Here is a 111,424-nt window from a genome sequence, read left to right on the forward strand (position 1 = left end):
CCAAGGTGCGGGCCGTGCTACAAGGTGCGGGCCGTGCTGTTCATGGCAGCACTGGTCGCATCTCGCCACAACCCGTTGCTGAAGGAATTCCGCGATCGTCTCGTGGCGTCCGGCAAGCCCAGGATCGTCGCCATCGTGGCCACCATGCGCAAGCTGCTGACCATCCTCAACGCCATCATCCGGGAGAATAAACCATGGCAAAACGCTTGACTGCCAAGACAGTCGCTCTGCCCTGCCGGGCATCTCCCCCACAGGTGGGGAGATCGACTCGCGGCACCCTCTTGCCCATATAGACCGCTGGGGCGAACGTTGCAGGGGGACGGTGAGCGTGCCCCCAGCCAATCTCCCCACCTGTGGGGGAGATGCCCGGCAGGGCAGAGGGGGGCTAGCCGCACCCGCTGTCACAAAATGGTGGATGGAAATAGTTTTCTGCAATCAAGCCCTTGATCGCCCCGCACCCCGCACCAAGCGCGGGGGGTAACGGCATCAGATGTCACCGAATTCGCTTCGCAGCAGGCTCAGGCACCAATTCACCATTCAAACGGCGGTCCAGATAATCCTCGCATTCGCCCATCAGCGTATCCACCTGTCCGTTGAAGAAGTGGTTGGCACCGGGGACGGTGCGGTGGGTGATGAGGATGCCTTTTTGGGTCTTCAGCTTTTCCACCAGACCGTTGACGTCCTTCTCAGGCGCGACCTTGTCGGCATCGCCATTGATGATGAGGCCGGAGGACGGGCATGGTGCCAAGAACGAGAAGTCGTAGGTGTTGGGCTGTGGTGCAATCGACATGAAGCCTTCGATTTCCGGGCGGCGCATCAGAAGCTGCATGCCGATCCAGGCGCCGAAGGAATAACCTGCGACCCAACAGCTCTTCGAATCCGGGTGCAGGCTCTGCACCCAGTCCAGCGCAGATGCCGCGTCCGAGAGTTCGCCAGCGCCATGATCGAATTCACCCTGGCTGCGGCCGATGGAGCGGAAGTTGAACCGCAAAGTGGTGAAGCCACGCTTCTGGAAGAGGTAGAAAAGCTGGTAGACGATCTGGTTGTTCATCGTGCCGCCGAACTGCGGGTGCGGATGCAGAATGATCGCAATCGGCGCGCTTTTTTCCTTGGATGGCTGGTAACGGCCTTCGAGGCGACCCGCAGGGCCGTTGAAAATGACTTCGGGCATTGGTACTCCGGTCGTGTTTTTCTGTTTCTGAGCCTTTTCCATGCGCAAGAAGACTTGACGCGGAAGGTCAGCTTTTCTAAAACCCAGTTTAGAACTATTCGAAACTTCGTGTGCTGTCTGCACTGTTGGACGTGTCATAAGGCAAGCACGACGGAAATTTCAAGGAAAATGCGCTTTGGCGCATCAATCATAGGTAAACAGAGCCGATATCCCATGGGCAGCATGATGCGCACATATCTCGACTGGAACGCGACGGCACCTTTGCTGCCCGCTGTTCGGGATGCGCTCGTCTTTGCGCTCGATTTGCCGGGAAACCCGTCTTCGGTTCATAAGGAGGGTCGTACCGTTCGCGCGGCAATCGAATCCGCGCGCTGCGATGTGGCCGCGCTGGTCGGTGCGCAGGCGTCGCATGTCATTTTTACCAGCGGTGCGACGGAAGCAGCTAATCTGGTTCTGTCTCCTGCGTTCAAGATGGGACGCTCGGCCCTTTCCATCGGTCATCTCTATGTCTCGGCCATCGAACATCCGGCCATTCGCGAGGGCGGTCGGTTCGACAAGGCCGACGTCAGCGAAATTGCAGTGACGGCTGACGGCGTTGTTGATCTTGCCGCGCTCGAGGCTGCGCTGGCATCGCATGATGCCGCCAAGGGTCTTCCGATGGTCGCGCTGATGCTGGTCAACAACGAGACCGGCATTGTTCAGCCGGTGGCGGAAGCGGCGCGTCTGGTTCACGGCTTTGGCGGTCTGCTGGTTGTCGATGCCGTTCAGGCGGTTGGTCGCATCTCTGTTGATATCGAGACCCTCGGGGCGGATTTCCTTGTTATCTCCTCCCACAAGATCGGCGGTCCCAAGGGTATGGGCGCGCTGATTTCCCGCGGGGAAGTGATGATGCCGAAGCCTTTGATCCATGGCGGTGGCCAGGAAAAGGGGCATCGCTCCGGCACGGAAAATACCTCTGCTATTATCGGGTTTGGAACGGCTGCCGTCGAGGCGCTGAAAAATCTAGATGCGGAAGCTGCGCGCCTGGATGGTCTGCGTGCCACGCTGGAAGATGCAATGCGCGCTGCGGCACCTGATGTTATCATCCATGGTGCCAAGGCTGCGCGGGTCTGCAACACGACCTTTTTCACTCTGCCGGGTCTGAAATCTGAGACAGGGCAGATTGCTTTCGATATCGAAGGCGTTGCGCTTTCGGCGGGGGCTGCCTGCTCTTCCGGCAAGGTGGGCGAGAGCCATGTGCTGAGCGCGATGGGGCACGATCCGAAGCTGGGTGCACTGCGCATTTCGCTGGGCGCGACAACGAATGAGGCCGATATCGACAAGGCCATCGCGGCTTTTACCAAGATTGCCGGGCGGCGAAAGTTGGCCGTACAGGCGGCGTAGAGCCAAAAACAATTGCGGAAAGTCAAATTTCCGCTTGCCGGAGAGTGTGAAAAGCGCCATCCGGTCCCTAAATAAGGCGTAACGAAAAAGTTGCGCTCGACACGAATGAAGGCGGGTCTTCCGTCTTGATACGTTGACAAGCCACCGGACCTTGGATCCGGCGAGATTGGAGAACAACTATGGCAGCGGTTCAGGAAACGATCGATCAGGTCCGCCAGATCGATGTGGACCAGTACAAATACGGTTTTGAAACCGAGATCGAAGTGGACAAGGCACCGAAGGGCCTGTCCGAAGAGGTGATCCGTTTCATTTCCGCCAAGAAGGAAGAGCCGGAATGGATGCTGGCGTGGCGTCTTGAGGCCTACCAGCGCTGGCTGACGATGGAAGAGCCCACATGGGCGCGCGTCAACTATCCCAAGATCGATTTCAACGATCTCTATTATTACGCGGCACCGAAGAGCACGCCCGGCCCGAAATCGCTTGAGGATGTCGATCCTGAGCTGTTGAAGGTTTACGAGAAGCTCGGCATTCCGCTGAAGGAACAGGAAATTCTGGCTGGCGTCGAGAACCGCCGCGTGGCCGTGGATGCCGTGTTCGACTCGGTTTCGGTCGTTACCACCTTCAAGAAAGAGCTGATGAAGGCCGGCGTGATTTTCATGTCGATCTCGGAAGCCATTCGCGAATATCCTGAGCTGGTGAAGAAATATATCGGCTCGGTCGTTCCGACGACGGACAATTATTACGCGACGCTGAACTCTGCGGTCTTCACCGACGGTTCCTTTGTGTTCGTGCCGAAGGGCGTTCGTTGCCCGATGGAACTGTCCACCTATTTCCGCATCAACGAGAAGAATACCGGCCAGTTCGAGCGCACGCTGATCATCGCGGAAGAGGGCGCTTATGTGTCCTATCTCGAAGGTTGTACGGCGCCGCAGCGCGACGAAAACCAGCTTCATGCTGCCGTGGTCGAGCTTGTGGCTCTTGACGATGCCGAAATCAAATATTCTACCGTCCAGAACTGGTATCCTGGTGATAAGGACGGCAAGGGCGGGATCTACAACTTCGTAACCAAGCGCGGCGATTGCCGTGGCCACCGCTCCAAGATTTCGTGGACGCAGGTGGAAACTGGCTCTGCGATTACATGGAAGTACCCATCCTGCATTCTGCGCGGTGACGACAGCCGTGGCGAGTTCTACTCGATTGCCGTATCCAACGGTCATCAGCAGATCGACAGCGGCACCAAGATGATCCACCTCGGCAAGAACACGTCGAGCCGCATCATCGCCAAGGGCATCGCTGCCGGCTTCTCGGAAAACGTCTATCGCGGCCAGGTTTCTGCCCACCGCAAGGCGACCAACACGCGCAACTTCACGCAGTGCGACAGCCTTCTGATCGGCGACAAGTGTGGTGCGCACACCGTGCCTTACATCGAAGCCAAGAACTCGTCCTGCCAGTTCGAGCATGAAGCAACGACGTCGAAGATTTCCGAGGACCAGCTGTTCTACTGCCTGCAACGCGGCATTCCAGAGGAGTCAGCCATCGCGCTGATCGTCAATGGCTTCGTGAAGGACGTGATCCAGCAGTTGCCGATGGAATTTGCGGTTGAAGCGCAGAAGCTGATCGGGATTTCGCTGGAAGGTTCTGTTGGCTGATGAGCGAACGTCAGCCGTCAGGCAGTGCACGCTTGTTGGTGTTGTGCATTTTCGTTCTGATGGTTGGAGTGTTCGTTGGAATAGGTGGGCTTATGGCGGGCTGGGTGTTCGCCAAGCCGATTTTAATAGCGAGTGCACTTGGTATGATGGCCGTTTTCTGGCTCGCCGATGCATTCAAATCATTTGACCGTTTCTCTTTTCGAAAGAGAAAACAAGATTGAGAGATCACAACATGCTTGAAATCATCGACCTGCACGCAAAGATCGCCGATACCGAAACCGAGATCATCAAGGGCTTGAACCTGAAGGTTGCGGCTGGGGAAGTGGCGGCTATCATGGGGCCGAATGGCTCTGGCAAGTCCACGCTGTCCTACATTCTCTCGGGCCGTGAAGACTACGAAGTCACCTCCGGTGACATTCTTTATAACGGCGAAAGCATTCTGGAACTGGACGCTGCCGAGCGTGCGGCCAAGGGCATTTTCCTGGCTTTCCAGTACCCCGTCGAAATTCCCGGCGTTGCCACCATGCAGTTCCTGAAGGTTGCGATGAACGAGCAGCGCAAGGCACGCGGCGAGGCTGAACTGACGACGCCTGATTTCATCAAGAAGGTCAAGGAAGCCGCTGGCGATCTGAAGATCGACATGGATATGCTGAAGCGTCCGCTCAATGTCGGTTTTTCCGGTGGTGAAAAGAAGCGCGCTGAAATTCTGCAGATGGCGCTGTTGGAGCCAAAGCTTTGCGTGCTTGACGAGACCGACTCTGGCCTCGACATTGATGCGCTGAAGATCGTTGCCGATGGCGTCAATGCGCTGAAGTCCCCGGACCGCGCCACCATCGTCATCACCCACTACCAGCGCCTGCTGGATTACATCGTGCCGGATAGCGTTCACGTTCTCTACAAGGGCAAGATCATCCGTTCCGGCGACAAGAGCCTCGCGCTCGATCTGGAATCCAACGGTTACGCCGACATCATCGGTGAAGCAGCCTGATTGGCTGGGAAAGGTGATGTGATGAACATGCAAACCACAAACCGGCAGACGCCAGCTGAATTGGCGCTGGTTGAAGCCTTTACCGCCAAGTTCAGCGAACTGCCGGGTGACGGCAATGTCGTTGCCGCGCGCGATGTGCTGTTCGACGATTTGAAGACCGCCGGTCTTCCGACACGTCGGATCGAGGCCTGGCACTATACCGACCTGAAGACGCTGCTACGCGGCTTGCCGGAAGATGCGCCTGCTCCTGTTATCGAAAAGCGTGCGGGCCTCGTGGCCGGTGCGCCTATCGCCTATGTCATGCATGGCAAGGCGGTCGATGCGCAGATCGAAGGCTTCCAAACCGAAAGCTACGCGGAAAGCCTTTCCGATGGCACGGCTGCCGCCGCTCTCGTTGCGGCCAGCAAGGATGATGCGATTGGCCGTATCAATGGCAGCTTCGTGCGTGATGGCGTTTCCGTCGTCGTTCCCGATGAAGCCGATCTCGAACAGCCGCTGGAACTTCAGGCCATTCACGGGGCAGGGCAGGTTCACACCCGCTTCCCGGTTCGCTTCGGCAAGGGCTCCAAGGCAACCGTCATCGAGCGTCACCTGTCGGTGACATCTGAAGCCGCTCTCGTTTCTTCGGTTAGCGAGATCAAGGTTCAGGACGGCGCGGAAGCGACCTACGTCATTCTCCAGCAACAGGGGGCAGCCGATACGCATCTTGGCCAGCTGCGGATCGTCATGGGTGCCGATGCCAAGCTGCGTCTGTTCGTGATCAACGCCGGTGGCAAGCTGGTGCGTCAGGAACTGCGCGTGGATGTTCAGGGTGAGAACTCCGATCTCTCCATCCGCGGCGTCAACCTGCTGGGCGGCGAAACCCATACGGACGTGACGATGGTTCTCGGCCACAATGTGCCGAATACCAGCTCCACGGAAGTGTTCCGCAACGTGGTGTTCGATCGCGCCAAGGGCATCTTCCAGGGCATGATCCGGGTTGCGCCCGATGCCCAGAAGACCGATGCCAAGATGGCCTGCAACACGCTGCTGATGTCTGACGATGGCGAGTTTTCGGCCAAGCCTGAGCTTGAAATCTTCGCGGATGACGTTCAGTGCGGCCATGGTGCGACCGTTGCCGATATCAGCGACAACCACCTCTATTACCTGATGGCGCGTGGCGTGCCACGGGCAAAGGCGCGGGCCATGCTGGTCAATGCTTTTGTCGATGAGATCATCGAAGAGCTGGAAGACGAACAACTGGTAGAAGCGCTGGAAGACATCATCGCCAGCTGGCTGGAACATCATGCCTGATCGCGAACGCGCCGCTGTGGCCGCCCCTTATGACGTCGAAGCCGTGCGGAAGGATTTTCCGATCCTTTCGCGCGAGGTCTATGGCAAGCCGCTGGTCTATCTGGACAACGGCGCGTCCGCGCAAAAGCCGCAGGTCGTCATCGATGCCATTTCGAATGCCTATTCAAATGAATATGCCAATGTCCATCGTGGCCTGCATTTTCTCTCCAATGCCGCAACCGATGCTTACGAAGCGTCGCGTGAAAAGGTGCGTCGGTTTCTGAATGCCGGTTCGGTGGATGAGATCGTCTTCACCAAATCCTCGACCGAGGCCATCAACACGGTGGCCTATGGTTATGGCATGCCGAATATCGGCGATGGCGATGAGATCGTCATCTCGATCATGGAGCACCATTCCAATATCGTTCCGTGGCATTTCATTCGCGAGCGGCAGGGTGCCAAGCTTGTCTGGGTGCCGGTGGATGATGATGGTGCTTTTCACATCGAGGACTTTGAAAAAAGCCTGACGGAAAAGACCAAGCTCGTCGCTATCACCCATATGTCCAACGCGCTCGGTACGGTCGTTCCGGTGAAGGAAATTTGCCGTATTGCCCATGAGCGCGGTATTCCGGTGCTGGTCGATGGCAGTCAGGGCGCGGTTCATATGCCGGTCGATGTGCGCGATATCGACTGCGACTGGTACGTGATGACAGGCCACAAGCTTTATGGTCCCTCCGGCATCGGCGTGCTCTATGGCAAGGCCGACCGCTTGAAAGAGATGCGTCCGTTCCAGGGTGGCGGCGAGATGATTCTCGACGTCTCCGAGGACGAAATCACCTATAACGAGCCACCGCACCGTTTCGAAGCAGGCACACCGCCCATCGTGCAGGCCATCGGTCTCGGTTATGCAGTGGATTATATGGATGGGATCGGCCGTGCGGCGATTGCGGCGCATGAGGCGGATCTGGCTGCCTATGCGGCAGAGCGTCTGCGCGACATCAATTCGTTGCGCATCATCGGCAATGCGCCGGGCAAGGGCGGAATTTTCTCGTTTGAGCTTGAGGGCATTCACGCGCATGATGTCTCGATGGTGATCGACAGACGCGGCGTTGCGGTGCGTGCTGGCACCCATTGCGCCATGCCGCTCTTGAAACGCTTCGGCGTCACCTCCACATGCCGTGCATCGTTCGGCCTCTACAATACGCGCGCGGAAGTGGACGCTCTGGCCGAAGCGCTCGATTACGCCCGCACATTTTTCGCCTGAAGGATCAGGACCATGACGACTGACATCACCGAGCAGACACCAGCCGTGACGGACGTTCCGGCAAAGGTTTCGACCATCGCGCCGGATGAACTGGCACGCATCAGCGACGATGTGATCGCCGCGCTGAAAACTGTCTACGACCCGGAAATTCCGGCTGACATCTTCGAACTCGGTCTGATCTACAAGATCGACGTCGAAGACGACCGCATGGTCAAGATCATGATGACCTTGACCGCGCCGGGTTGCCCTGTCGCGGGTGAAATGCCGGGCTGGGTGGAAAATGCCGTTGGCGCCGTCGAAGGCGTGTCGGGCGTCACCGTCGAGATGACCTTCGATCCGCCATGGACACCGGACCGCATGTCGGAAGAAGCGCAGGTTGCCGTCGGCTGGTATTGATACCAGTGCGCTGCGGGACTAGATTGATACCATGAAGCATCGGGCCTTGAACCCGATTGTCGAAGGAGAATGGGCCCATGGGCTTTGCAGTGATGACGATGACCGAGGCTGCGGCTTCCCGTGTCAAAGCAATCGTCGAGAATTCCGGCCCGGATGCCAAAGGCCTTCGCGTGGGCATCAAAAAAGGTGGCTGCGCTGGCATGGAATACACCATCGACATGGTGACCGAGCCAAATGCCAAGGATGATCTGATCGAGTTTCAGGATGCCAAGGTCTGGATCGAACCATCCGCCGTGCTTTACCTGCTCGGCACCCAGATGGATTTCGAAACCACCAAACTTCGCTCCGGTTTCACCTTCACCAATCCGAACCAGACATCGGCTTGTGGCTGTGGTGAGTCTGTCGAGTTGAAGCCTGCGGATTTGGCGGCGCTGGCGAAACAGCGCCAGGAAGCGGTCGGGGTTTAGGCCTCGTCTTCCGTCACCCCGGACTTGATCCGGGGTCCAGCAGACGCGCGTCTGCGCGTCGAAATGGCCCTTTCAGCCCAAGGACTTGGGCTGACTGGATACCGGCTCAAGGCCGGTATGACGGTGAGTAGGGATCAAACCGCTTCCCGCACTGCAATCTCAGCCATCGCCAACGCCGCTTCACGCGTTTTCGCCGCAGCGATAAATCGCCCGTTGTGACAGAAGGTTGCGCCTTCCACACCTGATGCCGTCTCCAGATCACCATTCGTCAAACCGGCCCATGCGGCTGGTAGATCGGCGCGCAGTTCAAAGCCTTCGTCGGCGCGGCGGATGCCGGTGACGCACCAGTCCTTGTCGCGGGGGTGCACCACGAAGAGCAGGTGGTCAGCGCCGGATTTGATGATGGCGGGGCGGAAGGGCATGCCGCGGGAGAGCTCCAGAACGCGGCTTTCACCTGCTGCCTCGATGGAATGAAGCACCTGCGTTTCGGCGCGCAATTTCGCAGCCTTTTTCTCGATGCTCGCTTCAACGAAGCTGCGGGCGATCGCAAGGGCTGCATTGAATGCTAGATCGTCGGCTTTTGGGTCGTCATTGTCGAAGGTGGGTTTCAGCGTTTCCAGCAGGGAGGGCAGGGTCAGGCCTGCAAGAAGCCCGGCGGTCGAGGGGCTGAGCGCGCCATTATCCGTCAGGTCTATGGGCAGGACAAAGCTCTTGTCGAAGGACTGATGGATGGCTTCGATGTGGTCTTCTGGAATTCCGTAAGCGGTAAGATAGGCGTGGCCATAATGCTTCCAGATCAGCCCGAAGGAGCTGTACGGCTGGCCGTCTTCGCGAAGCGGTGCCCCGCGCTGGTGATGGTCGAAAATGCTGATATCGGCATCATAGGCTCCGCCGACATCGTAGATGATCCGGCCTTGCGACGGCGTGATCCACTCCGGTGCACGGCTGCGGACGATTTTCGCCCGCGGGAAGAGCCGGGTGAGGACGACGCTGGACAGCAGTTCATCGGCATGGAAGCCACCGGAATGGGTGACGAGAAAATCCACTGACATGGGAGGACCGGCCTTATTGTTCGGAAAGAGCGTGTTTTATCGATCAGATACCGTGTGTCCGCCAGCGCCGCAACCCGCCAATCAGGCGATTGCGGTGATTTCCAGTTCCTGATCGCCGACTTGCACGAGGTCACCCACGGCCTTGCCCAAAAGCGCGCTGGCAACGGGCGACACATAGGAGATCGATCCCACCTTCGGATCGGCTTCGTCTTCTCCGACGATATGATAGGTCTGCACCCGCCCATCATCCCGGGTGAAGGTCACGGTGCTGCCGAAGGCAACGACATCGTTGCTTTCAGGTACTGGCATTGGTTGGGCCGTGTGCAGCCGCTCGGAGAAATAGCGCAGGTCGCGCATATGCGGTCCGGCAAGGCGTCTGCGTTCATTGATGTCTTCGATGGCGCTTGCCTCGTCGAACGCCTTGCGGGCTTCATCCACCTGCGCCGCCAGCGCCTTCAGCCCGGCTTCGGTCACGAGGTTGGGATGCTGCGAGGCGGGGCGATCCGGCAGCTGTGTTTCCGCTGCGGTTTCGGCACTCTCTTCTTTGACAAACGCGACGCTCACTTCAAAACTCCTCTTTCATACCTTCCTTATATGGAGAGGAGATGCAGCAATGGCAACCGGCTGCGTCATTCATGCCGTAACGCTTCGATGGGGCTGAGGTTGGCCGCGCGCCGCGCCGGGAAGTAGCCGAAGATAACGCCGATGGCCGCTGAAAATGCAAACGCAAGCGCGATGATGGACGGGCTGGTGACGAAGGGCACACCCAGAAAGCTGACGACGCTATAGGCAATCCCAAGGCCGAACAAAATGCCCGCCACGCCGCCAAAGGCAGACAGCATCACGGCCTCCACCAGAAACTGCGTCAGCACCTGCTTTTCCAGCGCGCCGATGGCAAGACGAATGCCGATTTCACGGGTACGTTCCGTGACAGACACCAGCATGATGTTCATTATGCCGATGCCGCCCACTAGCAGGCTCACGGCAGCGACGGCACCCAGAAGGCCTGTAAGCAGCGTCGTGGTGCCGGTCATGGCGGAGGCGATCTGCGCCATGTCGTTGACGGTGAAATCGTCATCGCGACCGAGAGCAATGCGGCGGCGTTCGCGCAGCAGGTTTTCGATATCGGACTGCACCTTTGCCGTTGATACGCCATCCTGCGCCGAGACCATGATGCTGGAAATAGTGGTGGTGCCGCCGATGCGCCGCTGGTGGATTTTCAGCGGCATGATGATCGTGTCATCCTGATCGTCACCCAGACCGGACTGACCCTTGCGGGCGAGCACGGCGATGACAGGGCAGGAGATGTTGCTGACGCGGATGGTCTGCCCAACGGGATTGGCCGCGCCGAACAGTTCCTGGCGCACCGTTTCGCCGATGATACAGCCGATCTGTCCGCCGCGATCTTCCGCTGGCAGGAATGAGCGACCCAACGCCAGCGTCCAGTCCTGTGTGACAAGGTAATCATTGGTGGTGCCGACGACGCTGGTGGAATGGTTCTTGCCACCATAAATCACGGTGGCGGCCGAGCTTCTGTTGACGGGCGCAACGGCTCTGATGCCGCCCAACTGGTCGCGCATGGCCTGCACGTCATGATCGTTGAAACGTTTGGCCTCGGTGCTTGCACGACCGGGGCCGAACTGGCCGGGGCGCACGAACAGCATGTTGGTGCCAAGGCGCGATAGCTCGGATTTGACCTGTGCCGTCGTGCCGTTACCGATGGTGACCATGGCGATAACGGCGGCTACGCCGATGACGACGCCCAGCACGGTCAGGAACGACCGCAGAATGTTGCGGCTGATGGCGCGAAGCGCCAGCCGCGCGGTTTCAAGAAACATCTGCGGCCTCCTGCCGTTCGGTGGCGCTATCGGATTCGAGATGTCCGTCCTTGAAGCGCAGCAGCCGGTTGGCGTAGGCCGCAATATCCTCCTCATGCGTAACCATGACGACGGTAATGCCCTTGTCGCGATTGAGCGAGGTGATCAGTTCCATGATCTCCGTGCTGGTTTTCGTATCGAGATTGCCGGTCGGTTCGTCCGCCAGAAGCAAAGCAGGGCGTGTGACGATGGCACGCGCAATGGCCACGCGCTGCTGCTGGCCGCCGGAAAGCTCCTGCGTGGTGTGATGCTCGCGCCCGGCCAATCCCACCTGCGCCAAGGCTTCCATGGCCTGCGGACGGCGCTCTGCCGCCTTCATGCCGCGATAGATCAGGGGCAGTTCGACATTTTCAACGGCGGATGTGCGCGGTAGGAGATTGAAGCCCTGAAACACGAAGCCCAGCATGTGCCTGCGCAGCAGCGTCAGTTGCTCGTTATCGAAACCGCTGGTGGGCACGCCCTGAAATAGATACTCGCCGCCGGTCGGCTTATCGAGGCAGCCTATGATGTTCATCGAGGTCGATTTACCGGAGCCAGACGGGCCCATGATGGCGACGAATTCACGCCGGTTAATTGACAGGCTGACGCTATCCAGCGCCCGTATCTTTGCTTCGCCCATGCCATATTGCTTGATGACATCTCGAAATTCGATGAGTGGCTCGGCTGTCATGGGCGCCTCAACCGCTGCGCTGTGTGGCATCGGTGATGACCTGATCGTCAGGCTTGATATCTCCCGATGTGATGGCCGTGAACTGGCCATCGGTGGAGCCGGTCTCGACCTGAACGGAAACCGGGTTGTTGTTGCGCAACACCCAGATGCTGCGCTTATTGGTCGCCGCTGCGTCATTGCCGCCGCGCTGCCGGCCCATGCGGGGCGGGCGAAACAGGCCCATCAACCCACCGCCACGCGATGCGGATTCGCGCGGTGGCGTATAGCGCAGCGCGGCATTGGGCACGAGAATCGCGTCCTTGACCTGCTCCACCACGATATTGGCCGTTGCCGTCATGCCGGGTCGCAACAACAGCTCGGCATTATCCACCGTCAGAATGCCCTTATAGGTCACGACGTTGGACACCGTCTCGGAGGCGAAGCGCACCGTTTCGATGGCCGCAGGAAAGCTGCGCTCGGGATAGGCATCCACATTGAAAGTCGCCGTCTGGCCGGTCTGCACCTTGCCCACATCGGCCTCATCGATGGCCACCTGAAGCTCCATGTGCCGAAGGTCACCGGCGATGGTGAAGAGAACAGGGGCATTCAGCGACGATGCCACGGTGGCACCGGGATCGACATCACGCGTCAGAACCACACCGTCAATGGGGGAGACAATCTTGGCCTTGCCCAGATTGACTTCTGCCAGACGAAGGTCGGCTTCTGATGACAGGACGGCTGCACTGTTGACCTCCAGCGTGGCGGCGGCGGCGTCATAATTGAACTGTGCCGCATCCAGATCCTGCTGGCTGGAGACGCGGTTTTGAACCAGCGATTTCAGCCGGTCCAGCGACGATTTGGCCGATCCGAGGTCAGCGCGGGCCTTCAGCACGCTGGATTTTGCGGAGGCGAGCTTGGCGCGCGCGCTTTGCACGTCGGCTTCCAGCTTGTTCGTGTCCAGTTCGGCCAGGATGTCACCGGCCTTCACCGCGCTGTTATAGGTGACGTTGACCTTGCGGATCGTGCCGGATAGCTCGCTGGAAATATCCACCTGATCAGTCGGCTGCACTGAGCCCGTCGACGTGACGATGACCGACAGCTCGCCTTTCTTGGCTTCCTGGGTGGTGTAGACATAGGCGACGCCTGCGGCATTCGACAGGTAATAATAGGTTGCCGCGCCGCCGATCAGCAGCAGCGCCACAAAGCCATAGGTGTAACGGCGAGATTTTTTGGTGCCGGAACGCGAGGATTTTAGAATGTCCCGCAAATCGGGTTGTGGTGCTGGCTGGTTGGTCTTCTGGCCGGCATCATCGGGCGTCGTCATGTCGTCTACCTGCAAGCTTGGCCGATTCCAAAGGCTCAGTCCGCATATCTGGCGGGCCTTGCGCTTACTATGAAGTCGGCGATGCGATTTTCGTTGCATCGGACGTCGCATAGCTTTGTGGCAGGGGGAAGTGAAATCTTGGTAATAATGACGGCAACCGGCGGTTTGTTAATGCCGGAACAAAAGCGGGCTTTCTTCGCGCCGCTGCGTGTAAAAGAAAAAGGCCGGACGATGGTATCGCCCGGCCTTTTTGGGGTCTTAGAACTCAGCCCATTCGGGCTCCTGCTTTACCGCAGCAGCACCGCCGCCAAAGGCATTGGCCAGCTTTCGGCCAAGGCTGCGGGCCGGTGAGGGTGCGGGTGCCGAAGACGCTACGGCTGCACGCGGCCTCGAAACGGCGACATCGGAACGACGGGAGGCGTCACCAAGACGGAACTGACCCAGCATTTCCGTCAGGCTCTTTGCCTCGCGGGCCAGCGCGTGGCTGGCGGCTGTCGATTCTTCCACCATCGCCGCGTTTTGCTGTGTGCCTTGATCCATGGTGTTGACGGCCGTGTTGATCTCCTGCAATCCCAGTGACTGTTCGCGGGACGCTTCTGCGATGGCATGAACGTGGCGATTGATCTCCTGCACCTCAGATGCGATCGTCTCGAGCGACTTGCCGGTTTCGCCCACGAGCGCCACACCGGTCCGAACCTGTTCGCCCGACGTATTGATCAGCGCCTTGATTTCCTTCGCCGCACTTGCAGATCTCGACGCCAGTTCGCGAACTTCCTGCGCCACAACGGCAAAACCCTTGCCGGCATCGCCTGCGCGCGCAGCTTCGACACCCGCATTCAGAGCCAGAAGATTGGTCTGGAAGGCGATGTCATCGATGACGCCGATGATATTGGCGATTTCCTTCGAGGAGTTCTCGATCTCGTGCATGGCCTGAATGGCGTTGCGCACGATCTTGCTGGAGTTTTCCGCACCGTCGCGGGTGCGAACGACCAGCTTGCTGGCCTCGTCGGCACGCTTTGCGGCATCCTTGACGGTGGTAGTGATTTCTTCCAGCGCCGCTGCCGTCTCCTCGACGGACGCAGCCTGCTGTTCGGTCCGCTTGGAAAGATTGTCGGCCGAACCGAGCAGTTCGTTGGCACCTGCGCTGATGGCATGGGCATTGCCGCCAACCGTGTTCATGGCTGCATTCAGTTTCTGAATGGAGCCGTTGAAATTGAGGCGCAGGCCATCCAGATGCTGGACGAACTCTTTTTCGATGCGGAAACTCAGATCACCATCTGCAAGGCGTCCAAGCGCGGTTTCCAGTTCCGTTACGGCTTGCTGAAGCTCCTGTGCTTCACGGGCCTTCAGCTGCTCACGCTCAATCCGCTCTGCTTCCGTTGCCGTGCGGGCGGCGTCCGCCTGCTGGCTGAGCTGCGTGCGCTCGATCGCATTGTCACGGAACACCGCGACGGCCTCAGCCATCTGGCCGATCTCGTCCTTGCGATGAATGCCGTCAATCTCGGCGGTGGTCTCGCCCTTTGCGAGATTCGTCATGCGGACGCGCAGACGCTCCATGGGGCCCGTGATGCCGACATTGGCAACATAAACGGCAAGCGAAAACGCCAGCGCGATGCCCAGAGTCAGGCCGATGATGGACCATTTCAGTGTGGAGTTTACGGACGCAGACATCTTGTCGCTACCCGATGTCAGTATTTCCATCATTACGGTGTTGTTGCCGCCTGTCTCCGACGAAAGCTGTTTCAGCAGCAGGTCGTTTTCTTTCATGATGGCAGGAATTTCGGTTTTGTTTCCGGCGGCTGCCATGGCAATCATCTTGTCGATGTTGCCCTTTACGGTCCCCTGTATCGACAGAATTTTCTGCATCGTTTCCTGACGGCTAGGAACAGTGACGCCGATGGATTTGAAGCGATCGGCAGCGACCTGCATATCCTTGTCGTATTTGTCCTTGACCTCTTTATAGATGGGCAGGGAAGGGTCCATGTCGAGAAGACGACCGGAAATGGCGACCGCAGTCCACACGCCTGCTGAGGCGCGTGCACCAAGAACGGCGGCCTGGCTCTCATTGATGATGAAACCGTGATAGACGTCGTTTGCCTGGTTGAAGCGGTGGGACATATAAGCGATGCCGGACAGCGAAATGACGCTCAGCAGTGCAAGCAAGGCGAAGATTTTGGTTCTGATTCCGAAGTTTTCAAGCACGAACGATCCCCCCACACCACGCACGGAGCCCTATCCGCAGCGAGGCGTTGACTATTAAATAATGGTTTTGAATAGAAATGCCCTGCAGGCGTCGACATATGCATCATGCTGACGGTATTCACCGCGTCGTCATTCTTGATTTACTGGCGCAATAGTTAAGAAGCCGATAAACCAAAAACCTCTGGTTGCTATTTTTGCTTGTGATTTGATAGGTTTGTCTGGTTTTCAGCCTTATATGCCGATGTCTTGGGTAGACCGCCTCCGTTAAATCGAGAGACTGTGAAAAAACCGAATTTTTTTTGATTTTGCTGTTGCAGGCCCAGGGGTAACCGTGTATCTCCCCACCATCGAAAAGGCGGAGTGTAGCGCAGTCTGGTAGCGCATCTGGTTTGGGACCAGAGGGTCGGGAGTTCGAATCTCTCCACTCCGACCATTTTTAAAATCCCATAGACATCAGTGGGTTTCGATAACTTTCTCAAAAACGTGTTGAGTTTGCCGGGCGCCTTGAAGCGCCCTTTGCTTTTTCGTGCAGTATCTCAGCCAACGAACTGGAAATAGGCCCACGCGGCGACAAAGAAGGCGATCACAGCCAGGATGATGGCCAGCTTGCGGAGATGCGGGCGTGGCTGCTTGGGTGGCTGTGGCTTGCGGAACTTGATGACGTTTTCATTCATGGCGATGACCTTTCGAATTTCGGCCGATAAAACAGGCTCGATAGACGACGCGCAAGGTCTCCATAGATGTTTTCATAAGACCGGCTTTTTATGGTTTCCGTATCCGTAAGGAATGAGCGTCTTGACTTCAATGATGAGTCGGTCCAAACGAGTTTCAGCACTTTGGTAGTCGCTTGACGATTGTCTCGTGCTTGAAAAGGCGGAACGCCGCTTGATCGCAAGACCGGAGCAGTTTGAGATGTCTGCAAAAATTTACCGCCCAGCAAAGACGGCCATGCAGTCCGGCAAGGCGAAGACCAATCAATGGATTTTGGAATTCGACGCGGAAGTTCCACGCAAGATCGATCCCATCATGGGCTACACGTCGTCGTCCGATATGAAGCAGCAGGTCAAGCTGACATTCGAAACGCAGGAGCAGGCTGAGGCTTATGCCCAGCGCAAAGGCATCGATTACCGCGTCCTTCAGCCCCAGGAAGCCACTCGCAAGGTCGTTTCCTACACCGACAATTTCAAGTTCAGCCGCACACAGCCCTGGACGCATTGATTTCTCACTACAGGCCCCTTAGCTCAACTGGATAGAGCAACTGCCTTCTAAGCAGTAGGTCGCAGGTTCGAGTCCTGCAGGGGTCGCCACACCTTTCAATCATATGTGTGGATCTCAGAGCGCGTGTCGGTCTCGGCCACTCCTTTTGAATCCCAATTGTCGGCTTCGAAATGTCCGATTCCTGCTCTTGCCTATGCTGACGGCATGATTCCTCTGTTTGATCGCTGATTTATGGAAACTTCGCTCTACCTGCCCGTGAAAGCCTTTCTGGAATCTGCCGGATATTCAGTGAAGGGGGAGATCGGTGGATGCGACCTCGTTGGTATTACCGATGACGATGCGCCTGTCGTTGTAGTTTGCGAATTGAAGATGACCTTCAACCTCGAGCTCATTCTTCAGGCTGTGGACAGGGCGACTATGGCTGATGAGGTCTGGATCGCCGCCAAAATCTCGGCAAAGGGTAAGGGCCGGGAGGCTGATAAGCGGTATCGTGATCTTTGCCGCCGGCTCGGGATCGGCATGCTTGGCATATCCGATCGCGGCGATGTCAGTGTTATCGTCACTTCTATATCTCCGAGGCCACGGACAAATCCAAAACGACGCTCTCGGCTGGTCCGCGAACATCGGAAAAGGCAGGGCGACCCTGTGCTGGGTGGGAGCACGCGTGTTCCTGTCATGACGGCTTACCGTCAGCAGGCATTGGGATGCGCGGCGTTTCTGGTCCAAGGACCTTCGCGAGTTCGCGACGTCAGAGCAAACATTCCCGACGCGGCTAAAATCTTGCAGTCCAACGTTTATGGTTGGTTCGAACGACTGGATAGGGGTGTCTACGGATTGAGTGATGCCGGACGCGATGCGCTGATCCGGTGGCCTCAGAACTAAATCCCGACTCCCATGTTAGGAATGCTTCGTCTTTTAACCATGCGGTTACGATCTATTTGCAAATCACGGGAGCGGTAAAGCTCCCGTAGTCGCCGAGTTTTCAGTGCACGTTCAGCACATGCGCATGGTTGCTAGCAGCCATGAATGATTCGCGGGCGATTTCGAGATCGCATCGACCAGCAATTGCATCCAGGCAGTTTTGACGCGCCTGCTGATATTCACTGCCGTGATCGTTCGGCCAGCGGTACATCAGCATGTCGAGCGCGATCAGCGGGCTGTAGATTTCCAGTGCCGCACACAGTGGCAAATGGATCTCCACAGGCTTGATCCATTGGGCATGATGGCATGGTTCTGTTCTATGAATGAGCATCGGGTTCCTCCTTCCCTTAGTCCTCGTGGCGAACCTCAAAATCACGCAATGGTTCCCGCTCACGAAAAAAGTGAACGGAGGAGGGGTATCTTTTTTCCAAGATGAATGGAAAATGAATGAACCGAAGATGAACGAAAACACCACTGGGGCGTTATTAGCATACGCTCATGATGAAGGAGTCCCGATCATGTTCAACCTATCTGGTATTCAGGAAAGCTTTTTTGGCGAACGTATGGCCGGTGTTTGCCAGGCTATCACGTCAGCACTCGCCTTCGAATCGGGCCTCGAGAAGTCCAATATTTCGGCGTCCGTCGATAACGATGTGATTTATCTGGAAGGTACGGCTGATTCGGTGGAAGCAATCGATATTGCCATCAACCTCGCATCATCAATCTCGAATTGCCGCATCCTGAGCCATATCGAGCCTTGCTATTGATCTGCTGATGGGCCGGGCGAGTGCGCCCGGCAAATATGCCTAGCGGGCGTTACCCATCGCTTTGCTTACCACGGCATCTCCTCGGGCAATGCCAAGAGATTTCGCTTCGCCGCCGTTTATCTCCAGCACATAACGCACAGCACCACGTGAGCTGATAATATCTTCCGAGTGCGGAACGGCGTTAGGATGGATATGCGTGATCTTCCCATCCTTCGATATAAAAAGCATGTCGAGCGGTATAAGCGTATTGCGCATCCACATCGTGACTTCACGATCTGTCCCAAAATCAAACAGCATCCCGTTCATAGGCGCCATGGTTTTGCGGAACATCAGGCCTTGTTCGCGCTGCCTGTTCGTCGTAGCCAGTTCCACGGTGAAATCGTGGCTCTTCCCGTCAGCAGTCTGGATTGTGACCTGCCCTGAAGGAAGCGCTTCCTGCGCGGCAAGCGAGATGGTGCCCAGAAAGCAAAAAGTGAGCGCTGCAACAGCACTCACTGCGAATTTCGACAGGATATGTCTGAACATCAGTGCGCCATTCCGATCGGGGCCGGATTATCGGGGTGAATCTCTGCGGCCATCAAGCCCTTGTCACCATCGCCAAAACGAACGAGCACGACCTGACCGGGCCGCAGCTCCGCAAGACCGAAGCGACGCAAGGTCTCCATGTGAACGAAAATGTCTTCCGTTCCTTCGCCACGTGTCAAAAAGCCGAAACCCTTGGTGCGGTTGAACCATTTCACGATGGCCCGCTCCAAGCCGCTGGATGGGGTGACCTGAACGTGGGTACGCACCGGGGGCAACTGCGACGGGTGAACAGCCGTGGACTGGTCCATGGAAAGAATTCGGAAGGTCTGGTAACCGCGATCCCGGCGCTGGATCAGCGCCACGATGCGCGTGCCTTCCAGAATGGTCTGGTATCCGTCGCGGCGCAGGCAGGAAACATGGAGGAGAACATCCTGCATGCCGTTGTCAGGCACGATGAAACCAAATCCCTTGGCAACGTCGAACCACTTCACGATCCCGGTAATCTCGATGAGGTCTACCGAATCGGCCGAAAGGTCTTCGAATTCGACTATATTTTTCGACGGCATTCTATCAGCCATTTCCGCCCAGCCCCTCTACGCACGCACCACTACCGGTCAACTGATTCCCTGAAGATAGATTAACATCTTGGTAACGGTTTCGCGCAAGCCCTAGTTTTTGATTTATCCACCTGCTTTTATGTCTTCGGGCTTGCTCAAGGCTGACTTACCTGCCGTAACGGCAGTGTTAAAAGTATGAAGGAGAACGACATGCGGTATCTACACACGATGGTTCGGGTCAAAGACCTCGAAAAATCCCTGAATTTTTATGGTACTATTTTCGGTCTCGAAGAAGTGCGCCGGATAGAGAACGACAAGGGTCGATTTACACTGGTATTTCTGGCGGCGCCCGACGACGTGCCTGCGGCGCGGGACAACAAGGCACCCTGCCTTGAGCTCACCTATAACTGGGATAGTGAGGATTATACCGGCGGTCGCAATTTCGGTCATCTTGCCTATGAGGTGGACGACATCTACGAAACATGTGCCAAGCTCAAGGCCGCTGGTGTCACGATCAACCGCCCGCCGCGGGATGGTCACATGGCGTTCGTGCGTTCGCCGGATGGTATTTCCATCGAGATATTGCAAAAAGGCGCAAGCCTTGCACCAGCCGAACCGTGGATATCCATGGAGAATACCGGCGCCTGGTAAGCTGATTCCGCTTGGATGATGCCTTTAAGTCCCACCACGCTGGCGACGCTGGACGAAAATGTCTATCCAGCTTCGGCAGCGTTGTGATAGAGGGTCGGTGGGGTTGAAACGCATTTGCGGAGGCTTTGCCTTGAAAATCGTCAACGATCATCGGGCATGCATGGCTCAACGCTGTCTTGCCGCGGCATTGCTTCTCGCGCTTTCGGGCTGTGTTTCTGCGGTGTCGGAAGACAAGACTGTATCGGCAACCGCTACCGCAGCAGACCCTGCTGTCGCAGCAGCATCACCGCAGCAACCCAACGTGACGCATCAGGGGCAAAGCGGCGGATATGTAGACCCAGCCATGGTTTCGGCATCCGCTGCCCGACAGGCCGCACCGCAGCCTGTTACCTCCGCGCAAGGGCAGGGGACGCAGCAAGTCTATGGTCAGCCTCCGCAGATTTCTGGACTTTCCACTCAGCCGACGGGCATTTCTGCAAGCTCGCTCAGCATTTATGCCAATTCAGCGCCTGGCATGGCGGCTGATATCTCAGCTGCGCCCGCGCAGGTATCCGGTGCCAGCAGTATTCCGGCCTATGCTCCCGCGCCAAAGGTGACGCCAGCCCTCAATAGCGTTTATTCTGCGCCGGTTGTCGCTCCGTCCCAACCTACTGCCCCTGCAGGCATCGAGCAGCATTCTGCCAATGCCGCCTCTACCCCGGCCGCGACACCCGCTCTGGCAGGTCGTACCGCGCCCGAAAAGAGTACCGTGCCGACTGATCCAAACGGGGTTCCGATCGCCGCGTTTTTTGCCAATGCTGCAAGGAAGCGCGGCTCCAGCGCAACGGCTGGGCTGACGCAAGTGGCCGCTCTGCCCGGTGCCGGACGCCAAATGTCGGGAATTGCTCTTGGCGGCCGTGCTTCTATGACGGATGAGTTCGACGACACGCATGTCGATGAGGATGACAAGCCTGCGGGCTTGATGAAGCTCGCCTCGCTGTCAGGCCTCAGCCGAGTCGCGCCCAATGGCTTGCTGGTGCAGACTGAACAGGTGAACGTCGGTTGCTTCAAGCCGGAAATGATCCGTCGTATCAAGGAGGTCGAAGCCCATTACGGCAGGCCTGCAATGGTGACCTCCGGTTATCGGCCACCCCGTGCGACCACGCAGGGGTCCAAACATTACACTTGCGACGCCGCCGATATTCAGGTCAGCGGCGTATCGAAATGGGAACTCTCCAACTACTTGCGCTCCTTGCCGGACCGTGGCGGCGTGGGCACCTATTGCCATACCGAATCCGTTCACATGGATCTGGGTGAGCCGCGTGACTGGAACTGGCGCTGCCGCCGAACGGCAAAGGCCTCCAACGCCCTCTAGTTTCGATACCGTACGGAAACGTAAAACGCTCCACCATGGATATGGCGGAGCGCTGTTTTATTGTTTGCCGTCAATGTCATTGCGGCTCTATGCCCGGAAAGCCGACGCTTATGGCGTCGAAGGAGCCGGAGTGGCTGGCGCAGGCGTTGCGGGGGCCGGTGTCGCCGGAGCCGGTGTTGACGGTGCTGGTGTCGCCGGGGATGGCGCAGGCGTTGCTGGCTGCGTGCTCGTCGCTGGCGGCGGAGAAGCAGGCGTCCCGGTGGTGCTCGTTGTGTTGGAGCCCGTCATAAAATAGGCAATCGCCAGAATGACGACGATAGCCGCAATCACGATAGTCACAGTACGATTGTTCATAAGCGCTTCCTCCAAATCATCCCCGGCCGATAATCGGCGGGATCGATGATCCACATAACAATGTGGTATCAGCGTGATTGGTTTCAACTGGAGGATTATTGCACAGTCGAAAAATTCGAATTCGCAACCATTAAGACAGAAGAATCACCGAGGGGTGTCAGCTTCACTGTGCTGGCGGAACGGGGAGGCAGTCACAAGGCAGGGCAGGTTTTTGCGGAGAGAAAGTGGTGAGAGGCGTGGGACTCGAACCCACGACCCGCGCATTAAAAGTGCGCTGCTCTACCAGCTGAGCTAGCCTCTCTCACCATTTTAGTATCAAGCGTTTCAATCGCCTTATCGGCAAAATTTCGCTCTTCCCGAGTGACGGCGAAGCGCCCTTCGGAAGTGCGCGGAACATAGGTAGACGTTCGTCTGCGGTCAACCCATAAAAACGCGATTATTTCGCCTTCCTGCGTTTTTTTGTCGCTGATACAAAAAGGTGATTGGTGGCAAGGGGTTGGCGGCGTTAAATGCGTTTCGAAATGTAGCGGAGTCCTGCCTTGTCCATAGCCGATATATCCCTTTTCACAGCGCTGCTGGCGGGTGCGCTGTCCTTTCTGTCGCCCTGCGTTCTGCCGCTTGTGCCGCCTTACCTGTGCTATATGGCCGGTATTTCCGTGGAGCAGTTTCGCGATGAACGCTACGAGGCAAAGCCGCAGGTGCGCAAAGCGGTCATATTGGCAGCGCTGTTTTTCACGCTGGGATTTGCGACGGTTTTCGTGGCGTTGGGGGCGGGGGCGTCGAGCATCGGCATGGTGCTGCGGCAGAACCTCGATATTTTGGCCAAGATCGGCGGCTTCATCATCATTCTGATGGGGCTGAATTTTCTCGGCGTGTTCCGAATCGGCCTGTTTTCGCGCGAGGCGCGGTTTCAGAGTGGTGGTAAACCTGCGACGCTGTCCGGCGCTTATGTGATGGGCCTTGCCTTTGCCTTCGGCTGGACGCCCTGCATCGGGCCGGTGCTGGGTGCCATTCTGGGGGTTGCCGCATCGCGCGAAACCGTGGGTGAGGGCGCAATGCTGCTTGCCGTCTATTCGGCGGGACTTGCCATTCCCTTCTGGATTGCTGCCGCCTTTTCGGGAAGCTTCATGCGCTTTCTGACGCGCTTCCGTCGCCATTTGGGCGTTGTGGAAAAGGCCATGGGCGTGCTTCTCATTCTCACCGGTATCGCCTTCATGTCTGGTTTCATCACCAATGTGGCGATCTGGTTTCAGGAAAGCTTTCCAATCCTGATGCAAATCGGCTAAATCCGCCCAGGCATCGCATAGGGCGAGGGGGAGCCATGGCCGACATCGCCGGATTGCTGTTTCCGTTTTTCGGGCTGATCTTCATCGGCTATCTGGCCGGGCGCGTCACCAGACAGCCTGCCGAAGCGATGGGATGGCTGAACACCTTCATCATCTATGCCGCTTTGCCCGCGCTGTTCTTCAAGCTGGTTGCCAAGACGCCCGTGGAGCAATTGGCGCGGATGGATTTCGTTGGCCTCAGCCTACTGGCGACCTATTCCATTTTTGCGCTGCTGTTCGTGATCGGCTATGTCATCCGCCGCAACAGTTTGGCCGATGTGACGATCCAGAGCTTTGCCGGTAGCTACGGCAATATCGGTTACATGGGTCCGGGGCTGGCGCTGCTAGCTTTCGGAGAGCGGGCGGCGGTTCCGGTGGCGCTGATCGTTTGTCTTGAGAATGCCATGCACTTCATCACCGCACCGGCGCTGATGGCGGTGGCGGGTGGAGACAAGCGTTTACCACTGAAACTCGCGGGAGACGTGACGAAGAAGGTGCTGACGCATCCGTTCATTCTCTCGGTGATCGCAGGCTTTCTGGCCGCCGTCATTGCGTGGCAACCGCCGCAGCCGGTGCAGCAACTGGTGGATTATCTGGCGCAATCGGCAGCACCCTGCGCGCTATTTGCCATGGGGGTAACGCTGGCTTTGCGGCCCTTGAAGCGCGTGCCGGTGGAGATCAGCTATATTGTTCCGGCAAAGCTTCTTCTGCATCCGCTGCTGGCCTACGCCATTTTGTCGTCGTTCGGTTCGTTCGACCCGATCTGGGTCTCGACGGCGGTGCTGCTGGCCGCCTTGCCGACGGCAACGAATGTGTTCGTCATCGGCCAGCAATATCAGGTCTGGCAGGAGCGGGCATCGGCGACGATCCTTATTTCGACCGTGCTTTCCGTCTTCACCGTGTCGCTGGTGCTTTACGTCATCCGTTCCATGAGCGTCTGAGGCTGCCAACCAGCAGCGATGGTAGCGCCTTCAACCCACGGCCCGGCTCGATGCCTTCGCGCATGACCAGACCGCGCAAAGGCGCGACGTTGGACAGCACATGCAGACCAGCAGCACGCGCCACCTGCATCGGCAGGAAGCCTGACAGAAGCGAGCGGTTGAGCAGATCGACGCTCAGGGTGCGGCTCACCACGTCGGCGCGGCGACGGCGGTCGAATTTTGCACCGGCATCCGATGGAATGGGACCGCCCGTCAGGGTGCCGAGCAATTCGGTCAGTACGATGATATCGCGCAGGCTGAGATTCAGGCCCTGTGCACCGATGGGCGGAAAGCCGTGGCCTGCTTCGCCAATCAGCGCTACGCGGCCCTTGCCGAAACGATGCGCCGTCATGCTGGAGAGCGGCCATGTCTGCACATCGTCTTCAACGGTGACGGAACCGAGCATGGATTGCATGCGCTCTTCCACGCGTTGGCTCAGTTCCTCCAGTGGCAGTGCGGCGAATTCCGAGGCCTGCTCGGGCGTCACTACCCAAACAAGGCTGGAGCGGTTGCCGTTCAGCGGGACCTGCGTGAAGGGGCCGGTCGGCGTGTGAAACTCGGTCGAGACATTGCCATGCGGGCGGGTATGGGCGAAGTTCAAAACCAGCGCCGTCTGAGGATAGGACCATGAGCGCACGCCGATATTGGCGACATCGCGCACCTTGGATTTGCGACCGTCAGCGCCAATCAGAAAGTTGGCGGAAATCTGCTCGCCATTATCGAGCGTGATGGTGGCGTCGTGCTCGCCGATGTCGATGGTCTCGGCCACGCCATCGATGAGGGTAATGTTATTCTCTTGCGAGACTGCTTCGCCAAGCGCCTTCAGCAGCGCTTCATTCGGCATGTTCCAGCCGAAGGCGGGGAGGCCGATTTCCGACGAGCGAAAGGCGACGGTAGGTGCGCGCAGCAGGCGGTCGGTGCCATCGATGATCTGCATAGTAGAGAGCTTTGCGGCGGAAGGCTCGATCTTCGACCAAAGGCCAAGGCGGTCGAGAAAGCGGATGGATTGATCCATCAGTGCCGTGGTGCGTTTGTCCACCTTGTCGGTTTTCGGGGCAATCAGCGCGACGCTGCGGCCCGAGCGCGCAAGGGCAATGGCGGCAATCTGGCCGGCAAGGCCTGCACCAACGATAGCGATCTCGACGTTTTTCATCGTTCCATTCCACTTCACGCGCAAATCTGACTGTGAACATAAGCGTTTAGCCCGACCAAATCCAGAAGGCAGATGTGTCGTGTGCGCCATGATGCTGATGTAAAATCAATATTAGTCCTAGGATAAGGCCTGAGGAATGGTTGCAAACAGCGGTGAATGGTCGCATACCGGAGGGACTGACCAGATAAAGAGTGAGGCGTCTGCGCTGCTTATGAAAATATTCAAATACAAGCGCGTGCCCTATGCCGAAATGCGGGCCTTTTCGGTCCACATTCTCACTGCCTCCGGGTCTTTTCTTGCCTTTCTGGGTGTTGTTGCCGCTGCCGAACACCGCTTTGTCGATATGTTCTGGTGGCTGGGACTGGCGCTTGCCGTCGATGGTATCGACGGTCCCATTGCCCGCAAGGTGCGGGTGAAGGAAGTGCTGCCGAACTGGTCTGGCGATACGCTCGACAACATCATTGACTACGTGACCTATGTCTTGCTGCCTGCCTTCGCGCTCTATCAAAGCGGCATGATTGGTGAGCCTTGGTCCTTCGTGGCTGCGGGCATGATCGTGGTGTCCAGTGCCATTTACTATGCCGATATGGGCATGAAGACGGACGAGTATTTCTTTTCGGGCTTTCCTGTCGTGTGGAACATGGTGGTGTTCACCCTCTTCGTTATCGATGCCAGCGCGACGACCGCGATGATTGTCGTGACGATTTCGGTGGTCCTGACCTTCCTGAATATCAATTTTCTGCATCCGGTGCGCGTCAAGCGCCTGCGGTGGTTGAATATGGCTGTATTCCTGGCCTGGTGCGTGTTGAGCGGATATGCGCTGCTATTGCATTTTGCCTCGCCGGACTGGGTGGTTGCGGGCGTCGTGATCACCGGCATCTACCTCTATTGCATCGGTGGCATCATGCAGCTTTTCCCGTCGCTTGGTGCGCGTTAACGTCAGTCGTTCAAAACCTTCGTTCGAACGTCTTTTAGAGTTGTGCGCAGCAATAAAACCGGTATTTAGTATCGATTAAGGGCACTGCCCAAATTTAGTGCATGGTTATCGATCCAGTCGTTCGACACTTCGAAGAAAGTGCGGCGGCGGGTTGGAAAAGGGGAACAGGTGACGGGATCGGTGACGTCTGGGGCCACGCCTCTATTGTCCGTTCGCCAGCTGACCAAGCTGTTTGGAACATTCGGCGCTTGCAATGCGATCGATCTCGATATTGCGCCCGGTGAAATTCATGCGCTGCTGGGTGAGAACGGTGCTGGAAAATCCACTCTGGTCAAGATGTTGTTTGGCGTGCTGGAACCATCGGCAGGAGATATCCTGTGGAAGGGTGAGCCGGTTCGCATCGCTTCTCCGGGCGAGGCGCGAAAGCTCGGCATCGGCATGGTCTTCCAGCATTTCTCGCTGTTCGAAGCGCTGACGGTTGCCGAAAACATCGTGCTATCGCTGGACCCGAACATTTCACTGAAAGAAATTGCCCGCGAGGCTGAAGCGCTTTCCAAGGCTTATGGGCTGCCGCTCGATCCCTACGCCCATGTGGCCGACCTTTCGGTGGGCGAGCGCCAGCGCATCGAAATCGTGCGCGCACTTTTGCAAAACCCGCAGCTCATCATTCTGGACGAGCCGACCTCCGTGCTGACGCCGCAGGAAGCGGATCGCCTGTTCGAAACGCTGGCCAAGCTCAAGGCCGAAGGGCGTTCGGTTCTCTACATCAGCCACCGTCTGGAAGAGGTGCAGCGCATCTGCGACCGCGCAACCGTGCTGCGCCACGGCGAGGTGACGGGCGCTTGCGATCCGCGCAAGGAAACGCCGTCTTCGCTGGCGCGCATGATGGTGGGTTCGGATGTCGCGGGCATCCAACGCGATGACCATTGCACCATTGGCGATGTCAGCGTGGAAATGATCGGTCTTTCCGTTGCGGCCCGCACGCCCTTTGCCGTTTCTCTTAAAGACGTCTCCATGAAGGTCCACGCTGGCGAAGTTCTCGCCATTGCCGGTGTTGCCGGTAACGGGCAGGGGGAATTGTTCGACGCTCTTTCCGGCGAATATCCGGTGGCAAAGGATGATTCGATCTTTCTGCGCGGCAAGCCGGTGGGGCGCATGGGCATCAATGGCCGCCGCCTGCTGGGTGCGGGTTTCGTGCCGGAAGAGCGCCACGGCCACGCCGCCGTGCCGACCATGACGCTATCGGACAATCTGCTGCTGGCCCGCTGCCGCTCCGACAGAAAAGCCTTCCTCAGTGGCGGTTTTCTGAAGGTCATCCGCAGCTCCACCATCAAAAATGCAGCCAAGCGCATTTCCGCCTCCATGGATGTGCGCAAAAGTGGGGATGATCCGCTGGCCGGATCGCTTTCAGGCGGAAACCTGCAAAAGTTCATCGTCGGTCGCGAGTTGGACCGCCAACCGTCCGTACTCGTCGTCAACCAGCCGACATGGGGCGTGGATGCCGGGGCCGCCAGCCGCATTCGTCAGGCGCTGGTCGATCTCGCCAAAGCCGGTTCGGCGGTTATCGTCATCAGTCAGGATCTGGATGAAATCTTTGAAGTTGCCTCCAGCATTGCTGTCATCTCCGATGGGCGTCTGTCGCAGTCCTATCCGGCTGGTGAAATGAATCGTGAAAAGATCGGACTTTTGATGGGCGGTGTTCACGCGGGACATGCGGAGGCCGTCGCCCATGCGCATTGAACTCGAAAAACGCACCGGCGTTTCTAACCTCTTCGCCATCCTGTCGCCTCTGCTGGCGCTTTTCCTTACGCTGGTTTTCGGCGCCATCATGTTTGCGATGCTGGGCAAGAACCCGTTCAGCGCGCTCCACAGCTTCTTCATCGATCCGCTCTTGGAAGTCTGGTCGCTGCATGAACTGGCGATCAAGGCGGCACCTTTGATCCTCATCGCAGTTGGTCTGTCCATCTGCTACCGTTCCAACAACTGGAATATCGGTGCCGAAGGGCAGTTCACCATCGGTGCGATCACCGGCTCCATTCTGCCGGTTCTCTATCCGCAGTGGCAATCGCCAATGATCCTGCCGCTGATGCTTATCATGGGGGCTGCGGGTGGTGCGCTGTATGCAGGCATTCCGGCGCTGCTCAAAACCCGTTTCAACACCAATGAAATCCTGACCAGCCTGATGCTGGTCTATGTCGCGCAACTGTTTCTGGACTGGCTGACGCGGGGCATCTGGCGTGATCCTGCGGGCTATAATTTCCCGCAGACGACAGCCTTCAACGAAAGCGCAGTGCTGCCGGAAATTCTGGAATCGGGTCGCGCCCATTGGGGCATCGTCTTTGCCATCATCGCGGCCATCGCGCTGTGGTTCATGATGCGCTTCATGCTGAGGGGATTTCAGGTCACGGTGCTTGGCCAGTCGCCACGGGCAGGGCGCTTTGCCGGTTTCTCTTCGCGCGGCATGGTGTGGTTTTCGTTGGTGCTATCGGGCGCGCTGGCAGGGCTTGCCGGTATTTCGGAAGTCTCGGGCTCCATCGGCCATTTGCAGCCGTCGATCTCGCCCGGCTACGGTTTCACCGCCATCATCGTTGCGTTTCTGGGCCGCCTGAACCCGCTCGGCATCATCGCGTCGGGCTTCGTGCTGGCGCTGACCTATCTCGGTGGCGAGGCGGCGCAGCTTTCCATCGGCGTGTCCGATAAGGTCACGCGCGTGTTTCAAGGGCTGATGCTGTTCTTCGTGCTCTCCTGCGATACGCTCATCATCTACAAAATCCGCATCCGTTTCGGGCGCGGCAACAGCAGCGAAGGGGCCGCATGATGGATATGTTTCAGGCGATCCTTCTCACCGTCATTACCGCCGCAACACCGCTGGTCATTGCCGCTCTCGGCGAGCTGGTGACGGAGCGCGCAGGCGTTCTGAATCTCGGTGTCGAGGGTATGATGATCATGGGCGCGGTCTGCGCCTTTGCCGCCGCGCATATCACCGGTTCGCCTTATATCGGCATCGTCGCGGGCATCGCGGCTGGAGCCGTCTTCTCGTTGCTCTTCGGTTTCCTGACGCTGACGCTCGTCACCAATCAAGTGGCGACGGGGCTGGCTCTGACCATTCTCGGCCTCGGAGTATCAGGCATGCTAGGGGAAAGCTTCGTGGGCCTGCCCGGCGTCAAGCTGCCGCCCATCGTCTTTCCGGTTCTGTCGGAGATTCCGGTCATCGGGCCTGCGTTGTTCCGGCAGGATCTGATTTTCTACATGTCGATTGCGCTTGTCATCGGCATTGGCTGGTTTCTGTTCAAAAGCCGCACGGGCCTGAAAATCCGCGCCATTGGTGATAATCACGGCTCTGCCCATGCGCTGGGTATCAACGTCATCCGCACACGCTACCTTGCCGTCATGTTCGGTGGTGCCTGCGCAGGGCTCGCCGGGGCGCAGCTTTCGCTGGTCTATACGCCGCAATGGGTGGAAAACATGTCTGCCGGGCGCGGCTGGATTGCGCTGGCGCTGGTGGTGTTTGCATCCTGGCGGCCATGGCGGGTTCTGGCGGGCGGATATCTCTTCGGGGCCGTCACCATCGGCCAGCTGCACGCGCAGGCTCTCGGCATCGGTGTGCCGTCCCAACTTCTTTCAGCAATGCCTTACATAGCGACTATTGTGGTCCTCATCATCATCTCCCATAATCGTCGCACAACGCTGATCAATACACCGGCATCGCTCGGCAAACCGTTCGTGCCGGACCGCTAAAAAACCAGGTTCACGCCTAACCAAGCAGGGGTAAAAATGAAGAAACTCATCATCGCACTGGCCGCCTCGGCCGCCGCAATCATCGGCGCGGTTCCCGCCGCCCAAGCCGCAGACGCCAAGAAGGTCTGCTTCGTCTATGTCGGCACCAAGACCGATGGCGGCTGGACGCAGGCGCACGACATCGGCCGTCAGGAATTGCAGAAGCATTTCGGCGACAAGATCGAAACGCCTTACCTCGAAAGCGTGCCTGAGGGCCCGGATGCCGAGCGCGCCATCGAGCGTATGGCCCGGTCCGGCTGTGAACTGATCTACACGACATCGTTCGGTTTCATGGATGCCACCGTCAAGGTTGCGCAGAAGTTCCCGAAGGTGAAGTTCGAACACGCAACCGGCTTCAAGAACGCGGAAAACCTCGCGACCTACAATTCGCGCTTCTATGAAGGCCGTTACATTCAGGGCCAGATCGCAGCCAAGATGTCGAAGAAGGGCGTTGCCGGCTACATCGCATCCTTCCCGATCCCTGAAGTCGTGATGGGCATCGACGCCTTCGTTCTGGGCGCACAGTCTGTGAACCCTGAATTCAAGGTCAAGGTCGTCTGGGCCAACACATGGTTCGACCCCGGCAAGGAAGCAGACGCCGCCAAGGCGCTGATCGACCAGGGCGTCGACATTCTGACCCAGCACACCGACACCACGGCCCCGATGCAGGTTGCAGCTGAGCGCGGCATCAAGGCTTTCGGTCAGGCATCCGACATGATCAAGGCCGGTCCAAACACGCAGATGACGGCCATCGTCGATACCTGGGGCGCCTACTACATCAAGCGCACACAGGCGCTTCTGGATGGCACATGGAAGTCCGAATCGATCTGGGACGGCCTGAAAGACGGCATTCTCACCATGGCGCCCTACACCAACATGCCAGATGACGTGAAGAAAATGGCTGAGGAAACCGAAGCCAAGATCAAGTCCGGCGAGTTGCACCCCTTCACCGGCCCGATCAAGAAGCAGGACGGGTCCGAGTGGCTGAAGGCTGGCGAAAAGGCTGAAGACAAGGTCCTTCTCGGCCTGAACTTCTACGTCGCAGGCGTAGACGACAAGCTGCCGCAGTAAGCATTCGCTTGCTCTCCATCGTCATCCTCGGGCTTGTCCCGAGGATCTAAACACGCTTCTGCGGATGCGACGTAGCAGATGCCCGGGACAAGCCCAAGCATGACGACAGTGAAGTTTCAATAACGAAGCCGCGCCCGGAAACAGGCGCGGCTTTTTCCGTGCCCCGCTCACGGCAGGTTTCCAACATTCACGCAATTTCCATGGTTTCTTGACGCTCGACCGTTTATATCGGTCGCCGAATGCCTGCACTCTGATTTGCGGGCCTATGATTGCTTGTCTCGGAGATACCAATGGAACGCAGTTGCCTTGCCGTCATTCTCGCCGCTGGTGAAAGCACACGCATGAAGTCATCCATGTCGAAAGTGCTGCATCCGGTGGCTGGCCGGGCGATGATTGCGCATGTGATGCAGGCTGTCGCAGGTGCTGGCGTCAGCTCTGCCGCCCTCGTTGTGGGCCGTGATGCGGACAAGGTGGCGGATGCGGCGCGCGGGGCGGGCGTCAGCGTCGAGCCCTATCTTCAGAAAGAGCGTCTTGGCACCGGCAACGCCGTGCTTGCGGCGCGTGTGGCCATTGAAAGCGGTTACGATGATGTTCTGATTGCTTATGGCGACGTGCCGCTGCTGACATCCGAAACGCTCAACAAGGCGCGTCAGGCGTTGACTGATAATGTCGATGTCGTGGTCATCGGTTTTCACACCGACAAGCCGACCGGCTATGGTCGTCTGCTGGTGGAGAACGGTGAACTCGTTGCGATCCGCGAGGAAAAGGATGCGACGGAGGAGGAGCGCAAGGTCACCTGGTGCAACAGCGGCCTGATGGCGATCAATGGTCGCCGCGCGCTCGATCTGCTGACCCGCATCGGCAACAACAATGCCAAGGGCGAATATTATCTGACCGATGTGGTGGAAATTGCCCGCTCGCTGGGCGGCAAGGCCATCGCCATCGATGCACCTGAGACAGAACTGACCGGCTGCAACAACCGCGCCGAACTCGCTTACATCGAAAAGCTGTGGCAGGAGCGCGCCCGCCATCAGTTCATGATCGATGGTGTCTCGATGATCGCACCGGAGACCGTGTTTCTGTCCTGGGACACCAAAATCGGGCAGGATGCGCTGATCGAGCCCAACGTGGTGATCGGGCCCGGTGTGACCATCGAATCAGGCGCCGTCATCCATGCCTTTTCCCATCTGGAAGGCGCGCATGTCAGCGGCGGCGCGGCGGTTGGTCCCTATGCGCGGCTTCGCCCCGGTGCCAATCTTGCCGCCAATTCCAAGGTTGGCAATTTCTGCGAGGTCAAGAAGGCCGAAATCGGCGAGGGTGCCAAGGTCAACCACCTGACCTATATCGGCGATGCCTTCGTCGGCGCTGGCAGCAATATCGGGGCAGGGACGATTACCTGCAATTACGATGGCATCAACAAGCACGAAACCCACATCGGCAAAAACGCCTTTGTCGGTTCCAACTCCTCGCTGGTGGCACCGGTGACAATCGGCGACGATGCCTATGTCGCCTCCGGCAGCGTGATCACGGATGATGTGCCCGCCGATGCACTGGCCTTCGGTCGTGCCCGCCAAGAGGTGAAGGAAGGTCGCGCCAGCGCTCTTCGCGCCCGTGCGCAGGCCATCAAGGATGCCAAGAAAAAGGCCTTGATATCGTAACGGATAGACATTGAAAGTGACCGTGGTTGCAATTGCGATTTTTGCGGAAATCGCTAGGACTTCGGTCAACAAAAAATACCTCGGAGAATTGCATGTGCGGCATTGTTGGAATCGTTGGAACGCAGCCGGTTGCGGAGCGCCTTGTGGATGCGCTCAAGCGTCTGGAATATCGGGGTTATGACTCCGCTGGCGTTGCAACCATCCATGATGGCGCACTGGCCCGCCGCCGTGCGGAAGGCAAGCTTTTCAATCTGGAAAAGAAGCTGTCGGAAGAGCCGCTTCCCGGCCTGACCGGCATTGCCCACACCCGCTGGGCAACCCATGGCGTGCCGAACGAAACGAACGCTCACCCGCATTTCGTGGATGGCGTTGCCGTCGTCCACAACGGCATCATCGAGAACTTCTCCGAACTGCGCGACGAACTGGCGGCAGAAGGTGCCACCTTCACCACGCAGACGGACACGGAAGTCGTGGCCCAGTTGCTGGCCAAGTTCACCCGCGAAGGGCTGGACCACCGCGCTGCCATGCTGGCCATGCTGAACCGCGTCACCGGTGCCTATGCGCTGGGCGTCATGTTCCAGGACGACCCCACCACGCTGCTGTCGGCCCGCTCCGGCCCGCCGCTCGCTATCGGTTACGGACGCGGTGAAATGTTCCTGGGGTCGGACGCGATTGCGCTGTCGCCCTTCACCAATGAAATCACCTATCTGGTGGATGGCGATTGCGCCATCCTCACTGCCAAGGGTGCTGAGATCATCGATTTCTCCGGCAATCCCGTCCAGCGTCAGCGCCAGATTTCGCAGGCGACGGCCTATGTGGTGGACAAGGGAAACCACCGCCACTTCATGGAAAAGGAAATCTACGAGCAGCCGGAAGTCATTTCCCATGCCTTGAGCCATTACGTGGATTTCGCCGAAAAGCGCGTGAAGGATGCCGATCCTGCCATTGATTTTGCCAAGCTCACAGGCCTTGCCATTTCCGCCTGCGGCACGGCCTATCTCTCCGGCCTCATCGGCAAATACTGGTTTGAGCGTTATGCGCGCCTGCCGGTGGAAATCGACGTCGCCTCGGAATTCCGCTATCGCGAAATGCCGCTTCTGCCGACGCAGGCAGCCCTCTTCATTTCGCAATCCGGCGAAACGGCGGACACACTGGCATCGCTGCGCTATTGCCAGGAAAACGGCCTGAAGATTGGTACGGTCGTGAACGTGCGCGAATCCACCATGGCGCGCGAATCGGATGCCGTGTTCCCCATTCTAGCCGGCCCTGAAATAGGCGTTGCCTCGACGAAGGCCTTCACCTGCCAGCTGGCCGTTCTGGCATCGCTCGCCATTGCCGCTGGCAAGGCGCGCGGCACGCTGACGGTTGAGCAGGAAACGGAGCTCGTTCGCAACCTGATCGAAATGCCACGCGTGATGAGCGAGGTCCTGAATGCCATTCAGCCGCAGATCGAAACCCTGTCGCGCGATCTCTCCCGCTTCAAGGATGTTCTCTATCTCGGTCGCGGCACCAGCTATCCGCTGGCGCTGGAAGGCGCATTGAAGCTCAAGGAAATCTCCTACATCCACGCCGAAGGTTATGCCGCAGGCGAGTTGAAGCACGGGCCGATCGCGCTGATCGACGAAAACATGCCGGTCATCGTCATCGCCCCGCATGACCGCTTCTTCGACAAGACCGTTTCCAACATGCAGGAGGTCGCAGCTCGCGGCGGCAAGATCATCTTCATCACCGACGAGAAGGGTGCGGCTGCCTCCAAACTCGAAACCATGGCGACCATCGTTCTGCCCAACGTCGACGAAATCATCGCGCCGATGGTCTTCTCGCTGCCGATCCAGCTTCTGGCCTACCACACCGCCGTCTTCATGGGCACGGATGTGGACCAGCCGCGCAACCTGGCAAAGTCGGTAACTGTCGAGTAACGATATTAGACGCGCAAAGGTTGTTTTTTAATCGAATTTATGAAAACTCCTGTCTTCGATCAGAGGGGAGTTTTCATGCAGTTCGATAAGTGGGCCATCAGATTTTTTGCTGCTTTCCTTATAGTTGGCCCACTTTGGATCGTATTCCCGTTTTTCAAAGACCTCCCGGTGCGACTCATTGCGCGTGACACCAGCCAGTTGAAGTTTCTGCCACTCTACCTCCTCTACGTCTTCAGCATTTATGTGGGCTTTCGACTGTGGCGTGGCGGCAAGACGGCTTACTGGCTGGCACTGGTAATCTATCTGTCCCAGATACCTTATATCGCGGCCGGTAGACTGGTGGTGAACTGGTCCACTGGCGTGGTCGTTCCGTTCTTCGTGCATCTGTATGATGGCGATATCCAATTTCATATCAAATTCGAGATCGGTTCCTGGGCGTCCTTCTTCGTCGTCTCGCCGCTGTCCGAAACCATCATCGGTGTCAATCTCCTGGCGATTCTGGCCTGCGTGGTGATCTATAGGTTCATGCGGGCAAGGGGTGACGTTGCACCTGAACCCACATAGTCTCTCGCAACTGTGAACCCATTTTGCAGACGTTAGATGCTGCGAGCGGGTTGGCGCAGGATTATTCACTTGAAAGGCGGAACGCGTTTCGCCACTGTCCGTTTCAAGATCTCTTCATTGTTGAAGTCTCTCGAATTTATACGGATTCATGACCGAAATCCCCGTCAAAATTTCCTTCGCAACGCGCTTGCGCAACAGCTTTCTGACCGGCGTGCTCATCCTTGCGCCGGTCACTATTACCATGTGGCTGGTCTGGACATTCCTGCAATGGGTGGACAGCTGGGTTAAGCCTTATATTCCGGCGCGTTACGACCCCGAGCAATATTTCGATGTTGCCATTCCCGGCTTCGGCCTTCTGGTGGCGGTCATCGGTATCACACTGATCGGTTTTCTGGGCAACAACCTCATCGGCAAATGGATCGTGGGTTTCGGTGAGTCCGTCCTCAACCATATGCCCTTTGTTCGTCCGATCTATAAGAGCATCAAGCAGCTTTTCGAGTCGGTTCTGAAAGAACATTCCAGCTCGTTCAAAAAAGTCGGTCTCATCGAGTTCCCATCACCCGGCACGTGGGCCATGGTTTTCGTGGCGTCGGATGCTAAGGGCGAACTGGCATATCGCTTCAATGAAATAGGTCAAGAAATGGTGGCCGTGTTCCTGCCCCCGACGCCGGTGCCGACTGCGGGCTTTCTGCTCTTCGTGCCCAAAGACAAGATCATCATGCTGGATATGTCACCGGAAGACGGTGCTAAACTGCTAATTTCCGGCGGCCTCGTTGCGCCGGATTTCGAGCTGCCCAAGGCGATTGCGCCGGTTTGACGATCAATCGTCTTCAAAAACCTCGCCGCCAGCGGTCGATGTCGCATGGAACACCGGCACGAACACGCGCATGTAGACGAAGCGCACGCTCCAGCCCTTTTCCTGCGCTTCTGCCCAGGCTTTCTTGCGACCCGGCTTCTTGAAGCTCTTGCCGATAGCCTTCTTCTCGCTTTTGGCAAAGGTCTCCGGTTGCAGCACGTTGTCAGGTGAACACAGAGCGTAGCCCTTGGAGAAGGCGGCTGGCGGTAGGGGCATGTCATTCATGATCGTTAGCCTGCATGGAGGAAACGGATCGCCTCGTCACGGCGATGGAGGTAGAGCAGGGTGCGCAGATTGCGGCCTCGCTCGCTTGATAGTTCCGGGTCGCGTTCGATGATGTAGGCGGCGTCCTTGCGGGCGATTTCCAGGAGGTCGGCGTGGGCTTCGAGACTGGCGATGCGGAAGCCGGGCGTGCCGGATTGGCGGGTGCCCAGAAGCTCGCCTTCGCCGCGCAGCTTCAAATCCTCTTCGGCAATCAGAAAGCCGTCTTCGCTGTCGCGCAAAATGGAAAGGCGTGCCTTGCCGTTTTCACTGAGCGGCCCCTTGTAGAGCAGAATGCAGGTGGAGGCCTCATCGCCACGCCCCACGCGACCGCGTAGCTGGTGGAGCTGGGCGAGGCCGAAGTTTTCGGCATGTTCGATGACCATGATGGTCGCATCCGGCACGTCCACGCCCACTTCGACCACGGTCGTCGCCACCAGCAGGCGGGTTTCGCCGCTCTTGAAGGCGAGCATTGCTGCATCCTTCTCCGGCCCGCTCATGCGGCCATGGATGAGGCCTATGTCTGCGCCCAGTGACTTTGAGAGAACGGCGTGGCGCTCTTCGGCGGACATGAGATCGGATTCTTCCGACTCCTCCACCAGCGGGCATATCCAGTAGGCTTTCTTGCCCTCGGACAGCGCGCTTTTCAGCCGTGCCACAATATCGCCAATGCGCTCGGTGGGAATGGTCACGGTCGTGATCGGTTTACGGCCAGCCGGTTTTTCGGTGAGCTTGGAAACATCCATATCTCCGAAGGCGGCGAGAACCAGCGTGCGGGGAATGGGCGTTGCCGTCATGACCAGCATATGCGGTGAGATGCCCTTGGCGGTCAGCCGCAGACGCTGGTGCACGCCGAAACGGTGCTGCTCATCCACGACAGCCAGCACGAGGTTCTTGTAGCTGACGCTATCCTGAAACAGCGCATGGGTGCCGATGATGATCTGCGCCTCACCGGAGGCGATGCGCTCCTCGATCTCGCGGCGTTCCTTGCCCTTGGTGCGCCCTGTCAGCACCTCACAGGAGATGCCAGCGGCAGCGGCGAATTTCGAGATCGTCGCGAAATGCTGGCGGGCGAGGATTTCGGTGGGGGCCATCAGCACGGCCTGACCGCCAGCCTCGACGGCGGTGGCCATGGCCATCAATGCCACCAGCGTCTTGCCAGCGCCGACATCGCCCTGCAGCAAGCGCAACATGCGGTCTTCGCCCGCGATATCGGTCAGAATATCTTTCACCGCAGCACTTTGGCTCGCCGTCATCGAAAACGGCAGGTTTGCCAGAATCTTCGCGGCAAAATCGCCCTTGCCACGGATGGGCTGGCCGGTGACCTTGCGCAGCCTTTGCCGCACCAGCGCCAGCGAAAGCTGACCGGCCAGAAACTCGTCATAGGCCAGACGTCGCCGGGCAGGGGCTTGCGGGTCGATGTCGGTCTCGTCACGCGGATCGTGAAGCTCTCGGAACGCATCTGCCACATGTGGAAAGCTCTGGCGGGCGGCCAGTGTTTCATCGATCCATTCGGGAAAGACCGGCATTTTGGTCAGCGCACCATCGATCGCGCGTCTCAGGACCTTGGGTGAAAGCCCAGCGGTCAGGGGATAGACCGGCTCGACCAGCGGCAGGTTTTCAGCCTCCGAGACCTTTACCATGAAATCTGGATGCACCATGGAGGCGCGACCGTTGAACCAGTCCACCTTGCCGCTGACCATCACCTCTTCGTCCACCGGCAGGGCTTTGGACAGCCAGTCACCCTTGGCGCGGAAGAAGGTCAGCGCCAGCTCGCCGGTCTCATCATGCAGGAACACGCGGTAGGGTGCAGAACGATTGCCCGGCGGTGCGGGCTGGTGGCGGTCGACACGTCCCTGAATGGTGACAATGGCGCCCTGCGGCGCATGCGCGATGCCGGGGCGGTTGCGCCGGTCGATGATGTTGTAGGGCGCATGAAACAGAAGGTCGACGACGCGGCTTTCCTCGACGCTTTCCCGGCCCAGAAGCTTCGCCAGCAAATCGGCAAGCTTCGGCCCTACGCCGGTCAGCGTGGCAACGGTGGCAAACAGCGGATCAAGGAGGGCGGGGCGCATGGCGAGCAAAATCGGGGAAGGGCGAACGCAATGCAAGACCGTTACAGCGATAAACTCGGTTTATCACCGGCAGTTTTTGGCTCGTGCTACAATATTTCGATAAAAACCGGTTCCCAATCGTTCCTGTCCTGTTCTATAGGAAAGGCCAAGTCAACAAACGGGTGAATGCGATGACAGGACTGGTGCGCACGAGTGCCGACCTCGATCCGAGGCGCAGGCGGATTCTTTATCGGTGCTGGCATCGCGGTATCCGGGAAATGGATCTCGTTCTCGGCCAGTTTGCGGAAGAGAACATCGCGAACCTTTCCGATGAACAACTGGACGAGCTCGAAATCATCATGAACGAGGAGGATCAGGACCTCGTGCAGATGGTGACGGGCGCGCAGGCGATCCCGGAAAAATTCCAGACGCCCCTGTTTCAGACCATCATTTCCTACCGCCCGGATTTCGATCTGGTCACTGCCCAGAACGGACATAGCCCAAAATGATAGCCGGATTCGATGTCAGGCTGGTGGCATCGGCCGATACGCCGTTGACCATTGGCAACGTGCCCTCGGGCACGGAAGCCTTCTTGCTCGCGGATTTGGCGCGGCAGGGCACGCCCGTGGCCTATGTGCTCTCCGATGGCCAGCGCGTGGCCGATCTGGAGCAGATGCTTGGCTTCATTGCGCCTGACATTCCCGTTCTGAGCCTACCCGCCTGGGATTGCCTGCCTTACGACCGCGTGTCACCCAGCGCGCATGTGTCCGCTCGCCGCCTGGCAACCCTGTCCGGCCTCATCCACCATCAGAAAAAGCCGCACCCGGCCATCGTGCTCGTCACCGTCAACGCCATGCTGCAAAAGATGGCACCGCGCGATGTCATCGAAAGCCTCGCCTTCTCCGCTAAACCCGGCAACCAGATCCGCATGGACGATATTGCCGCCCGGCTGGAGCGTAACGGTTTCGACCGCGTGGCGACGGTGCGCGAAGTGGGTGAGTTCGCCGTCCGCGGCGGCATTCTCGATGTCTTCGTGCCCGGAACGGAAGAGCCGGTGCGGCTGGATTTCTTCGGCGATACGCTCGAGAGCATCCGCACCTTCGATCCCGCCAGCCAGCGCACCATCGGTCAGGCCCGCTCGCTCGACCTGAACCCGATGAGCGAAGTGACACTGACGCCGGATACGATCAGCCGGTTCCGCAAGAATTACCTCTCGCTCTTCGGTGCCGCGACGCGGGATGACGCGCTTTATCAGGCGGTGTCCGAGGGACGTCGCTACGCGGGCATGGAACACTGGCTGCCGCTGTTTTACGAGCATCTGGAAACGGCCTTCGATTATCTCAAGGGCTTCCGCATCGTCACGGACCACACGGCGCGAGAAGCCGCCGTCGAACGCTCCAAGCTGGTGCATGATTATTTCGAGGCGCGGCAGCAATCCGGCCAGACGAAGGGCGCAACGCAGGGTGCGCCCTACAAGCCCGTGTCGCCCAGCCAGATTTACCTCGGCGGCAAGAGCTTTGCCGAGACGCTGGACGCCGTCAACGCCGTGCGGCTGACGCCATTCAACGAGCAGGATTCCAAGGATAAGCCGGTCGCCACGCTGGATGCCCATGTCGGTCCGCGTTGGGCAAAGTCACAGACGGAAAGCGAGAGCGAAGAGCGCGTCAACGTGTTTACGCTCGCGGTCAAACACATTGCCGAGCGCCGCTCCAAGGGTTGGAAGGTGCTGATCACCGGCTGGTCGGAAGGCTCGCTCGACCGGCTGTTGCAGGTGCTGAACGAGCACGGGCTTGAAAACATCAAGACCGTGACCTCGCTGAGAGAGGTCGAGAAACTCGGCAAGGGCGAGGCGGCGGCTGCGGTCTTAAGCCTCGAAGCGGGTTTCGAAACCGGCAATCTCGCTGTCATCGGTGAGCAGGATATTCTGGGCGACCGCATGGTTCGCCGCTCCAAGCGCCGCAAGCGCGGGGCCGATTTCATCTCGGAAGTCGCCGGTCTGGATGAGGGCTCGCTCGTCGTCCATGCCGAACACGGCATCGGTCGCTTCGTTGGCCTTCGCACCATCGAAGCGGCAGGTGCGCCGCGCGATTGCCTCGAGCTGCATTATGCCGATGAGGCCAAGCTGTTCCTGCCGGTCGAAAACATCGATCTTCTCTCGCGTTACGGCTCGGATGCGGCGGAAGCCAATCTCGACAGACTGGGTGGCGGCGCATGGCAGATGCGCAAGGCCAAGCTCAAGAAGCGCCTGCTGGATATGGCGGGCGATCTCATCCGCATCGCCGCAGCGCGCATGGTGCGCCACGCCCCGACGCTTATTGCGCCAGATGGACTCTACGACGAATTCGCCGCCCGTTTCCCCTATGACGAAACGGAAGACCAGCTCAACGCCATCGAATCCGTTCGCGAAGATTTGGGTGCCGGTCGCCCGATGGATCGCCTGATCTGCGGCGATGTCGGCTTCGGCAAGACGGAAGTGGCGCTGCGCGCTGCCTTCCTTGCTGCCATGAACGGTGTGCAGGTGGCCGTCGTCGTGCCGACAACACTGCTGGCGCGCCAGCATTTCCGCACCTTCTCCGAACGTTTCCGTGGCTTGCCGATCCGCGTTCAGCAGGCGTCGCGCCTCGTTGGCACGAAGGAACTGGCGCTGACGAAAAAGGAAGTGGCCGAAGGCAAGACGGATATCGTCGTCGGCACTCACGCGCTGCTCGGCGCTGGCATCAATTTCGCCAATCTCGGTCTTCTCATCATCGATGAGGAACAGCACTTCGGTGTGAAGCATAAGGAACGGCTCAAAGAGCTGAAGAGCGACGTGCATGTGCTGACGCTGTCGGCCACGCCCATTCCGCGCACCTTGCAGCTTGCCATGACGGGTGTACGCGAACTGTCGCTGATCACCACCGCACCGGTGGACCGTATGGCGGTGCGCACCTTCATCTCGCCGTTCGATGCGCTGGTCATCCGCGAAACGCTGATGCGTGAGCATTATCGCGGCGGCCAGAGCTTCTATGTCTGCCCGCGTCTGGCTGATCTCGCTGACATTCACGCCTTCCTGCAATCGGACGTGCCGGAACTGAAGGTCGCCGTGGCGCATGGCCAGATGGCAGCGGGTGAGCTGGAAGACATCATGAATGCCTTCTATGACGGCAAATATGATGTGCTGCTGTCCACCACCATCGTCGAATCCGGGCTTGATGTGCCAACCGCTAACACGCTGATCGTTCACCGGGCTGATATGTTCGGCCTTGCGCAGCTGTATCAGTTGCGTGGGCGTGTCGGACGCTCCAAGGTTCGCGCCTTTGCGCTGTTCACGCTGCCGGTCAACAAGGTGCTGACGACAATGGCGGAGCGCCGCCTGAAGGTTCTGCAATCGCTCGACACGCTGGGTGCTGGCTTCCAGCTCGCCAGCCACGATCTGGATATTCGCGGTGCGGGCAACCTGCTCGGCGAAGAACAGTCCGGCCACATCAAGGAAGTCGGTTTCGAGCTTTATCAGCAGATGCTGGAAGAGGCCGTGGCCGAGGTGAAGGGCGAGGACGATGTCATCGACAGCGGCTGGTCGCCGCAAATCTCGGTCGGCACATCGGTCATGATCCCGGAAAGCTACGTGCCGGATCTGCATCTGCGCATGGGTCTGTATCGCCGCCTTGGCGAGTTGACCGATCTCGGCGAAATCGACGGTTTCGGCGCCGAGATGATCGACCGCTTCGGTCCGCTGCCGAAGGAAGTGCAGCACCTACTCAAGATCGTCTACGTCAAGTCGCTGTGCCGCACGGCCAATGTCGAAAAGCTGGATGCCGGTCCGAAGGGCGTCGTCGTGCAGTTCCGCAACAAGGAGTTCCCGAACCCGGCGGCACTTGTGGGCTATATCGGCAAGCAAGGCTCCATGGCCAAGATCAGGCCTGACCATAGCGTGTTCCTGACCCGTGATCTGCCGACGCCGGAGAAGCGTCTGGCGGGTGCGGCGATGGTGATGACGCAGCTGGCGGAGCTTGCAAAGTCGTAATTTTGGAGACGTCCACCTTACCGAGATTTAATGAAACGGACATGTGCCGGTAGCCGTTAGAAGCATAGTCTCACCGTGTCGGCGGCATTGGTTTGCTGCCCTCACACACTTAAGGAGCAGGACTATGTGGACGATGAATAGATTTGTCACCGCTGGTCTGGTCGCCTTGACAATTGCGGGTACCACAATTGCCACCACCAGCCAGGCAGAAGCACGCAATAATTTCGGACGCGGCGTCGTCGCCGGTCTAGCAGGGGGCGTTCTCGGCGGCGCGCTGATTGCTGGAGCATCTCACAATTACTACGGATCGCCGGGTTATTATGGCTACGGCTACGGACCCGTTTACGGCCCGCCCGTTGTTTACGAGCCCGTCTATCATCGCTGCCATCTGGCATGGCGTCAGGATGGATACGGCGACATGTACCGCGTACGTGTGTGCAATTGACGGTACGTTGAAGGCGGGCTGATCAGTCCGTTTTCGCCTCATCACCTTCGGGTGTCATCGCGACGGCAACATTCTGGTCTGCCGCCGCGACCGATGTTGGCAAGGCAACCTGCCTCTGCCGCTCGCGGATGAGCGTGATCAGCCCGGAGCCGATGATGAGAGCGATGCCCACCAGCATCCAGCCATCCACGCCATCGCCAAAAATCAGATAGCCGAACAGAATGGCCCACAGCATCTGGCTATATTGCGTGGGTCCGATGACGGCGGCGGGTGCATATTTCGCCGCATACATGACCAGCACGTTGGCGAGAGCGCCGAGTAGGCCGTAGCCTGCGAGAAACATCCATTGTTCGGCATTGGGCGGCGTGAAGGACGATGTCATCGCGATGCCGCAAATTACCAGCGTTCCCAGCAAGCCTGCGCCATAGAGCGAGATGTTCTTTTCCGATGGCCCCATGGCGCGGAAGATGACGATGGAGATCGCGCCACACAGCCCCGCAACGATGGCTGCGAAATGGCCGGTCGAAAGCTCGCGGAAACCGGGTCGCAAAATTACCAGAACACCGGCAAAGCCGATGATGACGGCGGACCAGCGCTTGATGCCGACCTGTTCCTTCAGGAACAGAACCGACATGATGGTCACGAAGGCGGGCAGCAGGAAGATGAGCGCGAAGGCTTCCGCCATCGACAGGTGAGTGAAGGCTGTGACCGAAGTGATGGCACCGAGGCCGGATGAGACGAAACGCAGCATCCACAGCGGACGGTTGGTGGTGCGGACGATATCGCGCCAATCGTCGTTGCGCTTGCGAATGAAGGGCAGGGCGCAGAGCCCGAAGAGTGCGCCGAAAAATGCGGATTGGATGGGCGACAGTTGCCCTTCGATGAGCTTCACGCTCGCATCGCTCCAGGCGTAGGCCGCAAAGGCTGCGAATGCGAGCAGAATGCCCTTCAACATGCTATCGGACACGGAAACACCTGAAAATATTAGGGGCCGGAAATCGACAGCGGGAAGGCGCTGACGATCAGTTCATTGCCCTATGCTCTTCCAGCTTCATTCTGGCAATATCCCGCAGTGCATTAATCAGCACTTCCTTGCTCTGCGCACCGCTGACGGCGTATTTCTGGTCAAGAATGAAGAAGGGAACGCCGGAGACACCCATCTGCTGGGCCGCGTCGATTTCGGCAATGACCGTATCCTTGTCCGCGTCGGATGCCAGCAGCTTCTCCACGACCTCGCGGTTCATACCGGCCTTCTCACCGATATCGGCCAGAACCTTGTGGTCGCCAATGTTGAGGCCTTGCTCGAAATTGGCGCGGAAGAGTTCGGTCACGACCTTGTCCTGAAACTCGCGTCCCTCGGCATGCGCCCAGAGCGACAGGCGGTGGCCGTCCAGCGTGTTGGGTCCAACCTTGATGGCGTCGAATTTAAAGGCGATGCCGACTTCCTTGCCGAGCTGCGTCAGCATCTCATGCGCCTGCTCGACCTTTTCCTTGCCGCCCAGCTTCTTCTCCAGCTCCGCCTTCTGGTCCACGCCCTCTGGCGGGTAATCCGGGTTGAGGCGGTAGGGACGCCAGTTCACGTCGACGCTCACCTCGTCCAGCACCTCTGCCAGCGCCAGATCAAGCCGCGCCTTGCCGAGATAGCACCAAGGGCAGACCATGTCCGAGACGACGTCGATAACAATGCGTTGCATGGTGCTTTCCTCTTTAACAGCAATAAGTGCCCCATCTAGGGTCGTTGTCCAGCTTTCGCAAGCGGTTACCGAAAGACAACCACCTTCGCACGGCTACTGAGCACGTGCATCCCACCAACTGCTTTTCTGGTTGCCCAGTAGCGGTGTCGTCTCCGGGCGTTGGATGTATTTCCACCGTGCAACCCATTGCGCACCGATGTAATAAAGCGGAATGACATAGTGCCCAGCCGTCAGCAACCTGTCATAGGCGCGTACTGCCGCTTGAAAATCCTCCGTGGAGCGCGCCTGCAACAGCGCCTCCAGCATGCGGTCCACATCGGGGTCGGCGACGCCTGCATAGTTGAAGCTGCCATTGGCATCGCGCGAATCCGAGCCCCACCGATTGAGCTGTTCCGCGCCCGGCGATAGCGAAGAAGGTAGCGAGCGGATGATCATGTCGTAGTCGAAGCTGTTGGAGCGGGCCTGATATTGCCCGTCATCGACGGAGCGAATGGCCATATCGACGCCGATCAGTTTCAGCGAGCGTTGATAGGCAAGCGCAATCCGCTCCTGCGCCGGGTTCTGCGTCATGATCTCGAAGGTCAGCGGGCGACCGTTCTTGTCCGACATCTTGCCCTTCTTGATCGTGTAACCGGCTTCCTTCAGTCTGTCGACGGCAAGCTTCAGCACCTTGCGGTCTGCACCCGAACCATCGGTCACGGGCATGGCATAGGTGCCAGCCAGAAGCGCTGGCGGCAGCTTCTTGGCAGCATCCCCCAAAAGCGCCAATTCGCGTGCATCGGCGGCATTGCCGAAGGCACCCAGCGCGGAATTCTGCCAATAGCTTTGCGTGCGCTTGAAAGCGCCGCCCAGAATGTTGCGGTTCATCCATTCGAAATCGAGTGCATAGGAAAGGCCTTCACGCACTTTCTCATCGGCGAACATGCCGCGTCGCGTGTTGAAAACGAGGCCGAACATGCCCGATGGCAGGCGGGATTCGAAAACATCCCGGGCGATTTCACCGCGATGGACGGCAGGGAAATTGTACGCCTGGCCCCAGTGAGATGAGTCGGCTGAACCATTGATGGCATCGCCTTCGGGGTAAATGTCGATGTCGCCCTTCTTGAACGCCTCGAACATGGTCGTGACCTGAAGGAAATAGAGAATGCTGATCTCGTCGTAGTTATCGAGACCGACCTTGGAGGGTATATCCTTGCCCCAATAATTCGGGTCACGTTCCCAGATGACGCGTTCTCCCGGCTTCAATGTTTTGATTCGGTATGGGCCGGAGCCGACGACAGGACCCAGGCCGCCTTGCTCGAAGGTAGCCTGATCGATCGCATGTTTCGGCAAAATCGGCGTCGAAGATGCCAGAATGAGCGGCGTTTCGCGATTCGCATTTTCGTTGAAGGTGAAGCGCACACCGTGCTCGCCGATTTGCTCCATTTTCGCGACGCCATTCAGGCGGCTGTTGAAAGGCGGGCGGCCTTTTTCCTTCAAAAGATTGAAGCTGAACATCACATCTTCCGGCGTGACCGGCTGGCCGTCCTGCCACTTGGCTTTGGGGTTGATGTTGAATTGGATGTAGGTGCGGTCGTCGTCCCATTCGGCAGTCTCTGCCAGCAGGCCGTAGAGCGAAAACGGCTCGTCATTGGAACGCTGCATCAGGGGCTCATAGAGCAGATTGCCGAATTCCGGGTCCCACACGCCACGTGCGGTGGTGCGCATGCCCTTTAGAACAAAGGGGTTGAGGCTGTCGAACGTGCCGACGACACCGTAGGAAATACGGCCGCCTTTTTTGACGTCAGGGTTCACATAGGGGAAATTCTTGTAGTCTGCGGGTAGGCCAACAGTCCCATGCATCGAAATTCCATGGAGGGGTTCCGCCAACGCCAGACCGGAAAAAAGGAGGGCGGGGATGAACGCCAGAAGGCTTCGCATGTTAATTGTCCTGTCGCATTCGGGCTGTTTAATCACGGGATTGCTACGTGAGGCAAACGCCGTTCGTCTTGTATTGATTCCCGCGGGAATGTATCACACCCAACTATGGCAGGCATCCGACGACAGAAAATCTGTAGGGGCTCAAGAAAAGTTGAAAGAAGTGCTGGATATCGCGCCCGACGGGATGTAACAGGGTTGCCGAAACCGTCGGGTCACGCATTTGCCTCATTTAAACGACAGTGGAACGGGCAGACGGATACCGGTGATGTTGAGCAGTTCGATCCGTTCTGCTTCGCATAAGAAAATTCAGGAGACGGAACTCTTATGATGCAATTCGCAAACACATTTACCCGCGCAGGCTTGTCTGCTCTCGTTCTTTCGCTGGGTGCCGTGTCTGCCCCGGCAGTATCGCAGGCTCAGCAGGCGGCTCCGGCTGCTGGCGGCGCTGGCGCACCTCCGCTTGGTTGGTTCAAGACATGCAGCAAGCAGGAAGATAATGATGTTTGCGTCGTGCAGAACGTTGTTCTCGCCCAGAACGGTCAGATGATCACGGCTGTCGGCCTCATCAGCGTCGAAGGCAAGGTCAACCGCAAGCTGCTTCAGGTTTCGGTTCCAACCGCACGCCTGCTGCCTCCGGGCGTGATGATGCAGATCGATGGCGCCAAGGGCCAGAAGCTGGACTACGCCGTCTGCCTGCCCGACAAGTGCACGGCTGAAGTGCCGCTGACGGACGCGATGATTGCCAGCATGAAGAAGGGCACGGAAATCGTGTTCACCTCCATCAACTTCCGCCGCGCGCCTAACCCCATCAAGATCGCTCTCAGCGGCTTCACGGGTGCGTATGACGGCCAGCCAATCACGCAGTCTCAGCTCGCTGAAAGCCAGCGTTCGCTGCAGGAAGGCATGCAGAAGAAGGCAGAAGAAGCTCGCAAGAAGCTGGAAGCTGCTCAGGACGCTGCAAAGACCAAGCCAGCAAACTAAGACCGTCATTCACGACATTAAAAAACCGGCCTGTCTTCAGGCCGGTTTTTTGTTGGATGGCGCTCTGTTTGGGAGATCAGTGCGTCATGGCCGCTTTCGCGCGTAGCTCGCCTGTTGGCGTGGTGTCGAATATTCGGGTAATATTCGGATTGCGCAATGGCTGGTCGCTTTCGTCATGGATCAGGTTCTGTTCCGAGACATAGGCGACATATTCGGTTTCATCGTTTTCCGCCAAGAGGTGGTAAAACGGCTGGTCGCGATCCGGACGGATTTCCGCAGGAATTGCGTTCCACCATTCTTCGGTATTGGCATATTCCGGGTCTACGTCGAATACCACGCCGCGGAACGGAAACACCTTGTGGCGAACAACCTCGCCAATCGTAAATTTTGCGTCTCTTTGTTTCATGGCATGCACATCCTTTCCTCATACAATTTGGGGTCCGGATGGAAAATATCAAGATATTTAGTGGTCAAGCGCGATTTTGTTACTTCAGCTTGCCAAAGGGTGCCGTGGCCAGCACCACGCCGCCGGTGACCAAAACAATGCCGAACGCATGATAATGCTCGAAACGCTCCCCCAGAAACATCACCGCCATGACGATCGACACGGGTGGCATCATATAAAGCGTAATGCCTGCGGTGGCCGGGCCAAAGACCCGGACCGTGTGAGTGAAGCAGTAAAAGGCCGCGATGGATGCGAACAGAATGATCCCGCCGATTTTTGCCCATGCCACGACTGATGAAGGCAACATGCCGCCATGGGCAAGCTCGATAGCAGCCGGTGGCAGCAGCACCAGTGCGCCTGACAGTGCGATGACGGCAAACAGGCTGAGCGACGCCATGTCTCTGGCGGCTGGGTCTCGCAGCAGCAGCGAGTAGACCGCAAAAGAGATCGATGCCACGAGAATGGCGAGATCGCCAAGATTGAAATCAAGCCGCAGCAATTGCGCCACATCGCCCTTCAGCACGATTGCCGCCACGCCCGCAAAGGCAATAACCATGCCCACCACTTCCAGCCGCCGGATCGCGCGACCGTAGAGTATCCGCTGAAGCAGGATGATGAAAAGTGATGATGTGGTGTAGATCAGCGTTCCATTTGCTGCGGAGGTCATGGTGAGGCCCCAATAGACCACGCCGCCGCAGATGCCCATGCCGAGAAAGCCGAGGATCAGCCAAAGTGCGGTCTTTGCGCGGATGAAGCGCAGGCAGGCTCGCCAATCGTGGATGATGAAGGGTGCCACGAACAACGCCGAAAAGAACCAGCGCAGAAATGCGGTGACGAATGGCGAAACTTCTCCAATGACGCCGCGACCGAAAATGACGTTGCTGGAAAAGAAGAAGGGTACGGCGAGGAAAATCAGCCAGTCACGCAGGCGAGGGGTGGTTTCGGTGGCTGGGGGCATGGGGCTTTCCGGTATGCGCTGATTTATTGCTGGTGGCTTGCCACAAGTAGATTACGGCGATTGTCGCTTACCCCCCTCTGCCCTGCCGGGCATCTCCCCCTCAGGTGGGGAGATCGACTCGTTGAGGCCTCTCGCCCATCTTCAACGCTGCGGATAGAGCGGGGTTCGTGCGCCCAGCCGATCTCCCCCCTTGAGGGGGAGATGTCCGGCAGGACAGAGGGGGGTAAGCCACACCCACTATCATAACAACAAAACAAAAAAGGCGCCCCGAGAGGCGCCTTTTTCCGGCAATTAAGCCGAGTAGTACATATCGAATTCGACAGGATGCGGGGTCATTTCGAAACGCATGACTTCGTGCATCTTCAGTTCGATGAAGGCATCGATCTGGTCGTCATCGAACACGCCGCCGGCGGTGAGGAACTTGCGATCCTTGTCGAGGCTGTCGAGGGCTTCGCGCAGCGAACCGCACACCGTTGGAATCTTCTTCAGTTCCTTGGCGGGCAGGTCGTAGAGATCCTTGTCCATCGGCTTGCCGGGGTGGATCTTGTTCTTGATACCGTCGAGGCCAGCCATCAGCATGGCTGCAAAGCCGAGATACGGGTTCTGAGCCGGATCAGGGAAGCGGACTTCGACGCGCTTTGCCTTCGGGTTGGAGCCGAACGGAATGCGGCAGGAGGCAGAGCGGTTGCGGGCGGAGTAGGCCAGCAGAACCGGTGCTTCATAACCTGGAACCAGACGCTTGTAGGAGTTGGTCGTCGGGTTGGTGAAGGCGTTGATGGCCTTGGCATGCTTGATGATGCCGCCGATGTAGTAGAGGCAGGTTTCGGACAGGCCTGCATATTCGTCGCCAGCGAAGGTCGGCTTGCCGCCCTTCCAGATGGACTGGTGAACGTGCATGCCTGAGCCGTTATCGCCAAAGATCGGCTTCGGCATGAAGGTTGCCGTCTTGCCGTAAGCGTTTGCGACCTGATGCACGACGTATTTGTAAATCTGCATCTTGTCGGCGCTGGATACCATGGTGTCGAACTTCACGCCCAGCTCGTGCTGTGCAGAAGCGACTTCATGGTGGTGCTTTTCAACGACGACGCCCATTTCGCCCAGGACGGTCAGCATTTCGGAACGCATGTCCTGAAGGCTGTCGACCGGAGGAACCGGGAAGTAGCCGCCCTTGACGCGTGGACGGTGGCCGAGGTTGCCGGTCTCATAGTCGGTGTCGTCGTTGGACGGCAGTTCCGACGAGTCGAGCTTGAAGCCCGTGTTGTACGGGTCAGCTTTGTACTTCACGTCATCGAAGACGAAGAATTCAGGCTCTGGGCCGACGAAAATCGTGTCGCCGATACCGGAAGCCTTGAGGTAGGCTTCAGCCTTCTTGGCTGTGCCGCGTGGGTCGCGGTTATAGGATTCGCCCGAGACGGGGTCGAGAATGTCACAGATGATGACCATGGTGGACTGCGCGAAGAACGGGTCCATGTGAACTGTGCCCGTGTCAGGCATCAGCACCATGTCGGATTCGTTGATGGCCTTCCAGCCGCCGATCGAGGAGCCGTCGAACATAACGCCATCGGCGAACATGTCTTCGTCCACGCAGGCCACGTCCATGGTGACGTGCTGCAGCTTGCCCTTGGGGTCGGTAAAGCGCAGGTCAACGAACTTCACGTCGTTGTCCTTGATCTGCTTGAGAATATCGTTTGCGGTCGTCATTTGAAACTTTTCCTTGAGTGTAATGATAACAAGGTGAAGCCCCAGCTTTTCCTGCTGGGTTCAGTCTTTTTATATGGCGTCTACGCCTGTCTCACCCGTGCGGATACGAATAACCTCTTCCACATTCGAGACGAAAATCTTTCCGTCGCCAATGCGGCCTGTCTGTGCAGCGTTGCGAATGGCCTCGATCACGGCATCCGCATTTTCATCCGCAAGCACGACTTCGACTTTTACCTTGGGCAAAAAGTCGACGACATACTCTGCGCCGCGATAGAGTTCCGTATGGCCTTTTTGACGACCAAAGCCCTTAGCTTCCGTAACCGTTATTCCCTGAAGTCCGACTTCCTGAAGGGCTTCCTTCACTTCGTCGAGCTTGAAAGGCTTAATGATCGCTTCGATCTTTTTCATGAGAAAATATCTCTCCGCTTCTCCCGTTAAAGCGGTCTTTCCGCTCTGCCACAAGAATGCACGTATCGTGCCAGATCGGAAGCGGGTTTGAATAAAAAATCTTCAAAAAATGGCTGGACAAGGCGAAATTTGGCGCAACTTGCCTGTTTTCGTGGGTGAAAATACCGTCCATCGCCAGCTATAGAGCGGTTTTTTCACGATTTTGCCAAATTTCGAACCTGTTACGCAAAGGTAAATCCACGGAGCGGATTGGGTAAATTTTGCGCAAATGAATATATTTTATGCAAGTGAATTTGCCTAATTTTGCGCCGATTGCCTTTTGCAAGATTTTGCGCTGAATATGCCTGCATGATGTTTGCAGCCAGCCATGCTTTGATCGACCCAGCCGCCATGGCGCGTATTGATGCGAGTGCGGAAAGAAGCGGCATATCCGTCTCCGCGCTGATGGAGCGGGCAGGGCAGGCCGTTGCCGCATGTGCGCTCAAATACTATCCGCAAGCGCTCCGTTATGTCGTGCTCTGCGGCATCGGTAACAATGGCGGCGATGGCTTCGTGGCAGCGCGCGCGTTGAGGGAGAGCGGCGCCGAGGTGGCTGTCTTTGTCTTTGGCGATGTCAGCAGGTTGAAGGGAGCAGCGAAGCAGGCGTTCGATGGTATGGCACTGCCTTTCGAACCGCTCGATGATTACCAACCCCGATCCGGCGACGTGGTGATCGACGCGATTTTCGGTGCGGGACTGTCCCGTGATGTCCCTGCTGAGGTGGCTACTCTTATCGATGCAGTCGAGACAGCCGCCATACCCGTTATCGCCATCGATCTGCCATCCGGGTTGTGCGGAAGGCGAGGCGTGCCGTTGGGGCGAGCGTTTCAGGCTGAGCGAACGGTCACCTTCATGGCGCGCAAGCCGGGCCATGTGCTGATGCCTGGACGGTCGCTGTGTGGTGAGCTTGAGGTCTTCGATATCGGCATTCCGCATCGAATTCTGCGGGAACACAGCGGCTTGATCTGCGAAAACCATTCCTCGCTCTGGATGAGTGCTTTCCCGAAGGCGGACGAAGATACGCACAAGTTCAAGCGCGGGCATCTCACCGTCTTCTCGGGCCCATCCCATGCCACGGGCGCTGCCCGCATGACGGCGATGGCGGGTTTTCGTGCCGGTGCAGGCATCGTTACGGTTGCCGCGCCGCACGAGGCGCTGGGTGTGATTTCTGCGACACTTACGGCGGTGATGGTGTCGGGTATCGAAAGCGATGAGGAGCTTGAAGCGTGGGCTGGCGACAAGCGCCATGCGACCTATGTCCTCGGCCCGGGATTTGGGAACCTCGAAAAAGCGCGCCGCTTTGTCTCCCTGCTAAAGGATAAGGCGCTGGTGTTGGATGCGGATGGCATCACAGCGTTCAAGCATGAGCCGCAGCGGCTCTTCGATCTCTTCGCTGCCGATGCGCCCCGCATTCTGACGCCACATGAGGGCGAGTTTGGTCGGCTGTTTCCTGATATTGCGGCGGACGACAATCTTAGCAAGATCGAGAAAGCGCAGGCGGCTGCGGCGCTCAGCAATGCTGTTGTCGTCTATAAGGGTGCAGATACGGTGATTGCGGCCCCGGATGGTCGCGCGCTGGTCAACACCAATGCGCCACCCTATCTGGCCACGGCAGGGTCGGGGGATGTATTGGCGGGAATAGCAGGTGGTTTTCTGGCTCAGCAGGTTCCGGCTTTTGAAGCGGCGGCTGCTGCTGTTTGGCTGCACGGCGAAACGGCCCAGCGTCTGGGCCCGGGTCTCACCGCCGAGGATTTGGCCGCGGCGGTTCGTCCGTTTCAGGCCTAGTGGGCTGGTTTGCCATGGCTGGCGGCTGCGGCCATGCGCGATGCGCTCATGACCAACTTGCGCTCCGCGCGCTCCTGCTGCGGCGTGCGATTGTAGATTTCGCGATAACACTTGGAAAAATGCGACGCGGAAACGAAGCCGCAGGCAACGGCCACTTCTACCACCGGCATGGCCGATTGCACCAGCAGGTGACGTGCGCGATCCAGGCGGATTTCCAGATAATAGCGGGCAGGGGAACGCCCCATTTCCTGCCGAAACAGCCGCTCGACCTGTCTGCGCGACAGGTCCGCATCATCCGCAATATCCAGCAGGGATAGCGGTTCGGACAGGTTGCTTTCCATGAGTTCGATGATCGACAGAACCTTGTCGTTCTGTACGCCCAGACGCGCGCGCAGTGGCAGGCGCTGGCGGTCATGCGGGTTGCGCACGCGGTCCGTCAGCTGCTGTTCGCAGACGCGGTTGACGAGGTTTTCGCCAAAATCCTGACCGATCAGGTTCAGCATCATGTCCAGCGATGCGGTGCCGCCTGCGCAGGTGTAGATGTTGCCATCCACCTCGTAGAGATCGGCATAGACCTCCACCTGCGGAAAGGCTTCGGAAAAGCCGGGCAGGTTTTCCCAATGGATCGCACAGCGCTTGCCGTTCAGCAGTCCCGCCTGAGCAAGCACATGTGCGCCCGTACAGAGGCTGCCGACAGCGATGCCGCGATTGTTGGATTCGCGCAGCCAGGCATTGACGGATTTGTTGTTGTATTGCTCGACGTCTATGCCCGCACAGATCAAAACCATGTCGGGGCGGTTTTCACCACTTACGGATTTGCGCTCGTCGGCAAGCGACGTGTTGGCTTCAAGTGCAATGCCGCTGGAAGAGGCCACTTTTTGACCGTCGGCGGAAGCAAGCCGCCACTCATAGGCGGCGTAGCCCAGCATCCGGTTGGCGATGCGCAGCGTTTCCACCGCTGCCGTGAAGGGAAGCATGGTGAATTGCGGGACCATGAAGAAGACGACAGAGCGTTTTTTGGGAGGAGTTTTGCTCATTATGACCATGCTCCATTGCGGAAACGCAATTCCTTGCTTGGAAATGATCCGCTGTATATCTTGATTACGACATTATCGGGACAAGATACGACGCCGAAGTTTTGCAGTCAAAAAAACTGTCAGTGATTGCGAATTGGAAACGGAGAAGAGGCGCAGCTGCAGGCTGGGCCGATCAGACAGTTAATGCATGATGAATCGGAAATTTTGCATTTTATTAATATTGTTTTCAATTTTCAGGCGCAGCCTTTGAGCACTATCGCCACGTTGCGCGTTCTATTCGACGTGAGGGAACGGCGGACCAAACGACACCGAACCGCCGCTTCGTCTTTTGTTTCGGCCACGGATATTCAAAACGGCTCCGCCGTTCCTGTCCGGTGCTTTTGAGCGGAGTATTGCGTATGTCTGAAGCTGGCTTGACCGTATTGATCGTCGAAGACGAACCGATCATTCGACTGACACTTGCCGATGCCTTGGAGGAGGCGGGGTATACCGTTCTGGAAGCATCGAACGTGCTGGAGGCCGTAGCGATTATCGGCAAGGTCACCGACATCTCTGCAGTGGTTACCGACATCGACATGCCGGGTGGCTTGTCGGGTCTGGATCTGGTGCGAATGATCGACACCTGTCAGGAGCAGATGTCCGTCATCGTCACATCAGGGGGGCACGCGCCTGATGCGTTGGATCTACCTGCCGATGTCAGGTTTTTCAGCAAGCCCTATCATCTCGACGACATCTTCTTTGCCCTGCGGTCTTCCATCGCGGCCAAGGTGAAGCGGAAGCCAAAGCTCGGCGTTCGCTGGGCCGGATTGCAATTCACCCATCCATGAACAAAAACGCCGGGATGTCTCCCGGCGTCTGATCTTTTTTCAAAGCCGGAAGACAGGGATCTCAAGCTTCCTGTCTCCCGGCTTTTGTATTGGAGACCTACTATGCAGCGCGCAGCAACACGAGCGTGCGTCCTTCCACGGTGTAGTTCTCGCCATTGGCAATCTTGTCCGCATTCGCGTCGGGATCGGCGGTTGTCAGTTCCGTCATCCAGCCGTGCTCGGCATTCGGCAGCTTGAACTCGACCGCGCCGTCATGCGGGTTGAAGAGTATGAGGACGTCGTTCCATTCCTCTGCATCGTCCCCGACGTCTCGCGACATACGCAAGCCAAGCGAGGTGGAACCCGGATCGTTCCACTGTGCTTCAGTCTGCTCGCCACCGCCGGGGTTCAGCCATGTGGCATGCGTGCCGTCACGCCAGCTGTCGCGTCGCAAAATAGAATGGTTTTGACGAAGCTCGATCAGCCGCGAGGTGAAGTTGCGCAGCGTCTCGGCGCTCTCTGGAAGGTTTTCCCAATGAACCCAGCTCAGTTCGCTATCCTGACAATAGCCGTTGTTGTTGCCCATCTGGCTGCGGCCGAACTCGTCGCCTGCCAAAAGCATGGGTGTGCCATGAGACAGGAACAGTGTGGCGAGGAAGTTCCGTTTCTGGCGATCCCGCACGGCTGTGATGTTCTCGTCGTCGGTCGGACCTTCAGCGCCGTAATTGAAGCTGCGGTTATGGTCGTGGCCGTCCTTGTTGTCTTCGCCATTCGCCTCGTTGTGTTTCTCATTGTAGGAAACGAGGTCGTTCAACGTGAAGCCGTCATGAGCGGTGATGAAGTTGACGCTGGACCAAGGCCTGCGGCCCCGTAGATCATAGACGTCGCCGGAACCCATGACGCGGGCGGCGAAATCGCCAGCGGTGCCATCCTCATCCTTCCAGTATTCGCGCACCGTGTCGCGATACTTGTCGTTCCACTCTGCCCAGCCGGGCGGGAATCCGCCGACCTGATAACCGCCGGGGCCGATGTCCCAGGGTTCGCCCACCAGTTTCAGCTTGGAGAGAACGGGGTCCTGACCCACAGCGTCGAAGAAACCGCCGCGCTGGTCGAAACCTTCCGGCTCACGACCCAGAATGGTGCCGAGGTCGAAGCGGAAGCCGTCGATATGCATGTCTTCGGCCCAGTACCGCAGAGAGTCCGTGACCATCTGCAGGACGCGCGGGTGCGAGGTGTTGACGGTGTTTCCGGTACCTGTGTCGTTGATGTAGTAACGCGGCTGGTCCGGCATGGTGCGGTAATAGGAAAAGTTGTCGATGCCCTTGAAGGACAGGGTCGGCCCAAGCTCGTTGCCTTCCGCCGTGTGGTTATAGACCACATCCAGAATGACCTCGATGCCGCCATCGTGGAAGGCTCTGACCATATCGCGGAAACCAGCCATGCCGCGCGGGCCGTAGTAACGCGATGCGGGTGAGAAGAAGCCAAGGGAGTTATAACCCCAGAAATTCTTCAGCCCTTTTTCCAAGAGATGGGAATCATCCGGAAAGGAATGGATCGGCAGCAGCTCGACGGAGGTTACGCCAAGGCTTTTGATGTAATCGACGATCTGCTTGTCGCCGAGACCCTCATAGGTCCCGCGCAGGTTTTCCGGCACGCCAGGGTGAAGCTGGGTAAAGCCCTTGACGTGGGTTTCGTATAAAATCGTCTTCGACCACGGAATATTCGGGCGCTTATCATTGCCCCAATCATGGTCGTTGGGGTCGATTACCCGGCACTTCGGCATTTTGGCCGCGCTGTCGGCGTCGTTGAAGGACATGTCCTTGTCTTCGGCATCGAGGATATAGCCGAACTGTTCGGAGCCCCACGCGATGTCGCCCACCAGTTCGCGGGCGTAAGGATCGATCAAAAGCTTATTGGGATTGAAGCGATGGCCGTTTTCCGGGTCGTAAGGACCGTGCACACGGTAACCGTAAAGTGCGCCTGCCTTCAGTCCGGGAATGTAGCCGTGCCAGATTTCGTTGGTGAACTCCGGCAGCGTTATCCGTTCGATTTCGTTTTGGCCGCTCTCATCGAAGAGGCAAAGTTCCACCCGTTCGGCATGGGCACTGAAGATCGCGAAGTTGACACCGTCGCCGTCATAATTGGCGCCAAGGCGGGTGAAGTCGCCGGGCAGAATGCTGGAACCGAACTGGGCCATGAATTTCCTCTTAGCTGATTGGGGCAGTGGGAAATGTGGTGGCGGTCCGTTTGTTCCGCAGCGCAAAAAAATGGCTCGCCAGAAACGTGTTCTGCGAGCCATTCAACGTCCGATACTACCGTCTTTTATTTCTGCGCAATACGCATGCGCTTGTTGTCGCTTGATGGCCATCCGATATCCTTCAATGTTTCTACGGGCAGGGCTTCCAGTGCGCGCAGAGACTGCCTGCGACGCCAGGACGCGTGAAGATAACGGCCTAGGTCGACAAGGTGGGATAGCCAGTAATACGAATGCAGCCGGACCTTGGATGGCCCCCTGCTATGGGTTGTGATCATGGTCATGTCCAATCTCCTTTCATGGTCCATGTTCGGTTGACGATGGAGACATGCGCTCAACGATATTATCAAACAATCGAATGATTTTGATATCACCCATCGTAAATCGTATGTTTTCAAATGCTCGAAACCCCCGCTGTGTTGGGGTTTCCGAGCGGCATGGTGAGGAGAATGCTGCAATGTTGACATTCAATCAAACGAAATGATATCGATGTATCAATCAGAAAAACTGAAGGCTATCGCCATGACAGTATCCTTCCGTCAACCCCTGCCGTTGTTGGACAATGATATCTTGAGAACCTTCGTGGCGATTGCCGAGACCGGCAATTTCTCGACAGCAGCAGAGGTCGTGTTTCGAACGCCGTCCGCCGTCTCAATGCAGATCAAGAAGCTTGAAGAACAGCTGAAGACGACCTTGTTCCTGCGGGACGCGCGCTCGGTGACGTTGACCGCGCACGGCGAAACGCTCCTTACCTATGCGCGGCGCATGATTGCCCTTTCGAATGAGGCCGTATCGCGCTTCGTCATGCCTGAACTTTCCGGGGTGGTTCGGCTGGGTGCGCCCGAAGACATCGGTGAGCGCGGCATGCTGCCCGGTATTCTCAAGCGGTTTGCAGAAGCCTTTCCTGCCATCATGGTGGATGTGACGATCGATTCCAGCTCGCAGCTCTACAAGCGGATGGATGAGCATCGGCTGGACCTTGCCCTTGTCAATTGCGCTTCGCTGCCCCTTCGCAATACCGGTGAAGTCCTGATGCGCGAGCGGCTCGTCTGGGCCGGTGCCAAATGCGGTACGGCCCACCTGCGTGACCCATTGCCGATTTCCATTTGGGAAGATGGCTGCATCTGGCGTTCGGAGGCCATCAACTCGCTGGAATCGCAAAATCGTCGTTACCGTGTCGCATATCTCAGCGGTCACACCATGGCGCAGAAAGCAGCGATCGAGGCGGATCTGGCCATTGCACCGCTGCCGCGATCCTATGTGCAGAACGACATGGTCATTCTGGGCGAAAAAGATGGTCTGCCAGAGCTCGGCTGCTTCGATATTCGCCTCATTGTCGCAGACAAGCCGACACGTCCTGTGCAGGCGGTTGCGGACAGCATTCGCAACGCGTTTCGCGATATCGCTCAGCCAATGTGAAGCGCGCGTAAATATTTTTTGACTGGAACGGAACCCGCTTTGAAATTTCGCGTTATCCCCGCGTTCTTTGACATCACGTTTGCGTTAGTTTCGCGAACACAAGGGGAGTTTCAACGTATGTCTACACGCTTTCTTGCAACCATTGCCGCCGTCTTCGTCGCTCTCGTCTCGCTCAGCTCTTGCGGTAACACCATCCGCGGTGTCGGCAAGGATGTAGCAGGAACTGTGGATGGCACACAGGCTGCGGGACGCAGCGTGGATCGCGCAGCACGTCGCTGATCCATCCCACACGATCATGATTTGAAAAGGCCGGCGTACGCGTCGGCCTTTTTCTTTGTCACGATACTGTGGCCTGCTTGGGCCTTTCAAACATCCAACATCAATTGCTAAGCCATATTCTGGACGCGCTCAGATCGTTGATCGTGCCGTTGCCGCCAGAATCGAAATCGTCACGCTTTACGAGGGATGATGAAGAAATTTGCCAGATATCTGCTGCCGTTCCTGTTTTCAACGACAGCCAATGCCGCCGACCTGCCAGGCTTCTGTCAGTCGATCGATCATATGGGCGGCCGCTACACGGTTTGCAGTTTCAATCCCGAACGTAGCAATATCAGGCTCTATCAGTTCGACCACGTCGCCGGAAAACCCTATGGTTCCTTCGAAGCGCTATCATCGGCCCTGTGGCGGCAGCACAGTTTCGTCACCTTCGCCATGAATGGCGGCATGTATCATCGCGACCTATCGCCGGTCGGGCTTCACATCGAAAACGGTGTGGAGGTATCGCCCATCAGCACCTCTGGCGGCTGGGGCAATTTTCACATGCAGCCTAACGGCGTTTTCTTCATGGATGGAAAGACTGCAGGTGTGCTGGAAACCAGCGCCTATCTCAACGCCAACAAGAAGCCTGATTTCGCGACACAGTCGGGGCCTATGCTGGTCATCGATGGAAAACTGCATCCGCGTTTTCTACCCGATAGCGACAGCCTCAATACCCGCAATGGTGTCGGCGTATCGGGCGATGGTATGGTTCATTTCGCGATTTCGGAAAACGCCGTTCGCTTCTATGATTTCGCCACGCTTTTCCGCGACCGGCTTCATGCACCGAACGCGCTTTATCTGGATGGCAGCATTTCCAGCATCGACATTCCAGCCGCAAAACGTCGCGACTGGTGGCACCTGCTGGGTCCGATCATCGCAGTGGTCGAGCAGGTGCCGGATTGACGGCCGTTGATCAGAGCGGTGCCTTTGGATAGGCTTTTTCCAGCCCGCCGGACTTGGCCAGGCCAGCGCGAAAAGCCGCGTAGGCGGCGTGCTGGCTGCTCTTGGCGAGCTCGTGCAATCTGATCTGTATACGGGCAGGGGCGTTGTTGCCGAACCACTCGCCGCATTTTTCCAGTTTCAGCGTGTTGAGAAACTTTGCCTGTGACTGCTGATCGAGAAACAGCAGCAAGCCTTCCAACAGGTTTTCATCCTGAAGCGCGTTTTCCATCAGCAGGTTCAGATAGGCCTCGTCCTCTGCTGTCATTGCAGAAATTTTGGAGGCGACGGTGTCGCGATCTGGAAAAGAGGAAGGTGTGGCCTGCATGGTGTGTCACCGCTTTCTGAAATCTTCGCTTGTGTCTCAAAGGCCGGATAATCCAGATGAACGACAGGTTCAATACGGCCGACACGACAACCGCACAAAAGCTTGGAACATCCAGGGTTTATGCACATCTCGGCAGGTTATGGTGAACAAAATCCTGTCGTATTTACACTTTGGTCTAAATTGAGACAGGGCTGAAACGGAGCCTGTATCGGAATGGACAGGTAAGTGCTTGTTATTTCTTATACCTATGCAGTGAGTGAATGGCAGGTGGGCGAATACGCCTTGCTTTAGCCGTTTTTTGCATTTGCCTTTGTCATAAGTTTTTAATAAATGCTTCACCCACTGGGTGCCGGTGAGACCGCACCTGGAGAGTGAACACGTTGGAGTAATCATGGAAGAAACCGCACAGAAATCCTGCTGGGCTGTCACAATACGCGCTCTTGCAGGCTTTGCCGCTTTTCTCGCTTTGACCTACATTTTTGGTAGCCCGTAACAATCTCTCATAGATATTTTCTTTAGTGCAGCACGGTTTCATCGAAACCGTGCTGTTTTCGTTTGCGCGCCTGCGTGTCGCAGCTGGCGCAGGCCGCATCGTTTTTGCTGTGGCGCATTTCCATGGTTGGGATAGACTGGCCCAATACGTCTATACATAGGGCAGGACACACATGTTTCTTTCGGTCTTCGATGTCTTCAAGATCGGTATCGGACCTTCCAGTTCGCACACGATGGGGCCGATGTCGGCGGCGAACCGTTTTCTCGACACCATACTCTCCAACGACTGGCCACGCCCGGCTGGCGCTGTTGTCTCGGCTATCAAGGTCAGTCTACATGGCTCGCTCGCCTTTACCGGCATAGGCCACGGCTCCGGTCGCGCCGTCGTACTCGGATTGACCGGGGAAAGGCCTGATCTGGTCGACCCGGACGCAATGGATGCCATCATCACGCAGGTAGAGGCCACGGGCCAGGTATCGCCGGCAAACCACCCGCCATACCAGTTCCGCCCTGCCGAGGACCTTATCTTCGACAAGAAGACCCCCCTGCCGGGCCACGCAAACGGTATGACCTTCTCCGCCTTCGACAATCAGGGCAGGATGTTGCTCAAGCGGATCTATTATTCCGTCGGCGGTGGTTTCGTGGTGACCGACACCGAACTGGAGGCCATGCGTCAGCGCGGCAAGACGGTCGATAACGGGCCAAAGGTGCCTTATCCCTTCGCCTCCGCCAAACAGATGCTTGATATGGCAGAGCGTTCCGGCCGCACGATCGCCCAGATGAAGCGCGCCAACGAAGAGACCGTTATGTCCCGTGAGGAACTGGACGAGCGTCTCGACCAAATCTGGGAAGCGATGAACGGCTGCATCGAGCGCGGGCTGAAAGGTGAAGGCATCATGCCGGGCGGCCTGAAGGTCAAGCGCCGTGCGCGCTCCATTCATGACAAGCTGAATGCCGAATGGCGCAGCAATCGCCTCAATCCGGTTCTGGCCAATGACTGGCTGAGCGTTTACGCGATGGCGGTCAACGAGGAGAATGCCTCCGGCGGTCGTGTCGTCACTGCGCCGACCAACGGCGCGGCTGGGGTGGTGCCCGCCACCGTGCGCTACTTCCGCCACTTCCACGAAGATGCGTCGGTTGGCGATGTCAGGGACTTCCTGCTGACGGCAGCCGCTATCGGCGGCATCATCAAGCACAATGCCTCCATTTCCGGCGCTGAAGTTGGCTGTCAGGGTGAGGTGGGGTCGGCTGCTGCCATGGCAGCAGCCGGTCTTGCGGCCGTGATGGGTGGCTCGCCGGCGCAGGTCGAGAATGCTGCCGAAATCGCGCTCGAACATCACCTTGGAATGACGTGCGATCCCATTGCCGGACTGGTGCAGGTACCCTGCATCGAGCGCAATGCGCTGGGCGCGGTCAAGGCCGTCACCGCCGCGTCGCTGGCGCTGAAGGGGGATGGCGAGCATTTCGTACCGCTGGACGCCTGCATTGAAACCATGCGCCAGACCGGCAACGACATGAGTGAGAAATACAAGGAAACCTCCACCGGCGGCCTTGCCGTGAATGTGGTGGAGTGTTGATCAGCGCAACCAATCCACGCTTGACGGAAGCGTCAAAACGGCCTTGATAGGCCTATGGCTCTTCATCTTATCAAGCTTTGTGTCGGCGCAGATTCCATCGAGGATTTGCGCGAATGGGTTTCCCACCGTGCGCTGACTGCGATTGCGGCGGGCCTTGAACCGCACAGCGTTCATACCACCCGCATGTTTCCAAAGCGGATGGAGGAGTTGCTGGATGGCGGGTCGCTCTATTGGGTGATCAAGGGGCAGGTCCAGGCCCGCCAGAGCCTGCTTGATATCCGGTCTTTCAAGGGAGAGGACGGTATTTCCCGATGCGATCTGGTGCTTGGGCCGGAGGTGATCGAAACATCGCCCGCGCCGAAACGACCGTTTCAGGGCTGGCGTTATCTGAACGCCGATGACGCACCTCGCGATCTCGGTGGACACGGTCTGCCCGAAGACATGCCATCCGAACTGCGCCGCGAACTTGCAGAGCTTGGCCTGCTCTAGAACTTTTTCGTTCGACAGGAAAACGCTAGAGGCAAAAAAAAAGCCGGTTCCGGGGCAATGGAACCGGCTTATGGCGCGATCTGGTCTCTAAACGGGGCGACCAGACCGGCCAGTAGGGTGCACATGGGTGAGGGCAGTGCCGACCCGCCCAGTTCGATTACTTGATGCCAGCAACGGCGTTGACGGCGCGGCCATCTTGAATTTTCACCCAGCGGCCCGGATTGGCGCTGTCTTGACGCTTCAGGTAGGTATATTCCGTTTCCGACCAGTCCATGACCTTGTTGCGCAGATTATCGAGAACGAAGTCGCCTCGATCGGTACGTATGGTCAGAACAGCGTGGCCGGAGCCGTTTGGCTGGAGAACGACCGTAATCAGAAGGTCGGAGGGCGAGATACCCTTGTTCATCAGCATCTTGCGCTTCAGAAGAACGTAGTCCTCACAATCGCCAACTGTGGTCGGATAGGCCCAGCGCTCTTCGACGCCGTAGATTTCCATGTCCGTCATGGGCGTGATCGTGGTGTTGACCGTGTAGTTCACGTCCAGGATCATCTTCCAGTTTTCTTCCGTCAGCCGCAGCGGGCCGCGGTCACCGGATGTCGGCTGGCATTCACTCTGATAGGTCTGGCAGAATTCATAGTGACCAATAGGCGGATTTGCCTTGCCCATGATGCGCATTGCGGCGGCTGGCGATGCTTCTGCCTGTGTTGCGAATGCACCTGCGATCATTGCCGCAATCATAAATCCGAAACGGATGGTTTTTTTCATTTCTTGTCTCCCCGTTGTGAGGAGAAGAATGCCACCGATATTTTGACTGCCCGCAAATAACGGCGCTCAAATTCGACGTTAAATTTAGGAAAAACTGCGCTTTATTTGATGTTGTTTTTAGCTGTATTTGAGCAAAATTTGATTCAAATTTTATCGTTTTGGTTATCCTGTCCAGTGGTAAATACCGTTAAATTACTGAAAAATATGAGCCTATGATCGTGTCTGGTTAACGCTGCAGGGTGCCGTTCAACCTTATGCGACTGTGGAAACTATTCTTTGACTATACTTGATGCAGTCCGACTGCATTCTGAGCGCCAGATGAACAATGATAAGGTGTAAAAATCTATCAAAGGTTGCGTTATGAGGCGCATTTTCGAGCAATTTTTTCGGATATTTTTCTGAAATTTCTTCGTTTTCCCGGGATGGCACAGTTTTTTCTGCATTTTGGCTCCAAAAAACGACGACTCAAGACCGGTAACTGGAAATTTCGGGCACAAAAAAACCGGCTGACGCAAGGCGTAGCCGGTTTGTTAGAGCAAGGCGCGGTGGATCAGAGAAATTCTATCAGCGCATCGCGCGACTGGACGGCATCGAACTCGATGGCGACGCCTTCCATGAAGTGGCGGACAATGCGACCTGCCATGTTGCCCAGCCGCACATTGCTGCCCATTGCTGGGCGGATATCGGTTTCAACGGCGGCGCCGGACAGCGAAAGGTCGATGATGCGGCAGGGCACGATATTGCCATCGCTCAGCATCAGATCGGCACGTGGGTTACGCGGTGTCAGGCGGTCGTGACGGCGATCTTCAGGAAGTCCCAGCGCGTGGCGCTTGGCAATCCATGCCAATTGTGCGGCAAGCTTCTCACGCTTTCGCTCCGTACCCATGATAGCGATGGTAAAACCATCTGCTGTCAGAGCCTTGACGATGCCCTCGACGCGACCGATGTGCTGCAGATAAGCGATGATGCGGTCGCCGTTTCTGGGGCGAACGAAGCAGGTGATCCGCGCCGTTTCCGCTGTCATCTCGTGGGCGGCGCAATCATATTCGTCCTGCGATGGCACCATGAGCCGTCCCGTCAGCGCGACAGGCAAAACCTCGCCGACCGGCGTCTCGGTGGAGCGTGCGGCGAAAGCGACGGTGGTTGAGCGAGATGAGAACATGGGCGGCACTATAAAAAGGACTGGTCGTTCTTCTTTACAGCCAGCGAGTTAACAGACCGTTTTGCGATCAGGCGCGAATATTTGCATGTCTTCTCATTGTGAAACGCATCGTTCCAAAGAAAATCCGAAGTCCGGGCGCTGTGCCATCAAACTTGCCGTTGACGCCTCGATCAGTCGGCTTCGGATCAAGGTCAACGGTTTGAAGGCCTGACCGAAATCGGCAAGCGGCGGATCGGAAATGAGGGCGCCAAGAAGACGCGGCGGAAAGTGCGGCTCGGCCTCGAGCGGCAGCAGCAGCATTTCAAACTCCTGCGCCGCGTGGCCGCTGGCGCTTTCGGCCCAAATGTCAAAGATCACGGGGCGTTCGTGAAGCAGGACTCCATTTGCGATCCGGCACGCGTCTTCGGCGTCACCCGACCGCCAGATCATTGAAAACGGGGTCTCGCTCAATTCACGTTTGAACAGGTTATAGAGACGCGTTCCGGTGAGCCGAAAGATCGGTGCTTCATCACCCACGTCAGTCAGAACGAAAAGGTCGGGCAGAACGTGGCGAATATGCCCAGGCTCGATCTCGCTGCGCAACGGTGCTGCGCGCTCGCCCCGCAACTCGTCCCAATATGCATAGATTTCCAGGCTTGCATTTGTCTTCATGACATGGTCTCCAATCCGCCGGACAGTGTGTCTTTTCGGGACACTTTCCGTCTTCATTCGCGGTGCTGAAGATGTCTGTGCGATTTCCATGCCACGCGCGTCGTCATCAAAGGCTTTTCGGGCGATTTAGTTGCAGGCGATAACAATCTGCAGTGCTTCTTTTTCCCGCAGCGTTACTATATTGCTGCCAGATAACCATAGGCAGCGCGACACGAAGGAACTGAGGCCGATGACGCAGAATGATGGGGAAAGACCAGACATGGACGAGGCTGAACAGCCGGAGCCAGTGCAAAAAGCCCCCGTTTTCAACCTGCCAGGTGCCCTTGTTGCCGTTATTGCGCTGATGGTCGCTATCCATCTCGTGTCGTCCTATGTGCTCTCCGACGATGGCTATGGCTGGTTCCTGTTCACTTTCGGCTTCATTCCGCTGCGCTATGCCACCGCTTTGTCGCAGCAGGGTCTGGAGTGGTTGTGGACACCCGTGACCTATTCGCTCCTGCATGGCGGCATAGAGCATATCCTTTTCAACAGCTTGTGGCTTATGGCATTTGGAGCTCCGGTCCTGCGCCGGATCGGCACGCTTCGTTTCATTCTGCTCTGGTGCGTGTCGGCTGCCGTCGCCGCCTTCGGCCATGCCTTTCTGCACTGGGGCGACCCGACAGTGTTGATCGGCGCATCCGGCGTGGTTTCGGCTTTGATGGGAGCGGCGTGCCGCTTCGTCTTTCCCGCCCGCGGCGGTCGTTATCACCCGTCCATCGCGCATTTGTTACCGCGCCAGAGCATCATCCAGTCCCTGTCGAACCGCACGGTTCTCATCTTCACGCTGATGTGGTTGTTCGGCAATGTGCTGATTGCCGTCGGCATTCCCCTGTTCGGTGATGCGGGCGGTGAAGTGGCATGGGACGCGCATATCTTCGGCTTCCTTCTGGGCTTTCTGTTCTTCCCCGTGTTCGATCGCGCCGTGCTGGATCGACAGGGTAGTTTGCGAACAAATACAATCGATTGAGGTTTTTAGACCTCGCGAAAACCTATTGCTTTCCAAAGTTCGGTGGCGCACCATCGTGTCCAGCCGGACCGTGCGACTGTGGAGGAGACGCGGCGCGCGACTTTTCGGACCGTATGAAAAGGAGGAAACTATGCCTGTATTTGTGAAAGAGCTTCTCGATCTCAAGGGCCGCGACGTGGTGACAGTCGATCCCGGCATGTCTCTGGGAGACGCCGCGGTTACCCTGCACGAGCACCGTATCGGTGCTGTCGTGGTGGTCGATGAAAAGGGTGCGATCCTCGGCATCTTCACCGAACGCGACCTCGTAAAGGCCATCGCCGCACAGGGTGGCGAGGCCCTGCAGGCACGTGTTTCAGACGTCATGACCAGGAATGTGACGCGCTGTCACGAAGGCTCGAGCACCGACGACCTCATGGAACTCATGACCGGAGGGCGCTTCCGCCACCTTCCCGTCGAAGCCGATGGCCGACTTGTCGGCATCATCTCCATTGGTGACGTGGTCAAGGCTCGAATCAGCGAGATCGAGACCGAGGCAGAGCATATCAAGGCCTATATTGCGGGTTAATCCGCCGGTTTCTCAGCTTTGGAACACCTGCTGCATCCGCTTCAGTTCCGGAATGCGCGAGCGCGTCTCTTCGTAGCCGCGCTCTATCGATTCGGCGGCGCGGTGGAATTCTGAAAGACCGATGTGGTTGATGCGCGGATGAAGTGTCAAATCCGGCGGGTCACCGGCGAGGCGCGAGCGGGAAATCCGGTCCTGGATGATGTTGAACGCCTGCACCATGACACCCGGCAATCCAACGCGCGACGGATCGGGCTGTGCCTTCGCCAGTGCATCGCTGCTGCCTTGACCCGCGCCATGCTTGACCACCGCGGAACGGCCAAAAATATCGTAGTTCAGGTTGACCGCCACGACCAGCGTCTGCTCATAGGCGCGGCAGACGGAAACGGGCACTGGGTTGACCAGCGCGCCGTCGATCAGCGTTCTGCCGTTGCAGCGTACGGGTTCGAAAATGCCGGGCAGGGCGTAGGAGGAGCGTAGTGCTGTGATCAGGTCGCCCTGATGCACCCAGACCTCGTGCCCGGTCTTCAACTCTGTCGCGACTGCGATGAACGGATGCTCCAGGTCCTCGATATTGAGCCCGACCAGATGTTCCTGCATCCGCTTGGTCAGGCGCATGCCGCCAAACAGGCCGCCACCGCCGATGGTCAGGTCCAGCAGACCGGCAATGCGACGCAATGTCAGGGAGCGTGCGAATTCTTCCAGCTCGTTCAGCTTACCTGCAAGATAACAGCCACCAACGAGCGCGCCGATGGATGTGCCGGCAATCATGCCAATCTGAACGCCAGCCTCATCCAGCGCGCGTAATACGCCGATATGGGCCCATCCACGGGCAGCACCCCCGCCCAACGCCAGCGCAATACGGTTATTGGGAAGCTTGGGCAGGGAGGAAGGTCCCTGCTGTTCGACCTTTTCCAACCCCGCCACTGCCGCCGAATTTTCACGATTCAGTCCCCAACCCAACATCCGTTTCACTCCCAAGCAGATGCACTAAGCCTTCAGCTTAGCGCGCCAACTCCTATAATAGTCGTAACGAAAGCGGAGGAAACGGAAAAATCTGCCGGTCCTCTACGATCTCAAGTAGAGGAGCCGTAGGTTTCCGCTGGATCGAAATGTCTGGTGTCATCAGTGATTGTGGTTACAGCCTGACCGTTTTCAAGCGTCACCGTTCTGTAGAAACAGGAGCGGCGGCCTGTGTGACACGTTGCGTCGTGGCCCGCAACGGAGACCTTCAGCCAGACGGCATCCTGATCACAGTCGGTGCGAAATTCGCGTACGCTCTGGAGATTGCCCGAGGTTTCGCCTTTTTTCCAAATCTTGTCGCGAGATCGGCTGTAATAATGCGCAATGCCGGTTTCCAGCGTCAGTTGAAGGGCCTGCGCATTCATATGCGCAACCATCAGCAACTCGCCATCCTTAATGTCGGTCACGACTGCGGTTACGAGACCATGTGCATCGAATTTTGGCGTAAAGACGCCTGATGACTCAAGCTTTTCCTTGTCCGCAGGGGCGGGTGGAAATGTCGACGACATGGCAACCTCTATTTTGAATGGAAGCGGCGGCGGACGATCGTCCGCCTGCCGCCTGAGACGTCAGCGGTTATAAACCATCGTCATGAACCGAGCCTGCTGGGCCGGTTCGGACTTGAAGACGCCGGTGAAGCTGGTCGTCAGTGTTGTCGAGCCCTGCTTCTGCACGCCGCGCATGGACATGCACATATGTTCGGCATCGATCATCACGGCTACGCCGCGTGGCTTCAGAGTTGTTTCGATGGCCTGAGAAATCTGCGCCGTCATGGTCTCCTGCGTCTGCAGGCGGCGGCCGTAGATTTCCACCACGCGCGCTATCTTGGAGAGGCCAAGAACGCGGCCTGCAGGGAGATAGGCGACATGCGCCTTGCCGACGATCGGCACCATATGGTGTTCGCAATGAGAATAGAACGGAATGTCTCGCACCAGAATGATGTCGTCGTAGCCGCCGACTTCCTCGAATGTGGTTCCCAGTACGTCGCTGGCGTTCAGATCGTAGCCGCCAAAGAGTTCGCGGTAGGATTTGGCCACGCGTTTCGGCGTGTCGAGCAGGCCTTCACGGTTCGGGTTGTCACCGGCCCAACGGAGCAAAACACGGACGGCCTCTTCGGCCTCCGACTGCGTTGGGCGCGTGTCGACTGCACCGTTCTGTGTGCCTGCACCGGGGAAATTCTTCACGATAGCATCCATCTTTTGGGTCTCCCGGTACGGTTGAAGGTCCGCACCTGAATATAGGTTACGGCTTGATCACGAAGATGCCGCGCCTGCTATCTGGTTGTTTTCAGGCAATTTGGCAAGTCTGTCGTCGCGAAAACGGTGACGGAAGGATTAAATTCGCCGCACCTTGATGACGTTGATGTCTCATAACATATAATGATGACAGCGCGCAGAAAAGCCGTGCCACTGGTGACACAGTGTTTGAAAAACCAATCCTGCGCAAATGGACGAGTCGATGGACGATATCTATAACAACCGCATTCTTGAATTTGCAGGTAACATTCCCCGGACGGGGGCGATGCCGGATGCGGACGCAAGCGCACAGAAACACTCCAAGCTTTGCGGTTCGAAGGTCAAGGTCTACATCAAGCTCAACGATGGGGTGGTGACGGATTTCTCCCATGAGGTTCGCGCTTGCGCGCTGGGGCAGGCGTCTTCCTCCATCATGGCCAATCATGTGGTTGGAGCAAGCGCGAGCGAGGTGCGTGACGCACGGGCCGATATGCTGGCCATGCTGACGGCGGGCGGCGAGGGGCCGGAGGGCCGCTTCGAGGACATGCGCGTTCTCAAGCCAGTCAAGGATTACAAGGCCCGCCACGCCTCCACCATGCTGACCTTCGACGCAATCTGCGACTGTCTCGACCAGATCGAGGCCGATCAGCCGCTTTCGGCTTAAGCCGTGTGTAACGCGCCGAACTGCCAGCACGAAGAAAGGCCACGGCCGAACAACCGCTCCCGCAACTGGTCCGGACCGTTTCGCAAGACACCGGGCCGCCTTCTGGGCATGGCCTTTATCCGCTTTTATCAACTGGTGTTTTCGGGCTTCATCGGTAATTCCTGCCGCCATATTCCGACGTGCTCCGAATATGGCTATGAGGCCTTTGCCCGTCACGGGTTCTGGGCAGGCGGCTGGTTGACCCTGTTTCGCGTCGCCCGCTGCGGACCGGGTGGCACGAGTGGGCTTGATCCGGTCGTGGAAAAATTGGACGATACATATGTCTGGTGGGCACCATGGTCCTACTGGAGGCGGGCCAGAAAACAAACCGACACAGGGGGATGAAGCACATGCCTATGCCGATGGAGTACCGCCAGGCGTCGGTGGATTTCGACCGGTTCATGGAAGACCTGAAAGAGGTTTCCATGCTGAGCACATCGCATCAGGCCTACACGATGTTACAGGCAGTGCTTCAGGTGTTTCGCCGCAGATTGACAGTGCAACAGGCGTTGGACTTTGCGAACGCATTGTCGCCGGTTCTACGCGCTATCTTCGTCAGCGATTGGGACGTCAGCGAAGAGATGCGTGCATTCGGCTCCGAAACAGAAATGATGATCGAAGTTCGAGCGCTGCGCTACAACCATAATCTCTCGACTGATTCCGCCATTCAGGATGTCGGGGAAGCATTGAGGCGTAACGTTGACCCAGAGGCTTTCAATCGAACCCTTTCAAAGTTACCGCAGGAAGCCCGGGCCTTCTGGAGGGTCCCTGCGCTCTCTTAAAATTCTTTACTCAGCGGGGATTCCGCATTATCACCCGCGCGTTCACATTCCGGCGTCAGCCGGTCAACAGCACCACCCGCATTCGTTGGCGGGACTGGACAGGAGATTATAATGTCTGAAGCCGTTTCCCTTACATTTCCCGATGGCTCCGTTCGCCAGTATGCCCCCGGCACGACTGGACGCGATATTGCCGAATCCATTTCCAAGTCGCTTGCAAAGAAGGCCGTCGCGATTGCGCTGGATGGCACTGTGCGCGACCTTTCCGACACCATCGTCGATGGCAAGATCGAGATCGTCACCCGTGATGACAAACGCGCGTTGGAACTGATCCGCCACGATGCCGCTCACGTCATGGCCGAAGCCGTGCAGGAACTTTGGCCCGGCACGCAGGTCACCATCGGTCCCGTCATCGAAAATGGCTTCTATTACGACTTCGCCAAGAACGAGCCCTTCACGCCGGAAGATCTGCCGAAGATCGAAAAGAAGATGAAGGAAATCATCGGTCGCTCCAAGCCGTTCACACGCGAAATCTGGTCGCGCGAAAAGGCCAAGGAAGTTTTTGCCGCCAAGGGCGAAAACTACAAGGTCGAACTCGTGGATGCCATTCCCGAGGGGCAGGACCTCAAGATTTATTATCAGGGTGACTGGTTCGACCTTTGCCGTGGCCCGCATATGGCCAACACAGGACAGATCGGCACGGCCTTCAAGCTGATGAAGGTCGCCGGCGCCTATTGGCGTGGCGATAGCAACAACCCGATGCTGACCCGCATTTACGGCACTGCATGGGCCACACAGGAAGAGCTGGATCAGTATCTGCACATTCTGGCCGAAGCCGAGAAGCGCGATCACCGCAAGCTCGGCCGCGAAATGGACCTGTTCCATTTTCAGGAAGAAGGTCCGGGCGTCGTCTTCTGGCACGGCAAGGGCTGGCGCATGTTCCAGACCTTGACGACCTATATGCGCCGCAACCTTGAAGGCACTTATCAGGAAGTCAACGCGCCGCAGGTGCTGGACGCTTCGCTGTGGGAAACCTCGGGTCACTGGGGCTGGTATCAGGAAAACATGTTCGCCGTAAAATCGGCCTATGCCTTCACCCATCCGAAGGATGAGGAGGCGGACAACCGCGTCTTCGCGCTAAAGCCGATGAACTGCCCCGGCCACGTTCAAATCTTCAAGCATGGGTTGAAGTCTTACCGCGAACTGCCTGTCCGCCTTGCAGAATTCGGCAATGTGCATCGCTACGAAGCCTCCGGTGCGCTGCACGGCCTGATGCGCGTTCGCGGCTTTACGCAGGACGACGCGCATGTCTTCTGTACGGAAGAGCAGATGGCGGCGGAGTGCCTGCGCATCAACGACCTCATCCTGTCGGTCTACAAGGATTTCGGCTTCGAGGAAATCGTCGTTAAGCTCTCTACACGCCCTGAAAAGCGCGTCGGTTCCGACGAGGTCTGGGATCGCGCCGAAAGCGTCATGACGGATGTTCTGAAATCCATCGAGGCGCAGTCCGAAGGCCGCATCAAAACCGATATTCTGCCGGGCGAGGGTGCGTTCTATGGTCCGAAGTTCGAATACACGCTGAAAGACGCTATCGGTCGTGAATGGCAGTGCGGCACCACGCAGGTGGACTTCAATCTGCCGGAACGCTTCGGTGCCTTCTACATCGATCAGGCCTCCGAAAAGCGCCAGCCGGTCATGATCCATCGCGCCATCTGCGGTTCCATGGAGCGTTTCCTCGGCATTCTCATCGAGAACTTCGCCGGTCACATGCCACTCTGGTTCGCCCCCCTGCAGGTCGTCGTTGCCACAATTACATCGGATGCTGACGATTACGGTCGCGAAGTGGCGGAAGCCCTGCGCGACGCAGGCCTTCTGGTCGAAACGGACTTCCGCAACGAAAAGATCAATTACAAGGTCCGCGAACACTCGGTCACCAAGGTCCCGGTCATCATCGTCTGCGGCAAGAAAGAAGCCGAAGAACGCACCGTCAACATCCGCCGCCTGGGCTCGCAGGCTCAGACATCCTATGCGCTGGATGAAGCGATTGCGAACTTGGTGGATGAGGCAACACCGCCGGACGTGAAGCGCAAGCGCGCGGCGAAGGCTGCGAAGGCGAAAGCTGCGTAACGTCTACCGCCAGTCTCGGAATCGATATGCCAATCAATCACCCTCGGAACGCATCCGGGGGTGATTTTTTTATAGTTCCTGAGGTTTATTTGTATTACAGTGAAATACAGTTTCAGGAGGATTGAATGACAAAGCAAGCTCTTTCCAATCCCATTACCCTACGCATTCCGCAGGAAGTTTTGGCGGAAATTGAAGCCATCGCCGAAACGACTGAACGGTCTCGCAGCTGGATCATCGTCCGCGCACTCAAGACATATCTGCTGAACGAAGGTGCCGACATTCTCGCGGTGCGGAAGGGGCGGCAGGAGATCGACGATGGAGATTACGAAAACGTCGATGACGTCATCGCTGATCTGAAAAGAGTGTCGTCCGAAAAGGCTGCCTGATGCGCGTCATTATTTCGCGTTCGGCAGCGACATATCTGCGAAACGAAGTTCAGTATCTAAAAAGCAGAAGTCCTGCTGCTGCAGTGCGTTTTACGAACGCCTTCATCGATGCAAGGAGCAATCTGGAAACCTTTCCAGACATAGGCAAGGAAAGCGAAGAGCTTAACGTTCCTAGATACAAGACGTGGGTGTTCGGTGACTATCTGATGGACTACGTGCGAAAAGCCGATGTCATTGAGATTGTCGCAATAAGGCATGGTCGGATGAGACCTCTCACGCCCACACAGGAGCCGGACGAAGATTTCGAATGATGTGACGGGCGTCACTCAAAATCCCCGGTCGCATCCTCCGGAGCCTGATCTTTCATCAGCACTTCAACATCCGAATCCTGGCCGCCAGCAACTTTGAAGTTGCGCTGATAGACCTTTTCCTTGTTGCGGGCGATGGCTGTGTATTCGCCATCTGCAAGAACCATGGTCGAAAAGGCGCTGACGCTTTCGTTGACGATGTCACCGGAGCCGGTCAGCACTGACCAGGCCGTGTCGGCAATGGCTTCGCCGCCATGTTCGGAGACGAGTTTGAGCGTGACCTGCGCTGCATGGTGCTGCAGCGTAGCTTCCGTCAGTTTGCCCGCTTCCACCTGAATATCGGCGCGCACGACGGCGTTGATGCCACCATATTCCGATACGACATGGTAGGTGCCCGCATTGAGGCGGATCACGGTATTCGGTTTGACATCGGACATCACCAGACGGCGCTCGCCATCTTCCTGTGTGTCGGACGAGTAGACGGAAAATTTCAACTGGTTGGGCGAAATACGCTTGTCCGTGCCAGCCACGGCGTTCAGCACGAAACCGCCGGCATCGAGGATCAGCACCTGCTTGTCGATCTTGCCGCTTTCGGGAACATTGAGTTTTTTGGTGACGCCCGCGCGACCGAAGGAAACGTTGACGAAATAGTCACCTGGCGACAGGTGAAACTCGGCAGAGCCGCCGTCGGAACTGGCCAGCATCGGCAGTTTTCCGTCCGGACCGGGAATGGGGCTGAACACGCGCCATGCAAGCCCTTCCATCATCGGCTGGCCGTCACTGGTCAGCTTGGCTTCCATGACGATGTCGCGGGAGGTAGTTTTTTCGGCGCCGGGCGCAGCGGGTGCGGTGAATGCGTTCAGCTTTGGCATTTTTTGCGTGCCGCCAAGCTGCTTGAAATCTTTGAAGGCGTCCTGAGAAAAAGCGATGCCGTATGGAAGAGCGATCGAAACGAGCGCCACACACAGGCCAGTCGCAATTTTGATGGACGTCATTTCTTTTAACCGCATTGACTTCTTGTTTTTCTAGGACCACTTCAAACCCAGCGCGATGGCTATTTCAAGGCCCTTAATTTCATATGTACGACAATGGAACGGTTATGTCATGAAAGACGATACGAAGCTCATCGATTATCTCAATATTCGCCGCTCGACCCCTGCTTTGCAGCTCACGGAACCGGGTCCCGACACGGCGCAGCTCGAGGACATCCTGCGACTGACGGTGCGCGTGCCGGACCATGGAAAGATCGCTCCATGGCGTTTCATCGTTTATCGCGGCGACGAGCGCAAGCGCCTGGGAGAGGCGGGGCTTCAGCGCGCGCTCGAAAAAACGCGTGGCCTCGGACCGGACCAGCAGGACGTGGAACGCACCCGCTTTACGCGCGCTCCCGTCGTTATTGCGGTCGTCTCGACAGCGGCGCCGCACGTCAAGATACCGGAATGGGAGCAGGTTATGTCTGCCGGTGCCGTCTGCCTCAACCTGCTCATGGCGGCCAATGCCCATGGTTTTGCGGCCAACTGGCTGACAGAATGGGTGGCCTATGACGAAGCATTCGCACCTGAGCTCGGCATCGGTTCAGGCGAAAAGGTTGCGGGCTTTATCTATATCGGATCCACCACGTTCCCGGCCGTCGAGCGTCCGCGCCCTGACCTTGCCGATGTTGTCACCTGGGTTGGTGCCGCCTGATGTTTTACGCAACCGACACAAATCGCCACGGTCTTGCGCATGATCCTTTCAAGGCCATTGTCGCGCCGCGGCCGATTGGCTGGATCGGTTCGAAAGGGGCGGACGGGATATTCAATCTCGCGCCCTATTCATTCTTCAACGCCGTGTCGGACACGCCGAAACTCGTCATGTTCGCGTCCAGCGGCCACAAGCACAGCGTGACCAACGTCGAACACAGCGGTGTCTTTACCGCAAGCCTCGTCAGCAGACACCTTGTCGAGCAGATGAATGCATCATCTGCGCCTGTTGCCCATGAGGTCGACGAATTCGATCTCGCGGGACTGACCGCCAAGGCAGGCGAGCTGGTCGATGCACCCTATGTGGCAGAGGCCTATGCTGCGCTTGAATGCCGGGTGACGCAGATCATCCGGCCGATCGGCGTGGACGGCGCAGAAGCGGAAACATGGGTGGTGTTCGGACAGGTTGTCGGCATCCACCTCGATGAAGCGGTCATAGAGGACGGGCGTATCGATATGGCGCGGGCACGCCCCATTGCCCGCATGGGTTACCGCGATTACTGTGATGGTGGAACGGATGTCTTCCAACTGACCCGCCCGGGCCAACGCTAAAAGCTCGGCACCTGCAGGTTAATGAATATGGTGAACCAAACGTAAACCTTTTGTCCCTAGGTTCCGTTGGGAAGGCAGGATCGGGTTCATTGCGAATCGACCTGCCGGAACAGTCGGTATGTCTGTTGTTGGGGCGCAGGGTGATCGTACAAGCATTTCTTCGTTGGTCGGAAAAGGCGGGCGCTGGCGACAGGTCCAAGGCGGCAACAGCGCTCGCGCAAGCCTATGTGCAGTCCACTCTGCCGCAGGACCGGCAAGACAGCGCCTACGACGCCATGACATTTCTGTTGGACGATCCATCGCCAAAGGTGCGACTGGCACTGGCCGAAACGCTGGCGCATTCGCCTCTCGCACCACGCCCGATCATTTTTGCGCTGGCGGAAGATCAGCCGGATATCGCCTGCACCGTCATCATTCATTCGCCTGTCCTGCGCGAGACAGATCTGGTCGATCTCGTCGGAAATGGTGCGGCGATCACCCGGGCCATTATCGCTGCGCGTCCGCGTCTGGATGCGGGTGCCTGCGCGGCGCTGGCCGAGATAGGCGACATCCTCGAACTCTCGATCCTGCTTGAAAATGCCAGTGCCCGCATTACGCCCTTCACACTGCGTCGCATCGCCGAACGTCATGCGCAACACGCAGAAATTCGCGATCTGCTGCTGGAGCGCGACGATCTCCCGGCAGATGTTCGCTACGCGATCGTCGGGCATGTCGGTGCAGCACTGGCGGCTTCCAGCCTTGTCTGCCATGCCATGCAGCCTGCAAGGCTCAGCGCCGTCATCCGTGATGCATCCGATGCGGCAACGGTTTTGATCGCTGGCGACGTCAGCGGCGAGGCTTTGCCTTTGCTTGCCGAACATCTGCGTGCCAATGGTGACCTTACGCCAGCTTTTCTGATGAACGTTCTATGCTCAGGAAAACTGGCCTTTTTCGCACAGGCCATGTCCAACCTGTCTGGGCTGGAAGAACGGCAGGTTCGCTCTATTCTCGTTACAGGTCGCCATCACGCCATGAAGGCGCTGTTCCAGTCCACCGGGCTTTTTGGCCCCGTGCTGGACATTTTCATGGAGGCGACATTGCTGTGGCGCGAGGTGGCGAACGTGCCCTACGCCAACCCGGTCGCAGAACTGTCCTCCGGCCTGCTTGCAAAGTTCTCTGACAAGGCGGGTGATGCCACCATGCGCGAACTCATGCATATGGTCGAAAAAATGCAGATGGCGCAGCAGCGCGATAGGGCGCGCTCGCTGACGACAACACTGGTTGCGCAGGCCGCCTGAGCTAGTTCGACAGCCGACGGGCAATCCAGGAATAGCTCTCTTCCACCATTCGCACCGGCTTGCCCAGAACTTCCTTCACACCTTCGGTGGAAGGCAGGATGCGGCGCACGCGGGTAATCGCTTTCTGCGTCAATGTCTGCTCCTCCTGAGGGGCGAGGCCCGGTGCAGCAGCGGACGCATCCGGGGTCTGAGCTTCCGTCCCGGCGGTCTCGCTTTTCGGTTCTTCCGGTGTCTGGCAAACGGCCACGATCACTGGATAACTGGCATTTGCGAACTGACCCAGATTTTTCTCCGAATCGGCATCGCACAGTTCGATGCTCGTCCAGCGCTGCTGCAGCGTCGCGATGTGCTGGCAATCGGTGGCGCTGTCGTCACAGCCCAGAATAGTCATTAAAACAAGCGCTGTTCTCATCGTCGCTCTGTTGCCTCTGAAAGGGAATTTGTCTTACACACTAGATCATCTCGCTCAATTGTAGTCTTTCTGCGACGCGAACATCACGCGCGTCAGATAATCATGGGAACCAGTATGCCAGTCGAAATCAAGCTCGAACCGCCGCGCCAGCCTGAGGTGCTGCGCCTCATGGAGATGTCGAATGCCTATATGGCGTCGCTGTATCCTGCGGAAAGCAACCACATGGTCGACATCGATGCGCTGGAAAAGCCGACAGTTTCCTTCTTCGTGGCGCGTCATGATGGAGCGATCGTCGGCTGCTGCGCTCTGGTAGAAGCGGGCGATGGCACCGCCGAGATCAAGCGGATGTTTGTCGATCCCTCTGCGCGCGGTTTGCGAATCGGTCAGATGATGATGGACGCACTGATTGCGCGCGGGCAGGGCCTCGGCCTCTTGGCCATCAGGCTGGAGACCGGAATCAGCCAGCCTGAAGCGATCGGGCTTTACCGCAAGGCGGGCTTTGCCGAAATCGAACCGTTCGAGCCTTACAAGCTCGATCCTCTCAGCATGTTTATGGAACTGAAGCTCTAAGACGCCGTCTTTCTCAGCGGCGGCGGCGCCTCGATGTCAGCCTCCGCCTCGATGGTCTCGCCTTCGATTGTCGAAATTTCGACTTCACGAACCCATTCGCGCCAGACGGCAACCAACAGGGCCATCAGAACGGGACCGATGAACAGGCCGAGGAAACCCATGGTTTTCACGCCGCCAACCAGTCCGAAGAATGTCGGCAGGAAGGGTAGCTTTATCGGTCCGCCGACGAGACGAGGGCGGATGGTCTTGTCGACGATGAAGAGCTCGATTGAGCCCCACGCAAACAGACCGACGCCGGCTGCGACAGAGCCGCTGGCCACCAGATAGACGGACACCAGCGTGAACGACAAGGGTGCGCCGCCCGGGATAAGCGCCATGACGCCTGTGAGAACGCCGAGCGTCACAGGGGAGGGTACGCCTGCGATCCAGTATGCGACGCCCAGAATGATGCCTTCGCCGATGGCGATCAGCGTCATGCCTGTGACCGTTGAACTGATGGTGGCGGGTACGACGCGGGAAATCCGCTCCCAGCGGGTTGGCAAAATACGCTCGCCCACGAGGTCGATCTGCCGGGCAAACGAAACGCCGTTGCGATAGACGAAAAACAGCGCAATCAACATGAAGAGCAGGGTCAGGATCAGGTGGAAAGCACCGTTTCCTGCCGCCACGATGGCGCGGTAGATATTGCCGATATTGGCGCCGCTGACGAGCTGAATGACTTCGCCGATGGCACCGGGCGTGCCGATATAGCGGATCCATTGTTCGCTGATCCACGGGCCGACGCCTGGCAGGGCAGCGATCCAGTCCGGCACCGGTGCGCCCACCTTGTTGACCTCTACGGCCCAGCCGAACCACTCGCGAATCTCGCTTGCGGTATAGGAAGCTGCGATGAAAATCGGGACGATGAGAAAAGCGATGATGAGCAGAAGTGCGACCGTTGCGCCCACGGAATTGTTGCCGCCGACGCGGCGCAGCAATTCACGATAGACCGGCCAGCTTGCAAAACCGATGACGAGCGCTGCCAGAACCGGCACGAGAAAGCCGTGGAAGAAGTAGATGCCGGCGGCAACGATCAGTACCAGAAGCCAGCGGGCAGCAGAGATAGGTGGCACCAGCGCGGTGCGTCCGTGGGAGGCGGGACCAAGCCATCTTGGTTCGCTGGTTTTCCTGTGATTGTCTGTGTTGCTCAACCGCGTCTCTTTCGCATTCCCCGAATATATTGCACTCTGCCATTATTTGACGGGCAGTTCACATCATATTCCATCAGCATTTCGTTTTTATATTGTCCTTCGCTTTTATTGCACGAATTTGGTAAAAATAACGCAACGTGCCTTGGCCTCCGGAAACAAATATGAGAGTTGAGTTCAAATTTTTGAGGTCTGCGGCCAAGCCGTGCCGTGATGGAAAAGTTCATGCTCCGCCGTTTCTTTGCTTACTACCATCCCTACAGAGGTCTGTTCATTCTGGATTTCTCCTGCGCGATCCTCTCCGGCGTGTTGGAGCTGGGATTTCCTATGGCGGTGAAGGTCTTTGTGGACGTTCTTCTGCCCGCCGGAGAATGGCCGATCATTCTGCTCGCCTCCATCGGCCTTCTTGTCATCTATGTGCTGAACACGGGTCTCATGGCCATCGTCACCTACTGGGGACACATGCTTGGCATCAACATCGAAACCGACATGCGCAGACGGGCGTTCGATCATCTCCAGAAACTGTCTTTCCGCTTTTTCGATAACCAGAAGACAGGGCATCTTGTCGGACGTTTGACCAAGGATCTGGAGGAGATCGGTGAGGTCGCGCATCATGGGCCGGAAGATCTCTTCATTGCGGTCATGACCTTTATCGGCGCATTTCTGTTGATGCTGTCGGTCAATGTGCCGCTGGCGCTCATCACCGCCGCAATCGTGCCGATCACAGCCTGGGTCACCAGCCGTTATGGCAGCCGCATGACTAACAATTTCCGCACGCTTTATGGCCGGGTCGGCGCATTTAATGCACGAATCGAGGAGAATGTCGGCGGCATGCGCGTGGTTCAGGCCTTTGCCAACGAAGACCACGAGCGGGCCCTGTTCGAAAAAGACAATCAGCGCTATCGCCAGACGAAGCTCAACGCCTACAAGATCATGGCTGCCAGCACGTCGCTCAGCTATATGAGTATGCGTTTGACGCAGATGATCATCATGATCTGCGGTGCGTGGTTCGTGTTGACGGGCGACCTCACTAATGGTGGCTTCGTCGGGTTCCTGCTGTTGGTCAACGTGTTCTTTCGTCCGGTGGAAAAGATCAATTCGGTTATCGAAACCTATCCCAAAGGCATTGCCGGGTTTCGGCGCTTCACCGAGTTGCTCGATACGGATCCTGATATCGCCGATGCACCTGGCGCGATCGAAGCGCCGCATCTCAGGGGCGAGATCGTCTATCGAGACGTCAGCTTCGGTTATAGCGACGGCAAGCAGGTATTGCGCAACATCGACCTTTCCATCCGGGCTGGTGAAACGGTGGCGTTCGTCGGGCCGTCAGGTGCAGGCAAGACGACGCTGTGCTCGCTTTTGCCGCGTTTCTACGAGGTGACCGGCGGCGCAATCAGCATCGATGGCATCGACATCAGGAACATGACGCTGGCATCGCTGCGCAGCCAGATCGGTATTGTTCAGCAGGATGTCTTCCTGTTCGGAGGCACCATTCGCGAAAACATCGAATATGGCCGTCTTGGTGCAAACGAAGCAGATATCTGGGACGCTGCCCGGCGGGCGCGACTGGATCGCGTTATCGAAGATATGGCTGATGGCATGGACACCGTTATCGGCGAACGCGGCGTCAAGCTATCCGGTGGACAGAAACAGCGCTTGGCGATCGCCCGCATGTTCCTGAAAAATCCCCCGATTCTCATCCTGGATGAGGCGACATCTGCACTCGATACCGAGACGGAGCGCGCTATCCAGGCGTCTCTGGCCGAACTCGCCAAGGGCCGCACGACCCTCGTCATTGCTCACCGCCTTGCCACCATTCGCGATGCTTCCCGCATCGTCGTGGTGGATGAAAGCGGCATCGTCGAAACGGGTAATCACCAGGAGTTGCTTGCTGGCAGAGGCCCCTACAGCCGCCTTTACGAGGCTCAGTTCGGCGCTCAGTTGTTGGTATAAGGCGGGCTGTGTTTAAGGGTTGGACTGGCTTTCCAGTCCAACGTTCGGCTCTGGTTTACCCGGATGCGACGTCACGAGATAGGTGACGGCGGTGGCGCTGGCGGCCACGATCAGCACACCGATCACGATGAATGTCAGCGTCCATGGCTTCGACTTGCGCCGTGACCAAACGAAACGCCGACCGCGCAGACGATCCTTGTTTTTGTTGTTATGATATTCCGGTCCGAGATTTTCGGTGTTGGACATCGGCTTCCTCGCTCTTTGACCCTTTATGAAAACCGAACGCACGAGTGCGGCCGAAGTTCAATCGACGCGCCATTGTGCCCACTCCGTGGTCTTGTACTGCCGTGCCGCGCCCGTCATGATATCCGCAAGGCAAGGCAAAGCTTTGCCACGCGTGACCCGATGGAGGACAGAGTTGATCGCCAATCCCCGTGCCTTTCTGGAAGCCCTGTTTTTTGCTGCCGTCAAAGCTGCCGATCCCTATGAGGCGATCCTGCGTCATCTGCCGCCGCCGCCAAAGGGGCGCACGGTCGTTATCGGCGCGGGAAAGGCGGCAAGCCAGATGGCGCAGGCCTTCGAACGGGCGTGGCCACACCCTTTCGACGGTCTGGTGGTAACCCGTCATGGTCCTATCGCGGAATGCCGACACACGCGGGTTCTCCAATCGTCTCACCCGGTGCCGGATGCCGCAGGCATTGTCGCGGCCCAAGCCCTGATGGAGCATGTCAGTGGCCTGACGCAGGATGATCTGGTGATTGCCTTGATCTCCGGTGGTGGTTCCGCCCTTTTACCCGCGCCGCCGCAAGGCTTTGAACTGGCCGACGAAATCGAGCTCAATCAAGCGCTTCTTGCCTCCGGTGCGCCCATATCTGCCATGAATGTGGTGCGCAAGCACTTCTCCCGGGTGAAAGGCGGCAGGCTTGCAGCCTTGGCCTATCCGGCCCGTGTCCTGACGCTTGTGGTGTCCGATGTGCCGGGTGACAATCCCGCCTTCGTCGCATCGGGCCCCACCGTGCCGGATGAGACGGATGCGCAGGCGGCGCTGCGGGCCATCCGGGACTATCGTATCGCCCTGCCGGAACGTGTCATCAGCAGCATCGGTCAGGCGGTGGCGCCGAATCCCGAAGACACCGTTTTCTCTAAAAACGAGGTCCATGTCATCGCCTCTGCTCGTGTGTCGCTGGAAGCTGCAGCACAGCTTGCGCGGGAGCATGGCGTGCAACCGCTCATTCTTTCCGATGCGATAGAAGGCGAGGCGAAGGATATAGGCCGCATGCATGCGGCGCTTGCCCGGGAGTTTGCCGCAGGCAAGGCGTTCGGCAAACCCATGGTGCTGCTGTCTGGCGGCGAAACCACGGTGACCATCGGCAATGGTGGTTATGGGAAAGGTGGCCGCAACAGCGAGTTTCTGCTTTCCGCCGCACTCGATCTGCAGGGCGTCGAAGGGGTAACCGCGCTGGCCGCCGACACCGATGGAATAGACGGCTCCGAAGACAATGCAGGCGCTTTCTGCGATGGCGACACCGTTACACGCATTCGGGCTGCGGGTGGCGATGCCCACGCGCTGCTCTCGGCGCATGATGCCTGGACCGCCTTTGATCTTGGTGGCGACCTTTTCGCCCCTGGACCGACGGGTACCAATGTCAACGACATCAGGGCCTTCCTGCTGTTGTAAGTCGCGTAGCACGCCGAATCTTGTCGCAGCAACGGTAAAGCCTGCCTGTCGATTTCCGGTCTTCAGAGTGGCGATTCCTTTGCATAAAGACATCATATGATGATATTCTGATCGACAGTTCACCAAGCGAAGGGAGGCGCGACAGTGAAGGCCAGGATCATGTTCAAGGACGATTATCTCGTCCAGCCGGATGCCACGCGCAGGTCGCGTCGGAGCGGTGCCAATGACAATTTTCGCAGTCTGGAGTTTGATACCTCAGGGCAGGAGCGTGACTGGCGGGCGGTTTGCCTCGTTGCCGCTATCGTCTGCGGTTTCTTCGCTTTTATCTTCCTGCCGTTGTGGTGAGCGCAACGACTGCGACATTTGCACTTGAAAAAGCCGGTTTCCGCCTTTAGCCCCTGTACTGACAAACGGGCTGGATGGGTAAGCTGACGCATGGCAATGAATGAGACGGTCGATACTGTGTCGAGGGCTTTTCTCGGCGTGGAGCGATCGGCGACGGAGCAACGCTGGATGTCGCGGCTTGATCAGGCCGGGCAGAACCGTGCCTTGGCCATGTCCCAGGTGCACGGTATTCCGGAATTGATTGCCCGGGTGCTTGCCGGGCGCGGCGTTGGTGTCGACGATGCCGTTGCTTTTCTTGAGCCGACCATACGCTCGCTCATGCCCGATCCTCACACACTGACCGATTGCGAAAAGGCCGCGGCACGCATCGCGACGGCCATCAGGCGCAATGAAAAAGTCGCGATTTTTGGTGACTACGATGTCGATGGCGCATCGTCATCAGCGTTGATGTACCGCTTTCTCCACCACTTCGGGCTCGATCCTGAAATCTATATTCCCGACCGTATTTTCGAAGGATATGGTCCCAACCCGGCGGCAATGCAGCAGCTGGCGGCCAATGGTGCGACGCTCATCATCACTGTCGATTGTGGCTCCACCAGTCATGAATCTCTCGCTGCGGCGCGGGACGCCAACACCGATGTAGTGGTCATCGACCACCACCAGGTCGGTACTGAGTTGCCGCCCGCCGTGGCGCTGGTCAATCCCAATCGCGAAGACGATCTTTCGGGGCAGGGGCATTTGTGCGCTGCTGGCGTGGTTTTTCTCGTGCTGGTCGCCACGTTGCGGGTGCTGAAGGACGAGCGTGATAGCCGGGCCTATACGCTCGATCTCCTCTCTTTCCTGGATATTGTCGCACTGGCGACGGTCTGCGATGTGGTGCCGCTCAAGGGTCTTAACCGTGCCTATGTCGTCAAAGGGCTGATAGCTGCCCGCCACATGAACAATGCCGGACTGGCCGCGCTCTTCAAGAAGGCCGGGCTGGGCGGGCCGGTGACGCCTTATCACTTCGGTTTTCTGGTCGGGCCGCGTATCAATGCCGGAGGGCGGATTGGTGACGCAGCGCTCGGTAGCCGTCTGCTGACGCTGGACGATACCGCACAAGCCGAAGTAATTGCCGAAAAGCTCGATGAACTGAACCGGGAGCGGCAAGCCATGGAAGCCGCCATGCTGGCGGAGGCAGAGGCCGAAGCGCTGTTTGAATACGGCGATGGGTCTGGCGCAGGCGTTATCGTTACCGCACGGGAAAACTGGCACCCCGGCATCGTCGGCCTTCTGGCTTCGCGGCTCAAGGATCGTTTCCGTCGCCCTGCTTTCGCCATCGCTTTTGATTCGCAGGGAAAGGGCACAGGTTCCGGGCGCTCCATCAACGGTTTCGACATGGGCCGTATGGTCCGCAATGCTGTTGAGGCGGGTCTGTTGGTCAAAGGCGGTGGCCACGCCATGGCGGCTGGTCTGACGGTAGAGCGCGCCAATCTGGGCCGCCTGCGGATATTTTTTGAAGAGGCAGCACAGAAGACCGTTTCGCAGCTGGTGGAGAACAGTGTGCTCAAAATAGACGGTGCCATCGGCGCTTCTGGCGCCACACTTGATCTGGTGGAGCAGATGGAGCAGGCCGGTCCCTATGGCTCCGGCCATTCACAACCTATCTTCGCCGTTCCCTCCCATCGCCTGCGCGATGTTCGCATCGTTGGCACCTCGCATGTAAAAATCACGCTTGAGGCAATGGATGGTTCCAGGCTTGATGGCATCGCCTTCCGCGCCGCCGACGCGCCGCTTGGGCAGATGTTGATGAATGCGCGAGGACGCCAGATCCACGTCGCCGGAACGCTGGGAGCCGAGCAATGGCAGGGTCAGCGGCGTGTGCAACTGCGCATTCTGGACGCTGCTTTAGCACCGTGAGACTGTTCTTCATATCGTTGAAGTTGTGGGGAAAGCTTCTTACGTGTCTGGTTTAACCAGAAGCCGTATTGCTTTGAAATATCTGGGAGAGTGGTACGCCCTAGGGGAGTCGAACCCCTCTTTTCAGAATGAAAATCTGACGTCCTAACCGATAGACGAAGGGCGCGTACGCTGTGTGGCGCCCTTATAGTCAGGCACCGGATTCTCCGCAAGCGCCTATTTTCACTTTTTTGCATTTCCATGACATTTTTATTTTCCCGTACCCGCCTCTGTGGAAAAGCAGATTGCTGGCGACCTTCGAAGTCGGCGTTCACTGGTGATTGATTTTGGGAAAGGGGAAGCGTGGGATTACGTCGGGGATCAGGGGGCGTCCCGTTTGTGCGTAACCCCACGCTTCATCGGGGGACGTGAAATAAACGGAGCAGAAAAGATTTGGTTCCGCCGATTTTTGCGGAAAAGAATCACGTGCTTTTGGGTTCGCGAATTGCGAGGTGATGCGAGTGATTGGTGAGGAGCGGCGACAGATAGTCGACCATTTGCCCGGCATGTCTTGCGCAAAAATCCCGCACCGTTTCCGATTGCAATTCCATTAAATGGATGCGCGGTAATTCCGGATTTTCGTTCCGTGCTCTCAAAGCGGCCAGATGATCGGCAAAAGCCGATCGCGCTTCGCTCGCCGTCAAATTCAGATGGAGGCGGTAGAATACGCCGACATGGTCACCCTTGCCGCCAGTCTTGATGCAGAGTGGAGTGAAGTCTGTTGCGCTGTTCAGAAACTGTGCGCCAACTTCCTCGGTGACTTCCCGTTCGCAACATTCGCGGCTGTCTATGGTCCCATCCTTCGCGATCTCGACATTCCCGCCTACGAACTGGATACGACCGGGTGAGGATGTCGTCGACGCCATTTGGCCCAGCAGGAGATAATTGTCGCAGGTTATAATGACCGCAGCGCAGTAGACGGCGCGGCATGGCGTGCCGAGGGGGTGAGCGTTTGAGTAGAGATAGTGCGCGTAATCGCTGGTGCTGATCCGGATTGCTGGAGCATCGCTCAACTCGACCTGTGTGGCGGCAAGGACGGGACCGTTGAAGAAGCGGCCATCGGCGTTCACTTTCCGCCAGTGTTCCTCAATGCTGCTGCGCTCTTCATCAGGCAGGCTGAGGGGTAGGGCGTTTGTCGAAATGGCGACTTCGGTTTTGCTGAAATGAAAATGAACGGTGCTCAAAATTGTACCCGTGAATAATGTCGAATATTCTCGGACCATAAGCGAAAAATTCAAGCGTACAACTCAAGCGAAGTTTGCTTTTTGCATCCGCAAACAAAACCGCCCGCAGACTTACGTCGCGGGCGGTTTAGAAAAGGCGTTGTCACCAAGCGGTGATCAGAGGTCGACGTCGAGGATCGCCATGGAGAAATTGTAGGAGCGATCGCCGTCTTCGTCATCGATATAGACGACGCCGAGGAATTCTTCGCCTGCATAGACTTCTGCCGAATCGTCCTTGCGTGGACGAGCCTTTACGACCATTTTTTCGTTGAAGGTACGTTTGAAATAGGCGTCGAGCTTTTTGATTTCTTCGGCTTTCACCGTTATTCTCCTGTGCGGTTCACGTTGCGCAGCTTTTGCCATGGCTTAAAGGCGAAAGTAAAGTGCGGCCGAAAAAACGTCCGCGTGATCCACACGGACGTTTAAAAACTGACGAAATCAGATATCGGCACCGATGATCTGATCCATGATCCGTGAAGGTTCGCTGCAGCCTGCTTCACCCACCACGCGGGCTGGAACACCTGCCACTGTGGCTTTCGGTGGAACAGCCTTGAGAACGACCGAACCCGCAGCAATGCGCGAGCAACTGCCGATTTCGATATTGCCGAGGATTTTTGCGCCAGCACCGATCAGCACACCGCTGCGGATTTTCGGATGACGGTCAGCACCCTCTTTGCCAGTGCCTCCAAGCGTGACGCCGTGGAGAATAGAGACATTATCGCCGATGACGGCGGTTTCACCGACGACGAGGCCGGTCGCGTGATCGAGAAACAGGCCCTTGCCGATGCGTGCTGCCGGATTGATGTCGGTCTGAAAAATGCTGGATGCACGGCTTTGCAGATAAAGGGCAAAATCGCGCCTGCCGCTATTCCACAGCCAATGCGCCAGGCGGTGGGTCTGGATTGCCTGAAAACCCTTGAAATACAGGACTGGCTCTATGAAACGCGAGCAGGCGGGATCACGATCATATACGGCCTGAATATCGACGCGCAGAATCGCGCCCCATTCGGGCCAGTCGTGCATCATGTCCTCGAATGTCTGGCGCAGCAGAACGGCCTGCATGTCCGGGTGATCAAGAAGCTCGCAGATACGGTATATGACGCATTCTTCCAGCGAATGATGGTTCAAAATCGTGGAGTAGAAGAAGGCGGAAAGCAACGGGTCTTGTGCCGCCGCCGCCCGGGCCTCGTTCTGAAGGCTGCCCCATATGGGATCGACCACGGACAACTGATCCTGATACCGTGCCTCATTGCGTGCGACCATGGCTGGTCTCCTCGAAATTGGTGTCGTTCATTTATACAGAAAAAAGCGTCGCCTAGAAATGGTGATTTACCAACGCGGTTAAAGACGCGAAAGCATCAGTTTTTCTGACAGCTTTTTGGAAAATGATTCTTCCTCGTCAGCCTTGCGCGTCGATATCCCGGTAAAACTCCAGCACCGCTGCCTTGAATACGCGATCGCCGACGGCCAGCATGTGATCGCGACCGGGAATATCGATAGCCTTCGCCTTCGGCATGAGCGCCGCGAGTTCCTGACCGGAGCCGGCAATATCGTCTTTGGTGCCAACGGCAATGAGCGTCGGCGCGTCGATTTTTGCAGCCTCTTGCCGGGTCACCAGAACGCGGGAGGTTTCGATGCAGGCGGCGAGTGCGATGCGGTCGCTTTTCGTTTGATCTGCGAAGGCGCGGAACATGCGGCCGCGTTCATGGGTGACGGTATCGAGAGAGGGTGCACGCAGCGCATCCGCAATTGGGTCCCAGTCGCCCACGCCATCCACCATGCCAATGCCAAGACCGCCGAAGACCAGCGATGTCACGCGGGAGGCGTTGGCCATGGCTAGAAAGGCCGAGATACGCGCACCCATGGAATATCCCATGACATGGGCCTTTTCGATGCCGAGATGATCGAGCAGTCCGACTGCATCTTGCGCCATCGTTGCGGGATAATAGGCATCGGGATCGTGCGGCTTGTCGCTTGCGCCGTGGCCGCGATTGTCGAGTGCAATGACACGGTAGCCTGCGTCGCCCAGGGTCTTTAGCCAGCCGGGATGGACCCAGTTCACGGATGCGCTGGACGCAAAGCCGTGGATCAGAAGAACCGGCACACCTGCGCGGTCGCCCTCATCGAAGAAGGAGAGTTGCAGACCATCGCGGGTAAAAGTCGAATATTGCGGGACATTGAGATTCATCAAGGACATCCTTTTTGCCGCACCATATGTCAGGAAATCGAATGGTTGAACATATTCGGCGATGTTTTCTGTGGAGGTGAAAAGCATTTGACGCTACATATCCGCGACAAGGCGAGCATTGGCTCAAACACGATGGCATTTGGAGACGAACATGGCCGGGCATACCATTCCCCACTTCCAGAACGATGGCGGACACCGCGTGATCGAAATCGGCGTCAAGGAATTCATGTGCACGGGCGCATCCGTTCCTTTCGATCATCCGCATATCTTTATCGATATGGGTGACGACAACGAAAAGGTCTGTTCCTACTGCTCGACGCTCTATCGTTACGATGCGTCGCTGAAGGCAACCCAGACCAACCCGCCTGGCTGCGTTTTCCACGTGAAGGCAGCCTAAACCTCCTTCAGACTGGGGCTTTCCATGCCCGTAAAATCCGTTGGGATCATCGGTGCCGGCATTGCCGGTCTTACCGCCGCCCTTTCTTTTGCCCGACACGGCGTGCGTTGCGACATCTTCGAGCAGGCTGAGCAGCTTGAGGAGGTCGGCGCGGGCCTTCAGATATCACCCAATGCCGCCCGCATATTGGGGGCGCTTGGCGTCCTCGGGCAACTCGAAACGCAATGGCTCGAGCTCGATACCGTCGACCTCGCATCAGGCAGGTCGCTCAAGCGGCTGGTCTCGCTGCCCATGCGTCAGGTGGCACGGGAACGCTGGGGTGCGCCTTATGGCGTCTTGCACAGGGCCACGTTGCAGGCTGCACTTTTGGCGGCGGTGCGGAACAATCCGCTGTGCCATCTCCATCTCGGCAAACGTCTGGATGCCGTGAGCGCAGAGGCTCTGACGGCGCTAACTTCTCAGCCATACGATCTGATCGTCGGGGCTGACGGCGTCTGGTCCAGCGCCCGCTATGCCATTGCGGGTAGCCCTGCCGCAATGTTTTCGGGCAATGTCGCTTGGCGATTCAGTCTTGCTGACGGTAACGTGCCTGATTTTCTGAACCGCCGCTGTGTAACAGCCTTCCTTGGTCCATCGGCGCATCTGGTGGCTTATCCGCTTGCGGAGACGGGTGGCTTCAACGTTGTTGCGATCGCCGCAGGAGCAAATCCCGGCGATACCTGGAAGGCAGAAGCGCAGGGCAGGCAACACGCTTTCCTGATAAGCCAGTTTCGACGCTGGAACCCGGCATTTGCGAATGTGCTGCAACACGTCGCCAAGCCGACTTTCTGGCCATTGTTTCAGGCCGGTAGCGGCAACTGGCACAATGGCCGCGATACGGTGCTGATCGGAGATGCCGCGCACGCCATGATGCCCTTTGCAGCACAGGGCGCCGCGATGGCCATCGAAGATGCTTTCGAGCTCGCAACCTTCGTCCAGCGGGATCAGTCGTTGTCAGAAACGCTCGCTGCATTCGAGGCGCATCGCGTTCCGCGGATAGAAAAGGCCCGCAAACGTGCGGCGCTCAACAAGTTCGCCTACCATGCCAGCGGTCCCTTACGGCTAGGCCGGGACATGCTCTTATCCGTGAGACCGGCGCAGGCGTTTCTGGCGGATTTCGATTGGCTTTACGGGTACCTGGCAGAAGGGCTTTAGAAGGTAGCGAGCTTTTTGCGCGCGCTTGTCTTGAAACGCCAACCAGGTCGTGAGAACTGCGCCGCCGCAGACCCTCGGGACCGGCCCGAGGGTGGCGTTGGTCGTCTTGATCAGATGGCAGCCGACGCTGCGAATCCTGCTTCCAGATCGCGTTTGATGTCTTCGACATTCTCGAGGCCGATCTGCAGACGGATAACCGGTCCTTCCGTCGGGCCTTTGGCGACGGTGCGGTCGCGCAGGGACACGGGAACGGCGAGCGATTCAAATCCACCCCAGGAAAAGCCGAGACCGAAGATGGAAAGCGCGTCGAGGAAGGCGTGCGAGTGTTCCTTGAAGCGTCCTTCCTGCGCCTTCAGAACGAAGGAGAAGACGCCGCTGGAGCCCTTGAAATCGCGCTTCCAGAGATCGTGGCTTGGGAAGCTGGGCAGGGCGGGGTGCAGGACTTGTAAGACATCATCCCGGCCTTCCAGCCATTGCGCAATCTCCAGTGCGCTTTTGCGGTGATGTTCTAGCCGAACGCCCATGCTGCGCATGCCGCGCAGCACCTGATAGGCATCGTCGGAGGTGACGCAGAGGCCGAGATCGCGGTTGGCGTCGTGCAGCTTCTTCCAATGCTTCTCGTTGGTGGAAATGAAGCCCATCAACACGTCGGAATGGCCAGCTGGATATTTTGTCGCGGCGTGGATGGAAACATCGACGCCGTGGTCCAGGGGGTTGAAATACAGCGGAGTTGCCCAGGTGTTGTCCATGGTCACGATGCAATCGTGGCGGTGGGCGATGGCGGACATCAGCGCCACATCCTGCATCTCGAAGGTGTTGGAGCCGGGAGCTTCGAGGTGCAGCAGCTTGGTGTTGGGAAGGATCAGCGCTTCGATGCCGGCACCGATGGCGGGATCGTAATATTCGACTTCGACGCCAAGCTGTTTCAGCATGCCGTTGCAGAAGCGGCGGGTAGGAAAATAGACCGAATCGACGATCAGGGCATGATCGCCTGCACCGAGATAGGCGAGAAACGGAATGGTGACGGCGGCAAGTCCCGACGAGACGAGAATGGTGCCAGCCGAACCTTCCAGCCTGTTGACCAAATCGCAAAGCGCGTCGGTCGTGGGGGTGCCGTGGGTGCCATAGGTGTATTTCTGGTTTTCCGTCACCATCGTCTGCGCGTCGGGAAACAGAACGGTGGAGCCACGCACGATCGGCGGATTGACGAAGCCGTGGTAGTCTGCCGGATCGTTTCCGAGATGGGCCAGCCGCGTGTTGACGCCTGCGGCATCGAGGAAACCGTCTTTGTTTTTCATGCTGTCTTGTCTCTCGCTGTTCGATCTGGCGAAAATGGTCTCTAAAGTCCGTCGTGGTCAAGACTTCGTTATCGGATCGTTTCATATCGCCAAATCGGAGGTCATGGCTCATGATCCAGCCGGTCGGTTGTACGCAAGTCCTCTTTTTACACGTTCATAAAAGCTAATATTTCGCCGGATCGCAAAAATTCGGTCTACCTGCCTGACAGGATGAGCAGATTTTCATCTTTTTCCGCGTAATATTTGGACATTTGCCCATAAAAAGGTCGCTTTTTGAAAAATTCCGTTTTTTGGACACAATTCTTTGGGGTGAGACTTGACCGTGACGGCAATTGCGATTGTGATAGATGCGCGCACCGGGAGGTGAAGCGGGGGAGCCGGTCTTACGCGTTAAGATGAGTGCCTTCTTCTGATGACGAATAAGAAACAAAGGTTGGGAAAAATGAAAAAGGCAATTCTGTCAGCCGCTATTGGCGCAGCAGTTTTCGGAGCTGCATCGACTGCATCTGCCGCCACGCTTGCAGACGTAAAATCCAAGGGCTTCGTGACCTGTGGCGTAAGCTCCGGTATTCCAGGCTTCTCGAACCCTGACGACAAGGGTGAATGGTCGGGTATCGACGTGGACTATTGCCGTGGCATCGCTTCCGCTGTCTTCGGCGATCCGACCAAGGCGAAGTTCGTGCCTTTGACATCCAAGGACCGTTTCCCGGCGCTTCAGTCCGGTGAAGTCGACGTTCTCACACGTAACACGACCTGGACGATCAGCCGCGATACATCGCTCGGCTTCAACTTCCGCACGGTCAACTACTATGACGGTCAGGGCTTCGTCGTGAAGAAGAGCCTGAACGTCAAGTCCGCTCTCGAGCTTTCGGGCGCTGCTATCTGCGTTCAGCAGGGCACGACGACCGAACTCAATCTCGCTGACTACTTCAAGACCAACAACCTGCAGTACAACCCGGTCGTCTTCGAAAAGGAATCCGACGCGACTTCGGCTTATGACAGCGGCCGTTGCGACGTTTACACCACCGACCAGTCCGGTCTGTATGCTATCCGTCTGAAGATGAAGGTTCCCGACGAGAACGTCGTTCTGCCTGAAATCATCTCCAAGGAGCCACTCGGACCAGCCGTTCGTCAGGGCGACGATCAGTGGTTCGACGTTGTGAGCTGGGTTCACTACGCGATGATCAATGCCGAAGAACTCGGTATTACCTCGAAGAACGTCGACGAGCAGAAGTCTGCTGCCAATCCTGACATCAAGCGTCTTCTCGGCACCGAAGAAGGCACGAAGATCGGCACGGATCTGGGTCTGACCAACGAGTGGGCCTACAACATCGTCAAGCAGGTCGGCAACTACGGCGAAATCTTCGACCGTAACGTCGGTGCCGGTTCTCCGCTCAAGATCGAGCGTGGCCTGAACGCCTTGTGGAACAAGGGCGGCCTTCAGTACGCTCCGCCAGTTCGCTAATAGCGAAACGGTATCTCTACGCGGGAGGCGGGGCGAACGCTCTGCCTCCCGACTGGCTTTCTGCCGGAAGCTCGAAAAACGACGCTCTGGCCGAATGATGCCAATGAAGAAGTAAAAGAAGCTCGCAAAGAGCACACAGAGGGAAAGGTGCCGATGGCAGGCAAAGCGCTCCACCCGGAGTCCAGCTCAAAAAGCGCGACATCCATCATTTACGATCCGCAAGCGCGATCCATTTTTTATCAAGTCGTTACAGTCATCCTCTTGGTGCTGTTTGTCTGGATGATTGCATCCAACACCGTTCATAATCTTCAGCGCGCCAATATCTCGTCCGGCTTCGGCTTCCTCAATGGCAGAGCGGGCTTCGATATCGGCCAGTCGCTGATCGCCTACAGCAACGACAGCACCTTCGGTCGGGCACTGGTCGTCGGTATCATGAACACGCTGCAGGTGGCGTTCCTCGGTATCATCACCGCGTCCATCATCGGCTTTATCGTCGGTATCGCGCGGTTGTCGAATAACTGGCTGGTGTCCAAGCTGGCGCAGGCCTATGTCGAAATCTTCCGCAACATCCCGCCACTGCTGGTGATCTTCTTCTGGTACAAGGGCGTGATCACCATTCTGCCGCAGGCGCGTGACTCGCTGCAACTGCCGCTCGGCACCGTTCTGAACAACCGTGGCTTCTTCTATCCGAAGCAGGTATGGGGTGAGGGTTCCTGGCTTATTCCGGTGGCGTTCCTTGTCGGCATCGTCATCACCTATTTCGTCTATCGATGGGCCAAGGCCCGCCAGATGCGTACGGGTCAGCCCTTCCGCACCGGTATCGTCGGCACCGCCATCATCATCGGGCTGCCTGTCCTGGCGTTTCTTGCGCTCGGCGCTCCGCTGACCTTCGATTATCCGGTTGCCGGCCGCTTCAACCTTAGCGGCGGATCGGTCATCGCGCCTGAATTCTTGTCGCTCTATCTGTCGCTGTCCTTCTATACCGCGTCCTTCATCGCCGAAATCGTTCGCGGCGGTATCAAGGCTGTGGCGAAGGGGCAAACGGAAGCGGCCAGTGCACTCGGTCTGCGTGGCAACAACATCACGCGGCTCATCGTCGTGCCGCAGGCCATGCGCATCATCATCCCGCCGCTGACGAGCCAGTATCTCAACCTGACCAAGAACTCCTCGCTGGCCGTGGCCGTCGGCTTCTCGGATCTCGTTGCGGTTGGCGGTACCATCCTCAACCAGACAGGGCAGGCCGTCGAGGTCGTGGCCATCTGGCTTGCGGTTTACCTGACATTGTCGCTGACGACTGCGCTGATCATGAACTGGTTCAACGCGAAAATGGCGCTGGTGGAGAGATAATATGACAACACATCAAATCTCCTATGTCCGCGCCAATATGGTTCAGCCGGAGCCCGCTCCTTCCAGCCAGGTGGGCATCACCCACTGGCTGAGAACCAAGCTGTTCGCCACGCCGAAAGACGTCGTCCTGACCGTGCTGGCGATCGCGTTGCTGGTCTACATCATCCCGCCGCTCGTGCAGTGGCTGTTCATCCATGCCACATGGACGGGCACGGACCGCACGGCCTGCCTGACGCAGGAGCAGGGCGGCGCGCTGCCGAACGGGCAGTCCGGCGCATGCTGGGCCTTCGTCAATGCGAAGTTCGCGCAGTTCATGTTCGGTCGGTATCCATCTTCGGAATACTGGCGCCCGCTTCTGGTTCTGGCAGCCTTCACGGCGCTGCTCATCCCGATGCTTATTCCAAAGGCACCGTTCAAGGGTCTGAACGCGCTTTTGGTGTTCATCGTCCTGCCTGTGGTGGCGTTCTTCCTGCTGGTCGGCGGTCATTTCGGTCTGTCGCATGTCGAAACGCCGCTGTGGGGCGGATTGATGGTAACGCTGATCCTGTCGTTTTGCGGGATCGTCGTCTCCTTGCCGTTCGGCATTCTGCTGGCGCTGGGCCGTCGCTCGAACATGCCCGTCATCAAGATGCTGTGCACAACCTTCATCGAGGTTATCAGAGGCATTCCGCTGATCACCATCCTGTTCTTCGCCAGCATCATGCTGCCGCTGTTCCTGCCAGATGGCTGGACCTTCGACAAGTTCCTGCGCGCACTTGTGGGTGTGGCGCTCTTTGCTTCGGCCTATATGGCGGAAGTCATTCGCGGCGGTTTGCAGGCCATTCCGAAGGGTCAGTACGAGGGTGCGGATTCGCTGGGCCTGAACTACTGGCAGAAGACACGTCTGATCGTTCTGCCGCAGGCGTTGAAGCTGGTCATTCCCGGCATCGTCAACACCTTCATCGGCTTGTTCAAGGATACGTCGCTGGTCTATATCATCGGCATGTTCGATCTTCTCGGCATCGTCAATCTCAACCAGTCGGATGCCAACTGGTCGACACCTGTGACACCTATGACCGGTTACATCTTCGCCGGCTTCATATTCTGGATCTTCTGCTTCGGCATGTCGCGCTACTCGCTGTTCATGGAACGGCATCTCGACACCGGACATAAAAAATAAGGGGAAAAATCATGGCAGAAACCCAAGTCAAAAAGCTGGACGTGTCTGCGACCGACGTCGCGATCGAAATCACCGGCATGAACAAGTGGTACGGCGATTTTCACGTGCTGCGCGACATCAACCTCAAGGTCATGAAGGGCGAGCGCATCGTCGTGGCCGGTCCTTCGGGATCGGGTAAATCCACGATGATCCGCTGCATCAACCGCCTGGAAGAGCATCAGTCGGGCAAGATCGAGGTCGATGGCATCGAACTCACCAACGACCTGAAGAAGATTGACGAAGTGCGCCGCGAAGTCGGCATGGTGTTCCAGCACTTCAACCTCTTCCCGCATCTGACCATTTTGGAAAACTGCACGCTGGCACCAATCTGGGTTCGCAAGACGCCCAAGAAGGAAGCCGAGGAAATCGCGATGCACTATTTGAAGCGCGTCAAGATCCCCGAGCAGGCGAACAAATATCCTGGTCAGCTTTCCGGCGGTCAGCAGCAGCGTGTGGCGATTGCACGCTCGCTGTGCATGAAGCCGAAGATCATGCTGTTCGATGAGCCGACATCGGCGCTCGACCCTGAAATGGTCAAGGAAGTTCTGGATACGATGGTGGGCCTTGCCGAAGACGGCATGACCATGATCTGCGTCACCCACGAAATGGGCTTCGCCCGCCAGGTTGCCAACCGCGTGATCTTCATGGACCAGGGCCAGATCGTCGAACAGAATTCGCCAGCCGAATTCTTCGACAACCCGCAGCACGAGCGCACGCGTCTGTTCCTGAGCCAGATCCTGCATTGATGGGTTCTCAGCTGGCAGCGGGAACCATGCTGTCAGTCTGCACACACGCATAGCAAAAGCGAAAAGCTGAAATTGAAAAACCCGCCAATGTGATTGGCGGGTTTTGTCATTTGCGTCTTTCGATCCGACAGCGTTATCGCGACAGCAGGGTCATCGCCGTCATCTTGTCCAGTAGAGTGCGGGTAACACCCCCGAACAGCATTTCCCACCAGCGGGAGTGGCCGTAGGCGCCCATGACCAGAAGATCGATGCTGTTGTCGGACAGGCGTTTCTCGATCGCTTTTTCGGCCGATAATCCGTGGCTTTTTTCTGCTGACGTGACAGTCACGTTGACACCGTGCCGTGCGAGGGTGGAGGCGATTTCCGACCCGGCAAGCGCGGCAGATTGCTTGTCGTCTTCGTCGTCCGCGCCGACGGAGAAGATTTCTACGGATTCAGCCGCTATCAGGAAGGGCAGGGCATCGAATGTCGCCCGCGTCGCCTCACGTGAGCCATTCCAGGCGACGAGAACCCGCTGTATGGCCTTGGGTTGTGTAAGGACATGAGGCACCAGAAGGATCGGACGACCGCTTTCATAGAGAAAATTATCGAGATCGGCGCGGCTATCCGACATGGACGAGGATGTCGTCTGGCGGGCAATGACCAGATCCGAGCAGCGAACGCTTTGAATAGCCGTGCTGGACGAGTAGCCCACCGAGGAAACAAAACTGCGCCACTCGCTGGAAATGCCTTCCTGCTCCATTTTTCGGTTGAAGATTGCGGCCACATCGGTGGTTTCCTGATGCGCGACATCCTGCACGGCCTGAACGGTTGCGGGATCTGGCATTTCCATCGGCGCAACCAGCGGAACGGTCGCGAAGGCTTCCATGTGCAGGCCGACAACATGCGACGAAAAGGTTTTTGCCAGAAAGGCTGTGAAATCGCCCAGCCTATGGGCGTTTTCCGCATGGTCCAGAACGGCCAGTATTGTTTTATAACCCATGATCATTCTCCTCATCCTGTCCGGCATCGCTCAGCGATATCGATAAGAGAGCCGGAGGTCAGATCATCAGACTGCGCCTGATGGTTCTTTAAAACCTTGATAGCGATCAACCCGACTGCGCAGGCTTACGCTGGTTGCCCCGCTTTTTCCCGGGTGATCGCGTCGATCATGGCGACAACGTCCTGCGCTGCGGCCTCAAGGGCAGCGTTGTCGCGGGCGCGCACGACGATCTCTGTGGAGAAACGCTGTCCATCATATTTCGGATAGGAGCCGATGCTGGTTTCGGGGTGCGATTTCTGCACGCCAGTCAAAAGTGTGCCGATGTCCCCCTCGCCAAAGGGCGAACGGACTGCACGCGACAAAATCTTGGACCCGGTTTTCAATGTCGGAATCACATTGTCGAGCATGGCCTGAAACACCTGCGGAACGCCCGCCATGACATAGACATTCTCAACGATAAAGCCGGGCGCGACCGAGACAGGATTGGTGATGTGCCTGGCACCGCGCGGCATGCGGGCCATCCGCTTTCGCGCATCGGTAAATTCCATTTCGCGCACCCGGTACATATCGCCTAAAAGCCGCATGGCGTCGGCGTCGTGCTCGCATGGCAAGCCAAAGGCGGCAGACACCGCATCCGCGGTGATATCATCATGCGTGGGTCCGATGCCGCCGGAGGTAAAGACATAGTCATAACGCTGCCGCAGCGCATTCAACGCTTCGACGATGTCCTGCTCTTCGTCTGCAACGATGCGGACTTCCTTGAGGTCGATGCCGGACATGGTCATCACATCGGCCAGATGTCCGATATTCTTGTCTTTGGTACGTCCGGACAAAAGCTCGTCTCCAATGGCGAGCATGGCAGCGGTAACGATGGATGCGGGGGAGGTAGGTGCGGACATTGAGGTCACTCACAACGGATTATCTGCTGACGTTAGCGCCCCCAGCGCCGAATGCAAGAAGTCAAAGCGGGAAAAAGCAACGAGCTTAACGCGCCTGCCATGGAACGAGTTGCCGCGGATCGGGCGATGTGCGCCACTATACCTTTCCTCTGACCCTGTGGATCGAGCCATCGGTTCCAAGCCACGCGCAGCCGGTCTTTTTCGAACCGGCGAACTGGCTAAAGAGGCCCTATCGGATATTCGCGGTAATGTGTCACCCTTGTATCGAGGTGATTTCACACGAAAGAGATGAACCAAGAAAACTTGGACTTTAAAAGCAAAATGCGACCAGAAGGCCGCATTTTTGATGCTGCGGTTTTGTAACCGAAGCTCAGATGATGCCTGTATAAATATCAGATGATCGGGTTAACCATCATCAGGCAAGTAATAACCACAAAACCAAGCAGTGAAACTTCAAGCAGACTGTTGAGACCGTCACGCATCGCTTTACCCTCCATGTTCGTGGAAGAAGAACGTGCAAATCTTAACGCGGTTCCGTGACAGGGTCGTGAATTATGAAGATTTCAGGGCTATCGCGCTGTCTTGCTATGTCAGACCACGACGAGCGCGAAAATCCAGTGGCCGATGATGCTCAGCACGAGGCAAGCGAGAATGAGGATGAAAATGAACTTCTTCATGGAAACGGAAATCCCGGTCTTTCTGATTGCCCTGTCTTAGCGAGGGCAGGTGCGCAGTTTAAGGCGAAAAATCGCGCTGCGTCACTATGACTTGATGTCGAGGCCAGCTTCAATGGCAGCCTCGATGAAAGCCTGCCGCGCGTCTTCAGGCTTTTTTTTGCCCGCATCGACAGCAGCGAAAACGAGGAGCGCGCGGTCCAGCATCTCGCCGTCTTCTTCAGGCCAGTCCTCGATCAGAGCCCAGGAGGCGGCCTGGGTGGATTCGATGCTGACATAGACGCCGGGCTCTTCCAAGGCGACGAGAACGGGCTTTTTCCAAGGCGTCTGCATGATGGTTCCTGATATCCGCGATAACAGGCGTTTAGAAGGTTCGGCGTTGCAGTTCAACGCCAATCTTCGATAGCTCCGTCGATAGGGGTCAATCGTCTCGACCGAAGAACGACCAGTTACGTATGATGCGTCGATCGATGATTTTCAACGAGCGATCAGGCTGGATCTGGTAGGTCTCGACCACCCGGTCATCGAACCGGCGGAAATTGTGGGTGAATGTGCTGCCGATGGGCGATTTCGTCAGCTTGGTGCGTGGTTGCCCGCCATAGGTGATGCTGCCGGGGATGGGCTCGAGGCTGTAGGACGAAATGGATGTGGCCGTAAACCCGCCAGCGGTGCATCCCGCCAATCCGAGGGCAAGTGAGGCAGTCATTAAACCGACGGTGAGTTTCATGGCAATCTCCCGGGAAACATGATGGGTTGCATTTGCTGCGCAGTGTTAACTATCAGGCATGCGCGATGTTCCAGTGCCTGCACAAGACGCTATTCACCCGGCTTTTTGGCGTGATCATGCCCGCATTGAGGGCAGGTTTTGTTCGGCCATGGATGATAAATGTAAAAGAACTTCATGTCGGTTCTGAAAAGCGGCGCCCGGCATCTCGGGCAGACGATCACCAGAAATAGCATCGTGGTGAATACAAGCGTGATAATGACGGGCGCATTGGGCAATTCCAGCCCTATTGCATCGCCCCAGCCCGGTGAGGTTATCAACGCCGTTATGAAAACTGCGAGAAATAACCATGCCTTTACGTAGAGAGACATTTTGAATTCTTCCCAAAGTTGAATCGGGAGGACGTAATCGCAACGAAATTGGCTTGGCAAGCAATTTTTGATCACTGTGCCAGCGACGTAAGATCGGACCGCTACCTTCAAAACTAAGCTGGAGTGCTTGCGTCGGATAACACTTGGAACTGCCACTACAGTGCCGGCAAGAGCGTGAAATCAAACGAAGATGGAGCGGCTTGAAAAGCTTTGGAGGCCTCGCCCGGAATTGAACCGGGGTACAAGGATTTGCAGGCTTATCTCCGGCACTGAAATCATTGACGAATTTATAAGCCTGCTGCATCCATGTCGCGTTCAGTTGAGCAAAACGTTCGCTGCTTGTGCTAGTTCTGTCCCATCGTCAGTCCTTGGGAATAGGTGTCCGTATGTGTCCATCGTCATAACGATCGATGAATGGCCCATGCGCTCTTGAACCATTTTCACGGGCAAGCCCAGGCCGCCATCTTCCTTTCGATTGATGAGCCAACTGGCATAGAAGTGTCGAAGCGCATGCAGGCCTGTGTACTTGGCTTTCATGATTGGCTTGCCTCTGACTCTTACCTTTCCGGTATCGATCGAGATGCCAGCTCGAATCATTGTCGGTTGGAGCCCTCTGTTCACTAGGTTGACGTGGGTCCTGGTGGTCCCGGATGGATTAGCAAACACAATCTCGGAAATGCTTGCCTGCTTCAGTTTCAAAGCTTTCAGAGAGTTGATGACCATTGGCGGGATCGGGATTGTGCGTATCCCGGCCTTTGATTTCGGCTTGCCGATCTTCTTCCACCGATCCACTCGCTGCCGAACCGACACCTCGCCGCGCTTCAGATCCACGTCCTGCCATCTTAACCCGCGGACTTCAGACGAGCGCATCCCCGTAAAGATCAGCGTGAGGAACAAGGGGCGCCAGTGATCATCCAGCGCTGCGACGAAGGCTTTGATTTCTTCGCGAGTAGAGGGCCTCGGTTCTGTCGGTGACGGTAATCGATGGATGGTTTGCGAGGGCGGCTTAACTTGTGGACGATTGTCCACAAGTCACCTTTCGCCAATTGGCGGGAGGTTCAGGAGACGGCTTAGATAATGTCGAGGACGAACTTGTAATCTCGATGAGGAATCTCTGTCCCAGAGTAAGTCATAGTGATGAACTTACCCTTCTTGGCCATACCCTTCATTTGGTTCTGGAGCGCACGAGAAGCCTGATCCTGGTAGTAAGCCTGGCATTCCGCGTGAACATTTTCATATGTGTCAGAGTTGCCGCAATCTGCATTAGAGCATGTGATTATGTCACCGGCCTCCGGCGCGGTTGGTCCCTGCACAGAAGACCGGCACTTCCCGCAGAGCACTTTCGCATTTTGTAATTCGTCAGACACTGTTCTCTCCTTCACATCCCAAGAGTGCAACGTGCCAGACTGCATGCAACTGTCAAGGCGTGTGTGAATTATGGGGAAAAGCAGCCGGGATATTGGGGATAACTTTTTGCGGTCTTCGTGATGTCATCGAGTCCGTCTTGCATGTCTCCGATGGGAGATCAGCGATGAACCTAACGCAAATCAGCAGAAGCGAGATCATCGGACAACAAACCAAAGCTCGAATGCTCAGGGCAGGCAGGACACTGAAAGGCGACAAGCTTTGGACCGATGAAGAGGACAAAGTGCTGCGCGTGAGTTATCCCGATTATCGGCAGATGCAAGTCAAATTACCTCATCGAACCAAGGTCGCAGTCTATCGGCGTTGTGCAAAACTCGGGATGAAGCGAGATCGGCACGAATGGAAAGCGTCAGAATTGAGCAGGCTTCGGCGGCTCTACCACCGTAAGGCCACTCGCCAGGAGATCATGACGGAGTTTCCGGAGTTAACCTGGGCGTCTATCTCAACGCGCGCCAGATATCATGGAATTAGCGGACCCTACCGGCACAAGTACGTCAAAACAGGAAAGCCAGTGATAGACGCGATTCTGGCCCGGCTTGAAGAGATAGACTGGAAGCTTCTGGACCTGGACGAAGCCAGCAAGTCAGGTAAGTATTTTCGAAATCAATGCTGGCGCAGGTGGAAGCCCAATATGAAGTTCGTGCAACGAGCGGTGCAAGCAATGGACGGTGAACTGAAGGCTTCGTGGAAAGAATACAACTGAAGGATTCGACCATGTCACGTGTTGCAATTCATGTCGCGTGGACTAGCCACGCTTGAATGGAACTGCCCGGAAACCAAGGGAATCAGACTGCAACACGACGCGACACAAAACCCTGACTGCAAAAGGGCCTGTTCGCGTAACACATTGAATTAATTGGTGAATTTTTGGAGGCCTCGCCCGGAATTGAACCGGGGTACGAGGATTTGCAGTCCTCTGCGTCACCACTCCGCCACGAGGCCTCACGAACCCGAGTGATCGGGCTATGGCGGGGATTTAGAACGAATCCATTTTCCACGCAATAGGGTAGGTTTGAAAAAGGCCAAGAAGTTATGTGGAAAAGCCGCATCCTTTCTTTTGAAAGAACGCGGCTCTTTAAATCCGGCATAACACGGGTGGATCAGATGCGACCCAGCAAAACAAGGATCAGCACGATGACGAGAACGAGGCCGAGACCGCCCGAAAGACCGTATCCGTAATTGTGGTATCCCCAGTTTGGCAGAGCGCCGATGAGGAAGAGGATGAGGAGGATGACGAGAATTGTGCCGAGCATGCTGGCCTCCGAATGTTGTTGAGCGTTTCCAGTCCTTTATGAATGATTAGGCGGATAAAAAGTTCCTCCGGGGGCTGCGCTTTTGTATAGGGGGCAGCGGCCTGATGCTCGCGGAAGTCACAATGCCGCTTTTTAACGTCGCGTGTGTCTGCTTCTGCTTGAAAGCAGAGGCGCAGGCAATTAAGACGGTATCAACGGCAGTCGGAATTTCAGGCTGCTCTTCAGCTTGTATTGAGGCGAAAACGACATGATGGACTTCGAAACCGCACGCGGCAAGATGGTGGACAGCCAGTTGCGCACCACCGATGTGACCTCGCATTCCGTGTTGAAGGCATTTCTTGCTGTGCCGCGCGAGGCGTTCGTTCCTGCCGGCGTGAAACAGATCGCCTATGCCGACGAGGATTTGCAAATCTGTCCCGCAAAAGATGGCCGCCCGGCACGCTATGTGATGAAGGCATCGCCGCTGGCGAAAATGCTGCAGCTTGCCGCGATCAACAAGACTGATGTCGTACTGGAAATCGGCAGCGGCAGCGGCTACGTCTCGGCCATTCTGTCCCAACTGGCGGGTTCTGTGGTTTCCCTCGAGTCCGATGAAGAATTGAGTGCCGTTGCCACTGCTGCTCTTTCAACGCTCGGTTACGACAATGTCGCGACCGTCAATGGCGAGTTGGCCCAAGGCTACGCTGCTGAAGCGCCCTATGACGTGATTTTCATCAATGGCTCCGTCGAGGAGGTTCCGGCGACACTTCTCGAACAGCTTCGGGATGGCGGGCGTCTGGTGGCCGTTGTCGGTTACGGCAATTCGGCCAAGGCAACTGTTTACCGCCGGGACGGCAAGGGCACGTCCTCTACCGGTTTCTTCAACGCTTCGGTCAAGCCCGTTCCGGGCTTCACCAAGGCGCGCGAATTCGTTTTCTGATCTTAATCGCCGTAAAGTCGGTCTTCAAAATGCCGGGCCTAGCAGGTCCGGCATTTTTGTTCTGAAGAGGCGTGACGTGAAATAAAGCTGTGTAACAAGCAGCTTACTGCAATCTGGTGGATTCATTTATCGGCGACGGTGGCCTACACTGAGGGTGATTCGGAGTGTGGCGAACAGCGTTCGTTCCGGCATGAAGGTGTAAATCGGGGATTAAGAATGGCTCAGCCCAGCGTCGCGCGCGAACCATCCATGGAAGAAATTCTGGCGTCCATCCGCCGAATTATCGAGAGCAACGAGCCCACTTCTGCCGACGGTTTCTCCGCGCAGCTGCCTCCCGTCTATGACGAGGAGGATGAGGCAGGCGAGTCTTTCTCAGCCGAGCCCGTAAGTCCGCCCGCGCATGTGCCACCAGCCGCCAATCAGGGTTACGGCGCGCGTCAGGCGCATGAGCCGAGCTTGATGGAAGCGGGTGGAATGACGATGCCGGATACTGCAGAAAAGACGATGTCGCTGGCGGATGTCGCAGCGCGTGTGCGCGCAGCCGCTGATCGCAATGCATCTCTTGGTCCTCAGGGGCTCGCAGCGCAGCGGCTTGTCGAGCCCGCACCGGCGGCTGTACAGCCTGCAGCACCCGCGCCACAGCCGACGTTCCAGCAGGAGCGATCCGTGCCGAGCCAACGTCCCACCGATATGCGGCCTCTGCTGAACGCTGCCCCGGCCCCTGCAAGGCCACAGCCTGTGCCGACTTATGAACAGCCCGCAGCATCAGCACCCGCGATGACGCAGCGTCCCCTGCCGGTTTGGGAAACACTGGAGCTTCGTGGCCCGGTGGAGCCGGAGCAGGCAAGATCCCCCCTTCCTGAAATCGCGCCGCAACAGCCTGTTGCTGTAGAACCCGAGAAGAAGCAGGAAGACAGCGCTTTGTCGCTCAATCTCATCTCTGCGGCCGCTGGTGCGCAGATTGCACAGTCCTTCGGTGAACTTGCCGACCTGTTCGACGGTGTCGAGCGCCCGTCGGTCGAGCAGATGGCGCAGGATATGCTGCGTCCGATGTTGCAGGACTGGCTGGAAGACAACCTTCCCACGCTGGTCGAGCGTCTGGTGCGTGAAGAAATCGAACGCGTGGCTCGCGGTCCGCGCCGCTGAGACAAGAGTTGCTGAGAGGTTAACTTGAATTTGGAGACCCGGAGGTTAAAGACGACCTTCGGGTTTTTGCTTTTTTGGGTGTGGGGGGGCTGCTCTTGGTTTGTTACGTCGCACCCGCGGGAGCGTGGTTAGGTGCTCGGGACGAGCCCGAAGATGACGGCAGAGAGAGTCGCCAGGTTTATTATCGCCTGAGTCGTGTTGTCTGATCGGGCCACGTAGGCGCGAAATTCTGATACGTGTGCACAGCCCGAACACAATATTCAGTCAAAATCAAGAAAGCCGCGCCAGGTGCAAATACCAGACGCGGCTCACCTCATTGTTTGGCCCGCAGAATCACGCAGCCTGTTTGGGCAGGCTGTTCATGTCGATCACGAAGCGATAGCGCACGTCGCTCTTGATCATCCGCTCATAGGCTTCGTTGATCTGGTCCATATCGATCATCTCGATTTCGGCGGTGATTCCCTTTTCGGCGCAGAAATCCAGCATCTCCTGTGTCTCGGCAATGCCGCCGATCATGGAGCCGGCAAAGGTCTTGCGGCCCGGGATGAGGCTGAAGGCGTGGACGGAAAGCGGCTTTTCCGGCGCGCCGACCTGAACGAGTGCGCCATCACGCTTCAACAGAGCCAGATAGGAATCGATGTCATGGTCAGCAGCGACCGCATCGATGATGAGGTCGAGGCTGGAGGCAGCCTTCTTCATCTGTTCGGCGTCCTTCGACACGATGACTTCGTGCGCGCCGAGCTTCTTGGCGTCATCCGCCTTGCCGGGAGAGGTAGTGATCATGACGACGGTGGCACCCATGGCGCTGGCGATTTTCACGGCCATATGGCCGAGACCGCCGAGGCCGACCACGCCGACGCGGGTGCCGGGACCGGCATTCCAGTGGCGGAGCGGTGAATAGGTGGTGATGCCAGCGCACAGCAGAGGGGCTGCGGCTGCTGCATCCAGTCCTTCGGGGATGTTCAGCACATAGCGGTCGTCAACGACCACATGCGAAGAATAACCACCGAGCGTGTGAGCACCGCCACCCATGGCCTTATCGGGCGAGTTGTACGTGCCGGTCATGCCGTTTTCGCAATATTGCTCGAGGCCTTCCGCGCAGCTGTCGCAGCCACGGCAGCTATCCACGATGCAGCCGACGCCGACGCGATCGCCTGCCTTGAACTTGGTGACTTCGGCGCCGACGCGGCCAACGCGACCGACGATTTCGTGGCCGGGAACGCATGGATAGAGCGAGCCGGCCCATTCGCCTCGGGCCGTGTGAATATCGGAGTGGCAAACGCCACAGAATTCAATTTCGATTTCTACATCGCGGGGACCAGGATCGCGCCGTTTGATGGAGGCGAGTTTCAGCGGGGAAGAGCCATCGTCGCAGGCATAGGCTGATGTCGTGAACATATGATGTCACCTGTTGTTCTGGTTTATCGGATGAAAACAGACGGATGGAAGGATATCCAGGTCTGTGTGTTTGGAAACGTCGGTCGATACGGAAGGTTGCGGACGGGCATTAGCCCGTTTGCTGAAGAGCTTCTTTTTCCGTTGCACCAAAGACCTCTTCGAAGGACTGGCGCAAGAGAACATCGACATCGTCGATCATAACCAGCAATCCCAAATCGACAAGGCTGGTCACGCCATATTGTGTGATGCCGCAGGGCACGATGCCGGTGAAATGCGACAGGTCGGGATCGACATTGATCGACAGGCCGTGAAAGCTCACCCATTTGCGCAGGCGTATGCCGAGAGCGGCGATCTTGTCTTCGCTCATGGTGCCATCGGGCAAAAGCGGTTTTTCCGGGCGGCGCACCCAGACGCCAACGCGGTCCTCGCGGCGCTCGCCCCGCACATTCATCTTGTCCAGCGTGCGGATGATGACATCTTCCAGCGCGGCCACATAGGCGCGGACATCCTGCTTGCGGCGCTTGAGGTCCAGCATCACATAGACCACGCGCTGGCCGGGGCCGTGATAGGTGTATTCCCCGCCACGACCGGTGGCAAAGACCGGGAAACGGTCGGGCTCGATCAGGTCGCTGGCATCGGCGCTGGTGCCTGCGGTGTAGAGAGGAGGGTGCTCCAGAAGCCAGACGAGCTCGTCGGCTTCACCAGCCGCAATGGCTGCGACCTGGCGTTCCATCTCTGCACTTGCCTCTTCGTAAGGCACCGGAGCATCGGAGATTCGCCAGCGTATGGGCGGCGAGCCTTCCGAAGGGAACATATCTGTCTGGATATCGGTGCGTGTCAGCATGAAAAGTCCTTTCCACAGCCTTCTCGCAGAATGAATTCCGGGCTGCAAGCCCGGCATTTGCGGGCTTCTTTCATATAGGATCGACGCGGCTGATTTTTAATTTCAAAAATCTGTCATGACGCACTTGTGCACCCAAAATCCTTTTGCTACATGCACCTCCGTCGGCGCAAGTCGGCATCTACCACGATGCGGTCGTGGCGGAATTGGTAGACGCGCAGCGTTGAGGTCGCTGTGGGGCAACCCGTGGAAGTTCGAGTCTTCTCGACCGCACCAAAGAAACCCGCTTCGGCGGGTTTTTTCTTTTTTACCAGTATTTTCTGCGCGTTTGTTAAAGTGGAAATCCAGCGCGTTCGCCGCTCTCGATCGACCTCTCACACCTCACGCAGTGGTTATCTGGCAAATGCCAGCGCTTTCAACGCTGGCGGCTTCTGGCAGCGGCAGTGCGGCGTTTGCTGACCTGTTTCTTGGCTGGACGTGCCCTCGTGGTACGAGTGGTTTTCTTGCCGAGCGCTGCTTCGAGGATGCCGCCTAGAATACCGCCTGCGACTGATGTGCTGGCCTTTGCGCGGCGCTTGGTGCGTCTGGTCTGTCGCACACCGGTCTTCTTGAGAATTTCCGACATTGCGCCTTTGACGACGCCACTGATAAGCTGGTCAACTATTTTTGACAATGGGGCCTCTTATGCTAATGGCTGCCTATAAAATGTCACCATTTATAATATAGCTGCGGCGCTCAACGTATCAAGCGATCCTTTCGTGGTTGCCGGTTAAGGATTGCTTCTGATGGCGAAGGTTTCGTCGCGACTCGTCTTCTATTTTCCCGGCTTCGATCCGCTGGATGCGGCTGCGCATCATCGCCGGTATCAGCGCAGTGCTGCGCAATCCGCAAAAACCTTCGGCCTCGATTTCACCGTGGGCGATGTGGTGGCGACGGAGGCGGGGCACCGGGTCGATATCGCAGCGGTGCATGGTGCCGATGCCACGCAGACTGCGCTCTATATCCACGATCATAACACGCTGATCTCGCAGCTTCGCGCCGCATCGCTCTGGAAACAGATTGCACTGGGTTTCCAGGCGGGGGCGGGGATCATCCGCGAAGGCGGTGCACTGGCCTATTTTCGCCATGCCTGGCGGTTTGGGCTGTTTTTTCTGTTTCCGTTTTTGCTGATTGCCCTGGGCGTGGCCGGTGCTGCGCTCATTGCGGCACTTCCCTTGCTCTTGGATGTTTCAGCGTTTTTGTGTCTTCTCACCGTTCCGCTCGGATATTTTTTCTTCGTGAAGGGCGTCATGCCATTTTCGGAGCGGTTTCATACGCTGCATCTGTTTGCCGACTGGCGCTTTGCACTGGCCGTGGGGCGCGATGAGCGAATCGCGCGGGACTGGATCGAGGCGGTGGCCGCAAAGGTCCTTCTCGCCCTCCAGCAGCCTTCCCAGGAGGTTCTGTTCGTGTCCCACAGCATGGGCGCAAGTCTGGCGCTTGCCGTCGCTGGCCGGGTGCTGGAGCTGAAACCGGATGCCTTCGATGGGCGCTCTGTTTCCTTCGTCACGCTGGGCGGCGCGGCGCTGCAATGCGGCCTGCTTTCCAGCGCATCACGCCTGCGCCAGAGCATTGGCGTGATGGCGCGGCATGCGGATGTGAAGTGGTTCGACATCCAGTGCCTGACCGATCCCATCCATCTTTACAAGTGCCACACGGCAAAGCTGACCGGGCATGGCGATGCCATCCAGCCGAAGATCGTGCCAATCCGTTTCAAACACTCGCTATCCACCGAACGCTACCGGAAAAACAAGACGAATTTCCTGCGCATGCACCGGCAATATGTACTTGGTTCGGATCGCAAATCCGGTTTTGATTTTACGCTGCTGACGGCTGGGCCACTGCCTGCGGCATCCTTTGCGGAGTTGCGCTCCGACAAGCCACCGGACATGTTTCGATAAAGCAATTCAGGTTGCCACTCACTCCGTCATTTCGGCCTTGAGCCGGAATCCAGTCAGCCCAAGTCATTTGGCCGAAGAGACCTTTATCGCCGCGCAGACGCGCGGCGGCTGGATACCGGCTCAAGGCCGGTATGACGGAGATTAACTGGACAATAAATAAAAGGCCTGCGCGAGGGCTTCGCGCAGGCCTTTGATCTTGAATGCAGGCGGTCGGATTATTCCGGCGCTGATGTCTGCAAGGCGAGGGCGTGCAGGACGCCGCCCATATTGCCCTTCAGTGCGTCATAGACCATCTGGTGCTGCTGCACGCGGCTTTTGCCCTTGAAGGCTTCGGCCACGACTTCTGCCGCATAGTGATCGCCGTCACCGGCGAGATCACGGATGGTTACCTTCGCGCCGGGAATTCCGGCCTTAATCATGTCCTCGATGTCGCCAGGCTTCATGGGCATGGTGTTCACTCCTCAATTCTTATTCTGCAGCAGCGAGAAACTCGCCATCCATGAACTGAGGGAACCATGATTCATGGGCCGAGCGCAATTCATTAATCTCGACGGCGCGAGCGTTGCCCAGCTTAACTGTGGAGCCTCCGGTCTTGCCGATTGCGACCAGCGAAACGCCTGCCTTGGCGGCCTGCGTGGTGACGGTTTCGAGATTGGACTGGCTGACGGCCAGCACATAGCGACCCTGATCTTCGCCATAGAATGTCAGCACCGGATTGTGGCCTTCGACCGCATTCACCGTCGCTCCAATGTCGGATGCCATCGCCATTTCGGCAACGGCAAGGGCAAGACCACCCGACGAGCAATCGTGGACGGCGCTGGTCAGGCCATCGGTGATGATGGCGCGGACGAAATCGCCAGTCTTCTTTTCGTGGGCCAGATCCACATGCGGGGCAGGGCCATCGGTGCGGCCGTGGACATCGCGCATGTAGACGGACTGGGCGATATGTTTGCCCAGACCTTCCGGTGCGCCTGCGAGAAGAATGACCTCATCGCTGGCCGCAAAGCGGATGCGCGCCATCTTGCCCCAATCGGCCATCAGGCCAACGCCGCCAATGGTTGGCGTCGGCAGGATCGCCTGACCGTTGGTCTCGTTGTAGAGCGAGACGTTGCCGGAAACGATCGGGAATTCGAGAGCAAGGCAGGCTTCGCCGATGCCCTTGATGGCATGAACCAGCTGGCTCATGATCTCAGGCTTTTCAGGGTTGCCGAAGTTGAGATTATCGGTCGCGGCCAGCGGAAGAGCGCCGGTTGCGGTGATGTTGCGCCAGCATTCGGCAACGGCCTGCTTGCCGCCTTCGAAGGCGTCTGCTTCGACGTAACGCGGGGTGACGTCGGAGGAGAAGGCGAGGGCCTTCTTGTCATGGCCTTCGACGCGCACGACACCGGCGTCACCGCCCGGTAGCTGCAAGGAATTGCCCTGAATCAGCGTGTCATACTGCTCGTAAACCCAGCGGCGCGAGGAATTGTTGGCGGAACCGACCAGCTTCAGCAGAGCATCGGCAATGTCTGCGTCCGGCACGTCGTTTGCTGCCAGCGGTGCAGGCACTTTGGCTGGTGTCCATGGACGGTCGTATTCCGGGGCTTCGTCGCCCAGTTCCTTGATCGGCAGGTTGGCGACTTCCTCGCCATTGTGCAGAACGCGGAAGCGCAGATCATCGGTCGTCTTGCCGACGATGGCGAAATCCAGACCCCATTTCACGAAGATCGCCTTGGCGACATCTTCCTTGGAGGGTTCCAGAACCATGAGCATACGCTCCTGGCTTTCCGACAGCATCATTTCGTAAGCGGTCATGCGCTCTTCGCGAACCGGAACCTGATCGAGGTTCAGTTCGATGCCAAGGTCGCCCTTGGCGCCCATTTCGACGGCGGAGCAGGTGAGGCCTGCGGCACCCATATCCTGAATGGCGATTACGGCACCCGTCTTCATCAGTTCAAGGCAGGCTTCCAGCAGGCACTTTTCGGTGAAGGGGTCGCCGACCTGAACGGTGGGGCGCTTTTCCTCGATGGATTCGTCGAATTCGGCAGATGCCATGGTCGCGCCACCAACGCCATCACGGCCTGTCTTTGCGCCGAGGTAAACGACTGGCAGGCCAACGCCCTTGGCTTCGGACAGGAAGATGGCGTCGGACTTGGTAAGCCCGGCTGCGAAGGCGTTGACGAGGATGTTGCCGTTGTAACGTGCATCGAACTCAACTTCGCCGCCGACTGTCGGAACGCCGAAGGAGTTGCCGTAACCGCCGACACCGGCGACGACGCCAGCCACGAGGTGGCGGGTCTTCGGGTGATCCGGCGCGCCGAAGCGCAGGGCGTTCATGGCAGCGATGGGACGCGCACCCATGGTGAAGACGTCACGCAAAATGCCGCCGACGCCGGTTGCCGCACCCTGATAGGGCTCGATATAGGACGGGTGGTTGTGGCTTTCCATCTTGAAGACGACGACATCGCCATCATCGATATCCACAACGCCTGCGTTTTCACCGGGGCCTTGAACAACGCGCGGGCCTGTGGTCGGCAGGGTCTTCAGCCACTTTTTGGAAGATTTGTAAGAGCAGTGCTCGTTCCACATGGCGGAGAAAATGCCAAGCTCTGTAAAGCTTGGTTCGCGACCGATAAGATCGAGGATGCGCTGGTATTCATCGGGCTTGAGCCCATGGGATGCAATGAGTTCCGGGGTGATCTGGATATGATTTGGAAGTGTCATAGGTCTCACGGGGTTCGAGCCGGTACGGGAGTTTCCGGTTCTTTACCGCAAGAGACGGGACGGTGCGACAGGAAAATGTCCTGACGCCCCGGCAAAA

115 protein-coding genes, 6 tRNA genes and 2 pseudogenes are annotated in these 111,424 nt (G+C 57.6%); 66 read left to right on the forward strand and 57 right to left on the reverse strand.

All coding sequences use genetic code 11. The features are described from left to right. Positions 1-210 (forward strand): annotated as a pseudogene (locus ASF29_RS05555) (IS110 family transposase); the annotation flags it as partial. 283 nt (positions 211-493) lie between these two features. Here the strand turns inward: ASF29_RS05555 and ASF29_RS05560 are convergent. Then, the gene (locus tag ASF29_RS05560; RefSeq protein ID WP_062449413.1) at positions 494-1,171 is read right to left on the reverse strand and encodes an alpha/beta hydrolase; all 678 of its coding nucleotides are present in this window, start codon (positions 1,169-1,171) and stop codon (positions 494-496) included. Between the two features lie 213 nt (positions 1,172-1,384). On the opposite strand from ASF29_RS05560, the gene ASF29_RS05565 reads away from it, so the two are divergent. The 8 genes from ASF29_RS05565 (at position 1,385) to sufA (ending at position 8,590) form a co-directional block, all read left to right on the forward strand. Beyond that, entirely contained in the window at positions 1,385-2,554 is a 1,170-nt protein-coding gene (locus ASF29_RS05565) for a cysteine desulfurase family protein (RefSeq protein WP_062449922.1), read from the forward strand. A 179-nt stretch (positions 2,555-2,733) separates the two neighbouring features. Then, entirely contained in the window at positions 2,734-4,203 is a 1,470-nt protein-coding gene (sufB, locus tag ASF29_RS05570) for a Fe-S cluster assembly protein SufB (RefSeq protein ID WP_062449416.1), read from the forward strand. Further along, positions 4,203-4,424 carry a hypothetical protein gene (locus ASF29_RS05575; RefSeq protein ID WP_062449418.1) on the forward strand — a complete coding sequence of 74 codons (222 nt, stop codon included), beginning with the start codon at positions 4,203-4,205 and terminating at the stop codon, positions 4,422-4,424. The genes sufB and ASF29_RS05575 overlap by 1 nt, the downstream gene beginning before the upstream one ends. Positions 4,425-4,435: 11 nt before the next feature. Beyond that, on the forward strand, positions 4,436-5,191 hold the full coding sequence (gene sufC, locus ASF29_RS05580) for a Fe-S cluster assembly ATPase SufC (protein ID WP_062449420.1): 756 nt from the start codon (positions 4,436-4,438) through the stop codon (positions 5,189-5,191). 21 nt (positions 5,192-5,212) lie between these two features. Further along, entirely contained in the window at positions 5,213-6,484 is a 1,272-nt protein-coding gene (sufD, locus tag ASF29_RS05585; RefSeq protein WP_062449422.1) for a Fe-S cluster assembly protein SufD, read from the forward strand. Then, positions 6,477-7,727: a cysteine desulfurase gene (locus ASF29_RS05590; protein WP_062449425.1), complete on the forward strand. Its 1,251-nt coding sequence runs from the start codon at positions 6,477-6,479 to the stop codon at positions 7,725-7,727. The genes sufD and ASF29_RS05590 overlap by 8 nt, the downstream gene beginning before the upstream one ends. A 12-nt stretch (positions 7,728-7,739) precedes the next feature. Continuing rightward, positions 7,740-8,123 carry an SUF system Fe-S cluster assembly protein gene (locus tag ASF29_RS05595; RefSeq protein ID WP_062449426.1) on the forward strand — a complete coding sequence of 128 codons (384 nt, stop codon included), beginning with the start codon at positions 7,740-7,742 and terminating at the stop codon, positions 8,121-8,123. Between the two features lie 77 nt (positions 8,124-8,200). Continuing rightward, the gene (gene sufA / locus ASF29_RS05600) at positions 8,201-8,590 is read left to right on the forward strand and encodes a Fe-S cluster assembly scaffold SufA (protein WP_062449428.1); all 390 of its coding nucleotides are present in this window, start codon (positions 8,201-8,203) and stop codon (positions 8,588-8,590) included. Positions 8,591-8,724: 134 nt separating this feature from the next. Here sufA and ASF29_RS05605 read toward each other — a convergent pair whose 3' ends face one another. The 6 genes from ASF29_RS05605 to ASF29_RS05630 form a co-directional block, all read right to left on the reverse strand. Next, positions 8,725-9,642, reverse strand: coding sequence for an MYG1 family protein (locus ASF29_RS05605; RefSeq protein ID WP_062449430.1), 918 nt, complete (start codon positions 9,640-9,642; stop codon positions 8,725-8,727). Between the two features lie 81 nt (positions 9,643-9,723). After that, positions 9,724-10,206 (reverse strand): transcription elongation factor GreA, encoded by a 483-nt coding sequence (gene greA / locus ASF29_RS05610; protein WP_062449432.1) that lies wholly within the window; start codon positions 10,204-10,206, stop codon positions 9,724-9,726. Between the two features lie 65 nt (positions 10,207-10,271). After that, positions 10,272-11,480: an ABC transporter permease gene (locus tag ASF29_RS05615; protein WP_062449434.1), complete on the reverse strand. Its 1,209-nt coding sequence runs from the start codon at positions 11,478-11,480 to the stop codon at positions 10,272-10,274. Next, the gene (locus tag ASF29_RS05620) at positions 11,470-12,189 is read right to left on the reverse strand and encodes an ABC transporter ATP-binding protein (protein ID WP_062449923.1); all 720 of its coding nucleotides are present in this window, start codon (positions 12,187-12,189) and stop codon (positions 11,470-11,472) included. The genes ASF29_RS05615 and ASF29_RS05620 overlap by 11 nt, the downstream gene beginning before the upstream one ends. Before the next feature lie 7 nt (positions 12,190-12,196). Next, a complete protein-coding gene (locus tag ASF29_RS05625; RefSeq protein WP_062449436.1) occupies positions 12,197-13,492 on the reverse strand; it encodes an efflux RND transporter periplasmic adaptor subunit in 1,296 nt (431 codons plus the stop codon). Between the two features lie 258 nt (positions 13,493-13,750). Then, positions 13,751-15,694 carry a methyl-accepting chemotaxis protein gene (locus ASF29_RS05630; protein WP_062449924.1) on the reverse strand — a complete coding sequence of 648 codons (1,944 nt, stop codon included), beginning with the start codon at positions 15,692-15,694 and terminating at the stop codon, positions 13,751-13,753. 356 nt (positions 15,695-16,050) lie between these two features. Between ASF29_RS05630 and ASF29_RS05635 the strand changes: the two genes are divergently transcribed. Next, positions 16,051-16,127, forward strand: a tRNA-Pro gene (locus ASF29_RS05635). Positions 16,128-16,230: 103 nt separating this feature from the next. On the opposite strand, the gene ASF29_RS24655 is transcribed toward ASF29_RS05635, so the two are convergent. Further along, entirely contained in the window at positions 16,231-16,368 is a 138-nt protein-coding gene (locus ASF29_RS24655) for a hypothetical protein (protein WP_200925516.1), read from the reverse strand. A 238-nt stretch (positions 16,369-16,606) separates the two neighbouring features. On the opposite strand from ASF29_RS24655, the gene ASF29_RS05640 reads away from it, so the two are divergent. From ASF29_RS05640 to ASF29_RS05650, 3 genes are all read left to right on the forward strand, one after another. After that, the gene (locus ASF29_RS05640) at positions 16,607-16,912 is read left to right on the forward strand and encodes an ETC complex I subunit (RefSeq protein WP_062449925.1); all 306 of its coding nucleotides are present in this window, start codon (positions 16,607-16,609) and stop codon (positions 16,910-16,912) included. Positions 16,913-16,924: 12 nt separating this feature from the next. Next, a tRNA-Arg gene (locus ASF29_RS05645) sits at positions 16,925-17,001 on the forward strand. A 142-nt stretch (positions 17,002-17,143) separates the two neighbouring features. After that, positions 17,144-17,794: a DUF2161 family putative PD-(D/E)XK-type phosphodiesterase gene (locus ASF29_RS05650; RefSeq protein ID WP_062449438.1), complete on the forward strand. Its 651-nt coding sequence runs from the start codon at positions 17,144-17,146 to the stop codon at positions 17,792-17,794. 100 nt (positions 17,795-17,894) lie between these two features. Here the strand turns inward: ASF29_RS05650 and ASF29_RS05655 are convergent, their stop codons facing one another. Then, positions 17,895-18,164 (reverse strand): DUF982 domain-containing protein, encoded by a 270-nt coding sequence (locus ASF29_RS05655; protein ID WP_062449440.1) that lies wholly within the window; start codon positions 18,162-18,164, stop codon positions 17,895-17,897. On the opposite strand from ASF29_RS05655, the gene ASF29_RS24845 reads away from it, so the two are divergent. Further along, on the forward strand, positions 18,157-18,600 hold the full coding sequence (locus ASF29_RS24845) for a BON domain-containing protein (RefSeq protein ID WP_244473496.1): 444 nt from the start codon (positions 18,157-18,159) through the stop codon (positions 18,598-18,600). The genes ASF29_RS05655 and ASF29_RS24845 overlap by 8 nt on opposite strands. 39 nt (positions 18,601-18,639) lie before the next feature. Here the strand turns inward: ASF29_RS24845 and ASF29_RS05665 are convergent, their stop codons facing one another. After that, entirely contained in the window at positions 18,640-19,125 is a 486-nt protein-coding gene (locus tag ASF29_RS05665) for a DUF192 domain-containing protein (RefSeq protein WP_062449444.1), read from the reverse strand. Continuing rightward, positions 19,125-19,703 (reverse strand): cold-shock protein, encoded by a 579-nt coding sequence (locus ASF29_RS05670; RefSeq protein ID WP_062449446.1) that lies wholly within the window; start codon positions 19,701-19,703, stop codon positions 19,125-19,127. The genes ASF29_RS05665 and ASF29_RS05670 overlap by 1 nt, the downstream gene beginning before the upstream one ends. A gap of 189 nt (positions 19,704-19,892) precedes the next feature. On the opposite strand from ASF29_RS05670, the gene gloA reads away from it, so the two are divergent. Both gloA and ASF29_RS05680 read left to right on the forward strand, forming a co-directional pair. Beyond that, positions 19,893-20,333: a lactoylglutathione lyase gene (gene gloA / locus ASF29_RS05675; RefSeq protein WP_062449448.1), complete on the forward strand. Its 441-nt coding sequence runs from the start codon at positions 19,893-19,895 to the stop codon at positions 20,331-20,333. A gap of 130 nt (positions 20,334-20,463) precedes the next feature. Next, complete coding sequence (locus tag ASF29_RS05680) at positions 20,464-21,687, forward strand: YcbK family protein (protein ID WP_062449450.1); 1,224 nt, start codon at positions 20,464-20,466, stop codon at positions 21,685-21,687. Between the two features lie 108 nt (positions 21,688-21,795). Here ASF29_RS05680 and ASF29_RS23815 read toward each other — a convergent pair whose 3' ends face one another. Both ASF29_RS23815 and ASF29_RS05695 read right to left on the reverse strand, forming a co-directional pair. Then, positions 21,796-22,041 carry a dynamin gene (locus ASF29_RS23815; RefSeq protein ID WP_082453397.1) on the reverse strand — a complete coding sequence of 82 codons (246 nt, stop codon included), beginning with the start codon at positions 22,039-22,041 and terminating at the stop codon, positions 21,796-21,798. A gap of 225 nt (positions 22,042-22,266) precedes the next feature. Beyond that, positions 22,267-22,342 (reverse strand) — tRNA-Lys (locus ASF29_RS05695). Between the two features lie 238 nt (positions 22,343-22,580). On the opposite strand from ASF29_RS05695, the gene ASF29_RS05700 reads away from it, so the two are divergent. Together ASF29_RS05700 and ASF29_RS05705 are read left to right on the forward strand one after the other, a co-directional pair. Beyond that, positions 22,581-23,327, forward strand: a complete 747-nt coding sequence (locus ASF29_RS05700; protein WP_062449456.1) for a cytochrome c biogenesis CcdA family protein — start codon at positions 22,581-22,583, stop codon at positions 23,325-23,327. Between the two features lie 35 nt (positions 23,328-23,362). Further along, positions 23,363-24,307 (forward strand): AEC family transporter, encoded by a 945-nt coding sequence (locus ASF29_RS05705; protein WP_062449457.1) that lies wholly within the window; start codon positions 23,363-23,365, stop codon positions 24,305-24,307. Here ASF29_RS05705 and ASF29_RS05710 read toward each other — a convergent pair. Continuing rightward, entirely contained in the window at positions 24,285-25,499 is a 1,215-nt protein-coding gene (locus ASF29_RS05710) for a UbiH/UbiF family hydroxylase (RefSeq protein WP_062449460.1), read from the reverse strand. The genes ASF29_RS05705 and ASF29_RS05710 overlap by 23 nt on opposite strands. Positions 25,500-25,710: 211 nt before the next feature. Between ASF29_RS05710 and pcsA the strand changes: the two genes are divergently transcribed. The 9 genes from pcsA (at position 25,711) to ASF29_RS05755 (ending at position 36,242) form a co-directional block, all read left to right on the forward strand. Next, positions 25,711-26,436: a phosphatidylcholine synthase gene (gene pcsA, locus ASF29_RS05715; RefSeq protein WP_062449926.1), complete on the forward strand. Its 726-nt coding sequence runs from the start codon at positions 25,711-25,713 to the stop codon at positions 26,434-26,436. A 180-nt stretch (positions 26,437-26,616) separates the two neighbouring features. After that, complete coding sequence (locus tag ASF29_RS05720) at positions 26,617-28,176, forward strand: ABC transporter ATP-binding protein (protein WP_062449928.1); 1,560 nt, start codon at positions 26,617-26,619, stop codon at positions 28,174-28,176. Then, complete coding sequence (locus ASF29_RS05725; protein WP_062449461.1) at positions 28,166-29,254, forward strand: ABC transporter permease; 1,089 nt, start codon at positions 28,166-28,168, stop codon at positions 29,252-29,254. The genes ASF29_RS05720 and ASF29_RS05725 overlap by 11 nt, the downstream gene beginning before the upstream one ends. Next, positions 29,254-30,174: an ABC transporter permease gene (locus tag ASF29_RS05730; protein WP_062449927.1), complete on the forward strand. Its 921-nt coding sequence runs from the start codon at positions 29,254-29,256 to the stop codon at positions 30,172-30,174. Before ASF29_RS05725 ends, ASF29_RS05730 begins: the two co-directional genes overlap by 1 nt. Positions 30,175-30,210: 36 nt before the next feature. Further along, entirely contained in the window at positions 30,211-31,284 is a 1,074-nt protein-coding gene (locus tag ASF29_RS05735; protein WP_062449463.1) for a BMP family ABC transporter substrate-binding protein, read from the forward strand. Between the two features lie 290 nt (positions 31,285-31,574). After that, a complete protein-coding gene (gene glmU / locus ASF29_RS05740; protein WP_062449465.1) occupies positions 31,575-32,942 on the forward strand; it encodes a bifunctional UDP-N-acetylglucosamine diphosphorylase/glucosamine-1-phosphate N-acetyltransferase GlmU in 1,368 nt (455 codons plus the stop codon). A 92-nt stretch (positions 32,943-33,034) separates the two neighbouring features. Then, complete coding sequence (glmS, locus tag ASF29_RS05745) at positions 33,035-34,861, forward strand: glutamine--fructose-6-phosphate transaminase (isomerizing) (protein WP_062449466.1); 1,827 nt, start codon at positions 33,035-33,037, stop codon at positions 34,859-34,861. 168 nt (positions 34,862-35,029) lie between these two features. Further along, positions 35,030-35,425: a hypothetical protein gene (locus ASF29_RS05750; protein WP_156462544.1), complete on the forward strand. Its 396-nt coding sequence runs from the start codon at positions 35,030-35,032 to the stop codon at positions 35,423-35,425. Between the two features lie 148 nt (positions 35,426-35,573). Further along, complete coding sequence (locus ASF29_RS05755; RefSeq protein WP_045229030.1) at positions 35,574-36,242, forward strand: DUF502 domain-containing protein; 669 nt, start codon at positions 35,574-35,576, stop codon at positions 36,240-36,242. Between the two features lie 3 nt (positions 36,243-36,245). Here the strand turns inward: ASF29_RS05755 and ASF29_RS05760 are convergent, their stop codons facing one another. Together ASF29_RS05760 and recG are read right to left on the reverse strand one after the other, a co-directional pair. Beyond that, positions 36,246-36,506, reverse strand: a complete 261-nt coding sequence (locus ASF29_RS05760; RefSeq protein WP_062449469.1) for a hypothetical protein — start codon at positions 36,504-36,506, stop codon at positions 36,246-36,248. A gap of 5 nt (positions 36,507-36,511) precedes the next feature. Then, complete coding sequence (gene recG, locus ASF29_RS05765) at positions 36,512-38,617, reverse strand: ATP-dependent DNA helicase RecG (protein WP_062449929.1); 2,106 nt, start codon at positions 38,615-38,617, stop codon at positions 36,512-36,514. Between the two features lie 170 nt (positions 38,618-38,787). Between recG and ASF29_RS05770 the strand changes: the two genes are divergently transcribed. The 3 genes from ASF29_RS05770 (at position 38,788) to ASF29_RS05780 (ending at position 43,044) form a co-directional block, all read left to right on the forward strand. Continuing rightward, positions 38,788-39,105, forward strand: coding sequence for a succinate dehydrogenase assembly factor 2 (locus tag ASF29_RS05770; RefSeq protein ID WP_062449471.1), 318 nt, complete (start codon positions 38,788-38,790; stop codon positions 39,103-39,105). After that, positions 39,102-42,599, forward strand: coding sequence for a transcription-repair coupling factor (gene mfd / locus ASF29_RS05775; RefSeq protein ID WP_062449472.1), 3,498 nt, complete (start codon positions 39,102-39,104; stop codon positions 42,597-42,599). The genes ASF29_RS05770 and mfd overlap by 4 nt, the downstream gene beginning before the upstream one ends. A gap of 124 nt (positions 42,600-42,723) precedes the next feature. After that, the gene (locus ASF29_RS05780) at positions 42,724-43,044 is read left to right on the forward strand and encodes a hypothetical protein (protein WP_062449476.1); all 321 of its coding nucleotides are present in this window, start codon (positions 42,724-42,726) and stop codon (positions 43,042-43,044) included. Positions 43,045-43,066: 22 nt separating this feature from the next. Here ASF29_RS05780 and ASF29_RS05785 read toward each other — a convergent pair whose 3' ends face one another. The 3 genes from ASF29_RS05785 to ASF29_RS05795 form a co-directional block, all read right to left on the reverse strand. Beyond that, the gene (locus ASF29_RS05785) at positions 43,067-44,011 is read right to left on the reverse strand and encodes a DMT family transporter (RefSeq protein WP_062449478.1); all 945 of its coding nucleotides are present in this window, start codon (positions 44,009-44,011) and stop codon (positions 43,067-43,069) included. A gap of 55 nt (positions 44,012-44,066) precedes the next feature. After that, positions 44,067-44,738, reverse strand: a complete 672-nt coding sequence (locus ASF29_RS05790; protein WP_062449480.1) for a DsbA family oxidoreductase — start codon at positions 44,736-44,738, stop codon at positions 44,067-44,069. A 93-nt stretch (positions 44,739-44,831) separates the two neighbouring features. Continuing rightward, entirely contained in the window at positions 44,832-46,658 is a 1,827-nt protein-coding gene (locus ASF29_RS05795) for an extracellular solute-binding protein (protein ID WP_062449482.1), read from the reverse strand. On the opposite strand from ASF29_RS05795, the gene ASF29_RS05800 reads away from it, so the two are divergent. Beyond that, on the forward strand, positions 46,636-46,848 hold the full coding sequence (locus ASF29_RS05800; RefSeq protein WP_156462545.1) for a hypothetical protein: 213 nt from the start codon (positions 46,636-46,638) through the stop codon (positions 46,846-46,848). The two genes, ASF29_RS05795 and ASF29_RS05800, sit on opposite strands and share 23 nt — an antisense overlap. A 134-nt stretch (positions 46,849-46,982) precedes the next feature. Continuing rightward, a complete protein-coding gene (locus tag ASF29_RS05805) occupies positions 46,983-47,639 on the forward strand; it encodes an invasion associated locus B family protein (protein WP_062449485.1) in 657 nt (218 codons plus the stop codon). 76 nt (positions 47,640-47,715) lie between these two features. Here ASF29_RS05805 and hspQ read toward each other — a convergent pair whose 3' ends face one another. The 5 genes and pseudogenes from hspQ to ASF29_RS05825 all read right to left on the reverse strand — a co-directional run bounded on the left by hspQ (position 47,716) and on the right by ASF29_RS05825 (position 51,151). Then, positions 47,716-48,045: a heat shock protein HspQ gene (gene hspQ / locus ASF29_RS05810; protein WP_062449487.1), complete on the reverse strand. Its 330-nt coding sequence runs from the start codon at positions 48,043-48,045 to the stop codon at positions 47,716-47,718. Between the two features lie 79 nt (positions 48,046-48,124). Continuing rightward, positions 48,125-49,042 carry a DMT family transporter gene (locus tag ASF29_RS05815; RefSeq protein WP_062449489.1) on the reverse strand — a complete coding sequence of 306 codons (918 nt, stop codon included), beginning with the start codon at positions 49,040-49,042 and terminating at the stop codon, positions 48,125-48,127. A 72-nt stretch (positions 49,043-49,114) separates the two neighbouring features. Continuing rightward, positions 49,115-49,269, reverse strand: a pseudogene (locus ASF29_RS25085) (riboflavin biosynthesis protein RibD); the annotation flags it as partial. A 64-nt stretch (positions 49,270-49,333) separates the two neighbouring features. After that, positions 49,334-50,743 (reverse strand): type I glutamate--ammonia ligase, encoded by a 1,410-nt coding sequence (gene glnA, locus ASF29_RS05820; RefSeq protein ID WP_062449491.1) that lies wholly within the window; start codon positions 50,741-50,743, stop codon positions 49,334-49,336. A 69-nt stretch (positions 50,744-50,812) separates the two neighbouring features. Next, positions 50,813-51,151, reverse strand: coding sequence for a P-II family nitrogen regulator (locus tag ASF29_RS05825; protein ID WP_007753933.1), 339 nt, complete (start codon positions 51,149-51,151; stop codon positions 50,813-50,815). 348 nt (positions 51,152-51,499) lie between these two features. Here ASF29_RS05825 and ASF29_RS05830 point away from each other — a divergent pair, with 348 nt between their 5' ends. After that, positions 51,500-52,975: a bifunctional ADP-dependent NAD(P)H-hydrate dehydratase/NAD(P)H-hydrate epimerase gene (locus tag ASF29_RS05830; protein WP_062449493.1), complete on the forward strand. Its 1,476-nt coding sequence runs from the start codon at positions 51,500-51,502 to the stop codon at positions 52,973-52,975. Here ASF29_RS05830 and ASF29_RS05835 read toward each other — a convergent pair. Further along, on the reverse strand, positions 52,972-54,012 hold the full coding sequence (locus tag ASF29_RS05835) for a GlxA family transcriptional regulator (RefSeq protein WP_062449495.1): 1,041 nt from the start codon (positions 54,010-54,012) through the stop codon (positions 52,972-52,974). The genes ASF29_RS05830 and ASF29_RS05835 overlap by 4 nt on opposite strands. 398 nt (positions 54,013-54,410) lie before the next feature. On the opposite strand from ASF29_RS05835, the gene ASF29_RS05840 reads away from it, so the two are divergent. After that, positions 54,411-54,839 (forward strand): response regulator, encoded by a 429-nt coding sequence (locus ASF29_RS05840; RefSeq protein ID WP_062449497.1) that lies wholly within the window; start codon positions 54,411-54,413, stop codon positions 54,837-54,839. A gap of 100 nt (positions 54,840-54,939) precedes the next feature. On the opposite strand, the gene glgX is transcribed toward ASF29_RS05840, so the two are convergent. Both glgX and ASF29_RS05850 read right to left on the reverse strand, forming a co-directional pair. Continuing rightward, positions 54,940-57,015, reverse strand: coding sequence for a glycogen debranching protein GlgX (gene glgX, locus ASF29_RS05845; RefSeq protein ID WP_062449498.1), 2,076 nt, complete (start codon positions 57,013-57,015; stop codon positions 54,940-54,942). Between the two features lie 125 nt (positions 57,016-57,140). Next, positions 57,141-57,356: a hypothetical protein gene (locus ASF29_RS05850; protein WP_062449500.1), complete on the reverse strand. Its 216-nt coding sequence runs from the start codon at positions 57,354-57,356 to the stop codon at positions 57,141-57,143. Positions 57,357-57,552: 196 nt separating this feature from the next. Here ASF29_RS05850 and ASF29_RS05855 point away from each other — a divergent pair, with 196 nt between their 5' ends. The 3 genes from ASF29_RS05855 (at position 57,553) to ASF29_RS05865 (ending at position 59,712) form a co-directional block, all read left to right on the forward strand. Further along, positions 57,553-58,491, forward strand: a complete 939-nt coding sequence (locus ASF29_RS05855; protein WP_200925517.1) for a LysR family transcriptional regulator — start codon at positions 57,553-57,555, stop codon at positions 58,489-58,491. A 117-nt stretch (positions 58,492-58,608) separates the two neighbouring features. Then, the gene (locus ASF29_RS05860) at positions 58,609-58,770 is read left to right on the forward strand and encodes a hypothetical protein (protein WP_062449501.1); all 162 of its coding nucleotides are present in this window, start codon (positions 58,609-58,611) and stop codon (positions 58,768-58,770) included. A 189-nt stretch (positions 58,771-58,959) separates the two neighbouring features. Then, positions 58,960-59,712 carry a phosphodiester glycosidase family protein gene (locus ASF29_RS05865; RefSeq protein ID WP_062449931.1) on the forward strand — a complete coding sequence of 251 codons (753 nt, stop codon included), beginning with the start codon at positions 58,960-58,962 and terminating at the stop codon, positions 59,710-59,712. Between the two features lie 10 nt (positions 59,713-59,722). On the opposite strand, the gene ASF29_RS05870 is transcribed toward ASF29_RS05865, so the two are convergent. Further along, positions 59,723-60,076, reverse strand: a complete 354-nt coding sequence (locus ASF29_RS05870) for a hypothetical protein (protein ID WP_062449503.1) — start codon at positions 60,074-60,076, stop codon at positions 59,723-59,725. Positions 60,077-60,741: 665 nt separating this feature from the next. On the opposite strand from ASF29_RS05870, the gene ASF29_RS05875 reads away from it, so the two are divergent. Continuing rightward, on the forward strand, positions 60,742-62,145 hold the full coding sequence (locus ASF29_RS05875; RefSeq protein WP_062449505.1) for an L-serine ammonia-lyase: 1,404 nt from the start codon (positions 60,742-60,744) through the stop codon (positions 62,143-62,145). 54 nt (positions 62,146-62,199) lie between these two features. After that, positions 62,200-62,634, forward strand: coding sequence for a DUF1489 family protein (locus ASF29_RS05880; RefSeq protein ID WP_062449507.1), 435 nt, complete (start codon positions 62,200-62,202; stop codon positions 62,632-62,634). A 157-nt stretch (positions 62,635-62,791) separates the two neighbouring features. Here ASF29_RS05880 and ASF29_RS05885 read toward each other — a convergent pair whose 3' ends face one another. The 3 genes from ASF29_RS05885 to ASF29_RS05895 all read right to left on the reverse strand — a co-directional run bounded on the left by ASF29_RS05885 (position 62,792) and on the right by ASF29_RS05895 (position 65,213). Then, positions 62,792-63,400: a transglutaminase-like cysteine peptidase gene (locus ASF29_RS05885; RefSeq protein ID WP_062449508.1), complete on the reverse strand. Its 609-nt coding sequence runs from the start codon at positions 63,398-63,400 to the stop codon at positions 62,792-62,794. Between the two features lie 550 nt (positions 63,401-63,950). Further along, a complete protein-coding gene (locus ASF29_RS05890; RefSeq protein ID WP_062449510.1) occupies positions 63,951-64,562 on the reverse strand; it encodes a PilZ domain-containing protein in 612 nt (203 codons plus the stop codon). A gap of 93 nt (positions 64,563-64,655) precedes the next feature. Continuing rightward, positions 64,656-65,213: a PAS domain-containing protein gene (locus ASF29_RS05895; RefSeq protein ID WP_082453398.1), complete on the reverse strand. Its 558-nt coding sequence runs from the start codon at positions 65,211-65,213 to the stop codon at positions 64,656-64,658. 229 nt (positions 65,214-65,442) lie between these two features. Between ASF29_RS05895 and ASF29_RS05900 the strand changes: the two genes are divergently transcribed. Both ASF29_RS05900 and ASF29_RS05905 read left to right on the forward strand, forming a co-directional pair. After that, positions 65,443-66,219, forward strand: a complete 777-nt coding sequence (locus tag ASF29_RS05900; protein ID WP_062449512.1) for a rhomboid family intramembrane serine protease — start codon at positions 65,443-65,445, stop codon at positions 66,217-66,219. A 130-nt stretch (positions 66,220-66,349) separates the two neighbouring features. Next, entirely contained in the window at positions 66,350-66,784 is a 435-nt protein-coding gene (locus tag ASF29_RS05905; protein ID WP_062449514.1) for a CBS domain-containing protein, read from the forward strand. A 12-nt stretch (positions 66,785-66,796) separates the two neighbouring features. Here the strand turns inward: ASF29_RS05905 and ASF29_RS05910 are convergent, their stop codons facing one another. The 3 genes from ASF29_RS05910 to folE all read right to left on the reverse strand — a co-directional run bounded on the left by ASF29_RS05910 (position 66,797) and on the right by folE (position 69,000). Next, a complete protein-coding gene (locus ASF29_RS05910) occupies positions 66,797-67,747 on the reverse strand; it encodes a patatin-like phospholipase family protein (protein ID WP_062449516.1) in 951 nt (316 codons plus the stop codon). A 110-nt stretch (positions 67,748-67,857) separates the two neighbouring features. Continuing rightward, complete coding sequence (gene hisI, locus ASF29_RS05915; protein ID WP_062449518.1) at positions 67,858-68,313, reverse strand: phosphoribosyl-AMP cyclohydrolase; 456 nt, start codon at positions 68,311-68,313, stop codon at positions 67,858-67,860. A gap of 60 nt (positions 68,314-68,373) precedes the next feature. Then, positions 68,374-69,000: a GTP cyclohydrolase I FolE gene (folE, locus tag ASF29_RS05920; RefSeq protein WP_062449519.1), complete on the reverse strand. Its 627-nt coding sequence runs from the start codon at positions 68,998-69,000 to the stop codon at positions 68,374-68,376. Between the two features lie 262 nt (positions 69,001-69,262). On the opposite strand from folE, the gene ASF29_RS05925 reads away from it, so the two are divergent. The 6 genes from ASF29_RS05925 (at position 69,263) to ASF29_RS05945 (ending at position 73,345) form a co-directional block, all read left to right on the forward strand. Beyond that, the gene (locus ASF29_RS05925; protein ID WP_062449932.1) at positions 69,263-69,703 is read left to right on the forward strand and encodes an iron-sulfur cluster assembly scaffold protein; all 441 of its coding nucleotides are present in this window, start codon (positions 69,263-69,265) and stop codon (positions 69,701-69,703) included. A gap of 3 nt (positions 69,704-69,706) precedes the next feature. Further along, a complete protein-coding gene (gene yidD / locus ASF29_RS23825; RefSeq protein ID WP_082453399.1) occupies positions 69,707-70,087 on the forward strand; it encodes a membrane protein insertion efficiency factor YidD in 381 nt (126 codons plus the stop codon). Next, entirely contained in the window at positions 70,084-70,524 is a 441-nt protein-coding gene (locus ASF29_RS05930) for a DUF2267 domain-containing protein (protein ID WP_062449933.1), read from the forward strand. Before yidD ends, ASF29_RS05930 begins: the two co-directional genes overlap by 4 nt. Positions 70,525-70,635: 111 nt before the next feature. Continuing rightward, positions 70,636-72,648 carry a threonine--tRNA ligase gene (thrS, locus tag ASF29_RS05935; protein ID WP_062449521.1) on the forward strand — a complete coding sequence of 671 codons (2,013 nt, stop codon included), beginning with the start codon at positions 70,636-70,638 and terminating at the stop codon, positions 72,646-72,648. Positions 72,649-72,773: 125 nt separating this feature from the next. Beyond that, a complete protein-coding gene (locus ASF29_RS05940) occupies positions 72,774-73,034 on the forward strand; it encodes a ribbon-helix-helix domain-containing protein (protein WP_062449523.1) in 261 nt (86 codons plus the stop codon). Beyond that, positions 73,034-73,345 carry a type II toxin-antitoxin system RelE/ParE family toxin gene (locus ASF29_RS05945; RefSeq protein WP_062449525.1) on the forward strand — a complete coding sequence of 104 codons (312 nt, stop codon included), beginning with the start codon at positions 73,034-73,036 and terminating at the stop codon, positions 73,343-73,345. Before ASF29_RS05940 ends, ASF29_RS05945 begins: the two co-directional genes overlap by 1 nt. 11 nt (positions 73,346-73,356) lie before the next feature. Here the strand turns inward: ASF29_RS05945 and ASF29_RS05950 are convergent, their stop codons facing one another. Then, on the reverse strand, positions 73,357-74,337 hold the full coding sequence (locus tag ASF29_RS05950) for a hypothetical protein (RefSeq protein ID WP_062449527.1): 981 nt from the start codon (positions 74,335-74,337) through the stop codon (positions 73,357-73,359). Positions 74,338-74,446: 109 nt separating this feature from the next. Between ASF29_RS05950 and ASF29_RS05955 the strand changes: the two genes are divergently transcribed. From ASF29_RS05955 to ASF29_RS05965, 3 genes are all read left to right on the forward strand, one after another. After that, positions 74,447-75,028: a nitroreductase gene (locus ASF29_RS05955; protein ID WP_062449529.1), complete on the forward strand. Its 582-nt coding sequence runs from the start codon at positions 74,447-74,449 to the stop codon at positions 75,026-75,028. Beyond that, entirely contained in the window at positions 75,028-75,636 is a 609-nt protein-coding gene (locus ASF29_RS05960) for a flavin reductase family protein (protein ID WP_062449531.1), read from the forward strand. Before ASF29_RS05955 ends, ASF29_RS05960 begins: the two co-directional genes overlap by 1 nt. Before the next feature lie 125 nt (positions 75,637-75,761). Continuing rightward, positions 75,762-76,913: a DUF2336 domain-containing protein gene (locus ASF29_RS05965; protein ID WP_062449934.1), complete on the forward strand. Its 1,152-nt coding sequence runs from the start codon at positions 75,762-75,764 to the stop codon at positions 76,911-76,913. A 1-nt stretch (position 76,914) separates the two neighbouring features. On the opposite strand, the gene ASF29_RS05970 is transcribed toward ASF29_RS05965, so the two are convergent. Beyond that, entirely contained in the window at positions 76,915-77,325 is a 411-nt protein-coding gene (locus tag ASF29_RS05970; RefSeq protein ID WP_062449533.1) for a hypothetical protein, read from the reverse strand. 114 nt (positions 77,326-77,439) lie between these two features. Between ASF29_RS05970 and ASF29_RS05975 the strand changes: the two genes are divergently transcribed. Beyond that, positions 77,440-77,895: a GNAT family N-acetyltransferase gene (locus ASF29_RS05975; protein ID WP_062449535.1), complete on the forward strand. Its 456-nt coding sequence runs from the start codon at positions 77,440-77,442 to the stop codon at positions 77,893-77,895. Here ASF29_RS05975 and ASF29_RS05980 read toward each other — a convergent pair. Then, positions 77,892-79,085, reverse strand: a complete 1,194-nt coding sequence (locus ASF29_RS05980) for an AI-2E family transporter (RefSeq protein ID WP_062449537.1) — start codon at positions 79,083-79,085, stop codon at positions 77,892-77,894. The genes ASF29_RS05975 and ASF29_RS05980 overlap by 4 nt on opposite strands. Before the next feature lie 222 nt (positions 79,086-79,307). On the opposite strand from ASF29_RS05980, the gene ASF29_RS05985 reads away from it, so the two are divergent. Continuing rightward, positions 79,308-81,035: an ABC transporter ATP-binding protein gene (locus ASF29_RS05985; protein WP_062449540.1), complete on the forward strand. Its 1,728-nt coding sequence runs from the start codon at positions 79,308-79,310 to the stop codon at positions 81,033-81,035. A gap of 12 nt (positions 81,036-81,047) precedes the next feature. Here the strand turns inward: ASF29_RS05985 and ASF29_RS05990 are convergent, their stop codons facing one another. After that, positions 81,048-81,281 carry a hypothetical protein gene (locus tag ASF29_RS05990; protein ID WP_062449543.1) on the reverse strand — a complete coding sequence of 78 codons (234 nt, stop codon included), beginning with the start codon at positions 81,279-81,281 and terminating at the stop codon, positions 81,048-81,050. 172 nt (positions 81,282-81,453) lie between these two features. Between ASF29_RS05990 and ASF29_RS05995 the strand changes: the two genes are divergently transcribed. From ASF29_RS05995 to recJ, 3 genes are all read left to right on the forward strand, one after another. Next, positions 81,454-82,713 carry a glycerate kinase gene (locus ASF29_RS05995; RefSeq protein ID WP_062449548.1) on the forward strand — a complete coding sequence of 420 codons (1,260 nt, stop codon included), beginning with the start codon at positions 81,454-81,456 and terminating at the stop codon, positions 82,711-82,713. A gap of 144 nt (positions 82,714-82,857) precedes the next feature. After that, complete coding sequence (locus ASF29_RS06000) at positions 82,858-83,058, forward strand: hypothetical protein (RefSeq protein ID WP_156462546.1); 201 nt, start codon at positions 82,858-82,860, stop codon at positions 83,056-83,058. A 96-nt stretch (positions 83,059-83,154) separates the two neighbouring features. Next, positions 83,155-84,957, forward strand: a complete 1,803-nt coding sequence (recJ, locus tag ASF29_RS06005; RefSeq protein WP_062449935.1) for a single-stranded-DNA-specific exonuclease RecJ — start codon at positions 83,155-83,157, stop codon at positions 84,955-84,957. 91 nt (positions 84,958-85,048) lie between these two features. On the opposite strand, the gene ASF29_RS06010 is transcribed toward recJ, so the two are convergent. From ASF29_RS06010 to ASF29_RS06030, 5 genes are all read right to left on the reverse strand, one after another. Continuing rightward, positions 85,049-85,123: transfer RNA gene (locus tag ASF29_RS06010), tRNA-Glu, on the reverse strand. Positions 85,124-85,418: 295 nt separating this feature from the next. Further along, positions 85,419-86,180 carry an NUDIX hydrolase gene (locus ASF29_RS06015; RefSeq protein WP_062449555.1) on the reverse strand — a complete coding sequence of 254 codons (762 nt, stop codon included), beginning with the start codon at positions 86,178-86,180 and terminating at the stop codon, positions 85,419-85,421. Positions 86,181-86,336: 156 nt separating this feature from the next. Continuing rightward, positions 86,337-86,540: a DUF3126 family protein gene (locus ASF29_RS06020; RefSeq protein ID WP_062449557.1), complete on the reverse strand. Its 204-nt coding sequence runs from the start codon at positions 86,538-86,540 to the stop codon at positions 86,337-86,339. Positions 86,541-86,657: 117 nt separating this feature from the next. Next, positions 86,658-87,482 (reverse strand): serine O-acetyltransferase, encoded by an 825-nt coding sequence (gene cysE / locus ASF29_RS06025; RefSeq protein ID WP_062449559.1) that lies wholly within the window; start codon positions 87,480-87,482, stop codon positions 86,658-86,660. 136 nt (positions 87,483-87,618) lie between these two features. Next, entirely contained in the window at positions 87,619-88,407 is a 789-nt protein-coding gene (locus ASF29_RS06030; RefSeq protein WP_062449936.1) for an alpha/beta hydrolase, read from the reverse strand. A 151-nt stretch (positions 88,408-88,558) separates the two neighbouring features. Here ASF29_RS06030 and ASF29_RS06035 point away from each other — a divergent pair, with 151 nt between their 5' ends. Together ASF29_RS06035 and ASF29_RS06040 are read left to right on the forward strand one after the other, a co-directional pair. Next, the gene (locus tag ASF29_RS06035; RefSeq protein ID WP_062449561.1) at positions 88,559-88,804 is read left to right on the forward strand and encodes a zinc-finger domain-containing protein; all 246 of its coding nucleotides are present in this window, start codon (positions 88,559-88,561) and stop codon (positions 88,802-88,804) included. A 24-nt stretch (positions 88,805-88,828) separates the two neighbouring features. Further along, the gene (locus ASF29_RS06040; RefSeq protein ID WP_062449562.1) at positions 88,829-89,998 is read left to right on the forward strand and encodes an FAD-dependent monooxygenase; all 1,170 of its coding nucleotides are present in this window, start codon (positions 88,829-88,831) and stop codon (positions 89,996-89,998) included. A gap of 110 nt (positions 89,999-90,108) precedes the next feature. Here ASF29_RS06040 and ASF29_RS06045 read toward each other — a convergent pair whose 3' ends face one another. After that, positions 90,109-91,296 carry a cystathionine beta-lyase gene (locus ASF29_RS06045; protein WP_062449564.1) on the reverse strand — a complete coding sequence of 396 codons (1,188 nt, stop codon included), beginning with the start codon at positions 91,294-91,296 and terminating at the stop codon, positions 90,109-90,111. Positions 91,297-91,738: 442 nt separating this feature from the next. On the opposite strand from ASF29_RS06045, the gene ASF29_RS06050 reads away from it, so the two are divergent. From ASF29_RS06050 to ASF29_RS06065, 4 genes are all read left to right on the forward strand, one after another. Continuing rightward, positions 91,739-92,761, forward strand: a complete 1,023-nt coding sequence (locus ASF29_RS06050) for an amino acid ABC transporter substrate-binding protein (protein WP_062449566.1) — start codon at positions 91,739-91,741, stop codon at positions 92,759-92,761. A 153-nt stretch (positions 92,762-92,914) separates the two neighbouring features. Then, positions 92,915-94,108, forward strand: a complete 1,194-nt coding sequence (locus tag ASF29_RS06055; RefSeq protein ID WP_062449571.1) for an amino acid ABC transporter permease — start codon at positions 92,915-92,917, stop codon at positions 94,106-94,108. Positions 94,109-94,145: 37 nt separating this feature from the next. After that, complete coding sequence (locus tag ASF29_RS06060; protein WP_244473504.1) at positions 94,146-95,267, forward strand: amino acid ABC transporter permease; 1,122 nt, start codon at positions 94,146-94,148, stop codon at positions 95,265-95,267. A gap of 11 nt (positions 95,268-95,278) precedes the next feature. Then, positions 95,279-96,052, forward strand: a complete 774-nt coding sequence (locus ASF29_RS06065; RefSeq protein WP_062449574.1) for an amino acid ABC transporter ATP-binding protein — start codon at positions 95,279-95,281, stop codon at positions 96,050-96,052. A 133-nt stretch (positions 96,053-96,185) separates the two neighbouring features. Here the strand turns inward: ASF29_RS06065 and ASF29_RS06070 are convergent, their stop codons facing one another. The 6 genes from ASF29_RS06070 to ASF29_RS06095 all read right to left on the reverse strand — a co-directional run bounded on the left by ASF29_RS06070 (position 96,186) and on the right by ASF29_RS06095 (position 100,731). Then, complete coding sequence (locus ASF29_RS06070; RefSeq protein ID WP_062449575.1) at positions 96,186-97,034, reverse strand: universal stress protein; 849 nt, start codon at positions 97,032-97,034, stop codon at positions 96,186-96,188. Between the two features lie 125 nt (positions 97,035-97,159). Further along, the gene (locus ASF29_RS06075) at positions 97,160-97,933 is read right to left on the reverse strand and encodes a competence/damage-inducible protein A (protein WP_062449577.1); all 774 of its coding nucleotides are present in this window, start codon (positions 97,931-97,933) and stop codon (positions 97,160-97,162) included. 761 nt (positions 97,934-98,694) lie between these two features. Beyond that, positions 98,695-98,940 (reverse strand): DUF982 domain-containing protein, encoded by a 246-nt coding sequence (locus tag ASF29_RS06080; protein ID WP_062449580.1) that lies wholly within the window; start codon positions 98,938-98,940, stop codon positions 98,695-98,697. 88 nt (positions 98,941-99,028) lie between these two features. Continuing rightward, positions 99,029-99,334, reverse strand: a complete 306-nt coding sequence (locus ASF29_RS06085) for a hypothetical protein (RefSeq protein ID WP_062449581.1) — start codon at positions 99,332-99,334, stop codon at positions 99,029-99,031. A 114-nt stretch (positions 99,335-99,448) separates the two neighbouring features. After that, a complete protein-coding gene (locus ASF29_RS24285; protein WP_156462548.1) occupies positions 99,449-100,006 on the reverse strand; it encodes a hypothetical protein in 558 nt (185 codons plus the stop codon). An 11-nt stretch (positions 100,007-100,017) separates the two neighbouring features. Further along, a complete protein-coding gene (locus ASF29_RS06095; protein ID WP_082453400.1) occupies positions 100,018-100,731 on the reverse strand; it encodes a site-specific integrase in 714 nt (237 codons plus the stop codon). A 502-nt stretch (positions 100,732-101,233) separates the two neighbouring features. Between ASF29_RS06095 and ASF29_RS06105 the strand changes: the two genes are divergently transcribed. Next, complete coding sequence (locus ASF29_RS06105; protein WP_062449587.1) at positions 101,234-101,830, forward strand: hypothetical protein; 597 nt, start codon at positions 101,234-101,236, stop codon at positions 101,828-101,830. 165 nt (positions 101,831-101,995) lie between these two features. Here the strand turns inward: ASF29_RS06105 and ASF29_RS06110 are convergent. Continuing rightward, positions 101,996-102,069 (reverse strand) — tRNA-Cys (locus ASF29_RS06110). A 158-nt stretch (positions 102,070-102,227) separates the two neighbouring features. Next, entirely contained in the window at positions 102,228-102,380 is a 153-nt protein-coding gene (locus ASF29_RS23830) for a DUF3309 family protein (RefSeq protein ID WP_082453401.1), read from the reverse strand. Between the two features lie 247 nt (positions 102,381-102,627). On the opposite strand from ASF29_RS23830, the gene ASF29_RS06115 reads away from it, so the two are divergent. Together ASF29_RS06115 and ASF29_RS06120 are read left to right on the forward strand one after the other, a co-directional pair. Beyond that, positions 102,628-103,299, forward strand: a complete 672-nt coding sequence (locus ASF29_RS06115; RefSeq protein ID WP_062449589.1) for a protein-L-isoaspartate O-methyltransferase — start codon at positions 102,628-102,630, stop codon at positions 103,297-103,299. A 216-nt stretch (positions 103,300-103,515) separates the two neighbouring features. Beyond that, the gene (locus tag ASF29_RS06120) at positions 103,516-104,445 is read left to right on the forward strand and encodes a DUF2497 domain-containing protein (protein ID WP_062449590.1); all 930 of its coding nucleotides are present in this window, start codon (positions 103,516-103,518) and stop codon (positions 104,443-104,445) included. A 333-nt stretch (positions 104,446-104,778) separates the two neighbouring features. Here ASF29_RS06120 and ASF29_RS06125 read toward each other — a convergent pair whose 3' ends face one another. Further along, complete coding sequence (locus tag ASF29_RS06125; RefSeq protein WP_062449592.1) at positions 104,779-105,843, reverse strand: NAD(P)-dependent alcohol dehydrogenase; 1,065 nt, start codon at positions 105,841-105,843, stop codon at positions 104,779-104,781. A gap of 109 nt (positions 105,844-105,952) precedes the next feature. After that, a complete protein-coding gene (gene lipB / locus ASF29_RS06130; RefSeq protein WP_062449594.1) occupies positions 105,953-106,687 on the reverse strand; it encodes a lipoyl(octanoyl) transferase LipB in 735 nt (244 codons plus the stop codon). A gap of 188 nt (positions 106,688-106,875) precedes the next feature. Between lipB and ASF29_RS06135 the strand changes: the two genes are divergently transcribed. After that, positions 106,876-106,960 (forward strand) — tRNA-Leu (locus ASF29_RS06135). Positions 106,961-107,099: 139 nt separating this feature from the next. On the opposite strand, the gene ASF29_RS06140 is transcribed toward ASF29_RS06135, so the two are convergent. Continuing rightward, positions 107,100-107,357, reverse strand: coding sequence for a hypothetical protein (locus tag ASF29_RS06140; RefSeq protein ID WP_062449596.1), 258 nt, complete (start codon positions 107,355-107,357; stop codon positions 107,100-107,102). A 112-nt stretch (positions 107,358-107,469) separates the two neighbouring features. Between ASF29_RS06140 and ASF29_RS06145 the strand changes: the two genes are divergently transcribed. After that, positions 107,470-108,624: a hypothetical protein gene (locus tag ASF29_RS06145; protein ID WP_062449598.1), complete on the forward strand. Its 1,155-nt coding sequence runs from the start codon at positions 107,470-107,472 to the stop codon at positions 108,622-108,624. 215 nt (positions 108,625-108,839) lie between these two features. Here the strand turns inward: ASF29_RS06145 and ASF29_RS06150 are convergent, their stop codons facing one another. Together ASF29_RS06150 and purL are read right to left on the reverse strand one after the other, a co-directional pair. Further along, positions 108,840-109,073 carry a BolA family transcriptional regulator gene (locus ASF29_RS06150; protein ID WP_062449602.1) on the reverse strand — a complete coding sequence of 78 codons (234 nt, stop codon included), beginning with the start codon at positions 109,071-109,073 and terminating at the stop codon, positions 108,840-108,842. A gap of 19 nt (positions 109,074-109,092) precedes the next feature. Next, complete coding sequence (purL, locus tag ASF29_RS06155; RefSeq protein WP_062449604.1) at positions 109,093-111,327, reverse strand: phosphoribosylformylglycinamidine synthase subunit PurL; 2,235 nt, start codon at positions 111,325-111,327, stop codon at positions 109,093-109,095. Positions 111,328-111,424 lie beyond the last annotated feature (97 nt).

It is taken from the genome of Rhizobium sp. Leaf262, assembly GCF_001422245.1.
Classification (GTDB): domain Bacteria; phylum Pseudomonadota; class Alphaproteobacteria; order Rhizobiales; family Rhizobiaceae; genus Agrobacterium.

Coding starts and splice junctions, on each gene's coding strand:
- ASF29_RS05560 (WP_062449413.1), bottom strand. CDS start 1,171: ATGCCCGAAGTCATTTTCAACGGCCCTGCGGGTCGCCTCGAAGGCCGT.
- ASF29_RS05565 (WP_062449922.1), top strand. CDS start 1,385: ATGGGCAGCATGATGCGCACATATCTCGACTGGAACGCGACGGCACCT.
- sufB (WP_062449416.1), top strand. CDS start 2,734: ATGGCAGCGGTTCAGGAAACGATCGATCAGGTCCGCCAGATCGATGTG.
- ASF29_RS05575 (WP_062449418.1), top strand. CDS start 4,203: ATGAGCGAACGTCAGCCGTCAGGCAGTGCACGCTTGTTGGTGTTGTGC.
- sufC (WP_062449420.1), top strand. CDS start 4,436: ATGCTTGAAATCATCGACCTGCACGCAAAGATCGCCGATACCGAAACC.
- sufD (WP_062449422.1), top strand. CDS start 5,213: ATGAACATGCAAACCACAAACCGGCAGACGCCAGCTGAATTGGCGCTG.
- ASF29_RS05590 (WP_062449425.1), top strand. CDS start 6,477: ATGCCTGATCGCGAACGCGCCGCTGTGGCCGCCCCTTATGACGTCGAA.
- ASF29_RS05595 (WP_062449426.1), top strand. CDS start 7,740: ATGACGACTGACATCACCGAGCAGACACCAGCCGTGACGGACGTTCCG.
- sufA (WP_062449428.1), top strand. CDS start 8,201: ATGGGCTTTGCAGTGATGACGATGACCGAGGCTGCGGCTTCCCGTGTC.
- ASF29_RS05605 (WP_062449430.1), bottom strand. CDS start 9,642: ATGTCAGTGGATTTTCTCGTCACCCATTCCGGTGGCTTCCATGCCGAT.
- ASF29_RS05615 (WP_062449434.1), bottom strand. CDS start 11,480: ATGTTTCTTGAAACCGCGCGGCTGGCGCTTCGCGCCATCAGCCGCAAC.
- ASF29_RS05620 (WP_062449923.1), bottom strand. CDS start 12,189: ATGACAGCCGAGCCACTCATCGAATTTCGAGATGTCATCAAGCAATAT.
- ASF29_RS05625 (WP_062449436.1), bottom strand. CDS start 13,492: ATGACGACGCCCGATGATGCCGGCCAGAAGACCAACCAGCCAGCACCA.
- ASF29_RS24655 (WP_200925516.1), bottom strand. CDS start 16,368: ATGAATGAAAACGTCATCAAGTTCCGCAAGCCACAGCCACCCAAGCAG.
- ASF29_RS05640 (WP_062449925.1), top strand. CDS start 16,607: ATGTCTGCAAAAATTTACCGCCCAGCAAAGACGGCCATGCAGTCCGGC.
- ASF29_RS05650 (WP_062449438.1), top strand. CDS start 17,144: ATGGAAACTTCGCTCTACCTGCCCGTGAAAGCCTTTCTGGAATCTGCC.
- ASF29_RS24845 (WP_244473496.1), top strand. CDS start 18,157: ATGAGCATCGGGTTCCTCCTTCCCTTAGTCCTCGTGGCGAACCTCAAA.
- ASF29_RS05655 (WP_062449440.1), bottom strand. CDS start 18,164: ATGCTCATTCATAGAACAGAACCATGCCATCATGCCCAATGGATCAAG.
- ASF29_RS05665 (WP_062449444.1), bottom strand. CDS start 19,125: ATGTTCAGACATATCCTGTCGAAATTCGCAGTGAGTGCTGTTGCAGCG.
- ASF29_RS05670 (WP_062449446.1), bottom strand. CDS start 19,703: ATGGCTGATAGAATGCCGTCGAAAAATATAGTCGAATTCGAAGACCTT.
- gloA (WP_062449448.1), top strand. CDS start 19,893: ATGCGGTATCTACACACGATGGTTCGGGTCAAAGACCTCGAAAAATCC.
- ASF29_RS23815 (WP_082453397.1), bottom strand. CDS start 22,041: ATGAACAATCGTACTGTGACTATCGTGATTGCGGCTATCGTCGTCATT.
- ASF29_RS05705 (WP_062449457.1), top strand. CDS start 23,363: ATGGCCGACATCGCCGGATTGCTGTTTCCGTTTTTCGGGCTGATCTTC.
- ASF29_RS05710 (WP_062449460.1), bottom strand. CDS start 25,499: ATGAAAAACGTCGAGATCGCTATCGTTGGTGCAGGCCTTGCCGGCCAG.
- pcsA (WP_062449926.1), top strand. CDS start 25,711: ATGAAAATATTCAAATACAAGCGCGTGCCCTATGCCGAAATGCGGGCC.
- ASF29_RS05725 (WP_062449461.1), top strand. CDS start 28,166: ATGCGCATTGAACTCGAAAAACGCACCGGCGTTTCTAACCTCTTCGCC.
- ASF29_RS05730 (WP_062449927.1), top strand. CDS start 29,254: ATGGATATGTTTCAGGCGATCCTTCTCACCGTCATTACCGCCGCAACA.
- ASF29_RS05735 (WP_062449463.1), top strand. CDS start 30,211: ATGAAGAAACTCATCATCGCACTGGCCGCCTCGGCCGCCGCAATCATC.
- glmU (WP_062449465.1), top strand. CDS start 31,575: ATGGAACGCAGTTGCCTTGCCGTCATTCTCGCCGCTGGTGAAAGCACA.
- glmS (WP_062449466.1), top strand. CDS start 33,035: ATGTGCGGCATTGTTGGAATCGTTGGAACGCAGCCGGTTGCGGAGCGC.
- ASF29_RS05755 (WP_045229030.1), top strand. CDS start 35,574: ATGACCGAAATCCCCGTCAAAATTTCCTTCGCAACGCGCTTGCGCAAC.
- ASF29_RS05760 (WP_062449469.1), bottom strand. CDS start 36,506: ATGAATGACATGCCCCTACCGCCAGCCGCCTTCTCCAAGGGCTACGCT.
- recG (WP_062449929.1), bottom strand. CDS start 38,617: ATGCGCCCCGCCCTCCTTGATCCGCTGTTTGCCACCGTTGCCACGCTG.
- ASF29_RS05770 (WP_062449471.1), top strand. CDS start 38,788: ATGACAGGACTGGTGCGCACGAGTGCCGACCTCGATCCGAGGCGCAGG.
- mfd (WP_062449472.1), top strand. CDS start 39,102: ATGATAGCCGGATTCGATGTCAGGCTGGTGGCATCGGCCGATACGCCG.
- ASF29_RS05780 (WP_062449476.1), top strand. CDS start 42,724: ATGTGGACGATGAATAGATTTGTCACCGCTGGTCTGGTCGCCTTGACA.
- ASF29_RS05790 (WP_062449480.1), bottom strand. CDS start 44,738: ATGCAACGCATTGTTATCGACGTCGTCTCGGACATGGTCTGCCCTTGG.
- ASF29_RS05800 (WP_156462545.1), top strand. CDS start 46,636: ATGAACGCCAGAAGGCTTCGCATGTTAATTGTCCTGTCGCATTCGGGC.
- ASF29_RS05795 (WP_062449482.1), bottom strand. CDS start 46,658: ATGCGAAGCCTTCTGGCGTTCATCCCCGCCCTCCTTTTTTCCGGTCTG.
- ASF29_RS05805 (WP_062449485.1), top strand. CDS start 46,983: ATGATGCAATTCGCAAACACATTTACCCGCGCAGGCTTGTCTGCTCTC.
- hspQ (WP_062449487.1), bottom strand. CDS start 48,045: ATGAAACAAAGAGACGCAAAATTTACGATTGGCGAGGTTGTTCGCCAC.
- ASF29_RS05815 (WP_062449489.1), bottom strand. CDS start 49,042: ATGCCCCCAGCCACCGAAACCACCCCTCGCCTGCGTGACTGGCTGATT.
- glnA (WP_062449491.1), bottom strand. CDS start 50,743: ATGACGACCGCAAACGATATTCTCAAGCAGATCAAGGACAACGACGTG.
- ASF29_RS05825 (WP_007753933.1), bottom strand. CDS start 51,151: ATGAAAAAGATCGAAGCGATCATTAAGCCTTTCAAGCTCGACGAAGTG.
- ASF29_RS05830 (WP_062449493.1), top strand. CDS start 51,500: ATGATGTTTGCAGCCAGCCATGCTTTGATCGACCCAGCCGCCATGGCG.
- ASF29_RS05835 (WP_062449495.1), bottom strand. CDS start 54,012: ATGAGCAAAACTCCTCCCAAAAAACGCTCTGTCGTCTTCTTCATGGTC.
- ASF29_RS05840 (WP_062449497.1), top strand. CDS start 54,411: ATGTCTGAAGCTGGCTTGACCGTATTGATCGTCGAAGACGAACCGATC.
- glgX (WP_062449498.1), bottom strand. CDS start 57,015: ATGGCCCAGTTCGGTTCCAGCATTCTGCCCGGCGACTTCACCCGCCTT.
- ASF29_RS05850 (WP_062449500.1), bottom strand. CDS start 57,356: ATGACCATGATCACAACCCATAGCAGGGGGCCATCCAAGGTCCGGCTG.
- ASF29_RS05855 (WP_200925517.1), top strand. CDS start 57,553: ATGATATCGATGTATCAATCAGAAAAACTGAAGGCTATCGCCATGACA.
- ASF29_RS05860 (WP_062449501.1), top strand. CDS start 58,609: ATGTCTACACGCTTTCTTGCAACCATTGCCGCCGTCTTCGTCGCTCTC.
- ASF29_RS05865 (WP_062449931.1), top strand. CDS start 58,960: ATGAAGAAATTTGCCAGATATCTGCTGCCGTTCCTGTTTTCAACGACA.
- ASF29_RS05870 (WP_062449503.1), bottom strand. CDS start 60,076: ATGCAGGCCACACCTTCCTCTTTTCCAGATCGCGACACCGTCGCCTCC.
- ASF29_RS05875 (WP_062449505.1), top strand. CDS start 60,742: ATGTTTCTTTCGGTCTTCGATGTCTTCAAGATCGGTATCGGACCTTCC.
- ASF29_RS05880 (WP_062449507.1), top strand. CDS start 62,200: ATGGCTCTTCATCTTATCAAGCTTTGTGTCGGCGCAGATTCCATCGAG.
- ASF29_RS05885 (WP_062449508.1), bottom strand. CDS start 63,400: ATGAAAAAAACCATCCGTTTCGGATTTATGATTGCGGCAATGATCGCA.
- ASF29_RS05890 (WP_062449510.1), bottom strand. CDS start 64,562: ATGTTCTCATCTCGCTCAACCACCGTCGCTTTCGCCGCACGCTCCACC.
- ASF29_RS05895 (WP_082453398.1), bottom strand. CDS start 65,213: ATGAAGACAAATGCAAGCCTGGAAATCTATGCATATTGGGACGAGTTG.
- ASF29_RS05900 (WP_062449512.1), top strand. CDS start 65,443: ATGACGCAGAATGATGGGGAAAGACCAGACATGGACGAGGCTGAACAG.
- ASF29_RS05905 (WP_062449514.1), top strand. CDS start 66,350: ATGCCTGTATTTGTGAAAGAGCTTCTCGATCTCAAGGGCCGCGACGTG.
- ASF29_RS05910 (WP_062449516.1), bottom strand. CDS start 67,747: ATGTTGGGTTGGGGACTGAATCGTGAAAATTCGGCGGCAGTGGCGGGG.
- hisI (WP_062449518.1), bottom strand. CDS start 68,313: ATGTCGTCGACATTTCCACCCGCCCCTGCGGACAAGGAAAAGCTTGAG.
- folE (WP_062449519.1), bottom strand. CDS start 69,000: ATGGATGCTATCGTGAAGAATTTCCCCGGTGCAGGCACACAGAACGGT.
- ASF29_RS05925 (WP_062449932.1), top strand. CDS start 69,263: ATGGACGATATCTATAACAACCGCATTCTTGAATTTGCAGGTAACATT.
- ASF29_RS05930 (WP_062449933.1), top strand. CDS start 70,084: ATGAAGCACATGCCTATGCCGATGGAGTACCGCCAGGCGTCGGTGGAT.
- thrS (WP_062449521.1), top strand. CDS start 70,636: ATGTCTGAAGCCGTTTCCCTTACATTTCCCGATGGCTCCGTTCGCCAG.
- ASF29_RS05940 (WP_062449523.1), top strand. CDS start 72,774: ATGACAAAGCAAGCTCTTTCCAATCCCATTACCCTACGCATTCCGCAG.
- ASF29_RS05945 (WP_062449525.1), top strand. CDS start 73,034: ATGCGCGTCATTATTTCGCGTTCGGCAGCGACATATCTGCGAAACGAA.
- ASF29_RS05950 (WP_062449527.1), bottom strand. CDS start 74,337: ATGACGTCCATCAAAATTGCGACTGGCCTGTGTGTGGCGCTCGTTTCG.
- ASF29_RS05955 (WP_062449529.1), top strand. CDS start 74,447: ATGAAAGACGATACGAAGCTCATCGATTATCTCAATATTCGCCGCTCG.
- ASF29_RS05960 (WP_062449531.1), top strand. CDS start 75,028: ATGTTTTACGCAACCGACACAAATCGCCACGGTCTTGCGCATGATCCT.
- ASF29_RS05970 (WP_062449533.1), bottom strand. CDS start 77,325: ATGAGAACAGCGCTTGTTTTAATGACTATTCTGGGCTGTGACGACAGC.
- ASF29_RS05975 (WP_062449535.1), top strand. CDS start 77,440: ATGCCAGTCGAAATCAAGCTCGAACCGCCGCGCCAGCCTGAGGTGCTG.
- ASF29_RS05985 (WP_062449540.1), top strand. CDS start 79,308: ATGCTCCGCCGTTTCTTTGCTTACTACCATCCCTACAGAGGTCTGTTC.
- ASF29_RS05990 (WP_062449543.1), bottom strand. CDS start 81,281: ATGTCCAACACCGAAAATCTCGGACCGGAATATCATAACAACAAAAAC.
- recJ (WP_062449935.1), top strand. CDS start 83,155: ATGAATGAGACGGTCGATACTGTGTCGAGGGCTTTTCTCGGCGTGGAG.
- cysE (WP_062449559.1), bottom strand. CDS start 87,482: ATGGTCGCACGCAATGAGGCACGGTATCAGGATCAGTTGTCCGTGGTC.
- ASF29_RS06030 (WP_062449936.1), bottom strand. CDS start 88,407: ATGAATCTCAATGTCCCGCAATATTCGACTTTTACCCGCGATGGTCTG.
- ASF29_RS06035 (WP_062449561.1), top strand. CDS start 88,559: ATGGCCGGGCATACCATTCCCCACTTCCAGAACGATGGCGGACACCGC.
- ASF29_RS06040 (WP_062449562.1), top strand. CDS start 88,829: ATGCCCGTAAAATCCGTTGGGATCATCGGTGCCGGCATTGCCGGTCTT.
- ASF29_RS06045 (WP_062449564.1), bottom strand. CDS start 91,296: ATGAAAAACAAAGACGGTTTCCTCGATGCCGCAGGCGTCAACACGCGG.
- ASF29_RS06050 (WP_062449566.1), top strand. CDS start 91,739: ATGAAAAAGGCAATTCTGTCAGCCGCTATTGGCGCAGCAGTTTTCGGA.
- ASF29_RS06055 (WP_062449571.1), top strand. CDS start 92,915: ATGGCAGGCAAAGCGCTCCACCCGGAGTCCAGCTCAAAAAGCGCGACA.
- ASF29_RS06060 (WP_244473504.1), top strand. CDS start 94,146: ATGGTTCAGCCGGAGCCCGCTCCTTCCAGCCAGGTGGGCATCACCCAC.
- ASF29_RS06065 (WP_062449574.1), top strand. CDS start 95,279: ATGGCAGAAACCCAAGTCAAAAAGCTGGACGTGTCTGCGACCGACGTC.
- ASF29_RS06070 (WP_062449575.1), bottom strand. CDS start 97,034: ATGGGTTATAAAACAATACTGGCCGTTCTGGACCATGCGGAAAACGCC.
- ASF29_RS06075 (WP_062449577.1), bottom strand. CDS start 97,933: ATGTCCGCACCTACCTCCCCCGCATCCATCGTTACCGCTGCCATGCTC.
- ASF29_RS06080 (WP_062449580.1), bottom strand. CDS start 98,940: ATGCAGACGCCTTGGAAAAAGCCCGTTCTCGTCGCCTTGGAAGAGCCC.
- ASF29_RS06085 (WP_062449581.1), bottom strand. CDS start 99,334: ATGAAACTCACCGTCGGTTTAATGACTGCCTCACTTGCCCTCGGATTG.
- ASF29_RS24285 (WP_156462548.1), bottom strand. CDS start 100,006: ATGCAGCAGGCTTATAAATTCGTCAATGATTTCAGTGCCGGAGATAAG.
- ASF29_RS06105 (WP_062449587.1), top strand. CDS start 101,234: ATGAACCTAACGCAAATCAGCAGAAGCGAGATCATCGGACAACAAACC.
- ASF29_RS23830 (WP_082453401.1), bottom strand. CDS start 102,380: ATGCTCGGCACAATTCTCGTCATCCTCCTCATCCTCTTCCTCATCGGC.
- ASF29_RS06115 (WP_062449589.1), top strand. CDS start 102,628: ATGATGGACTTCGAAACCGCACGCGGCAAGATGGTGGACAGCCAGTTG.
- ASF29_RS06120 (WP_062449590.1), top strand. CDS start 103,516: ATGGCTCAGCCCAGCGTCGCGCGCGAACCATCCATGGAAGAAATTCTG.
- ASF29_RS06125 (WP_062449592.1), bottom strand. CDS start 105,843: ATGTTCACGACATCAGCCTATGCCTGCGACGATGGCTCTTCCCCGCTG.
- lipB (WP_062449594.1), bottom strand. CDS start 106,687: ATGCTGACACGCACCGATATCCAGACAGATATGTTCCCTTCGGAAGGC.
- ASF29_RS06145 (WP_062449598.1), top strand. CDS start 107,470: ATGGCGAAGGTTTCGTCGCGACTCGTCTTCTATTTTCCCGGCTTCGAT.
- ASF29_RS06150 (WP_062449602.1), bottom strand. CDS start 109,073: ATGCCCATGAAGCCTGGCGACATCGAGGACATGATTAAGGCCGGAATT.
- purL (WP_062449604.1), bottom strand. CDS start 111,327: ATGACACTTCCAAATCATATCCAGATCACCCCGGAACTCATTGCATCC.